Below are 115,343 nucleotides of genomic sequence, written 5' to 3'. Positions count from 1 at the left end.
ATTTTTGCATGCATTTCGACATTGATGACAAGCTGTTCCTCTCGTTACTGGGCCGACTGGAGCAGGTATTGTTTCCAGCCGAAGGTGCAGTGGCGAGGCAGATAGGACCCGCGCTGGATAAGCTGCTCGAACTCTCCACACCCAATGCAGAACAAGCAGGGGATTCGGTGGCCAAGCGTATGCGGATTCAATCTGTCGTGTTTGAGCTGTTCGCTACGTTATGGGAGGCGGTATCCAGCGAAGCGGCGCATCTGCCGGGGCGCGGATACGTGCAGGCTGAGCTTGCCCATCAGATTGCTAGCCGACTTCAAGGCAGGGTGAATCAGCATTTTGGACAAATCGACTCTGTAGAAAAGCATGATGGGATTGAAGGCATTTCATCGGAATTAGGGATTAGCGTTTCCCATTGTAATCGTGTATTTCGTAGTGTTTTTGGTGTATCTCCCCGTGTGTATCTGTCTGGTCTTGTCCTGCACGAGGCTAAGTTGCTATTGGCTGATCCGCAATGGACGGTGCAGCAAATTACCGATATGCTCGGCTACGGAAACATTGCGCATTTTAGCAGGCAGTTCAAGCGCTGGTCCGGTCAGTCGCCCACATCCTACCGTAAAAGCACGGTGCAGGAAAGCCTATCCGATTAAAAATATGTATACTAATAAAATAGTTATGATATAATCCTTACAAAGGAGCTGGGAATTGTATGAGTTTACATCAAAAACGTGTCGTCGTCATTGGCGGCAGTGCAGGTATAGGACTGGCAACAGCAATAGAAGCAGCAAAACAGGGAGCGAGTATCGTAATCGCTGGGCGTTCTGCGGAGAAATTGGAGCAGGCGAAGAAAGTTATCCCTGCGGAATCAGTGGAAACCTTCCAACTGAATAATCAGAAGGAGGAGGAAGTGCAAGCATTTTTTGAAAAGGTCGGCGCATTCGACCATCTGTTTACACCAGGCGCGAGCTACACACGCGGTCCGATCACGATTGATACGGAAAAGGCGAAGACTCCGTTTGAAGGGAAATTCTGGCCGCAATATTTCGCTGCCAAGCATGCAGTTCCGCATATTTCCAAGGAAGGCTCTATCGTCCTCATGTCTGGAGCCTTCAGCCAGCGGCCGATGGGCTTTGGCGCTACATACGGGGCGGCTAACGGCGCAATCGAAAGCTTGGGTAAAGCTTTGGCGGTAGAATTGGCTCCGGTACGGGTCAATGTTGTATCTCCCGGCACCATCTGGAGAGACGGTCCCGAGGGCGAACAGCGGGCGCAAGCTTTTGAGGAATACAAGGAAGTAACCTTGCTCCATCGGGTGGGTTATAACGAGGAAATCGCGCATACCGTGCTGTATCTGATGACGAACAAGTTCACCACCGGAAGCGTGCTGTTCCCGGATGGCGGCTACACGCTGATCTAATCCAAGCCACACGCAATCAACAGGCAGGAAACCTATTTTCTAAACAAAAACCGGTCTAACACGTATGCATCGTGTTAGCCGGTTTTCTTTGGCTATAGGGTATCAAGTCCTTCTGTATAGCAGTTCTCTTTACCGTCATAGTTTTACATGGTAATATTCGATTGTTGGATATAATTCAAAGCCATTGTCTGAATAGATGATAAAAAATAAAGTATATATGCAATATAACCTTGTATTTAAGGAGTGGATTACCTATGGACCAAGTGGATCATAAAATTTTATTATGTCTACAAAACCAGGCACGCATCTCCATGACCGAGCTGGGCAAGGAGGTTGGACTTTCCCAGCCCGCTGTCACGGAAAGAGTAAGGCGCATGGAGGATAAAGGCATTATCACCGGGTATCGTGCCATGGTTTCACATGAGAAAGTTGGAAAACCGATCATGGCTCATGTGCTCGTACACACGAATCAATGCAACTCATTTGTTGAGTTTTGCCAATCTGCGCCTGAAGTCATTGAGTGCCATCGAATTAGCGGTGAGCAAAATTATTTACTTAAGGTTATGGTCGAATCCATGCTTAAGCTGGAGCAATTCGGGGATGAGTGCGGAAAGCACGGTCACTCTACCACGTTAATCGTCTTATCCTCGCCTGTAGAGCTTAAACATGTAACTCCCGCTTTATTAGACCCTATTTGAGCTGCCGTAAATGGCTTGGCAAAGCTCAGTTGTAAACGGACCTGACATACCTTCAAATGCTGTATTGGTAAAGGCAACAACGCTGAGTCTTTGCGCGGGATCAACGAACCATGAATGACCGTAAGCTCCTCCGAGACGCCACGTTCCAGGGGATTCTGCTGTTTCGCCTTCGTCGGGATTTTGGAGTACGGTGAATCCCAGTCCGAAGCCCCGTCCTGGCCAGCCTGCCAAAGGGAGACTCCCGGTCTGGATGGTGCCCATTTCACGTACCCATTCCTCAGAAAGTAATGGATTGCCACCGTTTCGCAGTGTTTCCAGCAGCCGCATGAAGTCTTTTGCGCTGCCAATCATACCAGAGCCTCCTGAGTGGAAAGCCGTGGGATCAAAGGCGCGTGCAGGCTGAAAACGAAGTCCCGCTGTGCCTTCAAAAACCTGCGCAACCTCAAGCTCACGCATCCGGCGGGGTTCCAGAGTATCGTTGACATAAGCGGCAGCAAGTCGTTCGGGATCAGCAACCGTGAAGCTAGTGTCTTGCATACCGAGGGGGTCTGTAACGAGCTTTTTAACAGCCTGCTCAAGGGTTGTGCCGCATACGCGACTAATGATTGCACCGAGTACATCGGTGGCAATGGAATAGCCCCACGCTTTACCCGGTGTATACAACAGAGGCACAGAAGCCAAACGTTGCAAGTTCTCTTCAAGGGTAAGATTTGAAAAATCCATGCCATCTGATACGCCTGCACGTTGATAGGGGCCGCCGCCTTCTTCCTCTAAAAAGCCGTAGGTCAACCCGGCAGTATGTGTGAGCAATTGCCGTACTGTAATGGATGGTTGCTCGCCGCTGATCAAGCGGGGGCGAAAGTCCGGCAACCAGCGTTCAATGGATTCATCGAGTCCAATCTGTCCTTGGGCTGCCAAAACCAAGGCCGCTGTTGATACAATTGGCTTGGATATAGAAGAGAGCCGAAATAAAGCATCCTCGCGCATAGGAAGATTTTTTTCTCGATCAGCCAGCCCTGCCGCTCGCGCATACACGGGTGAACCATCGATATATACCATGACGACTGCGCCAACCAGGCGCTTCTCGGCAAGGGTTTGATCTATGACTGCATTCACACGTCTGTCCAGACCATCTTGTATCACTAAAGCTCTATTTTCTACACTCATGAATATCTCATCCTCTCTATGATCCAGCGGTTATCGCTTGATGAAACTTAGTTTACAGGATGGGAAGACGACATTACATAAGGTAACAAAGGTATTCAGTGAGTATTCACGTTAAAATAAAATTATTTTAAAAGGATGGCCTTGGATTTAAATGAATGAGGTTTTACAAGAAGTTTTACTGTGTTTTATAGTAACTTTTTAAGCTGAGATACACGCCCTTGTGACACGCCAAGCCATTTGGCATAGTCATATTGTCTGGCATCAGGATGTTTCTGAATTAGTTCTCTAAGGCGTCCGAGTAATTTTTCTGCCGGCTGATTCGTTCTTTTATGAATGCGCGTATCTTTTTTAATAGAAGGAGTCGGTATGGGGCTACAATCTATATTCCCCTTTAATTTATGGATACAATGCATACATAAAAATGAATCTCTGAAATAGGTTAGATTTTCAACCGCGCTACACATTTTACAGGAAACGCCCGTATATTTCTTTACAGCCATAAAGCCCGTTTTATCATCCACAAAAAATTCTACCGAATCCCCACTATTCATATTCATCGTCATTCGCATTTCTACAGGAACCACGATTCGACCCAAAGTATCTAATGAGCGCGTCATACCTGTGCTTTTCATAAAATAACCCCTCCTTAATCCTTACAAGTCACCATGGCTGATCAGATATCTGCACTTGCTACATATAAAATGCTTCTTAAATGCGGTTAATTCTTCTTTTGATTTACAAAACTCGCAGGTTTGGTCGTTATATTTAGTGACGGATATGGTTGCTCCCTCTAAAAGAAATTCAATACAATCAGAAGGTTGAATATGACACGTATTTAGTATTTCTTTGGGGATTAAGAGTCGTCCCAATCCATCTAATTTTCTCGTCATTCCTATGTCCTTCATGTTAAAAACTCCCATTAAAAAGATGATAATCAATAAAATAGTATTATTTATTGTTGTTCCAAAAGGTGGTACTATTGTGATGTGAAAAGGAAAACATTTCATAATATTATGAATTTTTGAACTACATAGCTTCATTTACTAGGTTTTATATCCCAGAGTCCACAATTGAAAGGGTGGTTTATTCATGGAAATCACACCTACGATAAGAGCAGAATTAGAAAAGTATCTAAAGCAACAAGATATGAGTAGAACTGAGTTTGGACACATCTCAGGACTGAATCCAGGTACCGTGAGTGGTATTGTAACGGGCAATCGGTCTATCTCTGTTAACCAATTGGATCGTATTACTTCAACGATGGAATTACCACCAGATCATTTTTATCATCGATATGTTGAAGAATGTATTGAGGAAGAACCCCTCAACTGGCGAAGAATATCCCCTTTCTTGTACCGATGTGTGGAGCTTGACCGACTGGATTGCTTGCAGCGAGTTGTATTTCTATTGCTGGATAATCCCACTTATCCTCCGTTGCTCTTTGAAGTAGCCGAGGATGCTTTCAAAGACGGCCACAATGAAGCAGCGGCGTTCCTGTATAAAAATGTGGCTGAAAGTGAAAAGCAGCAGCATTCCGAGCGACTTGCGGTGTGCCAGTATCGCCTGTTTAAGCTCACGATTGGGAGAAACCGAGCGGTCAATCTGGAAGCAGCAGCTAAATTTGAATCATTCGTTAATCGTTTAGACGAAATAAATCAGCTCAATGCTTTAAAAGACTTAGCAAATATCTATAGATCATTGGGCTACTGGGACAAGGTATACACCTTTGCTATAGAAATGCGACGATTAGGGAAAATACAATATGACCTAAAGCGAAAATCTAAACTAAAGGAACAAGAGTTGCAGAAGAAACCTAATGATGGACCACTATTTGCATACATAGCCTACTCTGATTTATTGTGTGCAAATGTATGTGATGCCAAAGGAGATCATGTTCAGGCTTTAGAGCATCTACGTGCATATACGGATTTAAGTTGGGTAAAGGAGAAGGACTCCGATACACTTCATTGGATTGGTTTATTCCAGCAATGGGCAAAAATTAATACATATGTGAATAGGCTCATGTCTGGAGATGTTAGTGTACTGCCGGATTATGTAGAATATATAGCCGGCGAAAAAGAAATTTTTGCTGAACTTTTAAACATTATTGAAGCAGCTAATCGGTACAATTTAGATGTGGATCATATCCTTCAGCGCTTTGAACCTCAAATTGCAGCTTATCGGGAATCCTCATCTGAAGGCATGTATACGCAGCAGGTCTTACCAGAAGAGTATGTTCGATTTTGGTATAAGATGGCTAAATACAACCTAAATAAAGGCAGATATCCATATGGTTTCAAATGTTTAATAAACGCTTTTGAAAAAGCTGTTACAATTAACCATGTACTACTTATCTCCAATTGTGCTGGCCTATTTGACCGTTTCAGAGCGCAGGCTGCTCCTGAAACACTGGCTCAGTACGAAAAAATGTATCAGGAGGTGTGGGAAAGAAATGATCAAAAAGATGGCTTTGTTCTTGGCAGTAATTAGCTTTTTATTGGTATTCGCAGTACCAGTTCAAGCTGTACATCCAAGCTCAGGCATAATCCAACTCCAAGGGCATGTGGGTGGATTCTGATCTAAGTTTTAAATTTTCTACCATGGACCAGCTTAAATGCTGGTCATTTTTTTATTTCATTTTGCTGATTCTTGAATGAAAAAATGGATGATTCAAATTTACCCATTCCATCCTAAAATGAGATTCATTAGGAGGGGATTTGGATGAAAACGGATGAAACATTAAATCAGCAATTAGAAAATGCAAGACAGCGGCTTCATGATCTGTATGACCAGTATGGTTTTGGACATTCCTCTGTGCTTGAGCAATCTATGCTTTTGGACGAGCTCATTAACCAGCACAACCGTATCTTCCAACCCTCCTTATGCAAAACTAATTTCCCCAGTGAGTAACAGAACTGACTATATCAATATATCTATTAAATACCTTATATGAAATAAAAATACATATGAAAGTCAGAAAATGTAAAAATTTTATAGGGAGAGCTTGATGTTGCAGCAGTTTATACAGTAGGAAATTCCTTTTATTAAATCGAAATATTCCGAACGTTGACCGTTCTCTTCATAGGATGGGAAGGAACTCGCAAAAAAATCCCTTGGAAAATTACCATATGAGTATTGGCGGATACAGGATTTTTAAAGAAAAGAGGTTGAATTATTGAACTTTATCAAAAAAAGAAATATGTTACACTTTTTATATATTATTGGATAATATTTAGCGGTACTAAAAATAGTAGAGGAGATGGTTAAAAGGGTGTAATCAAATGGAATTTATTACAAAAATATCTCGTGAGAGGGAAGGTGGAAGTGAATAAAAATGAAGGAGTGTCGATCAAGAAGTGAAGATGGGATTGAGCGTTGGATTGTATTACAAAATTAGAAGAAAGGAAGTGTCATTACATGAAAAAAATCAAAAAGACAGCATTTGTGCTTATGGGGGTATTAGCACTTACTGCTATCGCTCCATTAACATCAGCCCAAGAGATTAATTCAGACAAAATCACACCTAGCTACATAGATTACAAATCTCTTCCTGTGCCTTCGCATAAACAAGAAAAATCTAATTGGTGCTGGGCTGCTACATCACAGATGGCTATAGAACATTTAGGTGGAAATAAAACTCAATCTCAAATCGTAAAATATATTAAAGGTAGCCTCGTAAATAAGGGAGGATCGGATCGGGAAGTAAAAAGCGCGTTAGCATATGGGGGATTAAGCTCTGCAATTGATAAAGAGCCGATACCCTTTGGAACTGTTATCGCTCAAATAAAAAGAAATCAACCGCAATTAGCACACATCGTGTGGAAGGATGACTCTGATCTTGGACATATGTATCTTATAAATGGATATTCGGATAATACAAATTTAGGATTTCAAAAAGTATATTACAAAGACCCTGCCGTTGGTGAGAAGATGGATAAAATAGATTACTACGATAGCTTTGTTAATAATAGAGACTTTTCTTGGTACAGCACTATAAACGAAATTTATGTAGATTAAACGTGAGCACTAAGGAGGAGTGATAAAATGTATAAAAAAATACTTGGAATTGCGTTTTCTTGTATCTTATTGTTTCCTATAACGGTCTTAGCGGCAAATGAGGTTCCGCAGGAAGTTGAACAATCTATTGAAAAAGATTTGGGGAATTTCAAAGATGATATTAGACAGAATACAGGATTCAAAATAACAACTACTAAAGAAGCGGAAAATTTAACGCTTGATGAAGGCTTTAAGGTTTATACTGTAAATTCTAAAGCTATTAGATCAGGAAATACAGATAAAGCTAATGACATATTGAAATCTAAAGGGTACTTATTCTCCATAAAAAGTGGTCAACAAAATAACGGAATTGTTTTTTCAGAAGATGGGGAAAGAATACGATCAGCTTATAGTGATCTTGAGTTTCCAAGTCAATTCGAAGAAGCAAAGAAACTGGTTGGCTACGATGAAAACAGCAAACTGATATATGATGATCGACTGGCTACGGTTGCTCTAATTTCTGATATAGATGGGAAGGAAGTTGTGGTTCCTCTTAGAGAGAGTGTATACATGGACTTTAAGCCATTGAAAGTATACAATCTACAGGAATTTATAGAGTTTCTATCTGCCAATGAGAAAGTTCGACAAGAAGCAGCTTCAAAAAATGATTCGGATGAACCGATCTCTGGAGGTAGCCCATCCAATCTAAGCTCGACTGCTTCACAGGTCAATGCAAGCAAAATCAGCACTGGGGAATTGTCATTAATCTTTATTGCCGGGTTAATGATTATTGGTGGAGTTTCCTTCGTAATTAAGAAAAGAAAAAAAGTGTGAATTTCTAAAATTTCAAGAGCCACCTCTCTATTGAGAGAGTGGTTTTTGGTATAAAAGTGGTAAAATTCACAACAAAGGAGGTTTTTTTCAATTGAAGATTGTACTACGAAAGAAGTTGGCTTGCTTGGTTGTCTTAGGAGGGATTTTGACTGTAATGGCTACAGGTTTTGGAGGGGATAAGGAGCCTCATAAACTTCCCGATAAGCCAAAAGAGGCTGCTGTTTCGACATTTTCAGAATATATGGACGCTTCGATGAGTCGTGATTATGATAAGATGCTTTCACTGTCTGATGATTATCGTTTTAAAACAGACCGGGCACGACTTAATTTTCTAAAAGCTCAAGGAACACCGATAGACTATCGTATCATTTCTGTAAATGACTCTGACCCTTCCAAGATTGTCGTTTCGTCGATAACGAAGTATGCGGACATGGAGTTACCTCCCATTAAGTATATTATTGCCTTTGAGGAAGGAACGTACAAGTTGAAAATGAGGAATGTCGTGGTCAATATGATTCCCTCATCACCTGACTATAAAACAGTCGAGTACGAGCCTGATAAGGTGGACGATAATTTAGAAGATAATTTTAATGGTTAAGGATCTTATAGAAGAAAATAGGCGAAGGGAGTTATCCTTCGCCTTGTGTTATACTCATTTATAAAACGAATATATATAAGGAAAAAAGCGTTGAACTCATATCTACAGGCGAGGAAGTGAGTGATAATTTATGAACAGGAGAAGCTATAGCTTACATCATCGTAGCGGCTTCTTGGGATTCTTTTTCTCTACACTTTTTTCACTGGACGTAACACTGCGTAACCGTATCCTTCCGGGAAATGCCGCTGATAATCCTGCTTCGTTTCCTCATCCCATTCATATCCCATGCTGGCAGGGTCAAAGCTCCAAGCCTTCTCCTCCACAATTCTCATAATCTCTCCATTGTTTTTTAAATAATTGAAGGGAGGGTGGGAAAAAACCAGGTAATCTGATTCGGGAATGCTCCGGCACTCCATTCCTGCTGGAATCTCTCCAGCGTAATCAGCGGCAACCGGTATCCCATAGAGATAGCCCTTCTGACCATCCTGATAGAACCAGCCTGCGGTTTGGCCCAATTGTTCGGGTAGCTTGAGATGAGACATGCTTTCCAGTGTTCCACAAATTTCATCACAATTATGACCGTTTCTCCAGAAATCACCGTAGTTTCGAGAAGAGGTATCCCAGATTCCAATAAATTTGTGTGCTGGTATACGCTCAATTTTGATTTCGGCTTCTTGCAAATGTTCCTTAACCATCTGATCCCGCTCCTTCAAATGATAATGATAAGGAGAGAACACTTCAACACGAATCGCTAACGGAATAGGTCTAGGCTCTCTTTGGTATACAGCCGGAGTTACCTCAAAGGCTTTTACAAATGCTCGTGTAAAAGCTTCTTGTGAAGAAAACCCATACTTTATGGCAACATCAAGGATGCGAACATTGCCATCCCGGAGTTCAAGGGCTGCACGGCTAATCCGGCGCATCCACACATAATCCCTTAACGTCATTCCTGTAAGAGAATGGAACTGTTTTGTACAGTAATAAGGAGAGTAGCCTAACTGATTGGACATTCTCAACAACGATGGTGCTGAAGTAAGATTATTATCAATCCAATCAATCATGAGTTGGACCATTTCGTTCCATTCGTACACGATGGTTCCCTCCTTTCGATTCCATCTTAACAGGCGGAATGCAGGAATATTTGACTTGAGTTGCATGGCACCCTACAGCAAATCAGATTGGCCATGCTTCTTCAGGCACCCCGTATTGTGAGAAAATATAATCTCTAGACTCATTGGCTAACTTGCGCAAACGTTGAATGTCTACATGCAGCATTTTTCCGTTCCGTTTGACAGCTTTCCCAGCCACAAACACTGAATCGACGTTGCTCGTGTTTGCACATTGCACAACAGCACCGATTGGATGATTTACCGGAAACATATTCAGATCGTTGGTTCGAATCATAATCAGATCGGCTTCTTTTCCCGGAGTTAACGTACCGATCTTATGATCCAGTCCCAATGCTCGGGCACCGTCAATCGTCGCGAATTCTATAATGTCCCGTGCTGAAATGGTGAGTTCCACCGGCATTTCTCCTGTGGATAAAATCTTTCCATTGATTCTGGAACGTTCTGCTTGCAAGGCGAACTTCATTTGTGCAAACATGTCTCCACCGGTTGATACTACGACATCGATTCCTAATGAGGGTCTTCCTCCGTTCTCCATAAATAGCCCTGTAGCCGGATAACCATGTCCCATCATCATTTCGATTTCCGGAGTAACGGAAATGGAGGCGCCCGAATCTGCGATTAGTTTATACTCCTCATAGCTGAGTGTATTGGCATGGGCAAAGTTAAGGTCCGATCCGAGCAGTCCAGCCTTATGCAATTTTTCAATCGATCGATCCACCGAACCCCATGTCCCGAACCCTAAATGCATTGTACACAGCACACCGAGCTCCCGAGCGAATCGAATCTCATCAACTGCTGTTTCCCATGCGCTAAATTCCGGTCCTCTTATGGCTAGCCCCATGGTAAGCAACTGGTCATCTGATGAGAAATACTGCTTTTTCACCCGTCTGCTGTCATCGGATTGTCGAATTCGGCTTTCTCTGGACCAATATTCTCCATCACCAGAAACTCCGTGGGCAAAGACCGCTCTTGTTCCCGATTCTTGCAAGCCCCGGATCAGCTCGTCCGTATGCTCGGGTGAATTAATCATCGACCAATCCAGTAGCGTGGTAACCCCTGCATCCAATGCTTCCAGTGCGCCAAGCAGATTCGCTACATATCCATCCTGCGGACGTAATTTAGCTCCAATATTCCCATAGTACATACGCCCCAAGTACTTTTCGAGAGACCAATCGGCACCTACATTACGAACGACAGATTCCCAGGTGTGGCGATGTGTATCCACGAATCCCGGCATAACAATCATGTTTGTAGCGTCAACAACTTCACAATCGGCTGCTTCTAGCTCCGGTTGAACAGCGATAATTTTTTTTCCCTCGATAAGAATATCCGCTTTTTTAAAATCACCCATTGTCTTATCGAGCGTGAGTACACAGCCGTTTTTGATTAATAAACGATTGTTCATCTTTTTATCTCCTTTGTGTGTTGTTAGATGACTTATTTCTATGCCCTCTCTTAGATCGACATTTAACCTCAGCATGTTGCATCATTCGATTCCCAACGCTCGAAAGTACAATATATAGACGAACTAAACCGTTTCGATCTATATATTGCTGATTTGAAATCGCTCTTGGGATTTATGCAAAATGCTTAACCTATATATGTATATTGTAAGCCTGATGATATAAAATCACAGTATATCTTTTCGTGCAGGGACAAGAATATACACCAAAAAGCCTACCTACCGATCATCTGGCAGATAGACTTTTGCAAAATAAAGCTGTGTTGGATAGGGATTAGCGCTCCCATGCTTCTGTACGCAGCTGCTGCTGGCGGGTAAATAATGCCGGATAAATAAACAGGCTGAGCAGTACGCTGGTCAAAATCGCAGAGGTCATGGTGGTAAATACGATCAGCAATTGCAGGCGGACGGCGGCAATGGGATTGGCACCTGCGATGATCTGCCCGGTCATCATGCCGGGAAGCTGGACCAGCCCCAGCGTTTTCTGTCCCTCAATGGTTGGAATCATACTGGAGCGTATGCAATCCTTGAGTATCGGGAAAATAGCTTGTCTCGGCGTGCCGCCTAGTGCCAGAATGAGCATAATTTCAGGCTTGCGCAGCAGCACTTCCGACTTGAGCCGGGATACCAGCAGGCTAGACAAAATCATGGAGCTGCCAATGATCATGCCGCTAATCGTAATCATATATCGGGCTGTCGCCGGAATGATGTGCAGGCCAATCAGAAATGCCTGTGTAACGATTTCCACACAAAGCAGCGTCAGGAACGACTTCCACATCAGGCCGGGAATGAATCTTCCTTTGCGCGCGACATTTTGGGAGGCCACAGTGATCATGAGCAGAATGAATAATACGATAAATCCGTAGCTTTGCATTCCAAAAATCAGATGCAGCACATATCCGATGGCCAGCAACTGAACCGATGCTCTGATCGTGGCGATAATGATATCCCGATCCAGACCGAGCTTGAAGGATTTGGACATAACGATGGCGATGAACACAAAACCGAGGGACAGAATCAGGGCAACAATTGTCATACCCACTCTCCTGCTATAAACTTGCGGGTTTCATTGTGCTGTGGTGCATGGAAAAAAGTCTCGGTATCCGCTTGCTCCACGAGCTTTCCGTCGATCATCAGCCATGTTTCATGGCCTACTCTGCGTGCTTGTTCCATATGATGCGTAATCCAGATCATCGTCGTTCCCTCTTCTTTGTTCATTTGAAGTAACAGTTCCTCTACCTCTTTGACCGAGGCCGGGTCCAGTGCGGAAGTAATCTCATCCAGCAGTAAAATATCCGGGCGGTTCGCAAGCGTTCGCGCCAAGGCCAAGCGCTGCCTTTGACCTCCGGATAGTTCCTGCGCCTTTTGCTCCAGTAGATCGCGGGTAAGTCCTACACGCTCTAACAGGTCGCCTGGGTCATGCAGCACCGTGCCATGCAACCTTTCTACGGTCTGAAGATTATACAGAACGGTTCCTTGCAGCATGGGGGCATCCTGAAAAACCAGTGCGACCTTTCGCCTCAGTTCAGGGATTTCCCATTCGGAAAGGGGCTTGCCGAATACGCTGATTTCCCCTTCATCCGGCGTCAGTAGAAGATTACACAGTGAAAGCAGCGTACTTTTGCCAGACCCGGACGGGCCGACCAGCGTGGTGATTTTGCCGGGAGAGACTCTTGCCGTAATTCCGTTCAGGACAGCACGTTGCTGTTCAGACCCGGTAAAATATTTGGTGACGTCTTTAAATTCAATGGCTGGAAGTGACTTGGACTCCATAGATATAGCTATCTCCTTTGCATGGGATCGAAAAAGTGGTCAGACCCGCTCTATGATCTTGTTTTGTTCATTATATCAGTAAAAGCTGATATGCTTGCAAACCATAACTTCTTTGTATAAACTAACAGAATTAGTTAAAATAGAAATGAGATTCATTATGTATATTTATACGTCAGCATTTTGCATAATTGATTCCTAACGCTCGAAAGTACAATATATAGACGAACGTAAATGCCTTACATAGAAATTCGATTAAAGGAGAAATGCCGATGTCACCCAGAAACGGAGTGAAGCTGCAAGATATTTTACAGGCTGCTGAGGACATTGCCAATGAACGGGGAATGGGCGATGTTACGCTCACCACGCTGGCACAGAAGTTGCACATTCGCCCCCCGTCTTTGTATAACCACGTGGACGGGTTGAACGGATTGCGCCAAGTGCTGGCTCTACACAGCCTGGGACAGTTGGAGGAAGCTTTGATGAGCGCGGCGGTTGGCAGAGCGGGTGACGATGCAATGACCGCTATGGGGAAAGCCTATATGCGATATGCCCGCGAGCGACCCGGTTTGTATGAAGCGATGCTGTATGCAACTGATCGAAATAATCCCGAAGTGAGGCAGGCTGCGGATCGTGTGGCGGAGCTTGTTATTTCTGTTCTGTCCAGCGGTTACGGATTTAAGGAAGAGGATTGTATTCATGCGGCGAGGGGGTTCCGCAGTCTGCTTCATGGTTTTGCCTCGCTCGAACAGAAGGGCGGCTTTGGTTTACCCGTGGAAGTGGATCGGAGTATTGAAGTCATGATGGACACTTTTTTGACAGGTCTGCATATGCAGCAGAAACGGGGATAACATGAGAAGCGAACACGGTTCTCTTTCCTGGTAATGGTTTCTATTCAGTAAAATGTATAATTATCTGTTCTGTGCGGTGAAAAATTGATATACTCGAAAAATACTGCTTAACAGCCGGATGTGGAACCGGTTCTACAGAGGGAATGATTCAAAGGATATTAGGGGGATTGTGGATGCAACAGGTTTTACAGGATGTGATCGGTGTAATTAACGACTTTTTCTGGTCCAAGTTGTTAATTGTCATGCTGATCACATTGGGGCTATTTTTTACGTTCCGCACTAAGGGTCTGCAAGTACGAATGATCGGAGACATGTTCCGGGTCCTCAAAGAATCAAAACGCGGCTCAAGGGACAGCATTTCGCCTTTCCAGGCATTTTGTATCAGCATGGCGGCACGCGTGGGTACGGGTAACATTACGGGGATTGCTCTTGCCATTGCGCTGGGCGGTCCGGGTGCGGTGTTCTGGATGTGGATCATTGCGATCATCGGCTCGGCTTCCAGCTTCGTCGAAAGTACATTAGCACAGGTATATAAAGTGAAGGACAAAGATGGATTCCGTGGCGGTCCGGCGTATTATATGGAGATCGGATTGAGAAAGCGGTGGATGGGTATCGTCTTTGCAATACTGATTACACTGAGCTTTGGTCTGGTCTTTAACGCGGTGCAGTCCAATACGATTACGCTGGCTTTTGAAAATGCCTTCGGCACGAGTCGGCTGGTTGTGGGTCTGCTGATGGCGGCTGTGTTTGCGGTCATTATTTTTGGGGGGATCAAGCGGATTGCCAAAATGTCCGAATATATCGTCATTGTACTGGCAGTGCTGTATATCGGAATTGCGCTGTTTATTGTAATCATTAATATTCAGCAATTGCCGCAGATATTGTCCCTGATTGTACGCAGTGCGTTCGGTTTCGAGCAGGTTGCGGGAGGCTCCATCGGGGCAGCTCTGATGCACGGCATCAAGCGTGGTTTATTTTCCAATGAAGCAGGAATGGGGAGCGCACCGAATGCGGCAGCTACGGCAGACACCAGCCATCCGGTCAAGCAAGGCTTGATCCAGGCATTCGGGGTGCTGACGGATACGCTTATTATATGTACGAGCACGGCAATGATTATTTTGTTATCCGGTGCGTATACGAAGCCGGGACTTAGTGGTATTGAGCTGACCCAGGCGGCTCTTAGTGTGCACATCGGCCCGTGGGCGTCCGGTTTTCTTGCCATCATGGTATTCCTGTTCGCTTTCAGCACATTGATCGGTAACTACTATTACGGTGAAACGAACATCGAGTTTATGAAATCCAAGAAAATCTGGGTATGGCTGTATCGCGCTGCTGTAATTGGCATGGTGATTTTCGGAGCGGTGGCCAAGGTGCAACTGGTGTGGGATTTGGCTGATTTATTTATGGGCATGATGGTTGTCGTCAATCTGATTGCCATTGCCCTTTTATCCCGAGTCGCTTTTGCAGCCTTAAAGGATTATTCACGGCAGAAAAAGGCGGGTCACGACCCTGTGTTCTACAAAGATAGCATTCCGGGGCTGGAGCAAGTGGAGTGCTGGGAGCGGGAAGCCAAGCTGTAAGACAACCTGATCACAAACTCGACATACCCATCTGATTGCGACTTGAACCATACGGGTAAAATACTTCTGTATAATGTAGATGAGAGACTGCGAATACAGGAGGGATATTGTGAACGTATTGGTGATTGGCGCAAATGGAAAAGTAGGCAGACATCTTGTTCGTCTGCTGGGTGAAAATGACTCGCATCGCGTAAAGGCGTTGATTCGCAATCAGGATCAGGCTGAAGTGCTTGAACGTTTGGGTGCGGAAACGGTGATCGCTGATCTCGAAGGAACGGTTGACGACATTGCCGCAGCCGTAAAGGGTAGCGATGCTATCGTATTCACGGCAGGTTCCGGTGGCAAAACAGGCGCGGACAAAACCCTGCTTATCGACCTCGATGGAGCAGTCAAGGCTATGGAAGCTGCCAAGCAGGCAGGCATTCGCCGCTTCATTATGGTCAGCGCAAGGCATGCGGAGAATCGGGAGCAATGGCCTGAGTCGATTAAGCCGTATTACGTGGCAAAGCATTATGCAGATCGCTTGCTGGAAGCGAGTAATCTGGATTACACGATCCTTCGTCCGGGTGGATTGACAGATGATCCCGGTATCGGAAAGGTCGCTACGGGAGATGATTCTTCCGTTAGCACCATTTCCCGTGAGGATGTAGCGGCAGTAGTGGTAGCGGCACTGGATGAACGGCAGACGTATCACCGTGCGATTAATCTGGCGTCAGGCAGCACGCCCATTGCTGAGGCTATCCGGCAGGGGTGATGGATAGAGGAACATTTGCATCATAGTTGGAGAGAGGCAGATCAACGGTAATATTCCGGGGTCTGCCTTTTTGCTGCGGAATATTTGCGAAAAGATTTGCTTAAAACTAATGATATTATTTATAATACTAATATAATTAGTTTTAATCAAGATGAGGAGATGAGACGGATGCGTGTTGTTCAGGTGCAGCATATAGTTCAATTGACGTTTCTGCCGAGGCTGTTCCCAGTGAATTGCTATTTGGTGCAGGAAAAGGAGGGGCTGACATTGATAGATGCCGGACTTCCTTATAGTGCAGATGGGATCGAAAAGGCTGCTGCGCGGATGGGGCAACCTATCATACGCATTGTGCTTACTCATGCTCATGAGGATCATGTGGGTGCGCTCGATAGGCTGAAGGAACGGTATTCGGATGCGCAAGTATTCATTTCCGGGCGGGATGCGCGGCTGTTAAAGGGGGATGTATCACTGGATGCGGGGGAACCGGATACTCCGATTCAGGGCAGTGTGCCCAAAAACATCCGTACACAGCCTGACGTTCTGCTGGAAGAAGGCGATCATGTGGGCTCGTTGCAGGCGATCAGTGCGCCGGGACATACGCCAGGCTCGATGGCGTTTTTGGATACTCGCACCCGTGCGCTGGTTGCGGGCGATGCGTTCCAGATTCGAGGCGGTGTGGCGGTGTCTGGGCAGTTCAAGCTGTGGTTTCCTTTTCCGGCACTGGCTACCTGGAACAAGGAAATTTCACTGGAAAGCGCCAAAAAGCTTGCGGGATTCAAACCATCTCTGCTGGCTGTAGGACATGGTAACCTGCTAGAACATCCACGGGACGCACTCGAACGGGCCATTCAGGAGATGGAGCGGCAATTTATGAAGAAATGATTCCATATTCAGCCAACTTTCAGCCAGAACTCACGATGCCCTCAGCTATGGCAGATACAATATGAGGAAAATAGATACAGAGAGAGGTGCATCGGATTTGAACGTGTGGAAAGAGAACCGCATAAAATATATACTTCTGTTCAGTCTCATATTGTGTGCTGTGGTTAGTGTGGTTTCGTTATGGAGTTATTCCGGCAGCTCGGCATCCCAGTCTGCGGCTGTTAGGCAGGGCCCGTCCGGCGGATTTGGGGGAGGCGGCGGACCTGGTGGAGGCATGAGAGCGCCGGGGCAACGTCCCTCGAACGGACAGACCGCTGGAAATCGTGGAGCAGGAAATGTAGGGCAGGATACCAGCTCCAATTCGACATCGACGGGTACCACGAACAGCTTGGACGGCAAGAGCCAAGGTACGACAGGCCAATCATCCGATTCATCCACCCAAGGTACATCGACATCGGGTGACAAAGGTACAACGACCGGGAATGACACGTCTACCTCCGGAGGCAACGGTGCTGTCAGAGATGGGCAACAGCGAGGTCCGGGCGGTATGTCCAGTAATGGCGGCCCTGGTATGAGCATGGGCGGACCCGGCGGTGGTATGAGTAGTGGAAGAGGCGGACAGTCTTCATCTGCTTCTGCGACTCCGCTGGCGATTTTTGCCGCTTTATTCTTCGGGGTGTTTGTATTCATTGTGTACCGTTTTCGGGCCAGCATATGGAAGATTGGGGAACGTAACCGGGGTCTGATGTTATGGACCGTGCTTGGCGTGGGATTCTTTTTAAGAATGGCGATAGCGCCGTGGATTTCGGGGCACATGGATTTAATGTTATTCCGTAACTGGGCTACAACGGCAGCGGACAGCTTAACGGGATTTTACACGAACGGATCAAGTGATTATCCGCCGTTCTATATTTATATTTTATATGTGATTGGTAAAATCGGTTCAACGGACGCTTTCAGTCCTTATATGTCGGTGCTGCTGCGGCTGCCCAATATATTGGCGGATATCGCGACAGCGTACATGCTGTATCGGTTGGCGAGCAAACGAGTTGGTTTTGGAATCAGCATCGGGCTGGCATTGTTCTATGTATTTAACCCGGCGGTATTTATCAATTCGACCTTCTGGGGACAAGTAGATTCATTCTTTACATTGCTGATTGTGGGTATGGTTGTGTTGTTGGTGGAAAACAGAGTAGGCTGGTCCACCGTATTGTTTACGATAGCGGTGCTGATGAAGCCACAGGGGATTATTTATGGTCCGATTCTGTTCTTCGAGCTGTTGAGACAACGTAAAATACAACCTTGGCTGCTGGCTATAGGTGGAGCGGTTGTGACGACAATTCTGGTTGTGCTGCCATTTTCGTGGGGGCAGGAGCCATTATGGCTGCTTGATTTATACCAAGGAACGGTCGGTGAGTATCCATATGCTTCCGTGAACGCGTATAACTTCTTCGCACTGATCGGTGGTAATTATACGCAGGATACGACGACGTTGTTCCTGTTCAGCTACCACACATGGGGTATGATCGGCATTGTGCTGGTGACTTTGTTTACGTGGTGGATGTATGCGCGCAGTGGCAAACCACAGTTTGTCGCCGCGGCTGCACTGGTACAAATTGCAGGCGTGTTCACTTTCGCTTCCAGCATGCATGAACGGTATCTCTTCCCGGCGGCAGCGTTGGCTGTACTAGCATATCTGTATTTGCGGGATCGGAGATTTTTATGGCTTGCGGGTGGATTCAGTCTCACGATTTTCCTGAACACCTTCGATATTTTCTATAGCTCCAATTCTCAGGACAGCTATGGAGTTATTCTATGTGTGACCTCGTTGTTGAACGTGCTGCTGTTTGGATATCTGGTCAAAGTGGTATGGGATTGCTCCAAGTCCACCACGATTCAGGCCGAGTCCTCCGAGCCCACGGTTGCACAGGAGCTTCCTTCCGGGAAGCACGTATGGGGAGCGTCTCCCCAAGGTGTGAACACAACGATTGAAAGATAGCCCATTGTAAAATAGGGTAAAAAACCGCCCTTTGGCGAAATGGAAGTGGCAGGTCAACCAACCACAAACCATTACGCCAAAGAAGCGGTTTTTTTGTTGCTCTTCATGCTAGAACAACATTGGATTGATGTTCCTCAATCTATATATTCGCTCAGTTTCTGTACATTGCAGATAGTAATCTCTCGTGTACCCTTAATATGAATAATCCCCAGTTGTTCAAATTTTGCGAATTTGCGACTGATGGTTTCGCGTGTGACACCAACATAATTCGCCATTTCTTCGCGTGAAAGAGGGAGATTTATTTTAATGTAGGAGCCGTCCGGCTTCCCGTATTTATGCCCAAGCTCAAGAATCATATAGGCGATACGAATTTCCGGGTCTTTGGTAGCCAGGCTTTGAGCCAGCTTTTCGGTATGTGCCAAGCGTTTAGTAATGGTTTTGAGCAGCTTCAAAGAGATATCGGGATTGTTGCGGATCAACTGCTCCATATCATCCTTGGTGAGCATACAAATATCCGTATTTTTTAAGGCATAGGCACTAAAATTACTCAGCTCATCACTGTTAAATATATTCAACTCGCCAAAAAAATCGCCAGTTGTCAGAATGTGCAGAATTTGTTCTTTGCCCTGAGGCGTCATCTTCAGAAGCTTGACATGCCCGCTTTTAATAATGTACAGCGTATCGGAAGCCTGTTCCTCCACAATCAAGGCCTCGCCTTTCTGATATTTTCGGTGTCGGATCATGGAGCTGACCTTACACAAATCTTCGCAGGACAAAGAGGAAAAGATAGGCACTTTGCGGGCACAGGGCTCCTTTTCGCATTGGCAGGGACAGGACATCTCATTCACATTCATTCACTCCATTCATAAACCGGAAACTACAGGTTATAGCGCATGGTTGTTATTCTGTATCATCTATTGGGGCAAAATGACTTTGATCCTCACCGCAGACTGGACAAACCCAGTCTTCTGGAAGATCCTCAAACGCTGTACCGGGCATAACGTCTTCATCGGGGTCACCGATAGCAGGATCATAAATGTATCCACAGGGCTGACATACATATTTTTTCATCTTTAGTTCTCCTTGTCATCCAAAATTTTTGTAAGCTCTGGTGCGTCCGGTTTGAGTCCCTGTATGATGGCTGTTTTGTATGGTAGTGAAGCAAGGGCATCCCCAAAGCCAATCACGCCGCAGATAGAGCCGTTTTGTATGAACATACGTGCATAAGAAGCTTGATTTTTAGTAATCAGGCTGGTGTCGCAGACTTGTTCATCTACTAGACCGATGGAAAAAAGAGGAGATTCATAGCAGTTCGAAAGGGTTACAGGGAGGGGACGCTGATAGCTGACGGATGCGCCCGCCATATTAGCGCCTGCTATTTTTCCCTGCTCCATTGCGCTTTCCCATAACCCATCTACTCTACTCTGAAATTCGGCTGCATCACCTGCTGCATAGATATTGGCGGAGCTGGTCTCCATCTGCGCATTCACCAGAATGCCTTGTCCAATATCAAGGCCGATTTGGCGAGCAAGCTCCGTATTCGGTACAATTCCGATAGAGTACACGACATGCTCGCAGGGGATAACAGAGCCGTTCTGTAGTTCCACACCTTCTACGTGATCTATGCCTTTAATACGTTTTACGCCTTGCCCAAGGTGTACCTGAGTACCCCGTTCGGTCATTCGATCGGTCAAAATAGAGGAGGCCTTTTCATCTAGCTGACGGGGCATAAGCCGCTGCGAAGCTTCCAGTATGGTTACAGAATACCCTGTTTGCTGGAAGGACCAGGCGGTTTCCACGCCTTGAATACCGCCGCCGATGATACATATCCGGTCTCCCTGTCGCAATTCCGCTTTAAGGCTATCTGCATCTTGTCGAAAACGGATATTGTGAACGTTCCTTAGTGAAGCTCCGTCCAGTGAAAGCTTACGGTTGTGGGCTCCTGTACACAGCAGCAGCTTGTCATAAGCAACGATTTGCCCGTTTGCTGTCTCAATGGTGCAGTCCTCTGCATGTATCGCGGTGACCTTTATGCCGGAATAAACATTAATTCGTTGATTGGTAAACCATTTTTCCTTTTTGATCAGGATTTTGTCGCTGTGCAGGTCAGTGAATAGTCCCTTGGAAAGCTTGACTCTGTTATATGGAAGGGATAATTCTTCCCCGTAAATAGAAACTTCGGCTAGCTCATCACGATCTCTAATCGCTTTCGCCGCGTTGACGGCGGCGACACTACCTCCGATAATAACGTAATGTTGGTTACCCATTCAGTATCTCTCCTATTCGCTATACGCTACTGTGTTTTAAATAACACTAAGCAGTAGATCTGAGACAAATTCAGCGGCATTTTTAATTTTCTTCACTTTTTCATCTTCTGTAGGAGAGAAGCGAATGCGTACCGGGAATTCCACATGCGTCATACCAGTCGACTTGATGACATCAGAAGTGCTTTGGACCTTCATATTAGTACGGATTAAGTAATCCTGTACGACTTCAATGGCTTCCCCGCTCCAGCCGTAGGAACCAAAGGCAGCAGCAAGCTTACCTTCCAGATTCATCTTTTGCATTTCTTGCAGCAGGTCTTCCAGCTTGCCCGTCATGTCCGCATATTTGGTAGAGCTACCGACGAAAACAGCATCCGCTGAGGCAATACTATTCAATATCTCCGTTTCATCCGCCTTATCTACATCCCATAGCTCCACCCTGATTTGGTTTTCCAAAAAGCAGTCTTTCAGGATGTTTGCCATTTTTTTAGTATTATTTTTTAAAGTGGCATAGACAATCGCTACTTTTTTATCATCCTTAGTTTCGGTACTCATAGAGGCGTACAAATCAATAAACTTGGCAATGTCATGTCGGATCGCGAAGCCGTGGGAAGGAGCAATCATCTCAATATCCAGGTCAGAAACAGCTTTGATTAATGTACGCACATATCTGCGATGTGGATGAATAATAGCCTGATAGTATCCGATAAAGTCTTCGGTAATGTCAAAACCGGCCTCATCGGCAAATAGATGCTCTACAGCCACGTGTGTACTGAAAATATCACAAGGGAACAAGATTTTATCTTCTATGCAGTACGTAATCATGGTTTCTTCTGTATGGAGGTAAGGTGTTTCCTTGAACAGCAGCGTCTTGCCTCCAATATCCAGTTGATCCCCGTCCTTGATCACCAGGAAGTTGCGATGCTGAAGCTTGTACATTTGTTGAATTTCCGGAACAGCAATCTCAGTGCAGACAATCGTAGCGTTCGTTGCTTTGGAAGCAAGTGCCGCCAATCCGCCTGAGTGATCTGGTTCCGTGTGATTGACGATAATATATTGAATGTCCAGCGGATCGATCAATTCGGTTACAGCTTCGGCAAATTCTCTACCGAACGCCATATCCACGGTATCCACAATGGTTGGTTTTCCAGTTTTCAATAGATATGCATTATATGTTGTACCCTTAGATAGTAGAAGACGATGAAAGGGAACCTCACGATTATCAATTTTTCCTACCCAATAAATATCCTTTGCCAGTTGAAATCCAGGCTTCATAGGAACAACCTCCTGCTTGTTTTTGTTTGTCTAACACAATTCGATTCTAGTTGGATGTGTCGATGAAAAAGATGATTGAAATCAAATTTTTGAATATTTAAAAGTATTTTTTACTTAAATTTATATTTGTGATTGCAATCACAAGGCGAGCGTAATAATCAAATACAATAAGACCATATAGATGGAAACCTGAGAACATGCCAGGTATCTAATCCATCCTAGGCAAATCCAATTTCAAACAGGAGAGTGAACCTACATGAAAAAATCAAACCTCATTCAGTTTCAGGAATATAAAGAAGCTGCGTTTACAAAACGAATTGTGCATAAGGAAGCCGACAATGTAATTTTTATTCTCAACTTTACTCCTAATGCTGAGTTGCCAACACATAATCATCCAGGAGCAAATGTATATTTGCTTGTTCTTGAAGGTAACGGTACTGTAACTGTGAATGGTGAAGAAACGGAAGTTGTCCAAGGGGATATGATCCATGTTACAGGAGATGAGCGCTTTTCCTATCGCGGTGGTGCGGAGGCGAATTCCAGCCTGCATGTGGTGTTGACCAAAACGCCAAGTGAAAGCTATGCGCAAAATATATAAAGAGGGTACATCACCGTAGCTATATAAATTATAAAAATAAAAAGTGTTAAATTTTTTTACGCATATATTGATAATGAATATCATTATCAAATTATTGAAAGAGGTGTTTGTGGCCGATGCAGACAGTAGATTACACACAGGTGCCAGGGCACTGGATATTGGCAAGTCTCGGTAAGCGCGTGCTCAGGCCTGGAGGGCTGAAAACGACACGCTGGATGATAGAAGGGCTAAACGTAACCGGGAAAGATGAGGTTATTGAGTTTGCTCCCGGATTGGGCCTAACTGCACAAATGACACTGCAACTGAATCCCCTCCGTTATATTGCGATTGAACAGAATGAGAAGGCGGCTTCTATCGTGAAAACGTATGTAAGCGGAGCAAACCGGGAAGTGATTATTGCCGATGCTGAACAGGTTCCGTTGCCGGATGCCTCTGCAACGGTGGTATATGGGGAAGCTATGCTGACTATGCAGACAAGGGCCAAAAAAGCACAGATTATTTCGGAAGCCAAGCGACTACTGAAACCGGGCGGGAAGTATGCTATCCATGAGATGTGCTTTGCTTCAAATCATATTGAGCCTGAGCTCAAAAAGCAGATTAACAAGGATTTGGCTGTAGCCCTGAGAGTTAATGCGACACCGTTGACGGTATCGGAATGGGAACAACTGCTGAAAGAGGAAGGCTTTAAGGTTCTAAAAATCTATACGGCTCCCATGCATTTACTGCATCTGCCGCGTATAATTCAGGATGAGGGTTGGTTGAGATTTGGCAAAATTGCCTTTAACCTAATGCGAAACCGCGCTGCCCGAGCTAGAGTTATGGGTATGCGCAAACAATTTGTAAAGCATGCCGACCATCTGCAAGCGGTCAGTATAATCGCTGAACGATAGTCTGAAGTCCCGAATAGGAGAATAATGAAGCTTTTTTGGGCAAACAGGAATAAAGGAGACGAAACCCCAACCAGGGATTCGTCTCCTTTTGTGAATTTGCTGCTATGTCAGACTAATTTTATTTTGAAGATTTTAATTTTGGTTATAGATTCTGTACAGGAATACGGCAGCCTCTGCACGAGTGGTTGGTGCTTTAGGGGCTATTTTGCCATCTGAACCTGTAATGAGTCCTTCTTGAACCAGCGCTGCCAGACTTGAAGCAGCATAACCAGCAATATCTGCGCGATCACTGAAGGATTCCAGTACAGCCGTCGAAGAAGTAGTCGCCCGTTTATTTGCTTTTTGCAGGGCTTTGTCCGTCAAGACCATCATATCCTGTCTGGATATAGGGGCATTGGGATTAAATTTGTTGTCACCGGAGCCGCCTGCGATACCCAGTTTTTTGGCTATGCCTGCTGCTTCGTAGTAATAGCTTCCTTGTTTAACATCGGCAAAGTTGCTATCGAAGTTTGTGCTTAGTCCCAATGTTTTCACCAATAGTGTCAGATATTCCGCCCGTGTGATCTTGGCCGCAGGGGAGAACCTAGTATCCGTTGTACCATTGATGACTCCCTTGGAAGACAGTACCTCAATTTGTTTCTTGGCCCAAACATATTGACTCAAATCCTGAAAGGATTTTTCGACATAGGCTACAGCATATTGGCTAAAATGATGAGTGGAAAAGCTGACTTGTCCAGTTACCGCGTCATATTTTCCTGAAGTCACCGGAGTAGCATGGCCTGCTGCATCTACATATTGGATGACAATATGTTCTGGGTTTTTCAGCTCGGCTGCTGTAGGTGTATAAGGAATAGCTACAGTTACAGCTGCATTGTTGTTACTCCAAGGCAATAGCTTGCCGTTTGCTTTCAGGTTCAGCTCGACGGAAGGGCGAGTACCAATGTTGGACTTCGCTTGTACATCCAGCTTGTTTTTGCTGCCGGAGCTTAATTCCAGCGTAATATTTTGTGCTCCTGCTGCTCCAGCCGTTCCAAGCAGGTTACCTGGCAGGGTTACAACTGCGATACCCGTTTTGATTTTAATGGCACGGGAAGCATCCGCTGCGGTTACAAAGCTTGCTGGCAGTGTCAGCTCATAGAATTTCGCTTGATTGGATTCCACGGTGACCTCTACAGTTTTCATTCCTTTGCCATCCGCTTGGGATGCATCGAAGGCGTTGTTCAGGAAGTCAGAATCCATCGTGATCGTAGCTACACCTGTGCTGGTGTTCAGCTTGGTACTAAATGATTCAATGGCATTACCTTTGGCATCCAACACGCGGACAGACGAGGTTGTGCTCGGCGTCCCGGCTGTGGAGTTGCTGCTGGAACTACTGGAACTGCTCTCTGTACCGCTACCAGTAGTTCCACTGCCTGTGCTAGTACCAGGACTAGAGCCAGTGTCAGTATCCGTGCTGTCGTCGTCATCTTTGTTGCTGCTTGTGTCAGAAATGTTAATCATCATTACAGCATCGTCGCCTTTATCGAATTGCACGAACAACGGAAGGCTACCCTTCGGCTGTGTTGCCAGATACTCTTTCTTAATCGTGAGCACATCCTGGTTTACAGTGTAGGCCGCTTCTCCAATGGATGCCCCTTCCAGCTTGATATCTGTAATAGACGATGCACTGTTCCAGGTGATGGTCGTTTCTACATCTGCCTGATTGCTCGCTTTTTTGTCAAAGCTGGCTGTTTTCGGGCTGATGCTTGCATCTACCTCTACAGGATTTTGGATGGCCCGAATGGTCAATACCGCTTTGTCTCCAAAGTCAAAGAGCAATTCAACACTGACGGTGTCGCCTTCTTTCAGGTTTAAGCCGGAAAGGAAGCCCTTTTTCAGCGTCAGAGTATTTCCGTCAACGGTATAATCATGACCTTGGATCAGAGCGTCCCTGTCATAAACGGCTTCCGTGACACTTCGACTAGGGCCCTGGTTCACTGCATAGACTGCTTGCGTCACACTTCGGGCATCGTTCCAGGTAATTCCAGTAGTCACATCCGATGGAGCATCAAGGTTGAAATTGCGTGATGTTGGACTGATGACGGCCGGGGTGACCAAAATAATCACTTCACCCGACGAAAGAACCTCTATTTGTCGAACCCCGGCTTTGGTTACTCCGGTTTCATCCTTGGCATCTGCATACACAATATACTTGCCAGCCTGTGGCACCTGCCACTGGTAGGCATTGCCCGAAGCATAAGCGTCGAGCGTTACTGTTTGTTGTGTACTTTCATTCCACGCCCGGAAGGAGTAGGATTTGTTCCCGATCCCGCCAGTAGCCTCAGCACTCAAAGCAATGGTGCTTTCTGAAGCTTCATGATGGGCTTTGAGGTGTACGGATAATGGCGTATACACCTTAAATGGAATGGAGTTGCTTCCGGCGTACTCTTCTGCCGCAGAACCCTGCCAACCGTAAAGGGTAAGATTTTGAGTGTCATTAAACGCTCCCCAGCCGATGCTGGACACGCCTTCGCCCAAAATCACCGTTCTGAGATTGGGAGAACCGACAAAGGCAAGATCTCCAAGTGTCATATTACTATCCAAAATAGCAACGGTTTTCAAATGACCAGAGAAGGCGAAGGCCCAGTCATTGATTTTCTCAATACCGCTTCCCATTACAAGTGTTTCTATACCGGTATCTGAAAAGGCGAAGCTACCAATTCTGGTTAAGCTATCAGGCAGTTTCACGGATTTCAGATTTACTGTACCGTTAAAAGCAGAAGTACCAATGGTCAACAATCCCTCAGGGAATTGAATATCCGTCAGGAACTGCGCTCTTTGGAAAGCGTAATTGCTGATTTCCTTTACAGTTGCCGGGATCTCATACACAGGCTCCGGTTTAGCTACAGGATATAAAATCAGGTTCGTTTTCGCTTTATTCAATAATACGCCGTCTTCGCTGGTATACGAAGTATTGTCTGGGTCTACGTTAACACCCTTGATCATCAGTGAGCTGGCAAAAGGGTTACCGCCGATGGAGGTCACGCCTTTTCCGATATTCACGATGGATAGTCGCTCGGAATTAGCCAGCACGTTGCTGCCAAGGGACTCCACTTGATCCGGGATCGTGATTTCTATCAAGCTGCTGTTATATTGGAAAGCATAGTCGCCAATTTTTTTGACTCCTGTACCCAAATCAATATTCGTCAGTCTGACATTATAAGCGAAGGCATAATCACCCAGCGTTTCTACCCCGGCTCCCAGTTTCACCGTTGCCAGTTTGGCAGTACGGATGAAAGCCCCGTTTCCGATTGTTTTTACACTGTCCGGAATGGTGAGGGAGAGCAAGCTAAAGCTGGAATCAAAAGCCTGCTTTCCAATAGTCTGCAAACCATTAGGCAGGGTAATCACACTCAGGTTAGCGGCAGAATGGAAAGCAAAATCTTCAATTTTAGTAACTGTATCTGGTACGGTATAGGTATCTCTGCCATGTCCCGCCGGGTAACGGATCAAGGCTGTTTTGTCCTTGTTAAAGAGTCCCCCGTCCTGACTTGTGAAGGCTGGATTCTCAGCCGAGACTTCAATGTTTTTCAAGCTTGAGCCTTCTGTACTGTCAAATACTTGTTGGCCTAACTCAGTGAGGCCCTTCCCAATGGTAACATTGGCCAGTTTTGAATTCTCGGCAAATGCTGAGTAACCCAAGGTGGTCACGCTGTCCGGGATGGCAACGGAAGAAATCAATGTTTCTGCAAAGCCCCTTTGCCCAATGGTGAGCAGCCCGCTGCCCAATTTGACGGAAGCGATACGGCTTCCCCAGAAGGCCTCATCCCCAATGGAAGTAACAGAGTCCGGTATTTCAATAGACCCAATTGTTGAGGAAGAGAATGCCGCACGACCAATCGAGGCCAGGTGGCTTGGTAGCTTAATTTCTTTCAAGCTTGTCGTAAGGAAAAATGCCCCGTCGCCGATTTCCGTTACACTGTCCGGGAGGTTAATTGAACCCAGAGCACGGGTTTCCCGGAAGGCGCCCTGATTAATTCGGGTTAAACCATCCGGCAGATGCATCGCTTTCAGAGCTGTGTCACGGGCAAAGGCATTATCGCCGATTTCCTTCACCGTGCTTGGCAGCGTAATTTGTTCAAGTTTGGCGAGATCGGAAAAGCTGCTTTCCCCGATCACTTCCAGTCCCTCCGATAAGGTGACAACTTTAAGCTCCTTGTTATAGGCGAATGCCGCCCTGCCGATTTTTTTCACCGAGGCCGGAATCTTCACGGACAAAATATCTTCACGGTAGGCAAAGGCTTCTTCGCCGATTTCAGTAATATTGTCAGGTATGACAATATGACCGCCAGAGCCGGTGTAGCTTGTTAGTACACCATTTACAACGGTAAATTCGGCATTGGAGACTCCTTCTACAGTGATTCGGCTGGTAGCGGATTTACCGGATGCAGTTGCTGTAATGGTTGTAGTACCTGCAACTTTTGCTTTTACCAATCCATTTTGATCCACACTGGCAACCGACTCATTGGAGCTTGTCCAAGTGATCGGACCTGACACAACTTCAGGATTGGTTGTGGCCTTCAAGGATTTGTTAGAGCCAACCGTTATATTCAACGCGGTCCGGTTCAGTACAATACCTTGACTTCCAATAGGTGTGACTGTGATCTGGCTGGAAGCAGTCTTTCCATTGGAAGTGGTGACAGTAATCTTGGTCGTTCCGACACTCACCGCTGTAACGGCTCCTTCTGTATCCACAGTCGCTACCGCCGGATCAGAGCTTGTCCAGGCAAGTGCTTGGTACGTGGCATTTACTGGTGTAATATTTGCCTTCAAATCCTCGGTTGTACCGACAGTTAAGGATAGAGCAGCTTTATCCAGCGTAATGCCTTCTGTTCCAACAGGCTCAAGAACAATACTTGCGCTACTGCTATTGAATGCATAGTCGAACATGTCTACGTAGATTTTGTCCGTAGGAAGACCATGCTTTGTCAGCTTGTCCTTCAGATCTGATATGTCCATCGTCACGGTATTGACGGACGTTCCGTTCGCCAGCTTTTCATCGGCATCCTTGATAGCCACCAGATCGGACAATGCGCCACCATTCGCTGTGGCTAATTGCAACCCGCTGGTATAGTGGTTATCCTTGATGATCATTTTCAGGTACGTTTTATCATTTTCTTTATAAATGCTGTAATCGGCCAGTTGAGGGCCTGTTTTGTCATAGGCAAAATCAAAGGTCCATGAATCGGTTCCCTGACCGTTGGTACCTGCGACCACTCCAGTTACCTTAAAGGTATAAATACCTTCGGGCACCTCATTATTATTTTGGTCAAGACCGTCAAAGGATGGTTTATCGTTCAGAAGAGCCTCGGCCCAGCTAACTACCCCGGAGCTTACATAATATAGCGATTTAGGCACATGTGAATAATCGAATTCCTTGACGATATTCCCGTCTTGGTCTGTAATGGTATATTTCAGGCTTTCCGCATTACGCAAAAGACCTGTTGCCACTCCAAGTATTTTGTATGAATTACCCAGACTTCTAGGCGAAATAGCGAATTTCTCCGGCATGACACCCCAGTCTTGATCGAGCGCCAGAGCTATTTGGTTTTGACCCAGAAGATAGCCTTGCCCAGGATACAAATTATAAGGAGCGCTGCCTTTCATGGAGTAGCCATCCTTACCGTATTCCGTACCATCGAAAATGCGTGCTTGTCCCCAATCTCCATAGAAGCCGACAAACGGCAGAGAGAGGTTGACACCTTTTTCCGCATTCAGCATAACGAAGCCGTCAATAAAGGTTCCGTTTTTCGTCGCTTGGTCAAACTGTGCTTTGAGTGCATCCGACAGCGTAATTTTCACGGTGATGCTTGCTGTGCCATGTGCAGGTACGTTTACTTTTCCGTCCGTTGCACCGTTGTATTGTATTTGGATACCCTTTCCGGCATAGTCTGTTGAACGCTGTGCGAAGAGGTTGTTGCCACCCTTGTTTACGATTTTTTCCGATAAAGCCGCTGTATTCAGGTTGTAGGTCAATGCCTGATCCGAAATGCTGTGGATATCAAAGGTAAAGGAGTATGCTCCTGCTTTGTTGTAGCCCAGCTCGGCTTTAGGTCTGTCATTACCCTGTACAGTCAAATAGGCTCCGGTAGTGACTGCTCCGTTCACATTGGCCAAGCCCGCGCCTTGCTTACGGGGAGAATAATATTCCTGATCCTCGTCCTTGACTGGATGGGCAGTGCTCATCAGCAGGGTATGTACCAGCTTTTCCCGTTCAATAGGGTCTGAAATATTCAGTTTGCTGGTAACATACTCTTTCACCAAGGCTTCGGCTCCGGCGATATGAGGAGATGCCATAGACGTACCGCTCATATTTTCATATTTATTGCCGGGAACGGTAGAGTAAATATTTTCACCGGGCGCAGTGATTTCCGGTTTCAGTTTTAAGTCCGGCGAAACGCCCCATGAAGAAAATTCCGACATTTTATATGCATCCGCATTGGGCGCGTCTGTCTTGAATTTTTCATCCAGCGTCAGTTGTTTATTTGCCAATTCCAACAGATACAATCCGTCATCCTTGGTAATGGATACGGCTGGAATGTAGTAGGAGCTAACATCCATGTTGGCTCTGCCTGATTCATTATCATAAATAACGGTAGCTACGGCACCAGCAGCATACGCAGCGCCCACCTTTTGCTGGAAGCTTATTTGGTCGCCACGGGATATCAAGGCTATTTTACCTTTTAAATCCCCCGCCTTTTTAATGTCTTCCGCAGTTCCAAAACCGGCATCTACATAATCATATGTACGGTTTAGTGCCTGTATTTTGGGGTCAGCGGCAGTGGAGGTGTCGTTGAATATAATCTTTCGATCCCCTGCGAGAATATAAGGGGCATCTGATGTAGCGGTATTAATCATACTTGCTACGGATAAAGCAGCATCGTACGTGGAAGGAGCAGAAACAATTGAATTGTCAGGCTCGTTCGCATAGGGAAGGTTGGAACCGGACTGATTTTGATACGCGGCGCTGTAACTGTTTCCGGCAGCTACCACAAGATTGATTCCAGCGTTCGCAATTCTGCTGTACATGTCATCCTTACTTGCTTCCCCGGCTGTGGAAAAGCCTGCATTGGAACCAAGACTCATATTGATGACATCTGCCCCCATTTTAACGGAATCATCCAAGGCGGCGATAATGTCAGCATCCGTGGTAAATCCATTGAGATCATCGAACACCTTCATGATCATTAATTGGGCATCAGGAGCAATCCCTTTTAATTTATCACCGTTAGCGGCGATGGTGCCTGCCACATGGGTACCGTGGGCGTTATCCGAACTGGCAGAAGGAATGACATTAGTGTCTTTATCTGCGTAGTCATAGGCGAAAGGAACTTTATCATCCATGTAGACATCATCTATGCTTACTTTGCCAGCAGACATATCAGCACTGCTCAGAATGTCGCTAACCTTTTGGCGGGTATGTTTCAGGGTCAACGCGGGAGGCATATGCATGGAAAATGCTTCATGCTTCCAATCCAGACCGGTGTCGATGACAGCTACAGTGGTTCCTTTTCCTGTATATCCGGCTGCAATAGCCTCAGGGGAACCGATCATCGCGGAGCTATTGGCCATATAAGTCTCCATGGACTGTTTAGGCACGACTTTTTCGTATTTATTGGCTACCCATGCGTTTTTCACGCCAGGTAATTTTCGAATTTCTTTCAGCTCCTGGTAGTCTACCTTTACCGAAATCGCATTCATAACCATGTAATAATCGTAAATGACTTCCGGTTTGGGAGCCAAGACTTTGCTTAAGCCTAAAGCACCTAACGAAGAGGAGTCTTTGATGGAGAGGGCGCGAATCTGGTTTTTTACCGATTCATGCTGAGTTGCAAGCGTACGCTCACTGCTTTTCAGAGCGTTCAGTTGATTGCCGAAAGCTTTGGGAGAAGCGCGGGAGATGAGCGGGGCTCCTTGTAATTCCACAATCACGGTTACTTTCCCTGTGGGTTCGTAGGTGGCTTGTGTTACGTTGGTTTCTTCTGATCTTTCATAGGTTGCTTCTGCAACGGACTTCTTGGCTGTTCCGTTGTTATTTAGGGTCCCGTTTTCTAGCTTTTCTTTAAAGCTAGGTTCACTAGGGTCTGCGTTCGCTATTGCACTGGTTGTTTGATCTGCACTAGCTAGTGCGGGCACAGCGTTATTCTTATCTGTGGCTGATGCCGCCAAGCCTATTCCTGCGGCAAACAGGGTGTTGCTTACGAGTAAGGCGATGAGAAAGCCTGCAATCCATTTTTTCTTCCAAACCTTCAGCAATCTTGTTCCCTCCTGAAAATATATTGGTATAGTAAAAAAGATCCAGCAGGATCCATTGATATACATCACCACTCACCCGAAATGATAATGATTATCGTTATCAATATACTTAATAATGATAGAAAGAGTCAATAACGTATTTTTAAAATTTTGAGTATTATAGGATTTGATCGTGTTGTGGAGGTGTGATGCAGGTTGTTTTCAAGCGATTCTCGGAGTCTATGAAATCGGGAAAAAGATAGGAAAGGAAAGTTGTGTGGAAAGCCGCCCGGCACAAGTGCTCAAGCGGCTTTGGGGGTGCTGCTCACACTCCGGAATACGACATAAACCCGCCGTCTACCGGGATCACTGTCCCTGTAACAAAGCCGGATGTTTGTTCATCCACGAGCCATAGCAGAGTGCCAAGCAGATCGTCCGGTACGCCGAAGCGGCGCATGGGGGTATGGGAGATGATTTTATCCGCACGTTCAGTGAGGGAGCCGTCCTCGTGGGTGAGCAGCCTGCGGTTTTGCTCTGTGAGAAAAAAGCCAGGTGCTATAGCGTTGACGCGTATACCCGCTTCGGCCAGATGGACAGCCAGCCATTGTGTGAAGTTATTAATAGCAGCCTTGGCTGCGCTGTAAGCCGGAACCTTGGTCATCGGGCTGGGGGCGCTCATGGAAGAAATGTTCAGGACAACTGCTCCTGCGCGTCCAGTCATACGCTGTGCGAATATTTGTGTCGGAATAAGCGTTCCAATGAAATTCACGTCCAGCACTTGGCGAAAACCCGGGATGCTCAGTTCAAAGAAGGTGGTGATATTCGGCTGCGTCAGATCCTCCAGCCGGAAGGTTTCGCGGGTTGTATTGGCGCTCGCGTGATTCCCTCCGGCTCCATTGACCAGAATGTCACATGCGCCGAATTGGTTGCGTACGGCCTGCTCTGCCTGCTGTACGCTGGCGGCATCGGTAACGTCGCAGGCTACAGCTATCGCTTCTCCGCCTGCGTCTTGAATGTCTCTGACTACACGCAGGCCCTTCGCTTCTGTTCGGTTCAGAATGGCGACCTTCACGCCTTGCCTTGCCAGCTCGCGGGCCATCGTGCTGCATAGAACACCTGCGCCGCCTGTAATCACGGCTGTTTTGCCTGCTAATGAAGGATGTAGGGGTTGTGTGCTCATAAGGCGGACTCCTGTGTCTTGGCTGATTCGAGTTGCGTTTGGGTCCGTTTCAATGCCAGTGCATCCCACAATCCCCATAAATACATAATGCCGAGTGCGCGATCATACAGTCCATATCCGGGTCTGCACTCCTCTCCCCACAAGTGACGACCGTGGTCGGGTCTGACGTAGCCCGTGAAGCCAACATCATGATACGCCTGAACGATGCCTGCAATATCGACGGTTCCATCCTGAGTTCGGTGAGATGTTTCGATGAAGTCTCCGTTGGCGGACACACGCACATTGCGGATATGAGCAAACGGAATACGATCCTTGAACTCATAAATCATGGAAACGATTTCATTTTTAGGGTTGGCTCCCAGCGAGCCAGAGCATAGGGTAATCGCGTTCGCGGGACTGTCGTACAGCGCCAGCAGCCTGCGCAAATGAGCCTGGCTTGTGATGATGCGTGGCAGTCCGAATACAGACCATGGTGGATCGTCGGGGTGGATAGCCATCCGAATGCCGCTGCGTTCGGCGGCGGGAATAACGGCCTCCAGAAAGTAGGCCAGATTCTGCCACAGGTCATCTTCCGTGACGTGGGTATACGCTTCAAACAAAGTCGTCAGATGCTCCAATCGCTCCGGTTCCCAGCCGGGCATGGTTAACGAGCTGTTTTCGTTAATTCGGCGTACCAGCTCGAACGGATCAAGACCTTCAATTCGTGACTTCTCGAAGAAGAGAGCCGTCGAGCCATCCTCCAGTTCCTTATGCAGATCGGTGCGCAGCCAGTCGAATATGGGCATGAAATTATAGCAGACGACCTTGACGCCGTGCTGCCCGAGCTTTTCCAACGTGCGTATGTAGTTGCTGATATACAAATCGCGTGTCGGCCGTCCGAGCTTGATATCTTCATGCACATTCACACTTTCTACGACCTCATGGTGAAAACCGGCCTGTACAGCTTGCTCCTGAAATGCCACAATACGTTCCAAAGGCCATTCTTCTCCGGCCGGGATATCGTGCAGCGCCCACACGAGTCCTTCTACCCCCGGAATTTGTCGGACTTGTTCCAGTGTTACTGTATCGTTACCTTCACCGAACCAACGAAATACCATGCGCATGCTTTGCACCGCCCCATTCGTCATATGATAGGTGTAACGGCAATTTCCATTTCCCGATGATTCCACATTACCATATTGCTAGAGATGATTGGAATAGTTATCCAAAATAAAATAACTCACAAACCGAAAGGAGGAAGCGGATTATGAAGCTGCGTCGAGCTATTGTGGTGGATGATGAAATATTCACCCGCAAAGGACTGCTTCAACTCATGGATTGGGAAGCCTGCGGCTTTGAGGTCGTTGGGGAGGCTGATAACGGCGAGGATGCACTGGAACTGATCGGTAGCATTCATCCTGATCTGGTCATCACCGATATTCGTATGCCTGTGCTGGACGGATTGGAGCTGATTCGCTGTGTACTCGGGCGGGGGACGGATCATCCTGCGTTTATTATCTTGAGCGGCTACAGCGATTTTGCTTATGCACAGCAGGCACTTCGCTACGGGGTTCATGATTTTATGCTCAAGCCGATTGATGAGAAGGACTTTTCGGCTACACTGCGCAGGCTGAGTAAAAGGCTGCATCAAGAGCAGCAGAATGCACTGCTCTATCAGAGTCGCCGTACAGGTGAGCTGTTGGAGACACTGATGATGAATGGGGAAGATGACGTCGTGGTGACGGCTTGGGAACAGCAGCTACGTCTTGGAGAAGCTGCGCATATGTACTATGTGCTCGTCGAGCTGAATGATCAGCATCCGTGGCGTTCCGATGGCAACGGTGTTCCGCTGTCGCTTTTCCAGTTCAGGGAGCTTGTAGAGCAGGCACTTTATCGTTTGATCGACGGTAAGTATCCTCTCTATGTTCATGAGCACCGTAACCGGATTGGCATCATAGTGCCGGACTTCTTTTTGAAGTGTTTTGAAGCCAGTTCAAACACTTTTATGAAAGCGCTACAACGAGAATTGGAGGGCATGGAGCTACTGCAAAATCAGATGGGGAGCCGGGTCTTTGTATACGTGGGAAGCCCTGTTCAACGATTGCAAGATATCCATCGGTCCTATGAACGTGCCAAGGAAGCGGCGCTCCATAAATACATTCATGACCGCAGCGGCATTGTCCTGTATCAGGAGGAGGGAATGCCAACGCTCCACTATAAGACGATCCATCAGGATGTACTGGATTGCTTGACGGAGCAGGTAGAGGAGATACGGTTGGAGGAGCTATATTCGACCGTAGATCATCTGTTTTGCAGCTTTCGTGAGCAACATTACGCCCCGGAGGCTGTGAAAATGAACTTGCATCAATGCGTAATCAGCATCGTGCGGGTCATTCAAAATATGCAGGGTGATGAACGCTCGCTTCTGTCCTTAGAACCGATGATGGGCTGGCAGGATATGAACCTGTCGCTGGGTGAATTACAACGGCTATTTACAGCTTTTGCCGAGGAAAGCAGCCGAATGATTGGGGTGTTGCGCAAGGAGCGTCAACAGGGAGGAATTCAGCACATCCGCACCTACATTGAGCAGCATGCGGCAGAGAATATTAACCTGAAAAGTATAGCAGCCCGCTTTTATATGAATCCGGTCTACCTGGGCCAATTGTTCAGAAAAACGTACGGGGTGTACTTTAACGAATTCCTGCTGCAATTACGGGTTCAGGAGGCTAAACGGTTGCTTCGTCAGACCGATTTGCGCATTTATGAAATTGCCGAGCGTGTGGGCTTTGGCAGCCCGGATTATTTTGTCACCCAATTTGAGAAATTGGTGCAGGCCAAGCCAAGCGAATACCGCAGTAGCCTGAATACCCGTGTGGAGCCGCAAAGGGGCAGCGAATGAGGATGCTACGCTCAACCCTTGATCATGTCCGTCTGCGGGATAAAATGCTGCTGCTGTATTTTCTCTGTGTATTTGTGCCAGTGGTGCTGACCAATCTGATTTTTTACCACGTCACCTCGCAAAATGTGAAGGAACAGCGTATGCAGGATATTTCCCGTGCGCTGGAGCAGATCAAAATCGAATTTTACCGCGAATTTGAAGATGCGATGGAAATCTCATCTATCTTTTATACCGATCATCAGCTAAACGAACTATTGGAGCAAACATACCCCCATCCCGCTGAATATATTGCCGCCTATGATTCATATTTGCGTCGTATGTTAAACAATACTTACAGTCCTGTATACCATTCTGTGGGTGGAATGACGATCTACACAGATAATCCGACTCTACTGGATTCCGGGGGAATCAGCTTTATAGATGAGCGGGTTAAAAGCTTGCCCTGGTATGCCAAAATCCCGCCCGGACGGCAGTCCAAGCCTATATTTGTACGTACTGACGACGGTACGGGCGAACAACTGCATCCCTTTAGCCTGATTCGGCGGATGAACTATTTTTATTCCGAAAATGGCCACGAGAAAATACTGAAAATAGAGCTGCGAATGTCGTCCATTCAAGAGATTTTCCATAATCTCAATTTGCGGGGCAGTCTCTTTCTGCTCAACGAACGGGGGGAAATCGAATATACGACCGATCCCAGGATTGATATCAATCATAAGGTCGTGGCCTATAGCACCCTCCAGCAGCCCAAGGACACTATAGAGTTCAAGACAAATTATGTGCTGACAAGTAATCTCAATGGCTGGAGCATTGTGACTGCGGTGTCGGGCGATGAAGTGCTGTATGAAATGGAGAAATCACGCAATTTTGTGCTGCTGTTAACCTGCATGAATATGCTGCTGCCTACCTTGATCATCATCTGGATTACACGTTCGCTGAACGTGCGCATTCATCGTATTCTGAAGCATATGAAAAAAGTGAAAAATCAGCATTTTGAACTGATTCCCGGTACAGAATCGAGAGATGAAATTGGGCAGCTAACAGGTGAATTTAATCGAATGATGCTGAAAATAAAGCGATTGATTAACGATGTCTATGTGGCGGATATTCAGCGAAAAAATTTGGAGATTCTACGCAGGCATGCCCAGCTTAATGCACTTCACAGCCAGATCAACCCTCATTTTCTGTTCAATGCGCTGGAGACGATACGTATGCGAAGCCTGATGAAGCATGAAGACGAGACAGCCCGCATTATTCATAATATGGCACGAATTTTCCGCAATTCGTTGGTGTGGAACAAGGATAGAGTCACGTTGCAGGAGGAGTTGGAGCTGATTCGTTGTTTTCTGGAAATTCAGCAATACCGCTTTGGGGAGCGGATACAGTACGAAGTGCAGGCACGACCCGAGGACCTGGACTATCTGCTTCCCAAAATGGTTGTGCTTACGCTAGTTGAAAATGCAAGCATTCATGGCATTGAGCCGCTGAAGCATGGGGGGCGCATCGAGATTCATTTTGAGTGTCGGGTGGAGCGGCTGATGCTAACGGTACGAGATGATGGAGTTGGCATGTCTGTGGAACAGGTACAACGGCTGTACGGTTACATGCACAGACAGGAGGAAATGGGCGAGCGTATCGGTCTGCAGAATGTCATCTATCGTCTGAAGCTTTACTACGGAAGCCGCTTTGAGCTTGATATTTGCAGTGCACCCGGCGAGGGGACAGAGATTCGTATTTTGATTCCGGCGGATGTGAAATGAGGCCTGCTTCCTTTAGTTTCCTAAGTAACACCTTTAGATTGGAGGGTGAACGAAATTCACGGCATTTTATAAAATGAAAGTGCTTACAATTTAGAGTGCGCGGGATTTCCAGTGCTTGAGGTATGTCCGTACAATGTTCACACACAATCGACAAAAGAGGCTGAAAGGGGAAATCTGACATGACAAGCAAAAGGTTCGGGATCATCAGTCTGGTATTCATCATGATGGTATCTATGATCACTGCCTGCTCAGGAAGTGCGGGCAAGGAGCCTGCAACAGGAGATCCTAATGAGAAGGTCACATTCACGTATTTTAATGCCACTGCGGGGAGGGACATCCATACCAATGAAACGCGGATCGGCAAAATTCTGGAGGATCAGACAGGAGTAAACTGGAAGCTGGAGCATTTGGTGGGGGATTCCAATACGAAGATCGGTACGTTCATTGCCAGTAACGATTACCCGGACGCCATTGTGCCTGATGGCACGATTGATAAGCTGCTGGATGCCGGAGCCTTTATTCCGCTAAATGATTTGATTGATAAATATGGTCCGAATATCAAGCGTGTATACGGACCGTATTACAACCTGATGAAGGCGGAGGATGGGAACATTTACTTTCTGCCGCTCAGTGCGGTGGTAGGCGATTATTTACCTGCACCTAACTTAGAGCAAGGAGCCTTTTGGGTGCAACGCAGGGTATTAAAAGAAGCGGGATATCCAAAAATCAAAACACTTGACGAGTATTTAGCCCTGATTCGTAACTATGCGAAAAAGCATGCAGATGAGGGCTTGACTGGGTACCTGGCGTTAACCACGCAGGATAGGTTTTATGCTCTTACGAACGCGCCGATGCATCTGGCAGGCTATCCGAATGATGGCGGCACGATTATTGATATGAAAACACACCGGGCCACGGATTATGGAGATATGGAAATCACAAAGCGGTATCTGAAAGAGCTAAATCAGCTCAATGTAGAGGGCCTATTTGATAAATCGTCCTTTGTGGACAATTACGATCAATATCTGGCGAAGCTGACCTCGGGTAAGGTGCTGGGCTTTTTCGACTACCGCTGGCAGGCGGGGCAGGCCCTGAATAATCTGCAGGAGGCTTCCAAGCAATCGGGCAATGATGATATGGAGTATATAGGGCTGCCTGTTGTATACGACCAGAATATAAAGGATCAGTACATTGATCCGTCGTCATTCGTTAATAACCGAGGCATAGGAATTACGGTCAGTGCCAAGGACCCGGTACGTATCATCAAATTTTTTGACAACCTGCTGACTGACGAAAACCAGGTGTTATCCAACTGGGGAATCAAGGGAGAAACCTATGATGTAGATAAAAAAGGACGCTTTTACCGGACTGAGGAGCAAATTAAGCAGACGGGTCAGGACGCGTTCCGCGAATCATTCGGGTTCAAATATTTTGAATACAGTTGGCCGCGATACGGTAGCGGTTCTACCTTGCCTGACGGCAACTCCGTTGGTGCCGGACGGCAGCCGGAGGTTGCGCGTATGTCCTACACCGAGGGAGATAAAAAGCTACTAAAAGTCTATGGTGTAGAGTCCTTCTCGCAAATGTTTTCCGCACCTGACGAGCGCCCATGGTATCCGGCCTGGAGTATCCCAATTGCTCAAGGTTCACCTGCGCAGCTCTTCCAGCAAAAGAAGGGGGACCTGCAGCGCAAATATTTCCCGCGTTTGGTGCTGTCTGCACCGGAGCAGTTTGATGCGATTTGGAATGAATACACTACTGAATTCAACAAGCTGGATGTAAAGGCGTATGAGGAGCTGATCACGAAGGAGGTTGCCAAAAAAATCGAGAATCCCGGTAAAAAATAAAGGAGGAAGCAGCTATGGGCCACTCGTCACCACCAGCAGTCACGATCTCCCCGGATCAGTTGCCGCCCTCGCGGCGAACCGGCTTTAGGGGATTTATGCACAAGCTGAATCAGCAACGGGCACTGGTATGGATGTCCGTCCCTTTTTTAATCTGGCTGTTCATCTTCAAGTATTTGCCCATCTGGGGCTGGACGATTGCCTTTCAGGATTTTAAGCCTGCCCGCAAGTTGCTCGATCAGCAATGGGTCGGATTAAAGCATTTCCATTTTCTATTTCAGGATGAACACTTTCTGCGGGTCATGCGAAATACGCTGGCGATGAGCTTTATTAATCTGGTGCTTGGCTTCGTAACTGCGATTATGTTAGCGATTTTACTGAACGAGCTTCGTCAGATCGTGTTTAAGCGAGTGGTGCAGACAATCAGCTACCTGCCGCATTTTATTTCGTGGGTGGTAGCGGCCAGCATCATCAGTACGGCGCTGTCTGCGGATGGCGGCATTGTCAATGAGGTGCTGATGTGGCTGGGGCTGATCAAGGAGCCTATCCTGTGGCTGGGCGAGGGAAGCTATTTTTGGGGCATTCTCGGTGCATCGGAAGTATGGAAAAATGTCGGCTGGAACACCATCATTTATTTGGCCGCGATGACGATGATTGATCCGTCACAGTATGAGGCGGCCGAGATGGATGGAGCAGGGCGTTTTCAGCGGATTTGGCATGTCACATTACCCGGATTGAAGCCTGTATTTATCATCCTGCTCATTATGAACATCGGCAATCTGCTGGAATCCGGCTTTGAGCCGCAATACTTACTGGGCAACGGTATGAACGTGGATTACTCGGAAAATCTGGATATTTTCGTACTGAAATATGGTATCCAGATGGGTAATTTCTCGCTTTCCATTGCTGCTGGGATGTTCAAAACGGTAGTCAGCTTCATCTTACTGTTTAGTGCTAATCATATTGCGAAGCGGTTAGGGGAGGAGAGGCTGTTCTGAGAAAAGAGTGAGTTATGGGGAGGGTGTATCGTCGCTTCGCGTGCAGATTGTTCTTCCGATCGCTGTTATCCCCAGATTCCTTTTTATCATAAAACATTAGAGGTTGGAATCCGGGAATAAAGGCGACCGCTGCCGCTTCTTCAGAACAATTCTGCCCGCTCCGCTGCTACCCGCTATAAAGTCACTTTTTTTAAGAACTGAGGGTGGTGACAGGGGAGAACTTGAGGGAAGGCGCGTGCTCGCGCTCCCTTGGGTAACTGCGTCATGATGGCTGGCTCAGCTTCGCTATCGCTTGTTTTTAGGACTGAGCTAGTGGTGGTGATAACAGAAGGTGCGTGTTCATGCATACTACAGGATCAGGTCAGTGGATTTTTAACAGGCCGCTTCGCGGACCTTACCAAGGCCTTATGGACGAACTGAATTACAACTTCTAATAGAGATAATAATCCGCAATAATCCACTCAAATTGCCACATATCTAACTACTCATATAACCGTTCCAAATAACAGTACCAACAGCTCCAATAACAATTAATCGAACTAGAGTACTTAAGCTATTTTTTAGAAAGGAGAGGGAGTTATGGGCAAAGGAAAAGCGTTGCATGGGCGGTTTCGGGCGCCATCGGATCGGATTTTTGATGCGTGCAATATTGTATTTATGCTATGCCTGATGGTGTTCACGCTGTATCCGTTTTTGAATACGCTAGCGGTTTCGCTGAATGAAGCGAATGATTCGATTCGGGGTGGGATCTATTTGTGGCCGCGTGAGTTTACGTGGAGCAATTATGAATTTGTGTTCAAAGAAGCGACGATTTTTCATGCTACGTTGATTTCTGTGCTGCGTACGATTGTGGGCACGGTGACCTCGGTGTTTTGTTGCGCGATGGTGGCGTATACGATCAGCCGGCCGGAGTATGTGCTGCGCAAATTTGTCTCGATTGCTTTTATTTTGACGATGTATTTTAACGGTGGATTGATTCCAAACTTTCTGCTGATTCGTGAGCTGGGGATGCTCGGAACCTTTTGGGTGTATGTGGTACCGGGGTTGATTGGGGTGTTCAATGTGATTGTGATTCGCTCCTTTATTGAAGGCTTGCCGGAGGGGATTTTGGAGTCGGCGCGTATAGATGGGGCGGGGGAATTTGCGACTTTTATGCGTATTGTGTTGCCACTGTGTGTCCCGGTGCTGGCAACGGTGTCACTGTTCACGGCGGTTGCGCAATGGAATTCCTGGTTTGATGTGTTTTTGTACAATTCGTCGTATGAGCAGTGGAGTACACTCCAGTATGAGCTGATGAAAATATTGCAAAATTCCAATACGTCCGTGAACGCTCAGGATTATGCCAGCCAGTTTGCAGGCTCGGAAAATCTGGCGAAGTCGGTCACTCCTACCTCGATTCGTGCCACGATGACGATTGTGGCTTCCGTACCTATTATTTTGGTGTATCCTTTTTTGCAAAAATATTTTGTGAAGGGTATGACTTTGGGCGGCGTTAAGGGGTGAGCATGGACCAGGAATGTGCGGAACTCACTTTCTTGTATTTTTCAAAATATGAGCACGGGAGGGATTGCGTTGAGGTCATTTTTGTACAAATCTTTTGGTCTGGTGCTGGTCGGGGTGCTGTTATTGCCAGTGGGGTGGTGGGGTCCTTCTGTAGCGGCGGCGGCTCCATTTGTGGAACATTCCCCGCCAGTTGCGGATTCGGTTCTGCCAACGGGAAATGTGGATAAGACCATCGGGGCCTATGGATTTGAGCAGGGCAATAGCGAGGGCTGGAAGCCTCGGGGGGCTTATACTCAAATCGCGTCCGTCACGGAAGCTGCATATGGCGGCACACACAGTCTGAAGGCAACCGCTCGCACGGCAACTTGGAACGGAGCGGAACTGGATGTGAAGTCGCTGTTGCTGCCGGGGGTGGAGTATGAGATTAGCGGCTATGTGAAGCTGGACGGCAATTCCGCGAATCCGAGCGTGATTAAGTTTACGGTGGAGGAGCAGCCAGCAGGCGGGGCTACGACATGGAAGACGGTAGCGCAGACGGAGACGACGGATACATCGTGGATCAAACTTCAAGGGAAATATACGTTTACCGGGGGGATGGATGCATTGAAGTTGTATGTGGAGAACTCGAATCCCGCGCAGGCCTACTATATGGATGAGGTGGAAATCAGGCAGGTATCGGAGACACCAACGGAACCGACCAGTGGTATCGTATCCGGCTTCGAGGACGATACAGCCCAAGGCTGGGTATCCCGTATGGGGACTGAGACGGTGCGAGCTTCGAATGCCGATGCACGAACCGGCTCGTACAGCCTGCTGACGACAGGCAGACAAAAGACGTATGCCGGGCCTAAGCTTGATGTGACTACTACGGTGCAAAAAGGCAGCCGTTACACGGTCAGCGCTTGGGTAAAGCTGGCACCGAGCGAGCAGCAGCCTGCCAAGGTACGGCTCAGCGTACAACGCGATCATCAAGGTGAAAGTGCGTATGAAACTGTTGTAGGCGACACGGCTACCACGACAGGGGGATGGATGCATTTGTCTGGTACGTATACTCTTGCGCATGATGCAGACACCGTTTCTATGTATTTGGAAACGGCAGAAGGAACGGCTTCCTTTTATATGGATGATTTCGAGCTGTCACTTGTACCGCCGCTGGCTATTGAAAAGGACATTCCCTCTTTGCACGCATTATATCAGGGACAGTTCAGCATCGGCACGGCGATTGAGGCTTTCCAGACAGAAGGGGCTTACGGAGAACTGGTGCAGAAGCATTTTAACAGCGTCGTTGCAGGGAATGCGATGAAGCCGATTTCCTTGCAGCCGTCCGAGGGACAGTTCCATTGGGAGGAAGCAGACCAAATTGTGCAATTTGCCAGACAGCACGGACTGGAAATCCGCTTCCATACCTTGGTGTGGCATAACCAGACCGGGGATTGGATGTTCAAGGATAAGAATGGACAGCCGATGACGCCAACTGCGGAAAATAAAAAGCTTTTGCTGGATCGACTGGAGACGCATATTCGTGCTGTCGCGGCGCGTTATAAAAATGTGATTACCGACTGGGATGTCGTGAACGAGCCGATTGATCCTGACCAGCCGGACGGCATGCGCCGCAGCAAATGGTATCAGATTACCGGCACGGATTATATTGAAAAAGCCTTCCGCGTCACGCGGGAAGCGGCGGGTCCGAATGCCCGGCTATTTATTAACGATTACAACACGCATGAGCCAAAGAAACGGGATTTCCTGTACAACTTGGTTCGTGATTTGCTTGCCAAAGGCGTACCGATTGATGGTGTAGGCCATCAAACGCATATTCGGCTGGAGTTTCCGACGATTCAGGAGATGGAACAATCCATTGAAAAGTTTGCTTCACTCGGTCTGGATAACCAGATTACGGAGCTGGATATGGGCCTGTATTCCAATGATACAGATCGCTACGAAACAATACCTGAAGCCATGCTGATCCGGCAGGCTCACCGCTATCGGGCGTTATTCGATATGTTTTCCCGCCAAAAGGAGCATATCAGCAATGTGACAATTTGGGGTACAGATGATGGCAATACGTGGCTCAGCACGTTCCCGATTGCCCGGCTGGATAAGCCGCTGCTGTTCGACGAACGATTAAAGGCCAAATATGCTTATTGGGCGCTTGCTGATCCGTCCAAAGTACCGCCGCTGCCAGCAGGGAATAACGAATAAATAGCTTGAATCAGATCAATCAATAGAGCTGTCCAACAGGAGAGCTGGGGCTATGGCTACCTTACGCTAGACGAATCCGGTTGTCCCCGGATTTTATCCTGATCCGAGCGTGATACGTGCCGGAGAGGATTACTACATGGCGGCAAGCTCGTTTGAATATATGCCGGGCTTGCCGATTTTTCATAGCCGTAACCTGACGGAATGGCGGCAGATTGGGCACGCGTTGAATCGACACAGCCAGATTGATTTGTCTGCACGGAAAAGCTCGGAAGACATATACGCGCCCACACTGCGCTATCCTCAAGGTACATTTTATCTTATATCACATCTGTAGACCCTGCCGGAACCTGGTCTGACCAGATCCGTATTCCCTGCGGAAACATGGATCTGTCCCTGCTGTTTGATGATGACGGGAAGGTGTATGTGACGGTACATTTAAATCACTAATTTTGATAACAAAAATTTGAGAGAGATGAATGAACTATGAAGTTCAAGGGTTTATGTTCGTTGTTTGTTGTAGGCATGCTTACATTTACGGTAACTTGTTCAGTCGGTGCCGAATCATTCCAAAATCAAGATTTAATCAATCCGTCCATGACTAAATCGGACAATTCAGTTTGGGTCGCATCAGGTTAAGTTTAAAATGGACTCAACTGAGATTGTTACCGATTCAAACACGTCCGTGATGGATACCGTCCCGGTTCTTTACAAAGATTCGATATTTGTTCCTTTAGGGATACTTACGACGCAACTAAATATACATCAGGAATGGGATCAACAAAATAAACTGTACTCCCTCTCAGGGAAGGAATTAATGAAGACACCTATGATGGAGAATGTTGAAGATTTGGATAGAGTACCGGTAGACAATGAGAATGCTTTCAATTTGTTATCGTACAAATTGACCATGGGGAGGGAAAAGATTCATCTAACTATCACAGCTAAGAATATAACCGGGAAGAAACTTGATGAGGGTATTGAAGATTTAAATACCACTTTTATCTTTAATAATAGTACGACAACAGAAAATAGAAATCGTAAACGGCCAAGTATAGATAAGGATGAAATCGTTACACGTAGCCTGGACATGCCATATCCAGGCACGATAGAAAACAAAAAAATCATTAAAGGTGAACTGGAGTATATCCTTTTTAAAGGAAGAACTCTAAAGTGGTAAACTGTTATACCCAGACGATATTGTTTTTCTTGCTGAAGGTCCATGGTCTATATAATGGGTAAAAGTACAGCTGATCCGAAAAGAAATTTGGATCAGCTGTACTTTTTAATTTTTAGTTTTTGTGTATTGCAAATTCAAAATATCAAAAAGCAATAAGACTTACTCCAGATTAGCATGTTGACCAAACATAGATTCAGAGGTCAGTCTGCGTAGCTCCATTGTTCTGAGTACCAACGCATCGCCATACAACAGTAAGGTTTGCTCAAATAGTGAGCCCATGGGCTGAATGGTTTGGTAATCCTTGTTGGACGGGTCCTTGGGTGCGCCGGGAAGCTTGACGATCATATCAGCCAGCTTGCCGATGGTCGATCCAGGGGAAGTGGTCAGAAGCGCCAGAGAAGCACCAAGCTTCTTCGCCTTTTCTGCCATCGAGGTCAGACTTTTGGTTTCACCAGAGCCTGAACCGATAATCAGCAAGTCGCCTTCGCTCAAGCCGGGGGTTACCGTTTCCCCGACCACGTAAGCCTGAACACCCATATGCATTAGCCGCATCGCCAGCGAACGGATCATGAAACCTGAACGTCCTGCACCTGCCACGAACACTTTATTCGCGGAGGCAATGGACTGGATCAGTTGTTCCGATTCTACATCACTGATGAGCTGTGGAACCAATTGCAGCTCCTTGAGCACCTCGGATAAATATTGAGAGGTTTCCATTGGAATTAACCTTGTTTAATGAGCTGTTGCATTTGGGAAGCAACGGCTTTTTTGTCATCCTCGCCAGTGATCCCGCCGCCGACAATAACCAGATCCGGTTGAGCCTTAACGACCTCAGCCAGAGTGCTCAGCTTAATGCCGCCAGCAACGGCTGTTTTGGAGTTTTTCACGACTTTTTTAACGGTTTGCAGTGCTTCGAACGGGCTTTGTCCTTCAGCTTGCAGATCGTAGCCTGTATGCACGCAGATGTAGTCTACGCCGAGGGCGTCGATTTCCTTAGCGCGTTGCTCCAGGTTTTTAACACCGATCATATCCACCAGGATTTTTTTGCCGCCTTGTTTTTTTGCTTCTTCTACCGCACCCTTGATCGTTGCATCTTCAGCTACAGCCAGAATCGTAACGATATCTGCGCCAGCTTCGGAAGCTTTCAGTACTTCGTAACCGCCTGCATCCATAACTTTCAGGTCAGCCAGCACTTTCAAATTCGGAAATGCTTCTTTCATTGCTTTTACCGCATGTAGTCCTTCGTTAATGACAATCGGTGTACCGATTTCTACGATATCAATATACGATTCTACTTCTTTTACCAATGCAATCCCTTGCGGGATATCTACTAAGTCTAAAGCCAATTGAAGTTCCATGTTATTAACTTCACTCCTTTAGTGAATTTGTATTTGATGAACAGGTACATACTCTGTTGAGTGCTGCGAATACTTTGGTTTCATGCACAGGTTTGATTGTAAGCCCCCGGTATCCGATTGAAAAGTACGCACTAATTCGTAACGTAGTTACCTTGAGGATACTATGGCTTCTCTTTGGCCTCCCTTGGAGGGCCTGATTCGCGTCTTTGTTATGGATTATTTCTATCGAATGAGTCATTTATTCATCGGCTATAAACCATACACGGTAATGTCAGGTTGCAAAAGAAATTGCATATCTATGATTGAATTGACTTCAAGTTAGGTTTTGTCTATATTTGTAATATACTGGTATGCGAGAGGAACGACAACGCGGATGCTCCTGATGAGAATACATGGGTAAACGTCATTTTCAGGATAGGGAGGCGGGTTTTAGTGGAAGAGGTCCTGAACCAAAGGGAAGCTATTTATTTGTTGTCGGACAGCCACGAACTCGACAAGGCTTGTGAGTTGTTTAGAATCAGCTACACACATAACGATTGGGACGAAGCGAACAAAGTTGCAGACTATTTGCATGCTTTAGCTGAAAGCCTGTATCACACCCAACTGAAAAATGCTGCGGACGGCAAGCACGAGACATTGAATACCAAACATCCGTTGGTATTTTATTATGCATACAGCTATCTGGCGAAATCTATTTATTATCAGAATAAAGGCAAGTATGATGAAGCCAGAGATTATATTATGAAGTATAGCGAGATGGGCTGGTTTATGGGACTGGATGAGAGCGGTCTTGAAGAAGTAGAAAGATTTCGCTTTCTCGCCAAAGCCAACCTGTTTACGATAGAATTGCTTTCGGGAAAACGGGAGCTTCTGCCCGAATATATTCAATTTCTTCACGCCAATGATGAGGAACTGCTTCCGGGATTGGTCGGTATTACCGAAGCAGCTAATTTGAATAATTGGAACATTGACGATCTGTTGAATGATTTTGCCCGCGATATTGAGATATTTGCAGGTTATGAAGATAGAGGAAACCGCGTATATTATTTAAAGCTGGTTAACCAATTAGCCATTTATTATTTCAAACAGGAGCAGTACACCGTTGCGTTAAATTATGTCCTTGTTTCTCTTCAATCCTCTGTTAGTGTAGAAACAGATGCCGATTTCAGGACACTGGTCGCTCTGTTTGAGGCTTATCGAGATTTGGCAACACCGTCACAGCAAGAGCAATATCAAACCATTTTATTAAGGGGGCTTCATAATGAAAAAGGCTTTAATCTCGGTAACTATGGTCTTGGTGTTTCTTAGTATTGTGATTCCTTCGGGAACTGTACTGGATGAGCTAGAACCCGTGAATCCTTCCAATCATGGTGTTTTCTAAGTTACTGTTTAAACTCGGTTTGAATGATAGGTCCCGGCAGGGATTTTGTAAATAAAAGGAGCACACTTTAACGCTTTTGGCGATAAGTGTGCTCTCTTTTTTCGTACGGAGTTATGTTTATTCCACAATATATGAAGTGAGGTTATTCGCTAACTGCTGCATCGTTTCACTCGCTTGTTGCATACGCTCCATCACTTCGGTAAAAGAGCTTACGAGAGTCGCTTGCTCCTGAGAGGAGGAAACGATTTGCTCAATTTCCTGCTCCATCTGACGAATGGAGTTTTGTACATCCTTGAGAGCTCCTTCGATATCAACCGTCGCTTTTTTGGATTCTACGGATAGCTTACGCACCTCTTGAGCCACGATGCCAAAGCCTGCTCCCGCTTCCCCCACACGTGCGGCTTCAATAGCGGCATTCAGTCCGAGCAGGTTGGTTTGCTCGGAAATTTCCTTGATAAATACAGCAACTTGATTGATTTTTCCTGAGTTTTGCACGGCAATTTGGGTGTTTCTCAAAATCTGTTCACTGGTAGCCTGAAGCTCTTCGGAATGTGCTGCTACATGCTGTACCATATCAATGAGTTGCTCGGTGATGGAGCGGTTCTCGGATACGATTTGATTCAACTGATTTTTGTTGGTCAGGTTATAGGAAGCGGCAAACGCTGCAATAACTTCACCCTTTTCGTCAAACACAGGAATACTGACCACATCAAGAGGGAATCCCAGAATTTCGGCAGGAATGTGGGTCAGGCTGGGCTCACGCCCATTTTTAAGCATGGCAAAATTTTTATAGTCCTCCAGCAGTTCCGAGCCGGTTTCAAAGCCGAGGTCCATGCCTTCGGATTGGGTATAAGCCAGAACATGAGTCTGGTCGAAGAGGCAAAGAGTCATTTTCTCACGCATAATCTGTTGTATGTAGGGAATGGCTGCAATTAATGCATCTACTGTATTCAAATAGATAACCTACCTTTCTTTACTAGGTGTATTTTTTATAGTCACATATATTTGTCGGTCTACGGAGGGATAAAAGTTATAAATGAATGAAAAATTCAACGGGTATGAGAGTTTCAGAAAAAAGGCACGCCGCTTCCAGTCAGGAAACGATATGCCTTTTCGTTTTATAATGATGCAAAAGCTTCTTGTATTCGGATTTACTCGCCGCGCTGTTCGAATAATTGTACGATTTCGACAATGACCTTGGTTGCAAGCACCATGTTGTCTACAGACACATACTCGAACTTGCCGTGATAGTTCTCCCCACCTGTAAAAATATTCGGTGTAGGCAGTCCCATATAGGACAACTGTGAACCATCTGTACCACCGCGAATTGGCTTGATAATCGGATCAATGCCCAGCTTTGTCATCGCTTCATGGGCAACATCCACGATGTGTTTGACGGGCTCAATTTTTTCCTTCATGTTGTAATACTGATCTCTCAGCTCCAGAACGATACGGTTTTCCCCATATTCGGCTTGCAGTTCTTTCACCACGTTCGTTAAGTAAGCCTTCCGGTTTTCAAAGCTTTCACGATCAAAATCACGGATGATATAGTACAGTTTGGCTTGTTCTACCGTACCCTCAAATTCCAGCAAATGATAAAAGCCATCGTATCCGTCCGTGTATTCCGGAGCTTCATTCGCCGGCAATCGTCCGTTTAGCTCCATGGCAATTTTGACGGCGTTAACCATTTTGTTTTTGGCTGTACCTGGATGGACATTAACGCCATGAATAGTAATATGGGCGGCTGCGGCGTTGAAGCTTTCATATTCCAGTTCTCCGAGCGGTCCGCCATCGACTGTATACGCATATTCAGCACCAAAAGCAGCTACATCAAACCGTTCCGGTCCTCTTCCAATCTCCTCGTCCGGTGTAAAAGCGACGCGAATCTTGCCATGCGGGATTTCCGGGTGATCCAGCAGATAATGTATGGCTGTCATGATTTCTGCGATCCCGGCTTTGTTATCTGCACCAAGCAATGTGGTACCGTCCGTCGTGATCAGGGTATGACCTTTATATTGAGGCAGCTCGGGGAACTCGCGCGGAGAGAGGTTCACACCCAGCGATGCATTCAGCGTGATGTCGCCCCCATCATAGTTTTCCGTCAGTTGGGGCTTTACCCCTGCGCCGGTCATTTCAGTAGCGGTATCGAGATGGGCCAAAAAGCCGATAACCGGAACTTCTTTATCCGTATTGGAAGGAAGGGTTGCCATGACATAACCGTTGTCATCCATCGTTATGTCCGTCATACCAATGGCTTTCAGTTCGTTGACCAGTAGTTTGCCCAGTGTGAGCTGTCCGGGTGTGGTCGGGCAAGTGTTACTGCTTTCATCGGATTGGGTATCCACCTGAACATAAGTGGTCAGGCGTTCAATCAGTTCCTGTTTCATGCGTATATCCTCCTTGTGGTCATTTCTGATATGCTACATATTTTATCATGATTGGACTTGTTATATGAAAAATTTGGCTTTACCTTCTAAAACGACAGCTTGTGTTGCACAGAGACGACGAGTAAGATAACAGTAAAAGAACGTAAAAATAGAGTAAAACCATCAAAGGAGTCTGCAATGCCTACGTTAAAAGATATTGCTCAGGAGGCGGAAGTTTCCATATCGACAGTTTCCCGAGTGTTAAATTATGATGAAACACTGTCCGTTTCGGAGGAAACACGGCGTAAAATTTTCGAGGTTGCCGAGCGTATGAAATATACGACAGCCAAACGTAAAAACGGCGGTATCGGGCGTCAGCCCCGTAAAAAGGCTGAGGGGCCGATTCGGCTCGGTATGGTGCGTTGGTTTAGCGCGTATGAAGAACTGGAGGACCCGTATTATTTGTCCATCCGGTTCGGGGTGGAAAAGGAATGCCGCCAAAGCGGGGCGCATCTGGAGCGCATTTTTCGAGGGGAAGACCTGTCCGCACTAAAGACACTGTCCGAAGGGTTGCACGGGCTGATCGTTCTCGGGCACTTTAGCAGCAAGGAAGTGGAGCGTATGCTGGAGCTTCCTGTTCCTTGTGTTTTTCTGGATCACTCGGTAGAGCGTACAGGGGCGGACTATGTCGTCATTGACCTCGCTCGTGCTACGGCGGACGCGCTGGATTATTTGCTGGACGCAGGCCACCGTCACATCGGATATGTGGGCATGGGAAAGGATGAGGAGGCTCATCATTCCGACCAGGCGGAGCTGGATGCCCGCTATGAGACCTTTTTACGGTATAAAAGGCAACATGCGCTATGCTCATCGAACGACGTTCATGTGTGCGGCGGGACGGCGGCAGACGGCTTTCGTGCAATGGAAGCGGCCATTCTGGCGGGGCCAGAGAACCTGCCTACAGCCTTCTTTGTTGCGAGCGATTCGGTGGCGATTGGTGTATTAAAGGCGCTGGAGCAGCACCAAATTGCTGTCCCTGAACGTATTTCAATCGTCGGCTTCAATGATATTCCGACAGCGGAATATTTGACACCGTCGCTGACGACGGTCAAGACGTATACTGAATTGATGGGAGAAACGGGCGTTCAGCTTTTGCTGCATACGGTGCGCAATGGTCCGAACGAGGTGGGTCGCAAGGTCACCATTCCGACTGAGCTGATGATTCGTAACAGCAGTGCGTCGCCGTTTACGGCTTCGATATAGAAATGTGCTCTATTGTGTATTTCATGATCTTCACAGCTCCGGATGCCGGGGCTGTTTTTTTGTATGGGCAAAAGAAAAAAACGGAATTGACAAATGTTTTGTAAATGCTTACATTAAAAATATATTTATTTTACTAAGTTTTACTCGTTATTTTTACTTAAATATTTTACTATGGTAAAAGAGTAAAAAATAAAAGGTTGAGGTGACTGTCCATGCGTACCATTTTGCCGTTGAATGACCAGTGGTTTTACCGTCCTCAGTATGTTGAGAGTGAAATAAGCGCAGGAATTGATGCGAGTCGGTATGAGCCTATTCTGCTGCCACACACCAATGTAGAGCTGCCGTATAACTATTTTGACGACAAGGCGTTCCAGTTTGTTTCCATGTATAAAAGGGAGCTGAACATTCCGGCAGATACCAAGGGGAAACGGGTGTACGTCGATTTTGAAGGGGTCATGACTTACGCGCAGGTATATCTGAACGGGGTAAAAGCGGGGGAGCATAAGGGAGGCTACACATCGTTCAGTATTGAATTGACCGGACTTGCCGAATACGGCGGCTCCAATGTACTGACAGTCATCGTCGATTCCACGGAGCGGGACGACATTCCTCCTTTTGGGGCAGTCATTGACTATCTGACCTATGGCGGTATTTACCGTGAGGTGCAACTGCGAGTTGTCGAGCCTGTGCATCTCGGCACGGTATTCGTCCAGACACCGGAGCCACTTGCGGCAAGCAAGGCGGTACGCGTGGTCGCGGAGCTGGAGGGCGTTGGCGATCAGGAGGACGACTTAACGGTCGCCTTGCGATTGCTGGACGGAGCGAGTGTGAAGGCCGAAATCCGGCCGACAGAAGTGAAGTCAGCGGAAGTCACACTGGAACTGAAAGAGCTAAACGGCCTACAGCTTTGGGATATAGATGATCCCAAGCTGTATGAAGCAGAGCTGACACTGCTGCGGAATGGTGAAGAGCTGGATCGGCTGAATGTGCGCTTCGGCTTCCGCGAAGCCGAAGCGCACATTCAGCCGGACGGGTTTTACCTGAACGGGCGGAAGCTCAAGCTACTGGGCTTGAATCGCCACCAGTCCTACCCGTACGTCGGGTATGCGATGCCCAAAAGAGCGCAGCGCCGTGATGCGGATGTACTCAAAGAGGAATTGGGCCTGAATATGGTCCGGACATCACATTACCCGCAGTCCCGCCATTTTCTGGACCGTTGCGATGAGATCGGATTGCTCGTTTTTGAGGAAATTCCGGGCTGGCAGCATATTGGCGGCGAAGCGTGGAAGGAGCAGGCGGTCAGGGATGTGGAGGACATGATTATCCGTGATCGTAATCATCCGTCTATTGTGATCTGGGGCGTGCGGATTAATGAATCGCAGGATGATCATGAGCTGTACGCACGTACCAATGAGCTTGCACGCAAGCTTGATCCGACTCGTGCGACTGGTGGGGTGCGCTATATTGTAGGCAGCGAACTGCTGGAAGATGTGTATACGATGAATGATTTCGTTCATGACGGTGGGCATCAAAAATATTTGGTGAAGGAAATCCGCAATTTCGATACGTATAACGATACAGAAGGTGTAGATGGCGAAACGACAGGTCTGCGCGAGCCGTCCATCGTCACCAAGCTGGATCATCCGGTCCCTTATCTGGTGACGGAATATAACGGGCATATGTACCCGACCAAGCGCTTTGATCAGGAGGAACGGGTGATGGAGCATGCGCTGCGCCATACGCGGGTGCAGAATGCTTCCTATGCCGATGAAGGCATTGCCGGGGCGATCGGCTGGTGCGCTTTTGACTATAATACACACGCGGATTTTGGCTCTGGCGATAAAATCTGCTACCACGGTGTCATGGATATGTTCCGCTTGCCCAAATTCGCAGCGAACGTGTATCGCAGTCAGAAGCGGGTCGAGCAGGAAATCATTTTGGAGCCAGTCACTTACTGGTCACGTGGCGAACGGAACATCGGGGGCGTTGTGCCGCTGGTTGTGTTCACCAATTGTGATGAGGTGGAATTCATTTATGGTGACGAGCGCAAGGGCGTCTATCGTCCAAACCAGGAGAAGTATCCGGCGCTTCCGCATCCTCCAGTCATCATCGACGAATTGACAGGTCACTGGGGCATGAAGTGGGAAGATGCCGTGTTCATCGGGTACGTGGACGGTCAAGAAGTGATTCGCAGACGCTACTCTCGTAATCCGGTGCCGACGGAACTGCGTGTAGCTGCCGATGATACAGCGCTAGAGGCAGGCGATTGGGACGTGACGAGAGTTGTGGTGGATGCTCTGGACGAATACGGGAATGTCCTGCCTTTCTATGCTGATCCGGTTTCCGTGGAGGTCGAGGGAGCGGGTGATTTGATCGGTCCTTCAACCTTATCCCTGATTGGTGGACGCATTGCATTCTGGGTTCGTACAAAGGGAGAGGCGGGTAATATCCGGGTGAAGGTTTCCGCGCCATCCCGTTTTGACCCGCAGGAAGTAAGTATTCGTGTGCAGTAAGGATGGACGATATATTTTCAAACAACAAAGATTGTGAGTAATATTTTCGCATGTCGATAAGGGGCTGTTCCGTTAGGTTCTGCAAAGGATCTGGGGGAGCAGTCTCTTTTTGCCTTGTGATAGGGAATTTAATCTATGAATCTGTTAATTTGTGTCTTATGGCTGAGTCAATTGACGTTGCGTTCATAGATTGGAAGCATAGAATACACTATCAAGCACAAGGGGGGTGAATCCTATGGCGATTCTATTACCTCAACAAAACTTCACGATTGCGGCTGGTATCGGTAAGTCATACTTTGAAAACTTGAACGGTGGCGCGAATGCTACAATTACCGTTAATAATAACGGTCCGGCTCCGATCGATCTTGTCGTTACTCGTGTCAACGCACCCGTGATCACTTATGTTATCCCTGCATTTACTAGCCTTACGCTGGAAGTTGCCTTATTGCTGGTAGCTGGTCTGTTGACTACTGCAGCCGGCGCCACATTTGGTACGATCCAGATTGCGACGGCTAATTTTTAAGCTGTAACGACCTGATCCTCTAACTCTAGTTTGCCGTAAGGTGAGCTAGAGTTTTTTTTGCTTTGAAAATTTTCTGAAACTTTTTTCAGGTTGTGCCGATATATACATATGGCATAGCAAATAACACATCGAAAAGGAGCATCCCCTTTATGAGCTTTAGCAATCCGGTTTTACGTGATGATATCTTCGTGCGCGAAGATGAAAGAGAAGCTAGCGAACAACGCATGACCATCGGAGGAACGGTGAACAAAACGTTGCTTCTGCTGGTTTTGCTCATCGTCTCTGGCAGTATTACCTGGTACATGACCTACCAAGGAACCGTAGAGGTGCTATCCTTGCTGACGGCAGGCTTTATTGGCATGGCTGGCGTAGCCCTTGCGATATCCTTTTTTCCAAAAACGGCTCCATTACTTTCGCCTGTGTATGCAATTCTGAGCGGTTTTGCTTTAGGCGGGATTTCAGCTTTCATGGAATATGACTATCCCGGTATCGTGGCGAATGCGATTTTGCTAACGGTGGGCATTTTGTTTCTGATGCTCTTTATGTATACACAGCGAATCATTAAGGTTACCCGAGGCTTTATCTCCTTCGTTGTTTTATGTACGTTGGCGATTGTTCTGGTGACGCTGGTCGACTTCGTTTTGAACTTTTTCGGGATGAACGTTCCTTATATTCATGAGACAGGCTGGCTTGGAATCGGTATTAGTCTGTTTATCGTTGTGATTGCGGCTTTGAATCTGCTGCTGGATTTTAATTTCATTGAAGAGCAAGCGGATCAGGGCGCACCGAAATATATGGAGTGGTATGGTGCTTTTGGATTACTGGTGACTTTAGTATGGCTGTATGTACGGATTTTGGAGCTGTTGTCCAAGTTCAGCAAAAAGGACTAGGGGCCTGCGATTAACCTATATTATGTAGTCTTTCCTGTGCAGATATGTGCAGGGTACGAAGATTGGGACGGCTAATGCCGTCCTTTTTTGTATATGAATGAAGAAGAACCTGTTTAAAAACTTTATTTTACGTTAAATACATAGAAGTTAGGTAAAACATAAACATAACGATAAACGGGAAAGGAGTGGGGTCTTCTATGTATCAAGTAGTGCTGGTGAGGCATGGAGAAAGCGTGTATAACCGTCAAAACCTGTTTACAGGCTGGACGGATGTGGACCTGACCGAGCAGGGAACCCATGAAGCCATAGAGGCAGGGCGTATTCTCAAGGAGAACGGGTATACGTTTGATCTGGCGTTCGCTTCGGTGCTGAAACGATCCATTCGTACGCTGTATCACATTTTGGACGAGCTGGATCATTTGTGGATACCCGTGCAGAAGTCGTGGAAACTAAACGAACGCCATTATGGTGCTCTTCAGGGGCTTAGCAAGCTGGATTCCGCTGTCCAATACGGTGAGGAACAGGTTCATATCTGGCGGCGCAGCCTGACGGTGCGGCCTCCTATGTTGGATGAACAGGATGAACGCAGTCCTCGCAGGGAGGAACGATACCGCAACATTAAGCCGGAAGAGTTGCCGCTTGGGGAAAGTTTGGAAGATACCGTGCATCGGGTCGGTGAGTTTTGGAAGCAGCGGATTGTGCCCTTGGTGCAAAAAAAGGAACGGGTCATTATTTCCGCGCATGGCAACACCCTGCGGGCATTGATCAAGTACATGGAGAATCTGGACGAAACCGCACTGCTGGATTTGAATATTCCGACAGGCATTCCGCTGGTATACGAGCTGGACGAGCATATAGATCCCATTCGGCGCTTCTATCTTGGTGATCCGAGTCATGTGGAGGCGAAAAAACAGGTTGTGGCTAACCAAAGCAAGGTGACGGAGTGATTTTCGATAAAAAGAGGACAGGGCGCTTCCTCGCATCCTGTCCTCTTTGTGCTGGGTATAAGTTAATAAGTAATATATTAAGCGTCCACGTCGTCGTCTGCTTCCTCCGGGCTGTCATCCTCGGCGGGAAGCGCCCATACGGATACACTGCCGGCACGAACCGGGAATATACCGTAACCATCCTTTTCAATTTGTACGATATGATCGTGGCGGCCCGTCAAATCGGTCCATTGCTCTCCTGCACGGTGTTCTCCCACGAACATACGCTTCTCTCCGTTGTCGGCGTTGGTGACCACCACGGCGCAACCGGAGCCTTCCAGTTCAGGCACGCCCTGACGAACCCAACCAATCGTATGGGGATCATCCAAATAATCCTTTTGCTCACCATAGGCTTTATGATAGCGGGCGTACAGGAGCGGATCCAGCTCGGCCTGTTTGCCTTTCACGGGCGTTTGCCCTTGAATGCCGTAGTAATCGCCGTAGAATACGCAGGGGTAACCGTCCTTGCGTAGCAAGATAAGCGCGTAGGCGCTGGGCTTAAACCAGTCCTCTACCCACGATTCCAGAGCTTCATGGGGCTGGGAATCATGATTATCGACAAAAGTAACGGAGTTCAAGGGATGAGTCTGGACTAGCGTATCCTCGAAAAGGGTGCTTAAATCGAAATCCTTTCCACCCAGGGAAGCGCTATGTAGTTTGTAGTGGAGGGATACGTCAAACAGGTCGATTTTATAATCAATGGTATCCAGAAATTTTTGACATGATTCCAGATCGGGTTTCCAAAACTCACCTACCATATAAAAGTCCTGTCCGCGTTTTTTGATCATTTCCGTAGCGAACTCCCGTACAAATTCATGATTGATATGCTTGATCGCATCTAGACGAAATCCGTTGCATTGCAGGGTATCCACCAGCCATTTGCCCCAGCGGATCATTTCCTTGCGCACTTCCTGATGATTATAGTCAATATTGGCGAACATCAAATAATCATAATTGCCGAATTCATCATCTACATGCTCGCTCCAGCTTTTATTTTTGCCTAAAATACGATAAATTCCTGTTCGGTCCTGACTTGCATCATAATCGGTTCCGTTAAAATGCTCAAAATTCCATTGAAATGTGGAATACTGACCCTGACGGCCGGGGAACGTAAATTTAGTCCAGCCTTCGATATCGAACGGCTCGGAAATGACCTCATTGCGGTTATCCGGGTTGACCTCGACGACCTTGAATACTTCTGTTTCATCCGCGCCAGCTTTATGGTTCATGACCAGATCGACATAGACAGCCACACCGTGGCGAACGCAGGCAGCAATAGCCTCCAGCAGATCTTCCCTGGTTCCGTATTTGGTGCGGACCGCACCTTTTTGATCAAACTCACCCAGATCGTAAAGGTCATAGACGCCGTATCCCGTATCCTCGGGGGATTGGCCCTTGGTGACAGGTGGAATCCATATCGCGTCAATTCCTTTGGCCTTCAATTCCGGTGCCAGGCGGGCAAGTTTCTTCCAGTGGGAGCCGTCAGCCTCGACGTTCCACTCGAAAAACTGCATCATCGTATGGTTCCTTTTCATCATGCGTCCCTCCTTCATATATAACAAGTTACCCACCAAGCAAGGGGGGCTAAACGTCAGGCGGTTAATAAGCTGCCGAATGAAGAACAGGGATCGCTGTATAACGTATGCCAAATGATTAAAATTTGTTATACCTTGAGAGTATATATATTCGATAGCTAGAAAAGGGGACGTGAAAACGGTAGAATGAATTTAACTTAACAAAAGTTCGGGTTTCAGGTATTCAGTAAACGTGAGCAACGGGGAAAGGAGGGGCGGACATGACGGAATCGCAGTCAATCAGTAACGAAGCGGGTAAACTGCTGATGAAAAAATGTACGTATTGTCAGGAGCTGAAGCCTTTAACGGAATTTCAGCGCAGAACCGGTCGCCGGGCCGGTCCTTATTCCCGGCGTGGTCCTTGTCGTTCCTGCCGGGGGCTAGCGGCGCAGGAACGTGCGTCTGCGTCCGCTCCTTCCGGCGAGGGAAGAAAGCCCCTCACGGCTTCCCTGGCATCGCATGGCGCTGGGGATGAGGCAACCGTGCAAGGCATGGAGCCGTCCGCACAGCCTGATGTGCAGCCTCAGCCGCCCCGCAGGAAGCCAGTCACGGATAAAGCCCGTGAGCGTCATCGGCAGCGCGTTCGACATTTGCTCAGCAGGATGAAGCCCGCGGATACCAAGGTTCTGCGGCTCAACCGTAACGGTATGATTCGGCTAAGGGGCAAAACCGATCAGGGAAGACGTTGGCATCAGGAGATTGAATTTGATCTGGCGGTTACCCTGGTCAGAGAGCGCATGGCAGTGGTTGTTAATCCGTACACCATCCGCAGACTCTACAGCAATAAGGAATTCCGTCAATACGTGCTCAAGCGTGATCGCTATACCTGCTTTTTCTGCGGGGGTTATGGCGATACCATTGATCATTTGCTGCCCCGTGCCAAAGGAGGACACACGACGCCCGTCAATTGTGTATGTGCTTGCAACGAATGCAATCAATTCAAGGCAGCCCGCGATTTGGATGAATTCATCGAATCCGGTGTGCCGTTGCCTTCTCCTGATGATTCCGATGCCCCTGAGGACTCCCTATGAAAGCCGGGCGGCGCTTCTGAGGGTGTCGGTTTCTCGGTCTTGAGTACAGCTCGACCTCAAAGCCGGATTCCTTCCATGCGGTTGTTCCGCCTTATCTGAAAATGTTTTAGCCATCGTTTCAAATCTCCGTATACATATGTTTTGTGGTGATTTTCATGTGATCGCGATATGAGATTCACTCTCTCTATTACCCTTGCATGCTATGATATGACCCTTTTTTTGCGGAAAATTGGACAAAATCTAAGCTTATTCTAATTTTTATCTAAAATAACAATAAAAATTTTGTAGAAATTTGTGCAAATTTAAAATTTCTTCGACGATTGTGTTGTGAAAGGTGTAATATAGAGGTATAGGGTTCCGTTTCGGCCTGTTGTTGTCACGGAGAAGCGCTTCGTGGAATATTCCGCAGCAGTAACAACAGAATACCGTCTGAACATATACAATTGGCGATTGCGATGAATCAGTCTTGCCCCATTGGGTATAGGCCGGTTTTAGCTGTGCTTCTTGTATGTCTGGGGGCGTGAATTCATTGAACGTTTTATTGCTAGAGTTTATGAATACAGGTAACGAGAAAGGAATGGACTTCTATTTTCACAGTAAAGGAGGACGTTCACGCATGTCTGAAAACCAACAAGAGGTGGCTGTAACACAAGAAGCTACTAAAGAGTCTCGGGATGTATTGGACCAATTGATGAAACCGGAGGTTCAGCAATCGCTGACCGTACTGGTTGAGAATCTGCCCAAGTTGACTGAGATGGTTACTTTGATGACCGACGCTTATGATGTAGCCCGTAGTTTGGCAACCGACCCTGTATTTATCGGCGATATGAAAAGCTCCATGGGAGAGTTTGTGAAGCCTGTTACAGATTCGGCTAAAGGTTTGGCTTCTGCTGCCATTGAAGCAGGAGACCGCGTACAAACTACAGACGGCAGTGTAGGTCTGTTTGGCCTGCTCAAAATGCTTAAAGATCCGAATGTACAAAAAACGCTGCGTTTCAGCCAGGCTTTCCTGGATATTCTGAATGAGCGCCAACGCGAGAGCAAATAATTACCTGATCAAGAACGGAGGATGGACATGTCGAAGCAAATTTTGATCTTGGGCGGCGGATACGGCGGCTTGCTGGCCGCTCTGACAGCACGCCAGCATCTGGACGCTAGCCAAGCAACCATTACAGTGGTAAACCGCTTTGCGTCGCACCAAATTATTACGGAGCTGCACCGTTTGGCGGCAGGTACAATTGCCGAGAAAGCTGTTGCGCTTCCTTTGGAGAAACTGCTGCGTAACAAAGAAATTATCCTGAAAGTGGATACTGTTTCGGAAATCAAACCGGACGATAAAAAAGTAACTCTGGCCAGTGGCGCTACGTTGAGCTATGATGCTCTCGTTATTTCCCTGGGCAGCGAAACGGCTTACTTTGGTATTCCGGGTCTGCAAGAACACAGCTTCACGCTGAAATCAGTGGCAGAAGCAAACCGCATTCGCGCACACGTAGAAGCTCGTCTGGATGCTTACAAGCAATCCGGCAACAAAGCGGACGCTACAATCGTTATCGGTGGTGGCGGTCTGACTGGTGTCGAGCTGGTGGGCGAATATGCTGACAAGCTGCCTGCGGTTTGTCGTGAAAAAGGCATTAACTACGAAGATATTAACCTGTATTGCGTAGAAGCTGGACCATCTATTTTGGCAGGCTTCCCTCAAGCACTGGTTGATCGTGCAGTAACAAGCCTTGAAAAACGTGGCGTTCAAATCGTAGCCGGTGTTCCGATTACAGAAATGAAAGCCGACGAAGTTCTGCTCAAAGACGGACGTTCGATCCAAACGAACACCCTGATCTGGACAGGCGGCGTACAAGGCAACGCACTGGTTGGCGCATCCGGTATCGAAGTGAACCGTGGCCGCGCAACCGTGAACGGTGCACTGCAATCCACTTCCCATGAAGACATCTTCCTCGCTGGCGACAGCGCAGTGGTGTTCCCTGGTGAAGGCGAGCGTCCATACCCTCCAACTGCACAGTTGGCTTGGCAAATGGGCGAAACCGTTGGTTATAACATTTTTGCTTACTTCAACGGAGCGAAAATGGAAAACTTTAACCCAGTATTCTCCGGTACGCTGGGCAGCTTGGGCAGAACAGACGCGATCGGTACTGTGGGTGCGAATGGCACCCAACTGAAAGGCGCTGTAGCCACTTTGATGAAGGAAGGCAGTAACATCCGTTACCTGTCCCACATTAAAGGACTTTTTGCATTGGCCTATTAATATTTCTTACTTTTTATATGCTTCATTGGAAGAGAGCGCTGTTCTGCGCTCTCTTTTTGTTGCATCTTTTTTTGATATGTAATTCAACCTTCTATATGTCATGATGTGTAAAAAGATATGTTCTTTATTTAGGAACCAATTGTAAATTGTGGTTGAAAATATACATTTGTGGAGGTATGCTAGTTTTGAAAAATAACTAGGAGGTTTGTGTATGTTTAGGAAAAAAAAGTTTTTAGGCATGGGATTGGCAACCATTCTCATGTGCTCCTCACTTTCGGGAAGCCTCGCCTATGCGGAATCGAAAACTAGCACGTACGACGCTTCATTTTTTGAAAATCTCAAACAGCGGGCCATAGTCCATGAGCTTCAAGAACACAAGATCGCTGTTAATCCGAAAGCATCTATTGCTGAACTGCTGAATACAGCGGATAGTACATCACTAAAGAGTAAGAATAATAGTGATCTACAACAAAATCTGGAGAAGCTTAACAAAGCGGAATACATATATCTTACGCTCGATGGAGAAGTATACAGCTCAGAAAAAGGTTATGTAGGCATGGCCGATAAAGTTGAACCAAAAGAGGATAGTGTAACGGATGCTACTTATAAAGTAGAGGGTCTCCTGAATGAGACGGTTAACAACCATAATATTTCTGTCGCAAGTAAAAACAATCCTACTCCTTCGCAAGTCAATGGTGGCACCTCAGGAGCCTTTTCACGAATTCAATTAAATTTTAATGGGTTTGACGGCGTGAATGGGAGAGTACAAGTTCCTTTTGTTTATAATTTGGGAGTTGAAGAGCAACCATGGATATATTTCGGTTTTGATTCCCCAAGAGGAAAAGTAATTGAGGGGGGATTTGCTTATCAGACTGGGCGAAAAGTGTGGCAGGGTTACATCAGGAACAGCAATGGATTTGATTATTCTTTAGGCACTTGGCCAAGTGGACAAACAGTTAGAAATGTTAAATTTTATATTGATAAAAATACCTATGATTCTTACCTTTCAATGGAAAATAGTGAAGTTATTGTTATGCAAACTCCTTTTAATTCGTCGGACTTATCTTCTATGTCTCTCAAAAGAGTAATATCAATCGCAAAAGATAATTTTAATGGTAATAATATATATGGACAATCAGATGGGGCATTTATGGATTTAGTGGTGTCTAAAACAAATTCAGATTATTATTATCCATGGGAAAACTATTCAGAGTATTCTTTGTGGGATGGAGCACAATGGCATGGTACCATTGATTGGCCTACTTATTATGTTCAGTACTTCGACAACCAAGATAACCGAAGGCTAACTGCCACCATTAAGAATCGAAATAGATAGTTATTTCAAGACCTCTGCGAATGAGTGATTACTATTGCTTACACATACAGGAGAATTGTATGAAAACTAAAACTAATTTTTTAATATGTTTTGTAGTTGTTTTACTTTTTTTTGGGCCGAATACAGAGAGTATAGTTGCTCAATCACAAGGGGCCATTCCTATCCAGCTTAAAATAAACGATTTCTACATTCTATATACTCAACCTGAACCACCATTTGTTGATTCTAAAGGAAGGTTGTTAATTCCTCTCAAAGCTGTTGAGGATTTGATGGGGGGGAAAGTGGCTTACAATCCAGCGGATAGAACGGCAACAATCGGTTTATTGGGACAAAGCGTGTCAGCGGCCATTGGATCAAAGAGCATCCGTATTAACGGTGAGTCTGTAACTATGGATACCGTACCTGTTATGAAAGAGAATGCTATGTTTCTGCCTGTCTCGATGCTTGTCAAGGATACAGGCGCCAAGATGGAATGGGATGCCCAGCGAGGTCTACTGAAGTTGAACCATAAAAGCTTTAACAAAAGTAAAGTGCTTCTTAACTTTTTGGGACAGGATCTGGCGGAGGTAACGAATGAGGAAGCCTTTGATCTGCACAGTTATGAATGGAACGGCGCTGGTAAGTTGACGATTCATGCGAACTATGACAAAGGTCTTAAGTTTTCCAAGAAACAAGTGGACATTCATCCTTTGATAATGTACGGGAAAACTTACACTGTGGATCCTTACTCCAGACCGGGAACAGGGGGCACCATTCAATTTACTGGGGATGAACAACTGACGCTAAAACGTGACTTTGGTAAATCGAGTGAGAAAGTGCAGTATATTATTTCAGTGGGACGGCTTGTTGAATAGAGTGAATGGTGATTTGTGCGGGTCACCTCTGGGAATATAAGCAAAAAGAGACCGGATCTTTAAGGATCCGGTCTCTTTTTGATCGCGCTCGTAAATAACGTACAGGGAAATTAGCTAATTATAAAAGATCTTTCCCCATATGTTGTAAACAAACAAGCAATCCTTAGAAGGTAGCGATTTGGCTACTGTTCCCTTTATTACGGATGTACCCTTCCACTCTGTCAATGGATTCTCTATCTTTTAGCTGATCAATAATGCCATCTGTCAGGGTACTTCTTTGATTGTTCGAAAGTTTATTCCAATCATCCGAATTTACATACACATCCACCGTAGCTTTACTGCTGTCGCCTCTTACGCTGAAATCAAAGCCGTACCCGGCGTAGTTGCTGTATCTATCAAACAATGTACGTTGGATCGTGCTTGCGTCGAAAGATGTACCAATTTTTTTAATCGTAACATCGCCTCTGCTGTTGGTTGTAAAGCTCGCCAATTTATCGTTATTACTGGAGTTTCTAACCGTACCCTCAATATCAGCATTTTTATACTTTTTCAAAATATCTTCCACGATGTCTTCAAGGTAGCTCTCTTTTCTGCTGTCGGATAGGTCTGTCCATCTGGTCTTTGTCATTTCGATGGTCACCGTAATATCGCTTTTGTCGCCACTGAGCGAGATATCAGAATTAGTGCTATAGGCATCACTGTGATCATCGTTCAGTTCCTTTTGAAGATCCTTCAAGGAGCTAGAGCTGCTTTTGCTTGCATCATCTTTTAACGTCTGATTGTCTTTTTGCAATTGAGCGATGGTAGCGTCTTTAGTTGTGTTCGCTGCTTTCGCTGTGTTCAGTTCCTGAGTCAGCGTCGTAATCTGGTTGTTCAATGCTGTAACTGTAGATTGATCAATCGGAACGCCTTTGTCAGCAATGACTACGCGTTTGTTGGTACCGTCCCAATCTACTTTTTTATCCAAAGCTGTACCTGCCAGACGAAGCGGGAGATAAGTCACGCCATCCAGCATAAATGGTTCTGTTTTTGCATCATAAGGAACCTCAGTTCCGTTGTAGATGATTTTGATATTGTTATAAACTGCTTGGATCGGCTTAGTCACTTGCGCGGCATATGTGGATTGGCTGAAAAGAGCCCCCGATATGGCCAAGGCGGATACGGCAGTGATAATGACAGGCTTTTTCATAGATTTCAATGATTTCATTCGTTGGTCTACCCCTTTATTTAAGAATTATAGCCTAGTTCATAGACTAGAGTAACATTAATGCCTACAAAATCCAACACGTTTGGAGGGATATTAGCAGATGTGCTTATATTGGTTAGACGCAACAGCAACAGTAAAAGTTGCCCTGTTTTCGTAAAAGTTTTTTGAAAAGTCGTCCAACAAAACAAGTCAAACAAAATAAGCCCGCTGCAGAAGACAGCGAGGCTTGATGGGAAAATATTGCGTCAAAGCTTATATCCAAAGCACGAATTATTTGCCGTCCTTCAGCTTGCCTGCTGTTTCCTGAAGATGGCCTTTGGCCTTATCCAGCTTACCTTCGGCTTGAAGGGATTTATTATCCGTGGCATTCCCGATTTGATCCTTGATTTCACCTTTGGCTTTGTTAACATTACCTTTGATTTTATCGCTGATTCCGTTATCCTTCATGTTGTAGTCCTCCTTATGTGATCGAAATTTCATTCAGCATGCTGTAGTTAGTCTTTACCCGAGCGAGGGTGATGCGAAACGGAAAGCTGTGCGACATACAAGGGTATAATGATGGATACAGGCCAAATCAGAACGTGAAATGAGGAGTGGGCGTATGCTTAAAATTTTGTTATTTATTTTTGTTATCCAAATTATTTACGTGTCTGCGTATACACTGCGTATGATTTTGACGCTGAAAGGACAGAAGTACGTTGCTGCGCTCATAAGTACTGTAGAAGTTACGATCTATGTGCTGGGCCTGAACATGGTGCTTAAGTATTTGGATCAGGTGGCAAGTCTCGCGGTTTATGCCATCGGCTATGCGCTGGGTATTCTCATTGGAGCATGGATTGAGGAAAAAATAGCGCTCGGCTACGTAACCGTCAAGGTGATCAGCAATGAGGTCAACGGAGGTATCGCTAATGCGCTGCGTGACAAAGGGTACGGTGTTACAGCCTGGCTGGGCAGTGGGCGGGATGGAGATCGGCTGGTGATGGAAATTTTGGCTAAGCGGAAAAATCAGAACAAGCTGTACCAATCCATTCTGGATATTGATCCCAAGGCCTTTGTCATTACAGTGGAGCCGAAACAGTTTCATGGCGGCTTCTGGACCAAGGCGATCCGCAAATAAACATTTTGGAAAAATACGCATATTTTTCAGAGGATGGAGCATATTAATACCCGCACAGGAGGGATTTAACAATATGCCAACAGGAACAGTGAAATGGTTCAATGCAGATAAAGGTTTCGGCTTTATCGAGACAGAGGGCCAGGATATTTTTGTCCACTACAGCGCAATCGACGGCGAAGGCTTCAAGACGCTGGACGAAGGCCAACATGTCGAATTTAACGTGGTGGAAAGCCAGCGCGGGCCGCAGGCGGAGCATGTCACCAAGACCAGCTAAAACGGGTTAGGACGAGCTGGATCAGAGGAGCCTCTTTGTCGCTTCGTTGGGCGGGGCTCCCTTCTAATGTAGGGGATTACCCCATAAAACCGAGGGGGGAATGTAGATGTACAGACGCCAGGCTCCAGAGATTATCCCAGAGGAAGATACGGCGATTTGGTCGTGTACCAGCGAGGGCTGCAACGGCTGGATGCGAACGGATTTCACCTTTTTGAGTGAACCGGTTTGTCCGCTCTGCCAAGCCTCCATGGGACAGGAAACGCGGATGCTCCCGATTCTCAATCGAACGGGCAATTCTTTTGTGGCCCAACGCTCCTGAGTAAAGGCGAGTACGTTGACCACGTGTGTAGAATCTATGAACATCAAAAGCCGCTCCAGCGACATGCTGAGCGGCTTTTGGTTGTCGAATGGCAAAAGAATACAAGGCCGTTGTCCGAAGACGGGGTATACGTTTGATCACGGCCTCTCCATGCGCTGCACGGAATCACGATACACGATGTGACCTTGTACAAGGACCCGGCCAAAACGACTGCCGGGATGGCTTATTTTTTTCATCATGGATTCGATGGCAGTACGGGCCATCTGTTCAATGTCCACTCCGACGGTGGTCAACTGCGGAACAATAAGGGTGGCATATACATCGTTGTCGAAGCCAACAACAGAGCAATCTTCAGGCACGCGGTATCCCAGAGCAATGAGCTTTTGCACTAGGTTGTACGCGACCTGGTCACAGTTGCATACGAAGGCGGTCGGCAGTGGCTGAGGCAGCTCCATATCAACGTATACACCCTCGTCGTCCCGGTCGCTGAGTACCCACTCGTTACGCAGAGGCAGCCTGTGCTCCAGCAAGGATTTATAGTAGCCGAGGAAACGGTCCTGAATGCTACTGGTGGAGTAGAGATTACCCACATATGCAATGTCCCGGTGTCCCTGGGCGATCAAATAGTTGGTCAGCTCGTAGGCTCCGTAAAAATTATCGGTTACTACGGAGTCGATATCGGCATGCTCATCATAAAAATCAAGAAACATTTTGGGCAGGTCCATGGACTGCACTAGCTCAATATATGGCTTACTCACTTGTCCCAGAAGAATGAAGCCATCCACCTTGCGATCGTAATAGATACGTGGCAGATTAAGCTGTTCTTCGTCCTCGCGATGGAGGATGTGAAGAATGCCGTAGTAGCCGTAATGCTCGAGTTCCCGCGAAATTTGCTGATAGATGTGCAGATAAAACGATTGGCCGGGGCCGGTAAAACGCTCGGGAATGACAACACCAATGTTATAGGTGAGGCCCTCCTTCATGGACTTGGCAGCGGTATTGAAACGGTAGCCCATTTCGCCCGCAAGCGTCTTGATGCGCTCCTTTAGCTCATCGCTAACTCCATCCTTGTCATTGAGCGCCTTCGACACGGTCACGCTGCTAACCCCCAGCTTTTCTGCAATGTCCCGCATCGTTACGTTGCTCTTCATTTCCTGTTCCGCCTTCCAATTTAAAAAAGATCAACATCAGCAGCGTAGCCGCCCTGTCGAGAAAAATCAGCAGCATAGCTGTCCTGTAAACATAAAGATTAACAGCATAGCTGCCCTGTAAACATAAAGATTAGCAGTGTAGCTGCCCAGAGGACAACCATTAGCCTGCGGATAACAGTTGTTCTCTGGATAGTATACATGGTTCCGCATGCAGGATAAAGCTTGCGGCTTATGTCCGCTGCGAAGAATGAGGGCGTGCTTGCAACATCGCCTCATTGCGCTGAATCAGCTCACGGCGGACAGCGGCGCTGCCGAGTGAACGCAGTGGGTCAGGCGGTGTGTTGAACGTGTAGTCCTCCAAGCGGTCGATGGTCGTTGTTGCCACGTGGATACGGGTATCACTGGAGGCGTAGTAAATAAAGACTTCATTTTGCTCGTTAACCACTGCTCCATTGCAAAAAATAACGTTTGAGACATCCCCGACACGCTCTTCATCATAAGGGGCTATAAAATGCCCGCCGGGCTTGGCGATGACGTGTGAAGGGTCCTCCAGGCTGGTCGCAAAGGTGTACAGCACATATCGCAAACCAGCGGCGGTATTGCGTACGCCATGAGCGATATGAATCCAGCCGCGGCTGGTCTTGATCGGAGCGGGCCCTTGCCCGTTCTTGGCTTCGTACACCGTATGATAGCAGCGCTCGTCAATCACTGTTTCGCTCTCAATCACAGGCTGTGTAATATCCTCGCACAGACCGAAGGCAATGCCGCCGCCCGAGCCGGTTGAAATAAATCCGTCCTGCGGACGCGTGTAAAAGGCGTATTGGCCGTTCACGAATTCGGGGTGCAGGACAACGTTACGCTGTTGCGGTGATCGGGTGGAGATATTCGGTAGACGGGTCCATGTGCGAAGATCGCGGGTGCGGACCAGTCCGGCCTGAGCGACAGCGCTGGAGGTGTCGTGTGCTGGTGCGTCAGGGTCCTTTTTCTCCGAACAATAAATGCCGTAGATCCAGCCGTCCTCATGCTTCACCAGCCGCATATCGTACATATTCGTTTCGTCCGGGTCGATATCGTCCCATATCAATGGGGCATCGATGAACCGGAACTGGTCAATACCGTTATCGCTCTCGGCCAGGGCGAAAAACGATTTCCGATCCAGCCCCTCGGTGCGGGAAACCAGTATATATTTGCCCTCATGATAGATTGCGCCCGGGTTTAACGCTGCATTCACGCCCAGACGCTCCATGAAAAACGGGTTCGTTTGCGCGTTCAAATCAAACCGCCAGTGCAGCGGGACGTGATGACGTGTGAGTACAGGGTAACGGTAGCGTTCGTAGATGCCATTGTAAAAGGTGGTGTTGACCTCATTCGGGCGTGTAATCAGTTCCTCTTGCTGCACCAGCAGCTTATTGTATTGAGTATGAATCATTTCGTTCCCATCCTTTCCAGCATTTCGATGCAAAATCGGCTGTTGTGATAAGGGCATTTCCAAGGTCCAGCAATCTCTCTCGGATCAGGCTTGCCATCCGCTTGAACGGACCAGAACCATTCACCTCCAGGTCGTGGATCTACGATATACTGCCGAGTGTAGGCCCATAAATCCCGTACAATCTGTAAGAAACGTTCGTCCTGTGTTCGTTGATACGCATTGTAAAAGCCGACGATTCCTTCTGCCTGTACCCACCATATGCGCGAGGTGTCTACCCGATTGCCTTCCCGTTCGTTGATCAGTGAACCATCTGGCTGAACAGCACGTTCGGCTACCGCATGGGCGATATCCACCACCATGTCTACATATTCCGGGGGATGGTGCCCCAGTACGTTCATAGCTTCCTCAATCAGCCAACTGGCTTCAATGTCGTGACCGTACGAGGTCAGGTCGAGCAGAGAGCGCCAGTCACTGTCGAAAAATACCCCCAATCGCCGGGCGGAAACATCGTAAACACGACTGTATAAAATGTCCAGTACATTCACCAGTGCATCTCGCACGCTTTCATCCGGCCATACGCGCAGTAATTGGGTATACGCTTCCAGAACATGAATATGTGTATTCATGGTGATATGTGCAGTAACCCCGTTTTCGCTGAGCAGCTCATTGGGCTGTGTGTTCCACATACGGTCAAATTGTTCACCATATGCCTGGCGGGTGCGATCATATCCTTTTTGCTCCAGCAGGTGAAACAGCTCCTTAGCTAGTGGCAGTGCATCGGGGTCGCCCGTTGCCCCCGCATATTCGGACAAGGCATAAATGGCGAATGCCTGTGCATAGACGTGCTTGCAGGTGTCGGCAGGACGGCCCGTATGATCTGCCATCCAGTACATTCCTCCATATACCGGGTCTATCAGGTGCTCTTGCAGGAACAAGAAAGCGTGTCGTGCGGCATCCTTATAGATGCGTTCCCCGGTCACACGGGCTGCCGCCGAGAACGACCAGAGTAACCGTGCAGTGGCAATCCCGCCCTTGTCCGCCTTCGTATGGATGTGCAGATCGACATCCACCTCACCATAAAATCCACCGTGCGCTTCATCCTTCAACCTTAGCCAGAATGGGAGTATATGATCCTTCCATTCCTGTCTGATCTCATGTAGCAATGTATCCAAGAGGCAAAACCCTCCTTTGTAAATTATATTAGGTTATCGTTAACTTTATTTAAAATCATAATCACGTATTTCAAAGCTGTCAACTCTCCTGAAACATAACCGTTACTCCAAGGATAATGGTTATGTTTCAGGGCAGCTATGCTGCTGACGTTATTACTCTGGGTGGGAAGGACTGTCCTATTTTTATTGACATTGTGAAACTTTTATAGCTCAGCTTGTATATTCGTAAAATAATAAAATTGACATAGTAAGCGTTATCATAATAAAATAATTTTGTTAGTTTAACGATAACCTTATTTCAAAAAGCAGGAGGGGTCGTTTTATGAAGTTGTCCAAGGTTTTGGTGCCGTTACTATCGGTGCTATTGTTAGCGGGGTTGTTTGCAGGGTGTGCCCCAAAAGGATCAGATACGCCAGCAGCCAGCTCTGATCCGAAGGATATGGAAGGTGAAATCACGGTCATTACACAACGGACAGACATTGTGGATACGGTGTTTCAGGACTACGCCAAGGAATTTAACAAGCTTTATCCGAAGGTGAAGGTCAATTTTCAGGCATTAGCCGATTATGAGAGCCAAATTAAAATTCGGATGGGCACCAGGGATTACGGAGATGTTTTGCTTATTCCTACCAGCATTCCCATTGCAGAACTACCCGAATTTTTCGAGCCGCTGGGCACTTATGAGGAGATGAAAAGCAAGTATACCGGCATTGAAGAACGTATGGTGGACAATAATGTCTACGGTATTCCGGTAGCAATGACGTATTCCGGTGTGATTTATAACAAAAATGTGTTCAAGGATGCGGGGATCACGCAACTTCCTAAAACCCCGGATCAATTTTTGAAAGCGCTACAGCAGATTAAGGACAAAACCAAGGCGGTGCCACTGTTTACGAACTATGCCTCCGGGTGGGCACTGACTCAGTGGGAAGCTGATTTGGCTACAGTGGCGGGTACGAAGGAATATGTGAACGTCACACAGCCGAATACAGACGACAATTTTACGAAGGGTCAGCCTCACTATGAGCTGTATAAGATCATGTACGATGCGGCTAAAAATGGTCTGATCGAAAAAGACCCAACCACCACGGATTGGGAAACCTCCAAGGCGGATTTGGCTCAAGGGAAAATCGGTACGATGGTACTTGGCTCCTGGGCCATTGACCAGATCAAAAGCACAGCCACCAACAAGGATGATATCGGGTTTATGCCGTTTCCGACAAATGCCTCCAGGGTGCTTGTTCCGCTGGCAGGTGATTACAACCTCGGCATTAACGTAAACAGTGAAAATAAAGCAGCGGCCCGTGCTTGGGTGGACTGGTTTACCGAGAAGTCCAACTATGCTGTAGAGCAGGCGGGTAGCATCAGTCCGCTACAGGGTGCAAAATTACCTGAAATTTTGAAGCAATACGGAGATCAGGGAGTTGTCTTTGAAACACTTACTCCTTCGCCAAAAGGACAGGAAGGGATTGTTGATAAAATCGATAAAAAGGGAGAAATCGGCTTGTGGCAGCCGGACTTCAAGAAACGCATTATTGAGGCAGCGGTTGGTAACCGCCCGGAATCGTATGACACCATTATGAAGGATCTGAACGACGCATGGGTGAAGGCGCGTGCTGAAGTGGCTGCGAAGGAAGCCAAATAGTCATCTGAACTGACGATTAGAAAGGATCGACGTAGCAGTCGATGGACGGATAGCCAGGAGGTGCAGCATGTTTAAATTTTCGAATCTCAGCTACTCCAAACAAAGATTGGCGATTATTGCAGCCTTTTCATTTATTCCGCTGGCACTGCTGATCACTTTTGCGTACTTGCCGGTGATCAACATGTTCAAATACAGCTTTTCGGACTGGAACGGTTATAGTAAGCGTCTGGAATATGTGGGCTTTGAAAACTATATCAAAATCTTTACCGACCCTGAGTATTTCTCGGTGTTTAAGGTCAGTCTGTATTACTTTGTCGCTACGTTTGTACAGATGGGGCTGGCCCTTTATTTTGCAACCATTCTCAGCTTTCAAACCTGGTTTAAAAATGTGTTTAAGGGCATTTTATTTTTCCCTTCCCTGATGAACGGGGTGGCCATTGGTTTTATTTTTCTATTCTTCTTCAAGCCGGACGGCACGCTGGATACACTACTTCAGGCACTGGGGCTGGGCTCGTATATCAAGCTGTGGCTGGGCAACCCGGAGATTATCAACATTTCACTGGCGGGCACGTCGATCTGGAGATACATGGGCTTTAACTTTATTGTGTTTCTCGGTGCGATTTCCTCCATATCAAGTGATCTGTATGAAGCGTCTGATATGGACGGGGCCAACCGCTGGCATCAGTTTCGGTACATTATTTTGCCGAGTATCAAGCGGATTTTGCAGTTGAATCTCATCTTGGCGATTAGCGGTGCGATCAGTGCATTCGATATTCCGTATATTATGACTGGCGGCTCCAATGGCAGTAAAACGTTCGTCATTCAAACGATTGACGTGGCGTTCAAGTACAGCAAGGTTGGTCTGGCCTCGGCGATGGCGGTTATTTTGCTGCTGATTGTGATCGTGGTTACGCTGCTGCAACGTTTGCTGATTCGGGGAGAGGAGGATTAACCGTGTATATGCTAAAAAGAATGCTGGCGAACGGCATCAAGTATGCCGCACTGTTGCTGGGTGCGTTCGTCGCACTGCTTCCGATTGTCGTGATTTTGTTTGCTTCCTTGAAGACAAAGACTGAATATGCGGCTACCAGTCCTCTGACTCCTCCGGACAATTGGTTCAATTGGGCCAACTATGCCAAAGCCTTTGTGAACGGCAACATGCTGACCGGATTTGTGAACACGGGCTTTATTCTGATCATTTCGATCATCGGCGCGACGTTGACCGGCTCTATGATCGCGTATATTTTGAATCGTTTTAAATTTAAAGGCAAAAGCCTTATGCTGGGTGCGTTTTTGCTCGCAACCCTCATTCCGGGGGTAACGACACAGGTATCGACATTCCAGATTATCAACAAGCTGGAACTGTTTAACACGCCTTGGGCAGCTATTTTGCTGTATTTGGGAACCGATATTATTGCGGTGTATATTTTTCTGCAATTTCTGGATTCCATTGCGGTGGCACTGGACGAATCGGCCATGTTGGATGGTGCCTCCTATCTGACCATCTACTGGCGCATTATTTTGCCCCTGCTCAAGCCCGCCATTGTGACGGTCATTATTATCAAGGGGGTTAATATTTACAACGATTTTTACACCCCGTTTCTGTATATGCCCAAAACAAGCCTTCAGGTCATTTCGACGGCGTTGTTCAAGTTTAAAGGGCCGTATGGCTCGCAATGGGAAGTGATCAGCGCGGGTATAATCATTGCTATTATTCCGACGTTAATTGCATTTTTGGCATTACAAAAATATATCTATAACGGATTTGCACAGGGTTCAGTGAAATAGAAAAATCGATAAAATCAAGTGTCTCGGTGAGAGGAGAGCATATGTATGAGTAAATTGAATGTGGATTTGGATGTAGGTAACGTACGAATTGTGGGAGACAGTCTGCCGGAAATGCCGTGGCAAGATAAGCCTGAAGGCAGTGAGGCTCCGGTATGGAGACATACTGAGAATCCGGTCATTGGACGCAATCCGGTGCCGGGCATTGCCCGTATTTTCAACAGTGCAGTAGCTCCGTATGAGGGGCGGTTTGTGGGGGTGTTTCGGGCGGAAACGATTAATGGACGCCCGCATTTGCATCTGGGCTGGAGTGACGACGGGTTGGCTTGGGACATCGAAACGGAACGCTTGCATTTGGTCGATGAGGAAGGGAACGATTACCAGCCTAATTATGCTTACGATCCGCGTCTGGTCCGAGTGGAGGACACGTATTATATCATCTGGTGTACAGATTTTTACGGTGCGGCGTTGGGGATAGCGCAAACGAAGGATTTTAAAAACTTTGTACGATTGGAAAATCCGTTCCTGCCGTTTAATCGAAACGGTGTGCTATTCCCCCGCAAACTAAACGGAAACTATGTGTTGCTATCCCGTCCGAGCGACAGCGGTCATACGCCGTTTGGTGATATTTTTCTCAGTGAAAGTCCGGATCTGGTGTATTGGGGCAAGCACCGTCATGTGATGAGCAAGGGCGGACAGGGCTGGTGGCAATCCGTGAAGATTGGCGGCGGTCCGGCTCCGATTGAGACGACCGAGGGCTGGCTGATGTTCTACCACGGGGTGACGGGCACGTGTAACGGGCTGGTATACAGCATGGGAGTAGCCGTTCTTGACCTGGATGATCCATCTAAGGTTAAATATCGTTCCTCCAATTTCGTGCTGACCCCGGAAGAGTGGTATGAGGAACGTGGCTTTGTGCCAAACGTAGTGTTCCCGTGTGCTACGTTGCATGATGCGGACACCGGACGGATTGCGATCTATTATGGAGCCGCCGACACGTATGTAGGTGTCGCATACACGACAGTATCCGACATGATGAAGTATGTCATCGCAACGGATGAAGTGGTCGCAGACGACCATGAGTCGGGCCGGATGTAGGAGGGACTCGAATGCCGGAGGATATGTCTTTACAGCAATTGCAGTTGTATACGGGCAGTAGTCCGAAGCCGCCGGATTTTGATGCGTACTGGGAACGGGCGCTACAGGAACTGGAGCGGCAGCCGCTGGATTATACGCTGGAGCCAGCCGATTTTGTCTCTCCGCTGGTGGAGTGCTTTCATCTGTATTTTACAGGATTAGGAGGAGCGAAGGTTCATGGAAAGCTCGTCCGACCCAAGCATTTTATAGAAAAAGGTCCGGCTTTGGCGATGTTTCACGGATATTCCTGTGACAGTGGCGACTGGTTCGATAAAGTGAGCTATGCGGCACATGGATTTACCGTGCTGGCTCTGGATTGTCGGGGGCAAGGCGGGTTATCCGAGGACAACTTGCAGGTTCAGGGAACGACGATTCGCGGGCATATCATCCGGGGAATCGACGACCCGGACCCGGATCGGCTCTATTACCGCAATGTATTTCTGGATACAGTGCAGACGGTGCGTATTCTGATGTCGATGGAGCAGGTAGACCCTGATCGAATCGGCGCATTCGGCTGCTCCCAAGGGGGAGCATTGACAGTTGCCTGTGCTGCATTGGAGCCACGTGTACGTGTAGCGGTTCCGGTATATCCGTTCCTGTCGGACTATAAAAGAGCCTGGGCGCTGGATGCCACCACATCCGCATATGAGGAGCTGGTGTATTATTTTCGCTGGTTTGATCCGAACCATGTGCGCGAGGAAGAGTTATTTCACCGACTAGGCTACATCGATATTCAACATTTGGCAGATCGTATTCGCGGTCGGGTACTATTTGTGACGGGGTTGTCGGATACGGTTTGCCCACCCTCCACGCAGTATGCGGTGTACAATAAAATCGTATCGGACAAGGAAATGCTCCTGTATCACGAATACGGCCATGAATACTTACCATATCTGTCGGATCGCGCCATGAGCGAATTTTTACAGCTTTAGGGGGTTGAACTTCGGGTTAGGCTCCTTTATAGTAATGTCTATAACCTTCGTGATGCGTGATTAATGAATGTCCCATTTGTATAACCTCAATAATATGGTTTGAGGGTCTCTACCAGGAACCGATAAATCCTGATTACAAAAAATGTGCGTCTTTGTACATTTCTTGTGGTCAGGATTTTTTTACGTATATCGAGGGATTTACATGATAGCAAAGGAGCTTATGTAATGAACTTTAAAGTAGTTATCTTAACGATTGCGACCTTTACGGTGGGACTGGTGGAGTTAATTATCGGTGGCGTTCTGCCCCAGATTGCGCAGGATTTGAATGTCTCCGTAAGCACGGCGGGACAGCTTATTATGATCTACGCGCTTGTCTATGCTATCGCCGGGCCGACTTTATTGGCGCTGACCGCCAGAATTGAACGAAAACGGCTGTATTTATGGTCGATGTTTATTTTTATTCTGGGAAGCCTGTTGGCCTTCTGGAGTCCGAATTATGCGGTCTTATTTATATCCCGTATCGTTACCGCCGCAAGTGGATCATTGATTGTAACGTTATCGCTGACGATTGCCGTCAAAGTGGTGTCCAAGGCTTATCAGGCCCGGGTTCTCGGTGTGATCTCCATGGGGGTTAGCTCGTCCATCGTGCTTGGTATTCCAGCCGGGGTGCTGATTGGAAATGCGTTTGGTTGGCGGGTGCTGTTCCTGATTATCGCCGTGTTGACGGTAGTTGCTATGATCGTCATGAACTTGTTTATGGAGCGGATTCCGACGGAGCATGTCGTGCCGATGCGCGAGCAACTGAAATCCTTGAAAAATGTGAAGGTGATTAGTGCGCATCTGGTGACTACGCTAACGTTGGCGGGCCATTACACACTGTATGCGTATTTCACTCCATTTATGGAGAATATGATGGGCTTGAACGCATCGTGGATTAGTGTCGCCTATTTTGTATTTGGGCTTTCGGCCGTTGGGGGCGGTTTTATTGGCGGCTCTTTGGCGGATCGTTTTGGCACAGCGAAGAGTATTTTAATCATTGTGGGCGTATTTATCGCCGTGATGTTCTTGCTGCCATTCTCGGTTCACTCGATGTATGTATTTGCGCCGTTGCTGATCATCTGGGGAATATTGAGCTGGGCCTTGTCCCCGCCGATGCAGAGCTATCTCATCGAAAATGCCCCCGAATCAGGAAGTATTCAGCAAAGCTTCAATTTCTCTGCTCTCCAGATCGGGATTGCTCTCGGTTCAGCCTTGGGCGGTGCGGTAATTGAGAATAGTGAATCGGTTGCCACGAACGCCTGGGTAGGCGGGGCTTTTGTGATTGTCGCTTTTGTATGTGGCGTATTTTCGATTACGAGAAGCGGGACATTGCAGACGCTTAGGAATTAGAGCCATTATGACTTAGATGTTATTTTTCTATGAGTCCCAGGTTTCTCGAAAGAAACTTGGGATTTTTTTCTTAATTAGTACATATAAGGTCGTAAATTTAAATTATTTAATACTACTCCTTTTTATTGGTTAGGGTGTTCAAGATATCGAAAATGATATGAAAGTTAGTATATCTCCCCAATGAATGATGACCATCCTGTATAAAATCCCAAGTTTCTTTTAAGGTACCAGTTACCACAAAACTGTTATCCTTAAAAAAATTCAAAAAATCATCAGGCTTATTCTTGAATCTGCCACTGAATGTTCTGGCTTTTGAGGTTTTATATTCTTCTTCTAGATTTCTTTCATCATGAATAATATGATCCAGATTGCAAGAGAAATATAATAGGTAGTAAGGAATATCTTTTTTGATCGTTGTTGCGGAATACATTGTTTTTAAACTATGAGCTTTATTTTTGTTCCTTCTTCTGATTTCCAAGGCTTTATGTGGCTCAGATACTTTTATAGAATCACTTAGATACAGTAATTTCCTATCCAAAGTGTGATCTACGATGACTGAATCATCTTTAATGAAAGTTCCATCTGTATTTGTAATTTGGATGACAGCTAAGATATCCTTTTTAGTGTATTTTGTTTCATTCATCACTTTCTGAATTTCGTCCCCAACGACGGCCTTTGCACCTTTATTGGATGCTCTGGTGAAAATGTCTCCGTTTGAAAAATGAATATGTACATCAAATAGTTCTTTGGCATATTTGGTGATTGTCGAAAGCGCTCGTTCATCCGAAACGCCTTCGACGATTATGATTACTGCCCTTTTCCTAGCCATGATTCCATTCATCTGCTTCTTCAAAAGCGTCCATTATGGAGTATCTATCTGTAACTTCATACACTGACTCATCATCATTTCCGAGTTGAATTGCTCTAAAATAAACATCCCTGATGTTATTGGTATCTTTAATGCCTTTCAAATGGATGAAACGATTTTCTGGGTTTGTGGACGTGAAGACTAAGTTATCTTTGTTTAAAACCTCTAATAAACGTAAATTGTGAGAAGTAAATAACAATTGTCCTTTTCCACTGTCGTTTAGTATTTTAACGATCTCTCCTAAAAGATATTCAAATATCCCTGCGTCCAGTTCGTCAATAATAATACAAGCATTTGGGTCATTGTACATAACAATTAATGAACTAAGAATTGAAATTAATTTTTTAATTCCATCAGATTCACAAGCAATGGGCAATACTTTGTTTTCTCTGATGGAGACAAGTTCAGCCCTCATACCACGAACTCCATCTTTTAATGTTTCCTCACCCAAAGGTCTTAGTTCTACAGTTAATCCTGGTATAATTTCTTTCAAGACCTTACTAATTGATGAGAACATACTATGCATCATATTAAAAAGCTTAATTGCCATTTTTCTAGGTTCATTACTCGGGAATATCATAATACTGTAACTAGTTTCTCCGGTGTTCACATCTTGCCGCTTATAATGTACAGGTATTAAAATATTAGCAAGAGTAAGACTAGATTGTTGGTTATTCAGAACAAATAGATTATTGGCGAAATTCTCTTTCAAAATACGGAATAGTTCAAAGGCTTCCTGATCAAGTATTGTTTTGACTAGTTCCATTCCTTCTTTTCTAAAAAAGAAGGACGTATACTCTTTAAAAGCTAGTTGGGAATTGACTTTATAAAGAACAAAAGAATCGCTCTTGTTTAACTTGATTTTCTTATAGATGGTCTGGGGGCCTACCGAATAATCCTCATCGTTGCTTCTGGAGAACTGGATAGCAGTTTTAGGTCTAGATCCTTTTTTAATTTCTTTATACTTAATCTCTTCTTTGGATACATGTATTGAGATTTCTGAAGAGATGTTTTCCAAATCAGGATTTTCAAAATTCTCATTAGTAAATTTAGTCAGCTCTAAATTGTAGAGAACTTCGAATAATTTATCATTTAACTTAATCATAAAAGTAAAATTTAAACTTGCAGAGTCACTGTCCTGATAAATCAAACGGGCATACTCTTTTTTTAATCTGTCGCCATTTAATAAAGCATGGAGAATTTCAAATATTTCGACAATAGCCGTTTTACCAGAACCATTCTGCCCATATATACCTAAAACGTCTGCATTATTGAATGATTGGGTTTTTGAGCTAGGGAAGGATATTTTACCATCAATTATATTTTTGAAGTTTTTGGCTTCTAAATCGGATATCCTTACTCTAATATTCATTATTTTGTCTCCTAAACCTCATTTTTGATTATTATTTATATATATAGAATATTATATGCCAAAATGAACGATAAATAAACTGAAAATATTTATTTTTCTTATGAAAATACTTGAGGCATTCCCCTCTTTTATCATGCAAGAAATTATGCTATACTACACCCAATTATGAAGAAGGAGGTGAGGTAGGTGAATCACGAGATGCTGAACAACCGTATTAGCCAGCTGCCGATTGCTATGGCTGGCATTATGCATGCTTTTCCATTCAACGGGAGAAGTCTGTCCAATTTTAAGCATACGGTTATAAACATCGCGAGAAGACGCCTACCTTAACTCGAACGGATTGCTGTATCATCCAAAGAGTCGCGGGCTACTAGCTCCTGCGGCTCTTTTTGTGTTGCGCGGGTAAGGGTCTTCCTAAATAAAGGAGAGCCTAAACATGTATATCGTGAACAGTCAACAATTGAAAAAATACCACGGTGCCAATCTGATTCTGGACGGTTCATCGTTTGATATTCATACGGGGGAAAAGGTGGGACTCATCGGTCGCAACGGAAGCGGTAAAACCACCCTGTTGCGCCTCATTGCGCGTTTGTCCCGACCGGATGAAGGACAGCTCGTCATCGCCAAGGATACGAAAATCGGCTATTTGCCGCAAATCCCGGCAGAGTTTGAACACTTGAGCGTATACGAAACGCTGGCTTACGCCTATCGTGAGCTGAAGGATTGCCGTAATCAGATGAGCGAGCTGGAGCGTGAAATGTCCGATCCGATTGTAGCTGCGGATGCGGATCGTTTGGAAAAGCTGCTGCAATCGTATGCTGCCTTGCAAGAACGGTTTGAGCGAAGCGGCGGCTATGAAATGGATGCGAATATCGATCAGGTAGCTGACGGGCTGCGTATTGCCAAAGCCATGTATACGCGCAGCTTCGGTTCCCTGTCCGGCGGGGAGAAAACGAAAATTGCACTCGCGTCCCAACTCATCGGACGACCGGATCTGTTGCTGCTGGATGAGCCGACCAACCATTTGGATTTAAAAGGTCTGGAATGGCTGGAACAATTTTTGCAAGGCTATACGGGTGCGTGTGTGGTTGTATCCCATGATCGTTATTTTCTGGATCGCGTTGCCGTCAAGATGATTGAGCTGGAGGATGGCGAGGCGTTTACGTATTATGCAAACTACAGTGGCTACGTCAAGGAAAAGGAAGAACGGCTGCTGCTGCAATTTGAGGATTATAAGGAACAGCAAAAGCGGATCAAGAAGATGAAAGAGGCCATTCGGCGTCTTGAAGAGTGGGGACGCAATGGGGATAACGAAAAGTTTTTTAAAAAAGCGAACTCGATCCGTAAAGCATTAGAGCGCATGGAGCTGGTGAAGCGGCCTGTACTGGACCCGCAAGGGGCTGAGTTTAATTTGAGGCTGGAGGACCGTTCGGGCCGGCGGGTGCTGCATTTCGAAGAAATAGCCAAAGCCTACGGGGAGCGCCAGATATTAAACGGTGCTACAGGAAGTCTGGAATTCGGCGAAAAGGTCGCTCTGCTGGGAGATAACGGTTCGGGAAAAACGACACTGCTCAAGCTGTTGCTCGGTCAGGAGAGTGCCGATGCAGGCATGGTGCAATGGGGCGCACGCGTGGAGTATGGATATTTGGCGCAGCAGGAAAGAGAGCGGGACAGTCGTGCGACCGTGCTTGTGTACTTCAAAGATGAAGCGGGCGTCGAGGAAGGCGAGGCACGCGGGCTACTGGCGAAGTATTTGTTCTACGGAGCAGATGTGTTTAAGCCTGTTAGCATGCTGTCCGGTGGAGAGTGGTCCCGCTTGCGGCTGGCGTTGCTGGTCATGAAAAAGCCGAACTTGCTGGTGCTGGATGAGCCGACCAACCATTTGGACATCGACTCACGTGAGGCGCTGGAGGAAGCGCTGGACAGTTACACAGGAACCGTGCTGACGATTTCGCACGACCGTTATTTTGTGAATAAGCTGGCCGGGCGTGTCTGGGAGCTGGAGGACGGAAAGCTGGCCTCCTATCTGGGCGGCTTCGATGAATACCGGGCGAAGAAGCGGGAGCTGGAACACGCCCGCTTCCTGAGCACAGGAGATGCCGGGGGGCGCACGGCATCCGGAAGCAGAGCCGCAGCAGGTGGCGGCTCAGGCTTGGGCGGGGCTGCATCTGCCAGTGCAGCCAGCAACGGAACGGCTTCGGCTGCGCGGACAGGAGCGCCTGCCGAAGCCGATGCGAGCCGCACGCGTCCGGGTGCGGCAGGCCGTTTGGACTCGCCCGCCGCAGGTGGCGGGCTGTCCGCTGGCACGGGGGCACGCGGAGCGAAGGCCGCGAAGCCATCCCGCACGCCCGCCGTATCCAGCGAGCGGCTGGAGCGGGCGATTGCCGCCAAGGAAGCGGAATTGGCGGCGGCGGATGCCGAGCTGGACCAGCTCAGCACAAGCGACGACACGTCGCATATGGCGGAGCTGTGGGATGCGCGTGAGTGGCTGCAAGCGGAGCTGGACACGCTGCTCGGCGAGTGGATTGAACTGGCGTAGGTGGCGGGATGGTCACTGGATGAGCATTGCTAGAGCAACAACGGTATAATTTTATACAAAGCATAGCCCTGAGGTAGAACGTTCGCCGCAGGGCTATTTGGGTACGGTTTATAGAAACATCGAATGATAATTAATAACCACATATTAATATAAATGAATATTTATAAATTATATTCATGCATTTGGTATATACCTTTTTCATTTTGCAACATGTGATATTCTTGTGTCTATAGAGATATTATACAACATTGTTAAAAGAAGTTTTGGTTGCCAACAAAGAACATACATATAAATTGTCCACGTAGTATATGGCAATATTTCGAGTGGGTGACGATCTGGTCGGGGTGTTGTTCATATAAATCCTTCTTTACGTTGTAAAGAAGGAAAATCATTCGACGGGCGAATTTTTGGCAGCTCGTTGAAAATGAAGGGTACGACTAAAAACGAAAGGGGGAGAATGCAATGGCTGACAATTTATTTGATCTGGATGTTCAAGTAAACAAATCTCAAGGTTCTGTGGAACCTCAAGTATTGAGCATTGTGGCATGTTCTAGCGGATGCGGTAGCGGCAAAACAGCTGCCAGTTGTGTTGCAACCTGCGGAAACAAATGCTTTACCAACGTCGGTTCACTTTGTTAATCCAAGTGTTGCCTTTATAAAATAATGAATGGCTATTGTATATTAATAATCAAGCAAAAGAAGAAGGGACCTAGAAATCCCTTCTTCTTCCTTGAATAAAACATGGATTTTTCAGCTCTGAAACGGTTGGAAACATCCTTTATATCGGTTTGGTAATGGAGGAAAACGTATGTCTGATGCCTTATTGGAAGTCCAGCAGGTAACCAAAAAAATGGGGAAACGTGATTTGTTAAATAACATTTCCTTCGAGCTTGAAAGAGGGAAGATATATGGTTTCATCGGACCGAATGGAGCCGGGAAAACGACGATGATGCGGATTATGACAGGACTCATGCAGCCAACTAGCGGCTTTGTAAGGATTGCTTCATACGATGTGCAGACGGACCGGGAAAAGGCGTTGTCTAAAGTAGGCGCTATCATTGAATCCCCGGTCTTTTTTGATTATATGACAGGCAGACAGGTATTGCGTAATTTGTCTCGGCTGCACACGGAAATTAAGTCTTCGGATCGGGAGAATCATATTGAGGAGCTACTAAAAAGGGTGGGGCTGGAATCGCGGGGAGATGACAAGGTCAAAGCTTATTCTCTGGGGATGAAGCAGCGGCTCGGTATTGCCCAATCTATGCTGGGTAGCCCGGAGCTCCTTCTGCTTGATGAGCCATCCAATGGTCTTGATCCTATGGGAATGCGAGAGCTGAGAGATATTATTCTTCGTTTGCGCGATTCAGCTAATTATGCTTTTTTTATCTCCAGTCATCTGCTGGATGAATTGCAGCAAATGTGTGACGAGCTGATTGTCATCAAAGAGGGAACGCTAGTTTGGAAGGGGCCTGCTGATCAACTGGTTGAGGAAGGTCAACGGCTGGAGGATGCCTTTATAGGGCTTATGGGACTATGAAGCTACTCATTTACAGCGAGTTTGAAAGATTGTGGAAAAGGAAATGGTTCTGGCTCCTGATTTTATGTACACCCGTGTTGGCTTATTCTACAGGGGGATATTTTCTACGCATTATGAAGGTTCCTATGGAGGTATTATCTAAAAGCTTTATGGTTACAGGCTTGCGTGAAAATTTGTATTTAGTATGCAATATTGCGGTAGCTGCCTTGGTTGCTGCTGTGTATACAGAAGAATTTCGGAGTGGGCAGATGCGTTTGCTATTTATGCGTCGATTTACCCGTGGCCAAATATTTTGGAGCAAGCTATTCGTGGTTAACATCTCCATTTTGCTTCTTCTAGTGGTTTTTGCGGTATCCTCGCAGGTGATCGTTGAAGTATGGAGATCCTCATACGATCTAGGTGATACTAGTTTTCTAGGGAATAAATGGATCTATGTATTCGAATATTACGGTTGGGCATTTGCTTCGCTACTCGCTATAAGCTCCCTCTATTCCTTTATTGCTATGTGCAGCAAAAGTGTAACGTATGCGATTGGTGCCTGTATGACTTACAATCTGGGTGCCTTGCTGTTTGATGGATTATACCTAAAATTAGCTTCCCTTGCCCCTCATACTTCATATTTGCACGATGTCATTGCTTTTTTGCTTATTCCTTATATGCAATATACAGGGCTGGATGGATCGCTGGAGGGAAATGGGTCTGTGAATGGGGCGATTACCACAGTTGTCGCTTTTTATTTAATCTTTTTTACGTGGGCCGCATACCGTCGTTTTGCTGCCGGTGATTATTTGTATTAGGAGGATCTTTGTATGCTGGGAATTTGGCGAAGTGAAATGGAACGGATATGGAATCGAAAATCCACAATTTTATTATATATAGCTTTTGTACTTATCGTTATTGCAAACATTTGGAGCCTGAAAATAACAGATACAATGAGGTTCCGGTTCGGTGAAGGGATTGTTGCTGTTAACAATTTGAATTTGCCGTGGCTCATGATGAGTGAAGTTTCCTTATTTCTGATCACGGCGATGTTACCCATTTTGTATGTGGATCAGTTAAGCGGGGATATTCATTCTGGTGCATATCGCTTATACGTATTGCGGCCGTACCGGCGTTTTCAATTCTGGTTGGGTAAGTTGCTCGCATTATCAGTTACGACGATGTTTTTTACAGGAACGACCCTGCTTATAGGTGTGTTTGCCGGGTGGATGTTGTTCCCGAACGCCGCTACCTTTTTTAAATACGGTTCGACATTACCCTCCACCTCAATGGAAGCTGTCTCATACACCCTTGCGTTTTATCTGTTGCTCACGCTGGTTTGTCTAGCAAAGCTTATGCTGAGTAGTGTCGTGTGCTTGTTCATCTCCAGACCTTTGTTTGCCTTTATTGCCATTTTGGCTTTATCCATGTTTCTCTACCCCATTTTCAAGCCGCTTGTGGTATTAATGGACCCTTTTCAACAAATTATGCTTGCGTTAAGAGTGGATGGTTCCTTCAAATTCTGGATTTGTTTAGGTGTGACTGTACTACTGTGCTCCATCGTTAGCTTCACTCGTTGGCAAAAAAAGGTTATCTAGAAGCTTGGCTTAGAACGGAGGTTTCACATGAAGACGAAAGAAAACCTTTATAAAACCTTAGATTTCTTTATGCTCCGTACCCCGGTGCTGCCTATAGAAGAGTTTGCAAAATGCTTTCCAACCTGTGTCGGAGAAGATGAGAAGGTCAGAGAGGTCACATTGCATCATCTATCCGAATGGTCCAGCAACCCATTCATACGTGAAGCACTGGCAGCCTCCAGCCCTACGTTGCTTGAATCTTTATTACATATTAGCAACCCGGACAATCCGCGCAAACAGGGACAGGTCATCAAAGCCTTCATGCGCTATATTATCAGAATGATGACACGACCCACACCGTTCGGTTTGTTATCGGGGGTCACATACGGGCAATTCACGGAACAATCACAGCTTTGTTTACGAGGGACGGATACTTATCAAAAGCGTGCAAGACCCGATATGGAGTGGCTGCTGAAAGTGATGGAGCTGATTGAAGGCCGTCAAGAGGTGGTACGTCAGTTAAGGATTCAGCGTAACACCTTAATTTACCGTCAGGGCAACCGTGCTAAAATTCCCTATACGACAAGGCACGGAAGTATGGTTGACGGTGAAGATCAGAGTGTGTCCGTTCGCACGACCCAAGTGTTTGATTGTGTGATGGACGTAACCTCGGTCCCCATCCCTTATCTGGAACTGGTCGATCATCTCCAAAAGGAATTTGTGGGTGCTAGTTCTGAAACGATTGACCGTTATGTGTGGCAGCTATTTGAGCAAGAATTTCTGATTTCTGAGCTTATTCCTCCTACGACGACTCCTGACCCGCTAAATCATATACTATCCACCTTGAAACACGTAACGGGTATGGATGAATTCAAACAAAAGCTTATTTACATTGCAGATGCTATTCATGAATATAATGGTTTACCTATCGGTCAGGGAGAAGAATTTCTGGCTGAATTAAGACGCTATATGGACGATATGTTCAGTGTGAAATCCAGTTTGCAAATCGACCTGTCTATGGAGGATCGAGGTATGTCCCTTCCGCACGCCATTCGTAAAGATGTTGAGCGTGTTGCTGACTTGTTGACCAAGCTTTCGACGCGTGAAAACAGACCCTTGGACGAATTTTGTGTGGAATTTCTGGAGAAGTACGGGCCGTACCGAGAGGTTCCCTTGCTGGAGCTGCTGGATGAGGATACGGGCTTAGGGGCTCCCGCAGGCTACAAGCATCCCCTGAGTCGCCGAGTGCGACTAGAGAATATGTCTCCATCCAAGTCGAGAACGCATTATGAAAAGCTTTTATTTCAATGGTTCGTGTCCTGCATTCATGAAGGAAAGAATGAAGTCGTGCTGACAGATGCCATGATAGACGAAATTGTAAAGGGGCAGGAGCAGGGGAAATGGCTCGCAGCACCTTCTATGGAATTGATCTTTCAGCTTTCTGCCTCGGACCAGCTGGCTGTGGATCGCGGCGAATATACCTTGCTGTTAGGACCTAATCAGGGGTCTGATGGGGCGGGGAAGACATTCGGGAGATTTTTGGACCTGTTTGGGCAGCCTTTTGCGGACCTATTCTCTCAAATTCAGCTAGAAGAGCAACGATTACAGCCTGAAAAGCTGCTGGCTGAGATATCCTACTTGCCTAGCTCGGGAAGAACGGCGAATGTGGTGTTAACGCAGCACACCCGGCCTTATGAAATTGCAATAGGAACCAATCACATCATGCCAGAGGAACGGCAAATTCATGTTTCGGACCTCGCCGTAGGAGTACGGAACGACCATTTCTATTTGAAGTCGATGAGCCGCAATCGTGAGATCATTGCCAGAGCCGGACATATGCTCAATGCGGAATTGACCCCTAACATATACCGCTTTCTCTTGGAGGTCAGCGACGACGGTTACCGACATTGGTCGCCTATGGAGTGGGGGTTCGTCGCGCACGCTCCTTTTACTCCGCGTCTAAGATATGAGCATATTATTCTTCACCCGGCGACATGGAGAATGATATGTGATTCAACACTGAATGCATCCAAGGACGCGGGGCTTTTTGAGAAGTGGGTGCGTCAGTTCCAAAAAAAATGGAGCCTGCCGCGTTATGTGTACATGATTGAATTAGATAATCGCATTCTGCTGGATATGGAACACCCGCTGCATATGGAGCAGATTTGCAAGGAGCTTCAAGCCAAAGGCAAAGTCACTCTGATTGAGCATATAGGTGCAGTCGAAGATATGCCCGTTTCTCGCAACGGTAGCCGTGTAGCGGCCGAATTTGTGTTTCCGCTCGTGCGTCGCAACCAGGTTGTTGATGCGCATCGTTTTGGAGAAGAAGTGGCTGCTTCCCTATATATAGATCAGGAGGAAACCAATCACCATCCCACAGAAGCGGCCTTTGCTTATTTGCCGGGTAGCCGCTGGTTCTACGCGAAGCTATATGGTATGAACAGTCGGCAGGATGAGTTTATTGGTGGGTACTGGGAGGAATTTGTACGCCAGCAACAAGATAGCGGTGTGATCCTTCAGGGCTACTTTATCCGCTATGCTGATCCAGATAAGCATATTCGCGTTCGGTTCGAACAGTCGGAGAATCGGGAGGGCAATGCGTTCCTTTCCCTGTTCCATCAATGGACAGAGACGCTTTTGCATGAAGGATTGATATCCAGAGTGGTCATTGATACCTATGAACCTGAAATAGAGCGTTACGGCGGGAAGGAGCCTATGGCGTGCGCGGAGCGAATGTTTTCCTGCGACAGTGAGGTAGCGGCTAGGCTTGTACATCTGATCCGGTTCAGCCAGACCTCCTTGCAGCAGGATGTGATCGCAATCCTAAGCGTCATTAACCTTCTGTCTCAGTTTGGGTACAGCGAGGAAGATACCTTCAAGCTCCTGAATCAGCATTTTGACGTCAAAGAGTATTTGGATGATTTCCGCAAGGAAAGAAAGTTCTTTTTACAATGGATGGCATCGGATCAGGAAAATCTAAATTCGATTCAATCCAGCCGTGACTCCATAGAGAGTATTTTTAACATGAGAAAAGAAGCGGTAGCGGGGTATAACCGTGTGATCCATGAACAGGAAGCGAAGGGGGGAGCCACCAATACAAGAGATGATATCGTATATAGTGTGATCCATATGCATCTAAACCGATTACTAGGGATAGACAGGGATCGGGAGCGTAAGGTGATGATTATGGCCAGACATGCGATGCACAGCTTGATTCAGTATCGGTGGAATTGCCAATGAGTAGCGTGCAGGAAAGTACAAAGCTTGAGGTTGAGTCCATCTGGAGGTCCATACGACAAGGTTTAAAGCTTTTTAGACTGGTATTTGGTATGAATAAGCCATATATGGTTTCCAGTATTTTTTTGCACATCGTCCAAGGCTTGATGCCTGTTCTTACATTGATTATTATGCAAAATCTGCTCAATAGCATTGTTTCTTCCAGCCCGCAGGGCATTTCCCTGATTATGCTTCAATTTGGTCTGTTTATAGCCATTCATGTATTAAAAAGTGTGGTGACGATGAGTCAAAGCTATGTAGAGGGCACGCTTGAAGCTGTACTGTCCAAGTCCCTGAATATTATGATCGGAGAAAAGTCAGGTTCCTTGGGACTGGCGGATTATGAAAATTCGGAGATCAACGATCAGCTAAAGCGGGCTTCTCAAGAGGCTTCTTATCGTCCGTATCAGTTATACACTCAAATGGCAGGCATTATATCGAGCTTGGTTACCATGCTGTCTTCTGCAACGCTGCTTTTCCTATGGAAATGGTGGGTTGTCGTCATTCTTTTTATAATCTCTTTGGTATCTGTGTATTCCATTTTCAAATTAAATAAAGAACAGTTTGAAATTTACATGAATCGTACCCCGTTATATCGGGAGTCCTGGTATATGACCTATTTGCTGACCAATGATCGTGCGGTCAAGGAAGTGAAAATGTTTAATCTGGGACCTTATTTGCTGAAAAGATACAGAGCTTTATTACAACGATTTTTTGTAGAGGACAGACGAATATTGGGCAAAAGGGTTAGGATTACGTTTCTGTATAGCTTACTGGAGCTGACGGTTTTGCTATGGGTCGTATGGCTTGCGATTCGGGAAACCTTTGAGCAAAAATTATTAATAGGCAGTTTATACGGCTACATTCAAGCTATTATGCTGACCCAAAGCCAGATGCAGGCCTTGATTCAGGGGATTGTCCAATTTTCGCAAAACAATCTGTATATGGAGCAGTTATTTCTATTTTTACAGTTACCCACATCGGATCCGGTTCGTCGTCAACAGGAACAGGCGCTTCCGATCGGCCCGGAATGCAGTACCGGCTTTGGTATTGAGCAAATTTCAATAGAAGGCGTTTCTTTTACTTATCCCGGTCAAACCGAGCCGTCCATTCGGGATATTCATTTAACAATGGATAAAGGCCAGACCATAGCCATTGTAGGGAAAAATGGTTCAGGGAAATCAACGCTCATGAAGGTGCTGATGCAGCTCTATTCGGATTACAGCGGTGTGCTCAAATTGAATGGGCGTCCTGTTCAAGATTACGATCTGGAACAGATTCAGGAGAAAATAGGCGTGGTATTTCAGGATTTTATGCATTATGAAATGTCTGCTCGTCACAATATCGGCTTTGGTTCGCTGGATCATATGGGGCAGGATGAGGAGCTAATGCATGCTGCCGAATACGCAGCTATAGACCGCATTATAACCCAATTGCCACAGGGCCTGGACACACAGCTTGGAAAATGGTTCGAGGATGGCTACCAGCTCTCGGGAGGCCAGTGGCAGCGGGTGGCTATCGCAAGGGCCTTTTTACGGAAAGCGGATGTGTATATTTTGGATGAACCTAGTTCTTTTTTGGACCCGGTGGCAGAGAGGGACTTGCTCGTCTTGTTTCTGGATTTAATGAAAGACAGCATCGGAATTTTTATTACTCATCGGATTTCCTCAGCACGTCTGGCTCAGAAAATTGTGGTGATGGACAATGGTTTAATTGTGGAGCAGGGGACCCATAGGGAATTGATCTTACTGGATGGGTTGTATGCAGAGATGTATAGGATTCAGGCCAGTTCGTTCAGTGAAGAAGATTCCTTAATCGAAGCCGGAGGGAGAGTTTCAGGATGACGACGATTTCATATACATGCGACAGTTGGATACCCGTCGAGGGGGAAATAAAAGATAGGATATCTGCGGTCTTGCTGGAGATTGCCGAGCGTTATAGAGACCCGGAGCAGGTTCGTTTATGGATGAAAAAAGTACCTCCGATCGAATCTGACGGAATGAAGATTGAGCGTTGGTCAGATGAGAGCTTGGGAAGCGGGTTTACGGGCATATGTTTGCTGATGGGTCAGTTGGATCGACTCTATCCCGAGGATGGCTGGGATAGGGTAGGACATCAATATCTGGAGCGGATTCGTTTGGTCATGGAACAGCAAGGTATCCATGATCTGTCGCTGTATAGTGGGTTAGCAGGTATTTTGCTGGCCATTCACTCCTTATCGAGAAAGGGTACGCGCTATCAAGGGATGCTAGACACTCTCGCCTCCTGGTTCGAAGAATCCGCGCTGCATAGTGTGGCTTTATGTCAAGAGCAATGGGAAAAGGGACAGCTACAAATGAGTCAGTATGACGCCATATCAGGTTTTACGGGGATAGGACGTATCGCCATGTTATTTTCTGACCGCCCCACTATGCGTACGGTATGGAACCAGACCATTGAGTTATTTCAAGTGATGTGCAGCGACCGAATTAGGAATGGCCATTCTGTACCTGGCTGGCACATTTCCTCAGAACATCAGTTTCAGGAGAATGAAAAGCTGCAATATCCTCAGGGGAATTTCAATTTAGGACTTTCGCATGGTATTGCAGGTCCCTTATGTTTTCTGAGTCTATCTGCTCTCCATGAAGCGGACTCCCCTCTTTTAGTGAATGATATACATAAACTGGCCAAGTTTATACATCATTGGCGCGTTCAGGATAAAGAGGGCATAATTTGGCCTGATCGGGTTTCTTTTGAGGAGTGGCTGGATGACCAACCCTTGCCGAACAGCGCTCAAAATCATCGTGATTCTTGGTGCTACGGTGTACCAGGCATTGCACGTTCGATCTGGCTGGCAGGACAAGCAGTTCACAATGAAGAATGGATTGAAACGGGACTTCGCGCCTATTTGGATATAGAAAAACGGCTTTATCGCAACGGGGAATTAACCTCTGCCACATTGTGTCATGGTGTCGGAGGATTGCTGCAATTGGTTCAGCGTATGTATTCAGATACCGGGCATGAGCAGCTAGGTGCGATGCGGAATAGGTTACTGGAAGATGTATTAAATATGTTCGATTCTGAATCGCTGTTTGGTTTTTATGATCACAGTCTACTGGCTGGAAGAATGGAAGAAGTGGATGAGGCTGGTTTTCTGAATGGCAGTGCGGGTGTTGCTTTGGTGTTGGCTTCATTGATCGGGGGAGAAAATCCGGAGTGGGACGCTGCTTTTTTAATTCGCTAAAACGGAGATATAAGCTTTAATTGATAAAAAGGAAGATCCAGTCGACCATTAGCGGGTCGCTGGATCTTCCTTTTTAAGTACCAATACCTTGTGAACCTCAGTCAGACCTTAGTACACCGAAGCTGTCTTCGAAGTGTTCTTGATGCCGTTGGCATCGTTCAATATGATATTGCCCCATGTCGTCGGCGTTTTCCAGTCGCTGCTGTTCACAAGGTCAAGCCATGCGTTCTCGCTGTTGTTGCCCGTCCAGGACCAGGCCAGATAGCCGATGCCTTTGGCTTGGGATTGCTTCATGACCTCATAGGGATTCACGGTGGTACCCAGATTGTTGTTGCCGTTGTTGTAGTTGTAGCCAAACTCGCCCACGATGACAGCCAGCCCTTTATCCTTAATGGCTTGCAGCTCAGAGCCGATTTTGCTGGAATCATTGTAGTTGGCGTACATATGGACAGAGAACAGCAAATTATGGTTGGGATCATGCTGTAACAGCTCAACGCCATGGGCCTTAATGGGGGAGGCATATTGTCCCCAGCCGGAGCCGTCAATCACAATCGTATTCGGCAAGCCTGCGTTGCGCAGCGTGGTGATGGCCGTTTTGTAAGCGTCCCGCCATGCGGCTTCGGTGAGGTTGTGGTCACCCCACTCATTCGCGATATTCACGAGGACATACTTCTGGTTATCGGCCAGTACCTTTTTCACCGCTGGATCAGCGAAATAACGGGCCATATCGTTCAAACGGTTGGCATCATTGCTGCCTGTAACATCGTGCAGTTCAACGACAGAGATCAGCTTGAGCTGTTTGGCGCGGTTGATAATTTCCTCCAGTCTTTGTGCTGATCCATTCGTCTGCCACACAATGCGAACGGTGTTGGACTTCGTCGCCGCAATGGTATCCAATGCCTGGTAGGCTTGTGTATCAAACCAGATATGAGGGTTATTTACTCCACGCATGACAAAGGTATTCCCGTTTGCATCCTTCAGACTGGTTCCGCTTACATGAAATCCTGAGGCTGCAAACGATGTACCCCCATTCAACAAACCCATGCCGGAAAAAAGCAGAAACACTACAGCGAATACCAGTACCTTTTTGCCATATAACCGCCAATCTCTCACAAACCAACGCCTCCTCCTCTATAGTCAAGTTAATCCTATGTTGAAAATGAATACATATTACACCTATTGTGATGTTGGAATGACATATCGTTTCTTTTACATAGACTTCGGGTATTAATTGTCTAGTCACGCAATAGATTGACATAGGGGAAAAGGAGGTATGAGTATGTGGAAATGGGGCAAGAGGCTGTCATTACTAGCTTCGATACTTCTAATGGCGATTATTGTAAGCGCATGCAATAAGGATGACGCGTCAGGCAAGGTGAAGATTGAATTTTTCCAGAACAAGCCGGAGGCCAAAGGTTCCTTCGATAAGCTGATCTTCCGATTCAATCAGGAGCATCCCGGCATTGAAGTGACACAGGTCAACCCGCCGGAGGCAGAGACGGTGTTGCTGACCCGGGTTGTCAAAAATGATGTACCTGACATTGTGGGGCTTGGGGCCACCGATACTTATTCCATTTTGGCGCAGAGCGGTATTTTTACGGATTTGGTGAATACGGAGTTGCCGCGTACAGTGGACCCAATCTACCTCAAAATGCTCAAGGATGTGACCGGGGCCGATCCGGTGTACGGAATCCCTTATGCCGCCAATGCGAATGGTGTGATGTACAACAAAACACTTTTTAAGGAAATGGGATTACAGGTGCCCAAAACGTGGGACGAACTGATCGCAACGGCACAAAAGATCAAGGCCGCAGGCAAAATTCCGTTCTATTTTACATATAAAGATGATTGGCAGACGAACCTTCCCTTTAATGCACTTGGTCCGAATCTGGTGGGCATTGATTTTTTCCTGCAACGACGTGCAAATCAGGTCACCTTTCAGGACAAGTACCGCGAGGTTGCGGAAAAGCAGCTGGAGCTGCTGAAATATGGACATGGCGATAATTTTGGCAAAAACTATGCGGACGGGAACCGTGCCTTTGCTAATGGACAGGGGTTTATGTATATCCAGGGCTCATGGGCGATATCTGAAATCCGCAAGGCGAACCCGAAGGTGGAGCTTGGATTCTTCCCGTTACCGACAGGGAACGATGAAAAGGCGGTCAAGCTGGTGTCTGGTATAGATACACTGTTAGCCGTGTCGGAGAGCACTCCGCATAAAAAAGAGGCCGAGGAGTTCATTGCCTTCCTGCTGAAGCCGGAGAACAGCAAGCAGTATATTACAGAGCAGACGCTGTTTTCAGCGGTGAAGGGAGTCACGCAGGATGATCCGAGTGTAGCGGAGCTGCTGCCGTATTTTAAATCCGGACGTGTGATTGATTTTGCCGATCATTATATTCCGAAAGCCGTACAGTTAAATTCCATTGTGCAGGCCTTCCTGCAAAATGGAGACATCGACGCTTATTTGGAGAAGCTGGACAGTGAATGGGATAAGGTAGCTAACCGCCGATAGGGGAGGAGGATAAGACATGAATAAGCGACTAACGGCTTTCTATTGGATGACCGTGCCGGCTGTCCTGTTGTTTTTTATATTTTTGACATTACCTGCCTTGCAGGGCTTTTATTATTCGCTCACGAACTGGAACGGCTTTGGTCATCAATATCACTTTGTCGGGTTCAAAAACTATGTCAATCTGTTTCAGGACGATAATGTGGGGAACGCATACTGGTTTACCTTCAAGTTTGCCATTGTGGTTACGATTGCGATTAATGTCCTCAGTTTACTGATTGCGCTGGGGCTGAATGCTAAAATACGGTTCCGTAACTTTTTCCGGGGCATTTATTTTCTGCCTAATATTTTAAGCGTGCTGATTGTCGGGTACATATTCAATTACTTGTTTTCGAACGTGTTTACGATTTGGGGGCAAAATTTAGGTATTACCTCATTGTCGACGAATATTTTGGGCAGCGAACAGTTGGCTTGGGTGGGGGTTGTGATCGTAGCCGTATGGCAGGGGATTGCCTTCAATACGATTCTGTATCTGGCCGGGCTGCAAACCATTCCAACAAGTCTGTATGAGGCATCCAATCTGGACGGTGCAGGCAAGTGGCGTGAATTCTGGAGTATTACGTTTCCGCTGATTGCCCCGTTTTTTACGATCAATATGGTATTGGCGATGAAAAATTCTCTTATGGTGTTCGACCAAATCGTGGCCTTGACGAACGGAGGGCCGGGGCGGGCGACACAGTCGATATCACACTTGATCTATACAGGGGGCTTTAGAGGCGGGGAATTTGCTTATCAGTCGGCTAACTCTGTCATTTATTTTATTGTGATTGCGATGATTTCCATCTTACAGCTGCGATTCCTCCAGAGAAGGGAGATGGATAACTGATGAGAACGAACAGACGTACCAACTGGCCTGTACTGCTTCTGGTGACGTTGGGAACGATATTTATCCTGTTTCCCCTCTATATGACGGTGACGATTGCGCTTAAAAATCCCGAGCAGATGGCGCATTCTGCCTTTGCCTTTCCGACCGAGCTGCACTGGGAAAATTTTAGTCGTGCGGTGGAAATGACCAACTTTTTCAGCGCTTTTCAGAATAGTGTGATGGTCACGACATCAACGGTAGTGCTGACGCTGCTGACCAATTCCATGGTCGCTTATGCGATTGCGCGTAATATGCAGCGACGCTTTTTTAAGGGGTTATATTTTTACTTTGTGAGCGCGATGTTCATTCCTTTCCCGATCATTATGCTGCCGATTGTCAAATTGGCCTCGGGACTTCACATGACCAATCTGTTTGGTCTGATTATGCTGCATACGGTGTACGGGCTGGCGTTTAATGTGTTCGTCTATGTCGGCTATATCCGCTCCATTCCGGTGGCGCTGGAAGAGGCGGCTACGGTAGACGGGGCGACGACATGGGGCACGTTCTGGCGAATCATTTTTCCGTTGATGGCACCGATTAGTGCTACCGTTGGGATACTCACCTGCCTGTCCACCTATAACGACTTTCTGCTGCCGCTTATTATTATCAGTGACCCGGAGCAGTACACGCTGCCGCTCGTTCAGTATGTGTTCCAGGGACAGTTCAATACAGACTTTAATCTGGCCTTTGCCTCGTACCTGATGGCCTTGCTGCCGATGATTATCGTTTATCTGATGGCACAAAAATGGATCATCAATGGCGTTACGCAAGGCTCCGTGAAGTAAGCGGAAATACAATAACTCCAACCACATCGCAGCTCACTGGGAAAAATAAAGGTGTCCCATATATCGCAGCTCACACAGGTATATGGGACATCCTTTTTATAACATTGCTATTTAGATGCTTCGCTTTGGGTCGTCAGAGGCTGTATGGGTACAGTAATCTCTGCTTCTGGTTCGTCCGTAGTATAGAAGAACATATAGATGGAAGCCTCGGTTCCCTTGAAATTCTTATAGACATCAACTGCTTTGTTAATGCCGTCCCCTGTAAAATTAGCCGAGATCTGTTTACCCAAAATCCGTTCTTTACCCAGGCCAATATGAGTCTGGTTGATCCCGCCAAATCGAGCGTCCTCGCTTTCAGTTTCTACGAACAAGTCTGCCCCTTGCTTGTAGTAGGTCCACTTCACGGGATAACCCCCGATTTGTGTAGTCAGCGTCTGTTTTTGTTCAGAAATATCCGTTAAACGCTGCGGCGTTTTGTCATCCGAATGGATCGTAACCTTGTATTTACCCGTAAACGTAATCGGTGTGTCCTTGGTAATCACAAGATCAGAGGGTCGTTCAAAACGGATGGTGGTCAGATCAGGAGTGCTGCTGGGTGGTGACCATTTGTTACCCTCTAACGTTTTACCGTTCACGGAGAGGAAGTATTTTTGATAAGGGATATCGGCGAATTTCTTCTTGCCTCTGATCGTAAGGCGGATTTGCGTAGGTGTGACAACCATCTGTTCCATTGTGAAATTCGGATTTCCTTTCTCCAGCGGGATATTCAGTGCTGACTTGATTGTTCCGCTTTCCATCCGTTTTTTGCTTAATTGCAGATCAAAATTTATCGGTTCATCTATACTTTTCTCGGTTTTGGCATATTGCAGCTTGTAAGTAATTTGCCCTTCCGGTACATGTTCTCGGATAAAATATTGCTGTGCTGTATATTCCCCGTTATCTCCGGGTTTGCCAAAAGCCCCTCCAGGCTGCGACATCACAGGCTCTCCGTCTTTGTAGGCAATGATTTGCGGATTATCCCATCTCTTGGGTATCGACGAATCGAAGGTAATCCCCGAGGACAGCATCAGTTTATCCTTCCCTTGTTCAAATACCTGCACCTTCATATCTTGTAAACCGTCACGATCCAGTGTGAAAGTTTGTATTTTGGGAGATTGGGTATCAAGTGGTAAATCCAACTCCTGTATGCTGTCAAGCTCTACATGTTCTACGGTCAGCCGCATGTTCTCTGTGTCCTGCTGCGGTGTCCAGTCACTTTCAAAGTACCCGTTGTACTGTTGATTTTTCGGGTCCCATTGTTGAAAGTTATACTCCCCTTCACTGTTTTTCCCCGTGGCGTTTTTAAGTGTTATGCCTTTGACATTCCAAAACTCGTTGTCTGCCCGTTTTCCGACCTCCAGGCTGTACAGGATCACGGTCCGGTTCTCATCGACAATAGCTGTATGCAGCGTCAGCTTCACACCGTCTCTGGTCACAGACTGCTCCAGCGGTTGCCCAAGGTCTTGATTTAGAGCTGTCTGAATGCCGCTTCTTCCGTGTAACAAATTGTCCCAATTATAATGGATGGCGGCATAGACGGGAACTGCAACCAGAAGTGCACTCAGAGAAGCGGTAATCGTTATTTTGCGCCAATTTTTGTGTCGGCGTGGAGTAACTGATTCGACTGATTCGGAAGCATTTGTTAAAGTGGAGGCAGTCTGTCCTGCCTGTTCCATCCGATCCCACATCTTCTCGAAGTCAGGATAGGCAACTCCCGAATCATCATTTAATTTGCGCTTCAATGCCTGTTCTACTTTTTTCATAGTTCTCTCCTTCCAGCTCGGGAATCTGTGCGCCTGTATCCCTCAGTATTCGCTCCATTAGCCGAAGCCCTTTGTGTGTCCTTGATTTGACGGTTCCCAGCGGGATTGTCAGCAACTCGGATATTTCTGTCAGCGTGAAATCATGCATATATCGGAGTGTTAGCACAGCGCGGATTTTGGCCGGAAGACGATTCATATAAACAGCCCATTCCTCTGCGGATTCGCGCTCCTCCACCAGCCTGTCTACGGGCTTGCTTTCGGTCCCGGTGAATAAATAGGGATTAGCCGACACCTTCATATGCAAGCTGTTTCGGCGTTTAAGGTAATTCAGACAATGGTTTACTGTAATTTTCATAATCCAGGCTTTTAGGTGTTCGATATGTTCGCGATTGCTGCGAAACAAAGTGATAAACACTTCCTGAGTTAAATCTTCTGCATCCGATGCATTATGTACCATATAGTAGCAGGTCCGGTATACATCCCGTTGATACAGATCAAACAAATCTCGATTGCTCTCCAATATGTGCCCTCCTTTCCTGTGCAGGTTACCTATATAACAACTGCGGCTCCAAAAAGGTTCATTTGTTGTGAAAATTAAACGTCTGCGTCGATGTATTTCGCTTTTCTTCAAATGTATCATGTTTTTTTGTACCATTATTTTCAGGTTGCTTGCTCATCCATTAATGAAGTAATGGTAAAACACAAAAGAAGCCTGTAAATCTCAAAAACTGCAGATTTACAGGCTTCTTACATTTTCCGAAGTTAGACATGAAGGAATGAACAGTCCTATACGCGGAAGTACACTGACGGGCAACGTGCGGATATACTTCCGCTTAGTCAGCCACCCGCACGAGCGTTCTGCCTTGCGAGCGGGCCGCCAGGATGTCCTCCAGCGCGTTTGGCAGGTCAGCCAGTCTGATTTCGCGCTCGACAAGCTGCTCCAGCCGTTCCGGCTTCCAGTCGCTGCCAAGCCGCTTCCAAATCGCTACGCGGGTTTCATAAGGGCAGAAGACGGAGTCTATGCCCAGCAGGCTTACGCCGCGCAAAATAAACGGCAGCACCGTGGTAGGCAGTTTGGTACCTGCCGTCAGACCGCTCACGGCGACGGAGCCGTTGTAGGCGACTTGGCTGAGCAGCGAAGCGAGCGGCTTCCCGCCTACGGGATCAATGGCCGCTTGCCAGAGCTGCTTGCCGAGCGGCCGGATGCTCTCCGCGCCATCGTAGACCTCATCGCGGGAGATCACCTCAGTCGCTCCGAGCGCCTTAAGGTAGTCGTCCGCCTCGGCTTTGCCGCTGCTGGCTACAACATGGTAGCCCCTCTTGCCCAGCAGGGCAATCGCGGCTCCGCCTACACCACCCGTTGCTCCGGTGACGAGCACCTTACCTTGATCCGGCGTAACGCCGTTTTGCTCCAGCCGATGTAACGACAGGGCCGCGGTAAAGCCGGCTGTCCCGTAAATCATGGCCTCTCTTGGTGTGAGCCCGTCCGGAAGAGGAACCACCCAGTCCGCAGGCACGCGTGCATATTCGCTGAATCCTCCGAATTGAGACACGCCGAACCCGTAACCGGTAACGAGAACAGCTTGTCCTTCGCTGAAACGGTTATCCTCTGAAGAGACGACGGTTCCCGAGCAATCTATACCTGGCACAAACGGATAGGCTTTGACAATATTTCCATCCTTGCGGGCGGCAAGCCCGTCTTTATAATTGATGCTGGAATAAGCGACACGAATCAAAACTTCTCCAGCAGGTAAACTGCCAGTTTCCAGAGAGCGTACCTCTGCTTGAACTTCACCGTCCTGCGTCTGATCGACGACAAGGGCTTGAAATGATTGAGTCATTTATAAAAGCCTCCTTTATTACAATATAAGTCTTTGATGGCGGAATAGTTTAGTATACTTCACAAATCATGCGTAAAAAGTATACAACTATCCGCGCAGCCTGTCAGCGGCAATGCTCACAGGCCCATATTCTATGATACCCTTCTGCTCATAATTCCGTCGAAAAAGCCCGGATTACAGGGGCTATCTTTGCCATATTGTGTTTCAATAAAGTTCGATAATCAATTGAAAGAAAGTGATAAATGAATTCTTACGTGTTTTGCAAATCATTTTACGCAAACGGGATGTATTTTCAGAATGACTGTGCTAACATACCTTTTGATCGTTAAATTAATCTATGAAGAAAGGTGAATGAATGACAACCAGAGCACTAAAAAATGGTTCGGTATTGTCCGAAGCCAAGGAACTGAATTTGTTCCGTTTGACATGGCCTATTTTCCTTGAATTGTTCCTGTTTATGCTAATGGGAAGCGTCGATACATTCATGATCAGTTCTGTATCTGATAATGCAGTGTCGGGTGTGGGCGCGTCCAACCAAATTATTTCAATTGCTATCCTTGTACTGGAGGTTATCGGCAACGGCGCTGCTATCGTCGTAGCTCAATATATCGGTTCTAAAAAGCTTGTCGAAGCGGCCCAGGTTACGGGTACGGCCATTACTTTGAATCTAATGGTGGGTCTTTTGCTTAGCGTGATTTTTCTCGTGTTTGGTACTCATATGCTGCAATGGCTGAATGTCCAGGGAGATATTCTGGTTTATGCGGAATCGTATATGAGCATCGTCGGGGGTGCCATTTTCCTTCAGGCATTGATTAACGCGCTGGCGGCGACGATTCGTACACATGGTTTTACCAAGGAAACGATGTATGTGTCTGTGCTGATGAACGTGATTCACGTCATTGGTAACTATGTTTTGATTTTCGGACATTGGGGAATGCCTGCGCTCGGCGTAGAGGGGGCAGCTATTTCTACGGTAGGAAGCCGCTTTGTGTGTCTCCTGATTTTCTTCTGGCTGATGTACCGCGTAACCGAGGTGCGTGTCGAGTGGAGATATTACGTTCAGTTGTCCAAAAAGTTCATCGCTAAAATTTTGCGCATTGGTGTACCCTCCGCGCTGGAGTCCATCATGTATCAGTCGTGTCAGCTCATTTTCACACTGTACGTGACCTATCTGGGCGCAGAAGCGATGGCGACCCGTCAATATGCCAATAACATTTCGAGCTATATCTACTTGTTCAGTATGGCGGTCGGTATGGGTACGGCCATCGTGGTCGGAAGACTGGTTGGAGCCAGACAGAAGGATACAGCCTACAAACGTGTAATGAGTAGTGTAAAATGGGCGCTCCTCGTGACCGTTGTTATTGATGTGGTGGTTATCTTTTTCCGTGTGCCTTTGCTTGGTCTGTTCACCGAAAACCCTGAAATTATCCGTTTGGGAGCACAAGTCATTTTACTTAGCATCCTGTTGGAAACCGGCCGGACGACGAATATCGTCATTATTAACTCCTTGCGTGCCGCAGGAGATGCCAAGTTCCCGGTCTTCATGGGATTGATCTCCATGGTCTGCATGAGCTTGCCACTCGGTTATCTGCTCGTGTTCAAACTGGATATGGGGCTGGCAGGTGTGTGGCTGGCGATTGCTGCCGATGAATGGACACGTGCAGTCATTATGTATGTCCGCTGGAAAAGCCGCTTGTGGGAAAAACATGCGCTGATTGAGCACGATGCACCAGATCAGCCTGCAACCCCGATTCCGGCACACTGATTCGAGGATCATTTATGATTATGTAGAGGCAGTTCAAGAGAGCATCTTGAACTGCCTCTTTTTGCTGCCCTGAGAGTAAATAGTAGTTTTATAAGCTGATCTAAAAAATGTACATGGAAAACGGAGTAGGCGGAATGGTGCTGTACAAGCGAAGCGGTCGCTTTATAAGCTTTCCGTAGGAAAGCTCGCTTCGGAAGCATCACATCCCCGGATTTCTACTCTGATCATAGGCTTAATTCCAGAAATCCGGGGGCGGTGGCGATGGGAAGCACCATCCGTCTGCGCAGTGGCACGATAGGTAACTTTTAAGTTCAGACTATATAATCATGGTATTCATAAATAGAAGTATGGTAAATTTACTAAAAAAAAGATATACTTTTGTTGCACTAATGCAGTGCATGCAGTACATGAAGGACAAGGAGCGTATCCATGAAGAAACCGACGATTGAAGATGTTGCCCAGAAGGCGGGAGTGTCTAAAAGCACAGTCTCGCAGTTTCTGAACAAACGATATAAATACATGAGTGACCAGACCAGAGACCGGATTTCCGAGGTCATTCAAGAACTAAATTATCAACCTAACGGACTGGCTCGCAGCTTGAAGCAGAACCGGACGTTTATGGTGGGTGTCATTGTAGCCAACATTGATTACACGCTGTCGATCCAGTCCATTCGGGCTATTGAGGAGGAATTGCAGCGTTTTGGCATTCAGGTAATCATCTGTAACGCTGACGAAAATCCGGACAAGGAGAGCCAGTATATTGAGATGCTCAAGGCCCGTCAGGTGGACGGCTTGATTATTTTCCCGACAGGCAAGCATGCGGATATTTATAACCAGCTCATCCGTGAAAAGTATCCGCTGGTGTTTTTGGATCGTCTGGTAGATGGTGTGAACACGCGCAGTCTGCTGCTGGATAACGAAATGGCGGTCAAGCTGGCGATTCAGGAGCTGGTGGCCCATAAGCATGAACGGATCGCGCTGATTACCCTGCCGCTTGGACTGAACCGGATTACTCCGAGGGTAGAGCGGTTGAGCGGGTACAAAAAGGCGCTGGAGGAGCGTGGCCTCCCTTTCCGTGAAGAGTACATGCGCAGCGTGCCGAAGGAGGATATCCAGCAGACGCTGGAGGAGCTGTTTCAGTTGCCGGAGTCGCCTACTGCGCTGCTGGCCGGGAACGATATCGTGCTGGCAGAGGTGCTGAAATATGTGAATGCCCGACGTATACGCATTCCGGCCGAGCTGTCCATTATCGGAATTGACGATGCGGAGTTTGCCCATATTTACAATCCGCCGATTACGACCATTACGCAGCCGATTGCGGATATGGGAAAGCAGGCGGCAAAAACGTTGCTGTCCAGCATCGAGGAGGGCGGCGAATCGGTTCCGATCATTTATCGCTTTGTACCTGATTTAAATCGGGGCGAATCTGTCAAAACGTTGTAGAGCATCATCAGGCATCACGTTATAAAAGTAGCCCGTATTCCTTTCTGCGTCCCAAGCCTGTACGTACTAATCAGGCTGCGCATAAGTGAATACGGGCTATTTAGGTTATCTTCGAAGATTCCTGATTCATCCTTGCGAATCCGGCCGTGAAGAAAAAGGCAGGGGAATAAACCCAGCCTAATTCGTGCTGGCGCTGAGTAAAAAAGACTCCAGCTCAGCTCGTGTCGGATAGCCGTCCATGTCTCCGGCTGACATGACAGCCAATGCGCCGAGGGCGTTGCCGCGTTTGACCGCTTCGGCAAGGGGCAAGCCCTCCAGCAGTGCGCTGATGACGCCAGCGGCAAAGCCGTCGCCCGCCCCGACGGTATCGACGACATGTTCCACGCGGAAACGTTTGACATATCCTTCTGCATCGGCGGATTTATAATACGCGCCTTCCGTTCCCAGCTTGATGATGACCAGCGAAGTACCACGGTCAAGGTAGAAGGAAGCGATATCCTCTGGTGAGGTGTAGCCTGTCAATATTTTACCTTCATGAATGCCCGGCAGAAGCCAGTCGCAACCCTCAGATGCCTCGTTAATCGCCTCCACCATCGTTTGCGTGTCAGGCCATAACTTGGGTCTGAGGTTCGGATCGAAGGATACGGTTTTCCCTGCCTTTTTCATAAACTGCCGCGCATGTCGGGCGAAGTCACGACACTCAGGGGAAAGGGCGACAGAAATACCTGTAAAGTGCAGATGGCGTGCCCCGGCAAAGTATGCCTCGTTGAAATCGGCGATGCTTAATGTGGAAGCGGCAGAGTGTCTGCGAAAATATTCGACCTCCGGGTCTCCGCTTGTGACTTTGGATTTAATCAGCATCCCGGTGGAGTGGTTTTTGGTAAACATGACGTTCTGAGTGTCGATCCCCTCTTGACGCAGCGCCCCGGCAATGAACCTGCCGAATGCATCCTCGCCTAATTTGGTCACGAGTCCCGCCCGCAGTCCCAACCGCGCCAAACCGGCCGAAACATTCGTCTCCGCCCCGGCCAGCGCTTTGGTGAACGAACGCACCTCATCCAGAGAGCCTGCCTCATTGGCATAAAACATGGCCATCGGTTCTCCGAAGGTAACAGCATCCAATGTTGCGGTCATTCTAAATTCCTCCTTTGTTTAGTAAACTAAATCTGTAAGCGTATGCACCAACTGAATAAATTGAAATTATCACATAAATCGGTTTTTCACAATGAGGAAGTTGATATATTTGTTAAAAACTTTTTGGATAATGTAGATAAAAAAATATGATTTTGTTTATCAAAAGGTAAAAAGAGTGTGAAAGTTCGTGAATATTAAGGATTTTTCAAGGAATAGTGAAGATTTGGGTTGACACCCTCTTAGATAATAATTACAATTCTAGCTAAGAAGTAGAGTTAGAAACCGCTTTTATAACGATTCCGTTGATAAAAAAGTTTATCTAAACAGGAGGAATGTTTTTATGGAAATGCGTTATTCAACTCATCCCGAACATGCCAAGCATTTTACGACTGAAGAGCTGCGTCAGCACTATTTAATACAGGAGCTGTTTGTGCCTGAGGAAGTTAAGCTGGTCTATACGCATGAAGATCGTGTCATTATCGGGGGCATTTATCCCGTGAATAAATCCGTTGCGTTGGAAGGCAGCGATCAAATCAAGGCGGAAACCTTTTTGGAGCGCCGGGAGCTGGGCATTTTTAATGTCGGCGGTAGCGGTACTGTAAAAGTTGACGGTGAAACCTATGAGCTGAACACGAAAGACTGTCTCTACGTAGGCAGAGGGGGCAAGGAGTTGATCTTTGAAAGCGATTCCAGCTCGAAGCCTGCAAAATTTTATATTGTCTCGGCGCTGGCTCATACCACGTATCCGACAACGAAGCAGTCTTTTGCCGATGTGCCGTCTGAAAGTCTGGGCGCGCAGGAAACCGCCAATAACCGGACCTTACGCCGCTTTATCCATGATGAAGGCATTCAGAGCTGTCAACTGGTTATGGGGATGACGACACTGGAAAACGGCAGTGTATGGAACTCCATGCCGACACATGTGCATGACCGTCGTATGGAAGTGTATTTCTACTTTGAGCTGGATGAGAACGCCAGAATGTTCCACCTGATGGGTGAGCCGAACGAAACGCGCCATCTGGTGATGAAGAACGATGAAGCGGTTATTTCGCCACCTTGGTCGATCCACTGTGGGGCAGCTACGGGCAGCTATACCTTCATTTGGGGCATGGCTGGTGAAAATAAAACGTACAAAGACATGGATCAGGTAGCCATGAGTGAGTTGCGTTAATCCGGCATATTGGAGCGGGGTACTTTCAAGCGGCTACTGGAACATAGCCATCTCATCGTGGAAAGGATCAGGAAAATGACGAAAAAGAAAGTTTTGGAGCATATCACTTCGGTTGGGGTTGTTGCGGTCATTCGGGGAAACACAGCGGAGGAAGCATACCAAATGTCCAAAGCCTGTATTGAAGGCGGTTTGGACAATATTGAGCTTACGTTTACCACGCCGGATGCGGATCAGGTGATTCGCAGATTGAGAGATGAATTTAAGGACCGGGCAGTGATTGGTGCAGGAACTGTACTAGAAGCGCTGACAGCCAGAATTGCTATTTTGGCTGGAGCGGAGTTCGTGGTGAGCCCTTCTTTTGAAGAAGAAACGGCGAAACTGTGTAATTTGTACGCGATTCCCTATATGCCAGGTTGCATGACGTTGAATGAGATCAAGGAAGCGATGAAGCTGGGCAGTGATGTTGTGAAGCTGTTCCCCGGCAGTGCAATGGGTGCGGATTTTGTTAAGGCAGTCAGAGGGCCAATGCCTCATGTGCAGATTATGCCAACGGGCGGCGTGGATCTGGATAATATGGAAACATGGCTGCGCAACGGAAGTGTCGCGGTGGGTATTGGGGGCAACCTGACGGCTCCGGCCAAGGAAGGCCGCTACGATCTGATCACAGAGAACGCTGCGCGTTATGTAGCTAAATATAAGGAAGTTCGTGCAGCGCTGTAGGATTCATTAGAGGTATATATTTTAAACTAAAATATGATGGAGGCGTAAGTATGGGTCTGGATACTTTTTCATTGGATTTTTTCAGCCTGAAAGGCAAAACAGCGATTGTAACGGGAGGCAACAGCGGTTTGGGTCAGGGCTATTCAGTAGCTCTAGCCAAAGCGGGCGCTGACCTGTTCATTGTAGCCAACAATGATGATTATGAAGAAACAAGACGTCTGCTCGAACCTACAGGTGTGAAGGTTGTCTTTCATGAGGCGGATCTGACGCAAAGAGAATCTATTACAAAGATTGTAGAAGAAAGCGTCAAGGCATTCGGTAAAATCGATATTCTCGTAAACAACGCAGGTACGATCCGTCGCGCTCCTTTGCTGGAGTACAAAGATGAGGATTGGGACGCGGTGATGGAAATCAACCTGAATGCTGTTTATCACCTGAGTCAGGAAGTAGCAAAGGTGATGGTTGAGCAAAAAAGCGGGAAAATTATCAATGTTGCTTCCATGCTTGCTTTTCAGGGTGGAAAGTTCGTTCCGCCGTATACAGCAAGTAAGCACGCAGTGGCTGGCTTGACCAAGGCGTTTGCCAACGAGCTGGCGGTTCATAACGTTCAGATTAATGCGATTGCCCCTGGTTATATTGCTACGGCGAACACAGCTCCAATCCGTGCGGATGAGAGCCGCAATCAGGAAATCTTGTCGCGTATTCCTGCGGGGCGCTGGGGAGATCCGTCCGATTTGATGGGAGTTGTTGTTTTCCTCGCAAGTCAGGGCTCCGATTACATGAACGGTCATATTTTGGCAGTGGATGGCGGCTGGCTGGTACGTTAAGGTTAAGCGGCACTGGATGCATCTAAATCATGGACCGAAAGCTGCCTCAAAAGGAAAGCATCCTTTCGGGCAGCTTTTGTATGTTTGGCTGTAGCTGTGGTTGTACGCTGAATTGAAGATTTGGAGTGCTACGCTTATACGTCCTATGCATATGGCATAAATGCCATTATAATTTAATGAGATAGAAATTGCTCAGGCTCCAGCCGTACACTCGGTTGGAGCCTTTGAGCATAACACAGATAGATTGGAGAATGGAGAGATGAGTTCACAGCAACACCAACGAGCTTTGGTATACAAATCCTTGTGGCATGCCGGTCCTTGGGTGCTTGCCGCAGGGATCATTTTGGTAGGTGCCAATCTGCGCGCCTCGATTACCTCGGTAGGACCTCTTATCGGTTTGATTAAGGATTCTTTGCATATTTCGAATACACTGAGTGGTCTATTAACGACATTACCGCTGCTGGCTTTTGCCCTGTTGTCGCCTTTTGTAGCCAAACTGTCGCGCCGCTTCGGGTCGCCTCTTATTATTTTTGCAGCCTTGCTGCTGTTGACCGCAGGTATTGTGGTGCGCTCAACGCTGGGGGTGACCGCATTATTTGCTGGGACAGCCATGTTGGGACTGGCTATTGCCGTGTGTAATGTTTTGCTGCCCAGTTTGATCAAAGAGGAGTTTCCTCGCAACAGCGGACTGATGACCGGCGTATATTCAGTATCCATGAATGTAGTCGCTGCAACAGCATCCGGTCTGAGTATACCGCTGGCTCTGAACGGAGGTCTGGGCTGGCGCGGTGCTTTGGGAATATGGGGAATTGTGGGTGTCGTAGGTATTTTACTCTGGGTGCCCCAGCTTCTTAAGGCGCGCAAAACGGCCAATAAAGCGGCAGTGTCTGCCCGAACCGTGAATGTGTATACATCGTCTTTGGCTTGGAAGGTGACGCTGTTTATGGGGCTGCAATCTGCCCTGTTCTACGTCCCTGCCGCATGGTTTCCCGAGATGATGGTTGGACAGGGAATGGATTCAGAGACTGCGGGATGGATGCTGTCCGTGCTGCAGTTTTCGCAAATGCCGTTTACTTTTATTGTGCCTATTTGGGCAGCTCGGGTAAAGGATCAGCGGGTATTGGTTCTGATTATGGCTGCGCTGTATTTTATCGGTCTGGGTGGATTTCTGCTTGGGGCTACACAGTGGAGTGTGATTTGGGTCATTTGTATCGGTATAGCGGGTGGTTTTGCTTTCCCGTTGGTGATGATGTTCTTTAATTTGCGGACGCGGACACCGCAGCAGGCAGCAGAGCTGTCTGGTATGGCGCAATCCTTTGGTTATTTGCTAGCAGCGACAGGGCCGACGCTGTTCGGTTATTTACATGATGCAACACAAGGCTGGACAATTCCGCTGCTTCTACTCTTGTGTCTGAGCGTTTTGCTCATGTTTACAGGGCTGGGTGCAGCCAAGAAACGATATGTCGGAGGCGAGGTGGATGATCAGGCTGCAATTTGATGCAGACGGTTATAGTGTAATCTGTAGTGCAGATCGTGTTATGTTGTTGGCTAAAGAGTTTGCGCTACTGCGCTTCCTATACGATAACCGGAATCAGGTGTTCACCCGGGAACAACTGCTGGATCGTGTGTGGCCGCTGGAGTATCCGGTGGAGCGCACGGTGGATGATCATATCTACAGATTGCGCAAAAAGCTCAAGCCATGGAATGCTCTTCGTATTCATACGGTCCGGGGGTATGGCTACAGCTTGACCCTTACTGGCGTGCAACGACAGAATCATCCGTCCCTGCGCGATCAGGAGGTACAAGACGCTGTCCACGGACTGTTACGGAAATACCAATTGCTGGGACAGGGGAATTCCATCGTGGCGCTGGCTGCTCAGCAGGAGCAGATGGGGTTCGAACTGTCTCCTTTTTATCAGATGTATACCCGGTTTGTGCAGGCCGATATATTGTGGTTTTTGGAACGGGAGGACTTTACACCTAAAGATCGACTGTACTGGATGTTACTGCTATATATAGGTACAGCAGGGGTAACGGATCAGAAGCTTGCTCTATGTGAGCAGGCGCTTTCCAGTGGATTACTATCCGCCGAGCAGGAGCAGGAATTGCGTATTCTCAACATCCTGGAGGCTTATGTGGAGAATGGACAACCTGAACGCGCACTGGAGAGACTTCCGCTGGCTTTTGCAGTGATGGAGCGGGATGAGCTGGACAAATTTGTGATGCCTGTTGCGCTGATGGAGATGTACATGCATCTGACCGCCAACCGTATGGAGGAGGCTAGGGTACTATCCGTTCGATTCGAAGGGATGCTATCTGAGGCTCCATATTTGCGGGAGCTGGGACGTTTTCGGATGATGCAGGGATTCATGCTATTGCTTACCGGGGGAGCGAACGAGGCCGAGCGGCTACTGGATGAGGGGCTGGATACGCTTGATATGGCTAAACAGGAGTTGCTTAAAATCAAGGCGGTCTGTCAAATCTGCGGTTTTTTGAAGCGTTATGGTGGCTTTCCTTCATTGGAAAAGAAATATACGGCTCAATATGAACGGCTTGATCGGGACAATGGCTTAACGTTACATGGTGCGACGCTGGGGCTTTGGTTGGAGCGAGCCCTTTCTGCGATCTGATGTTTTTCGCTGTCTGACTTTCCTCTGATATAGGCCCGCTAGAATGTTCTTATTGCTACTAATGCAGAAAATGAGAGCAGGGTGAATAGAAATGAAGGAAAAGAAAGAATCAGAATCCACGCCTAGCATTTGGCGCAACGGCCGTTTTCGGCGGATGTTTGCGGCGCACACGGCTGCTTCCTTTGGCGATTGGTTTGATGCCATCGCTATTCAGGTGCTCGTCGCTTACCGCTGGGAAGCCGATCCCATGCTAATTGCGCTGATTCCGGTAGTGATGGCGCTACCGGGTCTGCTGCTCGGCTCTATCGCAGGTACGTTAGCCGACCGGGTGCATAAGGCCCGGCTGATGATCGGCTGCGATGCAGCTATTGCCTTGCTGACGCTGGCGATTCTCGCTGTTCCGGGCCCGGCGTGGCTGTTGCCTCTGCTGGGTTTGCGCGCGGCGGCTGGCGTATTCCAAATGCCCTCACAGCAGGGCTTGACCCGCACTGTAGTCGCCAGCGGCGACCTGTTTCAGGCGACCTCGCTGAATGGGCTGGTCAATCAGGCTTCCAAAGTGGCAGGGCCATTATTGGGCGCCATGACCTTGGCTGTGCTGTCGCCCCAAGCCTGCATTATCCTCAATGCGCTGCTGCGCCTGTGCTCAGGCCTGGTTCTGTGGCCGCTACGCGGAATCGGCCCCGCCCTTGACAGCGTAGAGCAGCATGCGACTACTGCTGTGAAACAAGGAAAGCTGGATTCGCCAAGCGAGGCTGAGGCTGATGAAGCCGAGCATCGGAAGGGACGCGTCGGCGCATCCCGTTTTTTCAGCCAATGGCGCGAGGGCTGGGCGTTTCTGTGGCGCAGCCGGATGCTTTTGCATACGCTTGTGTTCGGACTTTTCGGCATGATCGCCATTCTCATGATTGACTACCAGTTTCCGACGTTGCTGCGAGTGCTAGCCCCGGGTAACGAATCGCTGCTCGGCTGGCTGGTTTCAGCCATAGGCGCTGGCGCCGTTGGATGCATGCTTGTGCTTAATCGCTTGAATCGCATAAGCGCAGGCTGGGGGCTCGGTGGAGGTTGTGTGCTGATCGGCGGAGCTATTGCTGCTTTAGGCTGGGCGCAACCGGGGACAGGATTACCCATACTGCTTATGATTGGGGCCATGCTAGGCGTGGGCAACGGCCTGTATATCATCACCCAGAATTACATATTGCAAGCCGGAACACCGGCCGATATGGTGGGGCGCGTGTTCGGTATCCAAAGTACTGTGACTGGAGCGATCATGGTCGTCTCACCGCTTATCGGGGGTGCAATGATTCGCATAGCTGGAGCAGGAACTACCTTTGTTTGGATTGGGGTGACGATTGGGGCTTTGGGCTTAGTCGGACTCATGCTTCAATCCGTCATTTGGCGCGAGTCACCTGCTGATTTCAACAATTCTGCTGTGAAAAATGCCGACCCTGCACAGTAGTTGGTTTCCAAATTTTGTAACTTAACATTTTTAGAATAGGAGGATGATTATGACTCAAAAATCTTCGTCCACAACGTCTGTGGCACGGTTACTGGAGGGATCGCGGGTGTATCTGCGCCCGATTCACGTGGAGGACACCGAACTGTACTATAATACGTTGTTTGATCAGGACGTGAGGAGGATGACGGGTACGCAGCGCAGCTTTACCAAGGATCAAATTGGGCGTTATATTGAATCCAAAGGGCAGGATACCTCCAGCTTGCTGCTACTCATTGCCCTTCAGGAAGATGACCGTATCATTGGTGACATTGCTCTTCAGGATATGGACAGCCTGAACCGCAGTGCCAGCATCCGCATTGCCATTAATGAACAGGAGAATCAGGGAAAAGGCTACGGCACTGAGGCGCTTGTGCTAATGCTGGATTACGGATTCGGTATCTGTAATCTGCATCGAATTGAGCTGAACGTGTATGATTTTAATGAACGGGCTATCCGTTGCTATGAAAAAATAGGCTTCCAACGTGAAGGCGTGCAACGGGATGCTTTATTTTATAATCATCAATACCATGACTCCATTCTGATGAGTATGCTGTCCTCTGAATACCGTGTCCTCTATGTAGAAAAAGCAGAGAACTGATTCAAAACGTTTACAGCGGTTTAATGAAAAGGTATAATAAAGGCATATATGCGCGAATTTATGTAGGTTACTGAATGACAACATAAAATGACAATGAATTACCGGAGGAGCCTGTCACCAAGGCTCCTCTTTGTCTTTTTTTAAGGGGATCTGTAATTACAGGTTCCTTTTTTGTTGTGTTCAGGGCACGTCAGCACATATTTTGCGCAAAGTTTTAGCATTTTATCAATACTAGATGTCTACCATTTGATGATTAAAGGAGGTATATGAGCCATGCAATTTATATTGTATCTTTTGCTGATTCTGCTGTTTACTAAAGTGGCTGGTGATCTGTCGGTAAGGCTCGGTCAGCCTTCGGTGCTAGGGAAGCTGATTGCTGGTATTGTACTCGGTCCGGCGGTATTGGGGTGGGTTCAGAACAACACACTTATTCATGATATGTCTGAAATCGGAGTGCTGCTGCTGATGTTCATTGCCGGGCTGGAGACGGATCTGGATCAGCTTCGGCGTAACTGGAAACCTGCGGTAGCCGTAGCGGTTGGGGGGATTATTCTTCCGTTGATCTGCGGTTTTGGAGTCGGGGAAGCCTTCGGATTTTCGGTGCATGAAGGATGGTTTCTCGGTGTTGTCCTGAGCGCCACTTCCGTCAGCATTACGGTGCAGGTGCTAAAGGATATGAACAAGCTTAACACCCGGGAAGGCTCGACGATTTTGGGTGCGGCAGTGCTGGATGATGTGCTGGTGGTAGTGCTGCTTGCAGTGATGATGAGTGTATTCGGGGTAGGAGGGGGAACATCTCTGGGGCTACTCGTCGGCAAAAAGCTTCTTTTCTTTGTCGTCGCTATATTCGGAGGATGGTTTGTGGTTCCCTGGATCATGAAAATACTGGCTCCGCTCAAGGTGACAGAGGCTACCATTACCGCTGCTTTGATCATTTGCTTCGGGTTTGCGTATTTTGCAGATATGTTGGGTATGGCGGGTATTATCGGAGCCTTCGCTGCCGGGATTGCCATTTCGCAAACGAGCTTTAAGCATGTCGTAGAAGAAAAAGTGGAGCCTATCGCTTATTCCATCTTTGTCCCTGTGTTTTTTGTCAGCATTGGATTAAATGTTTCTTTCGAAGGAGTAGGGCAGCAGATCGGATTTGTCGTTGCTTTGACACTGGTTGCAATGGTTACGAAGTTGATCGGTGGTGGAATCGGGGCACGCCTGACAGGCTTTAATAACCGTTCTTCGCTCGCGATTGGCTCCGGTATGATATCTCGCGGCGAAGTCGCGCTTATTATTGCAGCAACCGGGCTGCAAACGGGTCTGCTGGCACAGCAATATTTTACATCCGTCATTATTGCTGTCATTCTGACGACTTTGGCTGCACCTCCGATCCTCAAGCTATGCTTTAGCGATAAGAAGTCTCCCGGCCGTGAGCAGAAGAAGGAAGCTGAGGCCTGATAGTATAACTAGCCATATCTAAAAGACCCATCGGGTTCATATTCTCACAGTGTGTATGGAAAGTCCGATTTGTAGCAAAACCGGACTTTCCATGTCCTATGGGAAATGACCGAAGGGTCTTTTTATCATACGTATATGTCGGATTAAGTGCAGGAATTAGGACTCGGATACCACGGTGAAGCGTTGGTTCAGATGCTGTGGTTTCTCGATTTCGTCAATTACAGCCACCGCATAATCTTCATAGCTGACATAGCTTGTGCCTTTGGAATTGACTTGCAGCACATCTTTGCCAATTTTATAAGAGCCTGTGCGTTTGCCGAGAGCAAATTCAGCGGAAGGACTAATGAAAGTCCAGTTCAGATCGCTGGTTCCACGCAAAATTTCCAGGTTCTTTCCTTGATTATTAGCCGTTGGGTATACGAAATCCGGGAAACCGGGCGTGTCTTTTACCAACAAGGTTTGGGACTCATCTGTGAACAGGCTACCTGCGCCGCCTACAACAATCAGGCGAGTACCGGACACATTACGCAGTGCTTCAATCAGAACGTTACCTGCATCTACATGCAGATGCTCTTGACCGAGTGGAGCGGCAAAAGCGTTAACGACAACATCAAAGCCTTTCAGATCGTCTGTTTTCAGATCGAAAACGTCTTTTTGTACCACAGTCGCACGGCTGTCTGTTACTTTGGCAGAGTCGCGAACGATCGCCGTTACTTCATGCCCTCTGTCCAATGCCTCTTTAACAATGTTGCCTCCTGCTTTACCACCTGCACCAATAACTGCAATTTTCATAATGAATAACCTCCTATAAATGGTATTTAGATTATTAGTTTGATCATAGGTTTGTCTTGTTCATTCACCAACTTGGATATGTAACTATTATAGTTACAAAATATAATGAAAGTCAAGCCCTTGTGTTGGGCATCCTAAAGCCATCAGATTAAAAAGAAATGATCTCGTTTAAGTATATAAGGTGAAGCTGAATGAGCCTAGATAAGCAACTTTGGATAGATAAAAACAACAGACAGGAAAGGAAGAGTGAACTGATATGAGTAAAAAGGTACAGCTTGAACCCGCAGCGCAGAAGTTCGCAGACGATAACGCCAAGCCTCCGTTTCTGTACGATTTGGGCCCTGAAAAGGGACGTGAAACGGTCAATGAGGTCCAATCCGGTCCGGCAGACAAGCCTGCCGCAGACGTGGAAGACTTGTCTATTTCCGGCGGCCCAAGCGGGGAGGTCAAGGTCCGGATTGTTCGTCCACAACAGGTGACAGGGAACCTCCCGGTTATTGTATACATCCACGGGGCAGGATGGGTATTCGGTAATGCCCATACGCATGATCGCCTGATCCGTGAACTGGCCGTGGGTGCGCACGCAGCGGTTGTATTCCCGGAATACAGCTTGTCACCTGAAGCCAAATATCCGACGGCAATTGAGGAAATCTACGCGGTCGTTCAGTGGGTGGCTCAGCATGGACGCGAGCATGGGCTGAAGCCTGATACGCTGACGGTAGCTGGAGACAGCGTCGGCGGTAACATGACCGCAGCCGTAACGCTGCTTGCCAAGGAACGCAGCGGGCCTGCTATCCGACAGCAGTTGTTGTTCTATCCGGTGACAGACGCTTCTTTTGACACGGAATCGTATCATGAATTTGCCACAGGGTATTTCCTGAGCCGAGAAGGGATGCAATGGTTCTGGGATCAATACACGACAGATCCCAATGAGCGGGCACAGATTACGGCATCTCCGCTGCGGGCAACGACCGATCAGCTCAAGGGGCTGCCGCCCGCATTGGTCATCACAGGCGAGGCTGACGTGCTGCGGGATGAAGGGGAAGCTTATGCGAACAAGCTGCGTGAGGCAGGGGTGGATGTGACCGCATCCCGCTTTCAGGGCATCATTCACGACTTCGTGATGCTGAACCCGTTATCGGAAACCGCAGCCAAGCGCGGGGCGATTGCGCTGGCTACCTCATGGCTGAGCCAAGGGTTTGAGGGCTAGTGCAATATAAAGCTT

Annotated in this window: 97 protein-coding genes, 2 pseudogenes and 1 riboswitch (1 of these 100 running past the window's edge); of the genes and pseudogenes, 67 read left to right on the top strand and 32 right to left on the bottom strand. The window is 47.1% G+C overall.

What is annotated here, in order from left to right:
• From ACWXW9_RS03815 to ACWXW9_RS03805, 3 genes are all read left to right on the top strand, one after another.
• Positions 1 to 641 carry the 3' portion of an AraC family transcriptional regulator gene (locus tag ACWXW9_RS03815; protein ID WP_494928343.1) on the top strand. It extends 301 nt beyond the left edge of the window, so only the last 641 of its 942 coding nucleotides appear in the window; its start codon lies beyond the left edge, outside the window; it ends in the stop codon at positions 639 to 641.
• Between the two features lie 59 nt (positions 642 to 700).
• On the top strand, positions 701 to 1,408 hold the full coding sequence (locus tag ACWXW9_RS03810; protein ID WP_494928342.1) for an SDR family oxidoreductase: 708 nt from the start codon (positions 701 to 703) through the stop codon (positions 1,406 to 1,408).
• 254 nt (positions 1,409 to 1,662) lie between these two features.
• A complete protein-coding gene (locus ACWXW9_RS03805; RefSeq protein ID WP_283653802.1) occupies positions 1,663 to 2,106 on the top strand; it encodes an Lrp/AsnC family transcriptional regulator in 444 nt (147 codons plus the stop codon).
• On the opposite strand, the gene ACWXW9_RS03800 is transcribed toward ACWXW9_RS03805, so the two are convergent.
• The 3 genes from ACWXW9_RS03800 to ACWXW9_RS03790 form a co-directional block, all read right to left on the bottom strand.
• Positions 2,092 to 3,273, bottom strand: coding sequence for a serine hydrolase domain-containing protein (locus ACWXW9_RS03800; RefSeq protein ID WP_494928341.1), 1,182 nt, complete (start codon positions 3,271 to 3,273; stop codon positions 2,092 to 2,094). The genes ACWXW9_RS03805 and ACWXW9_RS03800 overlap by 15 nt on opposite strands.
• Before the next feature lie 185 nt (positions 3,274 to 3,458).
• Positions 3,459 to 3,905 (bottom strand): AbrB/MazE/SpoVT family DNA-binding domain-containing protein, encoded by a 447-nt coding sequence (locus ACWXW9_RS03795; RefSeq protein WP_494928340.1) that lies wholly within the window; start codon positions 3,903 to 3,905, stop codon positions 3,459 to 3,461.
• A gap of 21 nt (positions 3,906 to 3,926) precedes the next feature.
• Positions 3,927 to 4,178, bottom strand: a complete 252-nt coding sequence (locus ACWXW9_RS03790) for an AbrB/MazE/SpoVT family DNA-binding domain-containing protein (protein ID WP_494928339.1) — start codon at positions 4,176 to 4,178, stop codon at positions 3,927 to 3,929.
• Positions 4,179 to 4,362: 184 nt separating this feature from the next.
• On the opposite strand from ACWXW9_RS03790, the gene ACWXW9_RS03785 reads away from it, so the two are divergent.
• From ACWXW9_RS03785 to ACWXW9_RS03765, 5 genes are all read left to right on the top strand, one after another.
• On the top strand, positions 4,363 to 5,763 hold the full coding sequence (locus tag ACWXW9_RS03785) for a helix-turn-helix domain-containing protein (RefSeq protein ID WP_494928338.1): 1,401 nt from the start codon (positions 4,363 to 4,365) through the stop codon (positions 5,761 to 5,763).
• A gap of 231 nt (positions 5,764 to 5,994) precedes the next feature.
• Positions 5,995 to 6,183: a Spo0E family sporulation regulatory protein-aspartic acid phosphatase gene (locus ACWXW9_RS03780; protein ID WP_494928337.1), complete on the top strand. Its 189-nt coding sequence runs from the start codon at positions 5,995 to 5,997 to the stop codon at positions 6,181 to 6,183.
• 507 nt (positions 6,184 to 6,690) lie between these two features.
• Positions 6,691 to 7,290, top strand: a complete 600-nt coding sequence (locus ACWXW9_RS03775) for a C39 family peptidase (RefSeq protein ID WP_494928336.1) — start codon at positions 6,691 to 6,693, stop codon at positions 7,288 to 7,290.
• Positions 7,291 to 7,317: 27 nt separating this feature from the next.
• Entirely contained in the window at positions 7,318 to 8,103 is a 786-nt protein-coding gene (locus ACWXW9_RS03770) for a hypothetical protein (RefSeq protein WP_494928335.1), read from the top strand.
• Positions 8,104 to 8,194: 91 nt separating this feature from the next.
• The gene (locus ACWXW9_RS03765) at positions 8,195 to 8,701 is read left to right on the top strand and encodes a hypothetical protein (RefSeq protein WP_494928334.1); all 507 of its coding nucleotides are present in this window, start codon (positions 8,195 to 8,197) and stop codon (positions 8,699 to 8,701) included.
• Between the two features lie 188 nt (positions 8,702 to 8,889).
• On the opposite strand, the gene ACWXW9_RS03760 is transcribed toward ACWXW9_RS03765, so the two are convergent.
• The 4 genes from ACWXW9_RS03760 to ACWXW9_RS03745 form a co-directional block, all read right to left on the bottom strand.
• Entirely contained in the window at positions 8,890 to 9,792 is a 903-nt protein-coding gene (locus tag ACWXW9_RS03760) for a helix-turn-helix domain-containing protein (protein ID WP_494928333.1), read from the bottom strand.
• An 82-nt stretch (positions 9,793 to 9,874) separates the two neighbouring features.
• Positions 9,875 to 11,236: an amidohydrolase family protein gene (locus ACWXW9_RS03755; protein WP_494928332.1), complete on the bottom strand. Its 1,362-nt coding sequence runs from the start codon at positions 11,234 to 11,236 to the stop codon at positions 9,875 to 9,877.
• Between the two features lie 331 nt (positions 11,237 to 11,567).
• Positions 11,568 to 12,329, bottom strand: a complete 762-nt coding sequence (locus ACWXW9_RS03750; RefSeq protein WP_044644254.1) for an ABC transporter permease — start codon at positions 12,327 to 12,329, stop codon at positions 11,568 to 11,570.
• Positions 12,326 to 13,066 carry an ABC transporter ATP-binding protein gene (locus ACWXW9_RS03745; RefSeq protein ID WP_149094298.1) on the bottom strand — a complete coding sequence of 247 codons (741 nt, stop codon included), beginning with the start codon at positions 13,064 to 13,066 and terminating at the stop codon, positions 12,326 to 12,328. The genes ACWXW9_RS03750 and ACWXW9_RS03745 overlap by 4 nt, the downstream gene beginning before the upstream one ends.
• A gap of 269 nt (positions 13,067 to 13,335) precedes the next feature.
• Here ACWXW9_RS03745 and ACWXW9_RS03740 point away from each other — a divergent pair, with 269 nt between their 5' ends.
• The 5 genes from ACWXW9_RS03740 to ACWXW9_RS03720 all read left to right on the top strand — a co-directional run bounded on the left by ACWXW9_RS03740 (position 13,336) and on the right by ACWXW9_RS03720 (position 19,129).
• Positions 13,336 to 13,914, top strand: coding sequence for a TetR/AcrR family transcriptional regulator (locus tag ACWXW9_RS03740; protein WP_494928331.1), 579 nt, complete (start codon positions 13,336 to 13,338; stop codon positions 13,912 to 13,914).
• Positions 13,915 to 14,087: 173 nt separating this feature from the next.
• Positions 14,088 to 15,494: an alanine/glycine:cation symporter family protein gene (locus tag ACWXW9_RS03735; protein WP_494928330.1), complete on the top strand. Its 1,407-nt coding sequence runs from the start codon at positions 14,088 to 14,090 to the stop codon at positions 15,492 to 15,494.
• Between the two features lie 109 nt (positions 15,495 to 15,603).
• Positions 15,604 to 16,248 carry an SDR family oxidoreductase gene (locus tag ACWXW9_RS03730; RefSeq protein ID WP_494928329.1) on the top strand — a complete coding sequence of 215 codons (645 nt, stop codon included), beginning with the start codon at positions 15,604 to 15,606 and terminating at the stop codon, positions 16,246 to 16,248.
• Between the two features lie 168 nt (positions 16,249 to 16,416).
• Positions 16,417 to 17,130 (top strand): MBL fold metallo-hydrolase, encoded by a 714-nt coding sequence (locus tag ACWXW9_RS03725; protein WP_494928328.1) that lies wholly within the window; start codon positions 16,417 to 16,419, stop codon positions 17,128 to 17,130.
• 274 nt (positions 17,131 to 17,404) lie between these two features.
• On the top strand, positions 17,405 to 19,129 hold the full coding sequence (locus tag ACWXW9_RS03720; protein ID WP_494928516.1) for a glycosyltransferase 87 family protein: 1,725 nt from the start codon (positions 17,405 to 17,407) through the stop codon (positions 19,127 to 19,129).
• A 134-nt stretch (positions 19,130 to 19,263) separates the two neighbouring features.
• Here the strand turns inward: ACWXW9_RS03720 and ACWXW9_RS03715 are convergent, their stop codons facing one another.
• The 4 genes from ACWXW9_RS03715 to ACWXW9_RS03700 all read right to left on the bottom strand — a co-directional run bounded on the left by ACWXW9_RS03715 (position 19,264) and on the right by ACWXW9_RS03700 (position 22,668).
• On the bottom strand, positions 19,264 to 19,968 hold the full coding sequence (locus ACWXW9_RS03715) for a Crp/Fnr family transcriptional regulator (protein WP_494928515.1): 705 nt from the start codon (positions 19,966 to 19,968) through the stop codon (positions 19,264 to 19,266).
• Positions 19,969 to 20,029: 61 nt separating this feature from the next.
• The gene (gene rd / locus ACWXW9_RS03710; protein ID WP_007432984.1) at positions 20,030 to 20,200 is read right to left on the bottom strand and encodes a rubredoxin; all 171 of its coding nucleotides are present in this window, start codon (positions 20,198 to 20,200) and stop codon (positions 20,030 to 20,032) included.
• Between the two features lie 2 nt (positions 20,201 to 20,202).
• Positions 20,203 to 21,396, bottom strand: a complete 1,194-nt coding sequence (locus ACWXW9_RS03705) for an NAD(P)/FAD-dependent oxidoreductase (protein WP_494928327.1) — start codon at positions 21,394 to 21,396, stop codon at positions 20,203 to 20,205.
• Positions 21,397 to 21,432: 36 nt separating this feature from the next.
• A complete protein-coding gene (locus tag ACWXW9_RS03700) occupies positions 21,433 to 22,668 on the bottom strand; it encodes an FprA family A-type flavoprotein (RefSeq protein ID WP_494928326.1) in 1,236 nt (411 codons plus the stop codon).
• A 256-nt stretch (positions 22,669 to 22,924) separates the two neighbouring features.
• Here ACWXW9_RS03700 and ACWXW9_RS03695 point away from each other — a divergent pair, with 256 nt between their 5' ends.
• Both ACWXW9_RS03695 and ACWXW9_RS03690 read left to right on the top strand, forming a co-directional pair.
• On the top strand, positions 22,925 to 23,266 hold the full coding sequence (locus ACWXW9_RS03695) for a cupin domain-containing protein (RefSeq protein ID WP_494928325.1): 342 nt from the start codon (positions 22,925 to 22,927) through the stop codon (positions 23,264 to 23,266).
• Positions 23,267 to 23,382: 116 nt separating this feature from the next.
• On the top strand, positions 23,383 to 24,156 hold the full coding sequence (locus ACWXW9_RS03690; RefSeq protein WP_494928324.1) for a class I SAM-dependent methyltransferase: 774 nt from the start codon (positions 23,383 to 23,385) through the stop codon (positions 24,154 to 24,156).
• A gap of 132 nt (positions 24,157 to 24,288) precedes the next feature.
• On the opposite strand, the gene ACWXW9_RS03685 is transcribed toward ACWXW9_RS03690, so the two are convergent.
• From ACWXW9_RS03685 to uxuA, 3 genes are all read right to left on the bottom strand, one after another.
• Positions 24,289 to 32,451 carry a leucine-rich repeat protein gene (locus ACWXW9_RS03685; RefSeq protein WP_494928323.1) on the bottom strand — a complete coding sequence of 2,721 codons (8,163 nt, stop codon included), beginning with the start codon at positions 32,449 to 32,451 and terminating at the stop codon, positions 24,289 to 24,291.
• 304 nt (positions 32,452 to 32,755) lie between these two features.
• Positions 32,756 to 33,610, bottom strand: a complete 855-nt coding sequence (locus ACWXW9_RS03680; protein ID WP_494928322.1) for an SDR family oxidoreductase — start codon at positions 33,608 to 33,610, stop codon at positions 32,756 to 32,758.
• A complete protein-coding gene (gene uxuA, locus ACWXW9_RS03675; protein WP_494928514.1) occupies positions 33,607 to 34,713 on the bottom strand; it encodes a mannonate dehydratase in 1,107 nt (368 codons plus the stop codon). The genes ACWXW9_RS03680 and uxuA overlap by 4 nt, the downstream gene beginning before the upstream one ends.
• Before the next feature lie 143 nt (positions 34,714 to 34,856).
• Between uxuA and ACWXW9_RS03670 the strand changes: the two genes are divergently transcribed.
• The 9 genes and pseudogenes from ACWXW9_RS03670 (at position 34,857) to ACWXW9_RS03630 (ending at position 45,972) form a co-directional block, all read left to right on the top strand.
• Positions 34,857 to 36,488 (top strand): response regulator, encoded by a 1,632-nt coding sequence (locus tag ACWXW9_RS03670; protein ID WP_494928321.1) that lies wholly within the window; start codon positions 34,857 to 34,859, stop codon positions 36,486 to 36,488.
• Positions 36,485 to 38,248, top strand: coding sequence for a sensor histidine kinase (locus ACWXW9_RS03665; protein WP_494928320.1), 1,764 nt, complete (start codon positions 36,485 to 36,487; stop codon positions 38,246 to 38,248). The genes ACWXW9_RS03670 and ACWXW9_RS03665 overlap by 4 nt, the downstream gene beginning before the upstream one ends.
• 179 nt (positions 38,249 to 38,427) lie before the next feature.
• Entirely contained in the window at positions 38,428 to 40,095 is a 1,668-nt protein-coding gene (locus ACWXW9_RS03660; RefSeq protein ID WP_494928319.1) for an ABC transporter substrate-binding protein, read from the top strand.
• A gap of 14 nt (positions 40,096 to 40,109) precedes the next feature.
• The gene (locus tag ACWXW9_RS03655; protein WP_494928318.1) at positions 40,110 to 41,090 is read left to right on the top strand and encodes an ABC transporter permease; all 981 of its coding nucleotides are present in this window, start codon (positions 40,110 to 40,112) and stop codon (positions 41,088 to 41,090) included.
• A 579-nt stretch (positions 41,091 to 41,669) separates the two neighbouring features.
• Complete coding sequence (locus tag ACWXW9_RS03650) at positions 41,670 to 42,593, top strand: carbohydrate ABC transporter permease (RefSeq protein ID WP_494928317.1); 924 nt, start codon at positions 41,670 to 41,672, stop codon at positions 42,591 to 42,593.
• A 48-nt stretch (positions 42,594 to 42,641) separates the two neighbouring features.
• Positions 42,642 to 44,795 carry an endo-1,4-beta-xylanase gene (locus ACWXW9_RS03645; RefSeq protein WP_494928316.1) on the top strand — a complete coding sequence of 718 codons (2,154 nt, stop codon included), beginning with the start codon at positions 42,642 to 42,644 and terminating at the stop codon, positions 44,793 to 44,795.
• A 109-nt stretch (positions 44,796 to 44,904) separates the two neighbouring features.
• Positions 44,905 to 45,224, top strand: a pseudogene (locus ACWXW9_RS03640) (family 43 glycosylhydrolase); the annotation flags it as partial.
• 214 nt (positions 45,225 to 45,438) lie between these two features.
• Positions 45,439 to 45,525: pseudogene (locus ACWXW9_RS03635) on the top strand (copper amine oxidase N-terminal domain-containing protein); the annotation flags it as partial.
• 84 nt (positions 45,526 to 45,609) lie between these two features.
• Entirely contained in the window at positions 45,610 to 45,972 is a 363-nt protein-coding gene (locus ACWXW9_RS03630; protein WP_494928526.1) for a hypothetical protein, read from the top strand.
• Between the two features lie 159 nt (positions 45,973 to 46,131).
• Here the strand turns inward: ACWXW9_RS03630 and hxlB are convergent, their stop codons facing one another.
• Together hxlB and hxlA are read right to left on the bottom strand one after the other, a co-directional pair.
• Positions 46,132 to 46,689, bottom strand: coding sequence for a 6-phospho-3-hexuloisomerase (gene hxlB / locus ACWXW9_RS03625; protein WP_494928315.1), 558 nt, complete (start codon positions 46,687 to 46,689; stop codon positions 46,132 to 46,134).
• Between the two features lie 5 nt (positions 46,690 to 46,694).
• On the bottom strand, positions 46,695 to 47,330 hold the full coding sequence (hxlA, locus tag ACWXW9_RS03620) for a 3-hexulose-6-phosphate synthase (protein WP_013312540.1): 636 nt from the start codon (positions 47,328 to 47,330) through the stop codon (positions 46,695 to 46,697).
• 432 nt (positions 47,331 to 47,762) lie between these two features.
• Between hxlA and ACWXW9_RS03615 the strand changes: the two genes are divergently transcribed.
• Complete coding sequence (locus tag ACWXW9_RS03615) at positions 47,763 to 48,638, top strand: DNA-binding protein (protein WP_494928314.1); 876 nt, start codon at positions 47,763 to 47,765, stop codon at positions 48,636 to 48,638.
• A 190-nt stretch (positions 48,639 to 48,828) separates the two neighbouring features.
• Here the strand turns inward: ACWXW9_RS03615 and ACWXW9_RS03610 are convergent, their stop codons facing one another.
• Both ACWXW9_RS03610 and pepT read right to left on the bottom strand, forming a co-directional pair.
• Positions 48,829 to 49,665, bottom strand: a complete 837-nt coding sequence (locus ACWXW9_RS03610) for a methyl-accepting chemotaxis protein (protein WP_494928313.1) — start codon at positions 49,663 to 49,665, stop codon at positions 48,829 to 48,831.
• A 197-nt stretch (positions 49,666 to 49,862) separates the two neighbouring features.
• Positions 49,863 to 51,098 carry a peptidase T gene (pepT, locus tag ACWXW9_RS03605; RefSeq protein ID WP_494928312.1) on the bottom strand — a complete coding sequence of 412 codons (1,236 nt, stop codon included), beginning with the start codon at positions 51,096 to 51,098 and terminating at the stop codon, positions 49,863 to 49,865.
• A 177-nt stretch (positions 51,099 to 51,275) separates the two neighbouring features.
• On the opposite strand from pepT, the gene ACWXW9_RS03600 reads away from it, so the two are divergent.
• The 5 genes from ACWXW9_RS03600 (at position 51,276) to gpmA (ending at position 57,213) form a co-directional block, all read left to right on the top strand.
• Positions 51,276 to 52,340 (top strand): LacI family DNA-binding transcriptional regulator, encoded by a 1,065-nt coding sequence (locus ACWXW9_RS03600; protein WP_494928311.1) that lies wholly within the window; start codon positions 51,276 to 51,278, stop codon positions 52,338 to 52,340.
• A 212-nt stretch (positions 52,341 to 52,552) separates the two neighbouring features.
• Positions 52,553 to 54,853, top strand: a complete 2,301-nt coding sequence (locus ACWXW9_RS03595; protein WP_494928310.1) for a glycoside hydrolase family 2 protein — start codon at positions 52,553 to 52,555, stop codon at positions 54,851 to 54,853.
• A gap of 235 nt (positions 54,854 to 55,088) precedes the next feature.
• Complete coding sequence (locus ACWXW9_RS03590; protein WP_494928309.1) at positions 55,089 to 55,376, top strand: hypothetical protein; 288 nt, start codon at positions 55,089 to 55,091, stop codon at positions 55,374 to 55,376.
• Between the two features lie 149 nt (positions 55,377 to 55,525).
• Positions 55,526 to 56,266, top strand: a complete 741-nt coding sequence (locus ACWXW9_RS03585; protein WP_494928308.1) for a Bax inhibitor-1/YccA family protein — start codon at positions 55,526 to 55,528, stop codon at positions 56,264 to 56,266.
• 197 nt (positions 56,267 to 56,463) lie between these two features.
• Positions 56,464 to 57,213: a 2,3-diphosphoglycerate-dependent phosphoglycerate mutase gene (gene gpmA, locus ACWXW9_RS03580; protein WP_494928307.1), complete on the top strand. Its 750-nt coding sequence runs from the start codon at positions 56,464 to 56,466 to the stop codon at positions 57,211 to 57,213.
• Between the two features lie 77 nt (positions 57,214 to 57,290).
• On the opposite strand, the gene ACWXW9_RS03575 is transcribed toward gpmA, so the two are convergent.
• Positions 57,291 to 58,787 carry an alpha-amylase gene (locus ACWXW9_RS03575; RefSeq protein ID WP_494928513.1) on the bottom strand — a complete coding sequence of 499 codons (1,497 nt, stop codon included), beginning with the start codon at positions 58,785 to 58,787 and terminating at the stop codon, positions 57,291 to 57,293.
• 260 nt (positions 58,788 to 59,047) lie between these two features.
• Here ACWXW9_RS03575 and ACWXW9_RS03570 point away from each other — a divergent pair, with 260 nt between their 5' ends.
• The 5 genes from ACWXW9_RS03570 to ACWXW9_RS03550 all read left to right on the top strand — a co-directional run bounded on the left by ACWXW9_RS03570 (position 59,048) and on the right by ACWXW9_RS03550 (position 64,304).
• The gene (locus ACWXW9_RS03570; RefSeq protein WP_494928306.1) at positions 59,048 to 59,857 is read left to right on the top strand and encodes an HNH endonuclease; all 810 of its coding nucleotides are present in this window, start codon (positions 59,048 to 59,050) and stop codon (positions 59,855 to 59,857) included.
• A gap of 616 nt (positions 59,858 to 60,473) precedes the next feature.
• Positions 60,474 to 60,905, top strand: a complete 432-nt coding sequence (locus tag ACWXW9_RS03565; RefSeq protein WP_137060749.1) for a DUF1641 domain-containing protein — start codon at positions 60,474 to 60,476, stop codon at positions 60,903 to 60,905.
• A 27-nt stretch (positions 60,906 to 60,932) separates the two neighbouring features.
• A complete protein-coding gene (locus tag ACWXW9_RS03560; protein ID WP_149094272.1) occupies positions 60,933 to 62,114 on the top strand; it encodes an NAD(P)/FAD-dependent oxidoreductase in 1,182 nt (393 codons plus the stop codon).
• 211 nt (positions 62,115 to 62,325) lie between these two features.
• Positions 62,326 to 63,450, top strand: a complete 1,125-nt coding sequence (locus ACWXW9_RS03555; RefSeq protein WP_494928305.1) for a hypothetical protein — start codon at positions 62,326 to 62,328, stop codon at positions 63,448 to 63,450.
• A 59-nt stretch (positions 63,451 to 63,509) separates the two neighbouring features.
• Entirely contained in the window at positions 63,510 to 64,304 is a 795-nt protein-coding gene (locus ACWXW9_RS03550; RefSeq protein WP_494928304.1) for a stalk domain-containing protein, read from the top strand.
• 163 nt (positions 64,305 to 64,467) lie between these two features.
• Here ACWXW9_RS03550 and ACWXW9_RS03545 read toward each other — a convergent pair whose 3' ends face one another.
• Positions 64,468 to 65,511, bottom strand: coding sequence for a stalk domain-containing protein (locus ACWXW9_RS03545; RefSeq protein ID WP_494928303.1), 1,044 nt, complete (start codon positions 65,509 to 65,511; stop codon positions 64,468 to 64,470).
• Between the two features lie 270 nt (positions 65,512 to 65,781).
• The gene (locus tag ACWXW9_RS03540; RefSeq protein WP_068939077.1) at positions 65,782 to 65,958 is read right to left on the bottom strand and encodes a CsbD family protein; all 177 of its coding nucleotides are present in this window, start codon (positions 65,956 to 65,958) and stop codon (positions 65,782 to 65,784) included.
• A gap of 154 nt (positions 65,959 to 66,112) precedes the next feature.
• On the opposite strand from ACWXW9_RS03540, the gene ACWXW9_RS03535 reads away from it, so the two are divergent.
• The 3 genes from ACWXW9_RS03535 to ACWXW9_RS03525 all read left to right on the top strand — a co-directional run bounded on the left by ACWXW9_RS03535 (position 66,113) and on the right by ACWXW9_RS03525 (position 67,221).
• Positions 66,113 to 66,628 carry a DUF2179 domain-containing protein gene (locus ACWXW9_RS03535; protein WP_025683910.1) on the top strand — a complete coding sequence of 172 codons (516 nt, stop codon included), beginning with the start codon at positions 66,113 to 66,115 and terminating at the stop codon, positions 66,626 to 66,628.
• A gap of 73 nt (positions 66,629 to 66,701) precedes the next feature.
• Complete coding sequence (locus tag ACWXW9_RS03530; RefSeq protein ID WP_044644292.1) at positions 66,702 to 66,902, top strand: cold-shock protein; 201 nt, start codon at positions 66,702 to 66,704, stop codon at positions 66,900 to 66,902.
• A gap of 106 nt (positions 66,903 to 67,008) precedes the next feature.
• Positions 67,009 to 67,221 carry a cold-shock protein gene (locus ACWXW9_RS03525; RefSeq protein ID WP_354450286.1) on the top strand — a complete coding sequence of 71 codons (213 nt, stop codon included), beginning with the start codon at positions 67,009 to 67,011 and terminating at the stop codon, positions 67,219 to 67,221.
• Between the two features lie 137 nt (positions 67,222 to 67,358).
• Here the strand turns inward: ACWXW9_RS03525 and ACWXW9_RS03520 are convergent, their stop codons facing one another.
• The 3 genes from ACWXW9_RS03520 to ACWXW9_RS03510 form a co-directional block, all read right to left on the bottom strand.
• Positions 67,359 to 68,372, bottom strand: coding sequence for a substrate-binding domain-containing protein (locus ACWXW9_RS03520; RefSeq protein ID WP_494928302.1), 1,014 nt, complete (start codon positions 68,370 to 68,372; stop codon positions 67,359 to 67,361).
• Between the two features lie 229 nt (positions 68,373 to 68,601).
• Positions 68,602 to 69,801 carry a glycoside hydrolase family 130 protein gene (locus ACWXW9_RS03515; RefSeq protein WP_494928301.1) on the bottom strand — a complete coding sequence of 400 codons (1,200 nt, stop codon included), beginning with the start codon at positions 69,799 to 69,801 and terminating at the stop codon, positions 68,602 to 68,604.
• Positions 69,798 to 70,973, bottom strand: a complete 1,176-nt coding sequence (locus ACWXW9_RS03510) for an AGE family epimerase/isomerase (protein ID WP_494928300.1) — start codon at positions 70,971 to 70,973, stop codon at positions 69,798 to 69,800. The genes ACWXW9_RS03515 and ACWXW9_RS03510 overlap by 4 nt, the downstream gene beginning before the upstream one ends.
• A 322-nt stretch (positions 70,974 to 71,295) precedes the next feature.
• Between ACWXW9_RS03510 and ACWXW9_RS03505 the strand changes: the two genes are divergently transcribed.
• The 6 genes from ACWXW9_RS03505 to ACWXW9_RS03480 all read left to right on the top strand — a co-directional run bounded on the left by ACWXW9_RS03505 (position 71,296) and on the right by ACWXW9_RS03480 (position 77,861).
• Positions 71,296 to 72,618 (top strand): ABC transporter substrate-binding protein, encoded by a 1,323-nt coding sequence (locus ACWXW9_RS03505; protein WP_494928299.1) that lies wholly within the window; start codon positions 71,296 to 71,298, stop codon positions 72,616 to 72,618.
• A 67-nt stretch (positions 72,619 to 72,685) separates the two neighbouring features.
• Complete coding sequence (locus tag ACWXW9_RS03500) at positions 72,686 to 73,570, top strand: carbohydrate ABC transporter permease (protein WP_149094265.1); 885 nt, start codon at positions 72,686 to 72,688, stop codon at positions 73,568 to 73,570.
• A 2-nt stretch (positions 73,571 to 73,572) separates the two neighbouring features.
• Positions 73,573 to 74,406 (top strand): carbohydrate ABC transporter permease, encoded by an 834-nt coding sequence (locus ACWXW9_RS03495; protein ID WP_494928298.1) that lies wholly within the window; start codon positions 73,573 to 73,575, stop codon positions 74,404 to 74,406.
• 45 nt (positions 74,407 to 74,451) lie between these two features.
• On the top strand, positions 74,452 to 75,501 hold the full coding sequence (locus ACWXW9_RS03490; protein WP_494928297.1) for a glycoside hydrolase family 130 protein: 1,050 nt from the start codon (positions 74,452 to 74,454) through the stop codon (positions 75,499 to 75,501).
• A gap of 11 nt (positions 75,502 to 75,512) precedes the next feature.
• Positions 75,513 to 76,472, top strand: coding sequence for an acetylxylan esterase (locus ACWXW9_RS03485; RefSeq protein ID WP_494928296.1), 960 nt, complete (start codon positions 75,513 to 75,515; stop codon positions 76,470 to 76,472).
• 56 nt (positions 76,473 to 76,528) lie between these two features.
• Positions 76,529 to 76,628: riboswitch (purine riboswitch) on the top strand.
• 69 nt (positions 76,629 to 76,697) lie between these two features.
• On the top strand, positions 76,698 to 77,861 hold the full coding sequence (locus ACWXW9_RS03480) for an MFS transporter (RefSeq protein WP_494928295.1): 1,164 nt from the start codon (positions 76,698 to 76,700) through the stop codon (positions 77,859 to 77,861).
• 112 nt (positions 77,862 to 77,973) lie between these two features.
• Here the strand turns inward: ACWXW9_RS03480 and ACWXW9_RS03475 are convergent, their stop codons facing one another.
• Complete coding sequence (locus tag ACWXW9_RS03475; protein WP_494928294.1) at positions 77,974 to 78,702, bottom strand: hypothetical protein; 729 nt, start codon at positions 78,700 to 78,702, stop codon at positions 77,974 to 77,976.
• Positions 78,683 to 80,101 (bottom strand): AAA family ATPase, encoded by a 1,419-nt coding sequence (locus ACWXW9_RS03470; RefSeq protein ID WP_494928293.1) that lies wholly within the window; start codon positions 80,099 to 80,101, stop codon positions 78,683 to 78,685. The genes ACWXW9_RS03475 and ACWXW9_RS03470 overlap by 20 nt, the downstream gene beginning before the upstream one ends.
• 186 nt (positions 80,102 to 80,287) lie before the next feature.
• Between ACWXW9_RS03470 and ACWXW9_RS03465 the strand changes: the two genes are divergently transcribed.
• The 9 genes from ACWXW9_RS03465 (at position 80,288) to ACWXW9_RS03425 (ending at position 92,232) form a co-directional block, all read left to right on the top strand.
• On the top strand, positions 80,288 to 80,431 hold the full coding sequence (locus tag ACWXW9_RS03465; protein ID WP_494928292.1) for an RAxF-45 family protein: 144 nt from the start codon (positions 80,288 to 80,290) through the stop codon (positions 80,429 to 80,431).
• 106 nt (positions 80,432 to 80,537) lie between these two features.
• On the top strand, positions 80,538 to 82,640 hold the full coding sequence (gene abc-f, locus ACWXW9_RS03460; protein WP_494928291.1) for a ribosomal protection-like ABC-F family protein: 2,103 nt from the start codon (positions 80,538 to 80,540) through the stop codon (positions 82,638 to 82,640).
• Between the two features lie 462 nt (positions 82,641 to 83,102).
• A complete protein-coding gene (locus ACWXW9_RS03455) occupies positions 83,103 to 83,279 on the top strand; it encodes a gallidermin family lantibiotic (protein ID WP_134912015.1) in 177 nt (58 codons plus the stop codon).
• Between the two features lie 169 nt (positions 83,280 to 83,448).
• Entirely contained in the window at positions 83,449 to 84,177 is a 729-nt protein-coding gene (locus ACWXW9_RS03450; RefSeq protein WP_494928290.1) for an ABC transporter ATP-binding protein, read from the top strand.
• The gene (locus tag ACWXW9_RS03445) at positions 84,174 to 84,974 is read left to right on the top strand and encodes a DUF2705 family protein (RefSeq protein WP_494928289.1); all 801 of its coding nucleotides are present in this window, start codon (positions 84,174 to 84,176) and stop codon (positions 84,972 to 84,974) included. Before ACWXW9_RS03450 ends, ACWXW9_RS03445 begins: the two co-directional genes overlap by 4 nt.
• A gap of 12 nt (positions 84,975 to 84,986) precedes the next feature.
• Positions 84,987 to 85,754 carry an ABC transporter permease gene (locus ACWXW9_RS03440; protein WP_494928288.1) on the top strand — a complete coding sequence of 256 codons (768 nt, stop codon included), beginning with the start codon at positions 84,987 to 84,989 and terminating at the stop codon, positions 85,752 to 85,754.
• Positions 85,755 to 85,781: 27 nt separating this feature from the next.
• The gene (locus ACWXW9_RS03435; protein WP_494928287.1) at positions 85,782 to 88,973 is read left to right on the top strand and encodes a lantibiotic dehydratase; all 3,192 of its coding nucleotides are present in this window, start codon (positions 85,782 to 85,784) and stop codon (positions 88,971 to 88,973) included.
• The gene (locus tag ACWXW9_RS03430) at positions 88,970 to 90,853 is read left to right on the top strand and encodes an ABC transporter ATP-binding protein (RefSeq protein ID WP_494928286.1); all 1,884 of its coding nucleotides are present in this window, start codon (positions 88,970 to 88,972) and stop codon (positions 90,851 to 90,853) included. The genes ACWXW9_RS03435 and ACWXW9_RS03430 overlap by 4 nt, the downstream gene beginning before the upstream one ends.
• The gene (locus tag ACWXW9_RS03425) at positions 90,850 to 92,232 is read left to right on the top strand and encodes a lanthionine synthetase C family protein (RefSeq protein ID WP_494928285.1); all 1,383 of its coding nucleotides are present in this window, start codon (positions 90,850 to 90,852) and stop codon (positions 92,230 to 92,232) included. Before ACWXW9_RS03430 ends, ACWXW9_RS03425 begins: the two co-directional genes overlap by 4 nt.
• A gap of 108 nt (positions 92,233 to 92,340) precedes the next feature.
• On the opposite strand, the gene ACWXW9_RS03420 is transcribed toward ACWXW9_RS03425, so the two are convergent.
• Complete coding sequence (locus ACWXW9_RS03420; RefSeq protein WP_494928284.1) at positions 92,341 to 93,345, bottom strand: cellulase family glycosylhydrolase; 1,005 nt, start codon at positions 93,343 to 93,345, stop codon at positions 92,341 to 92,343.
• Positions 93,346 to 93,511: 166 nt separating this feature from the next.
• Here ACWXW9_RS03420 and ACWXW9_RS03415 point away from each other — a divergent pair, with 166 nt between their 5' ends.
• From ACWXW9_RS03415 to ACWXW9_RS03405, 3 genes are read left to right on the top strand one after another with little or no spacing between them, the layout of a single operon-like run.
• Positions 93,512 to 94,744 carry an ABC transporter substrate-binding protein gene (locus ACWXW9_RS03415; protein ID WP_494928512.1) on the top strand — a complete coding sequence of 411 codons (1,233 nt, stop codon included), beginning with the start codon at positions 93,512 to 93,514 and terminating at the stop codon, positions 94,742 to 94,744.
• Positions 94,745 to 94,760: 16 nt separating this feature from the next.
• On the top strand, positions 94,761 to 95,627 hold the full coding sequence (locus ACWXW9_RS03410; protein WP_014278657.1) for a carbohydrate ABC transporter permease: 867 nt from the start codon (positions 94,761 to 94,763) through the stop codon (positions 95,625 to 95,627).
• The gene (locus ACWXW9_RS03405) at positions 95,627 to 96,451 is read left to right on the top strand and encodes a carbohydrate ABC transporter permease (protein WP_494928283.1); all 825 of its coding nucleotides are present in this window, start codon (positions 95,627 to 95,629) and stop codon (positions 96,449 to 96,451) included. The genes ACWXW9_RS03410 and ACWXW9_RS03405 overlap by 1 nt, the downstream gene beginning before the upstream one ends.
• A gap of 107 nt (positions 96,452 to 96,558) precedes the next feature.
• On the opposite strand, the gene ACWXW9_RS03400 is transcribed toward ACWXW9_RS03405, so the two are convergent.
• From ACWXW9_RS03400 to ACWXW9_RS03390, 3 genes are all read right to left on the bottom strand, one after another.
• Positions 96,559 to 98,253 carry a DUF4179 domain-containing protein gene (locus ACWXW9_RS03400; RefSeq protein ID WP_494928282.1) on the bottom strand — a complete coding sequence of 565 codons (1,695 nt, stop codon included), beginning with the start codon at positions 98,251 to 98,253 and terminating at the stop codon, positions 96,559 to 96,561.
• A complete protein-coding gene (locus tag ACWXW9_RS03395) occupies positions 98,213 to 98,773 on the bottom strand; it encodes an RNA polymerase sigma factor (RefSeq protein ID WP_494928281.1) in 561 nt (186 codons plus the stop codon). Before ACWXW9_RS03395 ends, ACWXW9_RS03400 begins: the two co-directional genes overlap by 41 nt.
• A gap of 313 nt (positions 98,774 to 99,086) precedes the next feature.
• Positions 99,087 to 100,094 carry an acrylyl-CoA reductase family protein gene (locus ACWXW9_RS03390; RefSeq protein ID WP_494928280.1) on the bottom strand — a complete coding sequence of 336 codons (1,008 nt, stop codon included), beginning with the start codon at positions 100,092 to 100,094 and terminating at the stop codon, positions 99,087 to 99,089.
• A 355-nt stretch (positions 100,095 to 100,449) separates the two neighbouring features.
• Between ACWXW9_RS03390 and ACWXW9_RS03385 the strand changes: the two genes are divergently transcribed.
• Both ACWXW9_RS03385 and ACWXW9_RS03380 read left to right on the top strand, forming a co-directional pair.
• Positions 100,450 to 101,859, top strand: a complete 1,410-nt coding sequence (locus ACWXW9_RS03385; protein ID WP_494928279.1) for an MATE family efflux transporter — start codon at positions 100,450 to 100,452, stop codon at positions 101,857 to 101,859.
• Positions 101,860 to 102,288: 429 nt separating this feature from the next.
• Positions 102,289 to 103,302, top strand: coding sequence for a LacI family DNA-binding transcriptional regulator (locus tag ACWXW9_RS03380; protein WP_134912029.1), 1,014 nt, complete (start codon positions 102,289 to 102,291; stop codon positions 103,300 to 103,302).
• 177 nt (positions 103,303 to 103,479) lie between these two features.
• Here the strand turns inward: ACWXW9_RS03380 and ACWXW9_RS03375 are convergent, their stop codons facing one another.
• Positions 103,480 to 104,436 (bottom strand): sugar kinase, encoded by a 957-nt coding sequence (locus tag ACWXW9_RS03375; RefSeq protein ID WP_025683170.1) that lies wholly within the window; start codon positions 104,434 to 104,436, stop codon positions 103,480 to 103,482.
• Positions 104,437 to 104,776: 340 nt separating this feature from the next.
• Between ACWXW9_RS03375 and kduI the strand changes: the two genes are divergently transcribed.
• The 8 genes from kduI to ACWXW9_RS03335 all read left to right on the top strand — a co-directional run bounded on the left by kduI (position 104,777) and on the right by ACWXW9_RS03335 (position 113,326).
• Positions 104,777 to 105,607 (top strand): 5-dehydro-4-deoxy-D-glucuronate isomerase, encoded by an 831-nt coding sequence (gene kduI / locus ACWXW9_RS03370; RefSeq protein WP_494928278.1) that lies wholly within the window; start codon positions 104,777 to 104,779, stop codon positions 105,605 to 105,607.
• 75 nt (positions 105,608 to 105,682) lie between these two features.
• Positions 105,683 to 106,327, top strand: a complete 645-nt coding sequence (locus ACWXW9_RS03365) for a bifunctional 2-keto-4-hydroxyglutarate aldolase/2-keto-3-deoxy-6-phosphogluconate aldolase (protein WP_431086121.1) — start codon at positions 105,683 to 105,685, stop codon at positions 106,325 to 106,327.
• 50 nt (positions 106,328 to 106,377) lie between these two features.
• Complete coding sequence (gene kduD / locus ACWXW9_RS03360) at positions 106,378 to 107,154, top strand: 2-dehydro-3-deoxy-D-gluconate 5-dehydrogenase KduD (RefSeq protein WP_404519322.1); 777 nt, start codon at positions 106,378 to 106,380, stop codon at positions 107,152 to 107,154.
• Between the two features lie 259 nt (positions 107,155 to 107,413).
• Positions 107,414 to 108,652, top strand: a complete 1,239-nt coding sequence (locus tag ACWXW9_RS03355; RefSeq protein ID WP_494928277.1) for a CynX/NimT family MFS transporter — start codon at positions 107,414 to 107,416, stop codon at positions 108,650 to 108,652.
• Positions 108,633 to 109,784, top strand: coding sequence for a winged helix-turn-helix domain-containing protein (locus ACWXW9_RS03350; protein WP_494928276.1), 1,152 nt, complete (start codon positions 108,633 to 108,635; stop codon positions 109,782 to 109,784). Before ACWXW9_RS03355 ends, ACWXW9_RS03350 begins: the two co-directional genes overlap by 20 nt.
• A gap of 91 nt (positions 109,785 to 109,875) precedes the next feature.
• Positions 109,876 to 111,240: an MFS transporter gene (locus tag ACWXW9_RS03345; protein ID WP_494928275.1), complete on the top strand. Its 1,365-nt coding sequence runs from the start codon at positions 109,876 to 109,878 to the stop codon at positions 111,238 to 111,240.
• A 49-nt stretch (positions 111,241 to 111,289) separates the two neighbouring features.
• On the top strand, positions 111,290 to 111,877 hold the full coding sequence (locus ACWXW9_RS03340) for a GNAT family N-acetyltransferase (protein ID WP_494928274.1): 588 nt from the start codon (positions 111,290 to 111,292) through the stop codon (positions 111,875 to 111,877).
• Between the two features lie 273 nt (positions 111,878 to 112,150).
• A complete protein-coding gene (locus tag ACWXW9_RS03335) occupies positions 112,151 to 113,326 on the top strand; it encodes a cation:proton antiporter (RefSeq protein ID WP_494928273.1) in 1,176 nt (391 codons plus the stop codon).
• A gap of 156 nt (positions 113,327 to 113,482) precedes the next feature.
• On the opposite strand, the gene ACWXW9_RS03330 is transcribed toward ACWXW9_RS03335, so the two are convergent.
• Entirely contained in the window at positions 113,483 to 114,118 is a 636-nt protein-coding gene (locus tag ACWXW9_RS03330) for an NAD(P)-dependent oxidoreductase (protein WP_494928272.1), read from the bottom strand.
• Positions 114,119 to 114,374: 256 nt separating this feature from the next.
• Between ACWXW9_RS03330 and ACWXW9_RS03325 the strand changes: the two genes are divergently transcribed.
• Positions 114,375 to 115,328, top strand: coding sequence for an alpha/beta hydrolase (locus ACWXW9_RS03325; RefSeq protein WP_494928271.1), 954 nt, complete (start codon positions 114,375 to 114,377; stop codon positions 115,326 to 115,328).
• Positions 115,329 to 115,343 lie beyond the last annotated feature (15 nt).

The organism is Paenibacillus sp. LT-B23 (genome assembly GCF_059417685.1).
The sequence above is the reverse complement of the archived record's forward strand: the minus strand, read 5'-3'. Positions and strand labels throughout refer to the sequence as shown.

Excerpts from the sequence above, each read along its gene's own strand:
- ACWXW9_RS03810 (WP_494928342.1), top strand. The coding sequence starts at position 701 with ATGAGTTTACATCAAAAACGTGTCGTCGTCATTGGCGGCAGTGCAGGT.
- ACWXW9_RS03805 (WP_283653802.1), top strand. The coding sequence starts at position 1,663 with ATGGACCAAGTGGATCATAAAATTTTATTATGTCTACAAAACCAGGCA.
- ACWXW9_RS03800 (WP_494928341.1), bottom strand. The coding sequence starts at position 3,273 with ATGAGTGTAGAAAATAGAGCTTTAGTGATACAAGATGGTCTGGACAGA.
- ACWXW9_RS03795 (WP_494928340.1), bottom strand. The coding sequence starts at position 3,905 with ATGAAAAGCACAGGTATGACGCGCTCATTAGATACTTTGGGTCGAATC.
- ACWXW9_RS03790 (WP_494928339.1), bottom strand. The coding sequence starts at position 4,178 with ATGAAGGACATAGGAATGACGAGAAAATTAGATGGATTGGGACGACTC.
- ACWXW9_RS03785 (WP_494928338.1), top strand. The coding sequence starts at position 4,363 with ATGGAAATCACACCTACGATAAGAGCAGAATTAGAAAAGTATCTAAAG.
- ACWXW9_RS03780 (WP_494928337.1), top strand. The coding sequence starts at position 5,995 with ATGAAAACGGATGAAACATTAAATCAGCAATTAGAAAATGCAAGACAG.
- ACWXW9_RS03775 (WP_494928336.1), top strand. The coding sequence starts at position 6,691 with ATGAAAAAAATCAAAAAGACAGCATTTGTGCTTATGGGGGTATTAGCA.
- ACWXW9_RS03770 (WP_494928335.1), top strand. The coding sequence starts at position 7,318 with ATGTATAAAAAAATACTTGGAATTGCGTTTTCTTGTATCTTATTGTTT.
- ACWXW9_RS03755 (WP_494928332.1), bottom strand. The coding sequence starts at position 11,236 with ATGAACAATCGTTTATTAATCAAAAACGGCTGTGTACTCACGCTCGAT.
- ACWXW9_RS03750 (WP_044644254.1), bottom strand. The coding sequence starts at position 12,329 with ATGACAATTGTTGCCCTGATTCTGTCCCTCGGTTTTGTGTTCATCGCC.
- ACWXW9_RS03745 (WP_149094298.1), bottom strand. The coding sequence starts at position 13,066 with ATGGAGTCCAAGTCACTTCCAGCCATTGAATTTAAAGACGTCACCAAA.
- ACWXW9_RS03740 (WP_494928331.1), top strand. The coding sequence starts at position 13,336 with ATGTCACCCAGAAACGGAGTGAAGCTGCAAGATATTTTACAGGCTGCT.
- ACWXW9_RS03735 (WP_494928330.1), top strand. The coding sequence starts at position 14,088 with ATGCAACAGGTTTTACAGGATGTGATCGGTGTAATTAACGACTTTTTC.
- ACWXW9_RS03725 (WP_494928328.1), top strand. The coding sequence starts at position 16,417 with ATGCGTGTTGTTCAGGTGCAGCATATAGTTCAATTGACGTTTCTGCCG.
- ACWXW9_RS03720 (WP_494928516.1), top strand. The coding sequence starts at position 17,405 with ATGAGAGCGCCGGGGCAACGTCCCTCGAACGGACAGACCGCTGGAAAT.
- ACWXW9_RS03715 (WP_494928515.1), bottom strand. The coding sequence starts at position 19,968 with ATGTCCTGTCCCTGCCAATGCGAAAAGGAGCCCTGTGCCCGCAAAGTG.
- rd (WP_007432984.1), bottom strand. The coding sequence starts at position 20,200 with ATGAAAAAATATGTATGTCAGCCCTGTGGATACATTTATGATCCTGCT.
- ACWXW9_RS03705 (WP_494928327.1), bottom strand. The coding sequence starts at position 21,396 with ATGGGTAACCAACATTACGTTATTATCGGAGGTAGTGTCGCCGCCGTC.
- ACWXW9_RS03700 (WP_494928326.1), bottom strand. The coding sequence starts at position 22,668 with ATGAAGCCTGGATTTCAACTGGCAAAGGATATTTATTGGGTAGGAAAA.
- ACWXW9_RS03695 (WP_494928325.1), top strand. The coding sequence starts at position 22,925 with ATGAAAAAATCAAACCTCATTCAGTTTCAGGAATATAAAGAAGCTGCG.
- ACWXW9_RS03690 (WP_494928324.1), top strand. The coding sequence starts at position 23,383 with ATGCAGACAGTAGATTACACACAGGTGCCAGGGCACTGGATATTGGCA.
- ACWXW9_RS03680 (WP_494928322.1), bottom strand. The coding sequence starts at position 33,610 with ATGAGCACACAACCCCTACATCCTTCATTAGCAGGCAAAACAGCCGTG.
- uxuA (WP_494928514.1), bottom strand. The coding sequence starts at position 34,713 with ATGCGCATGGTATTTCGTTGGTTCGGTGAAGGTAACGATACAGTAACA.
- ACWXW9_RS03670 (WP_494928321.1), top strand. The coding sequence starts at position 34,857 with ATGAAGCTGCGTCGAGCTATTGTGGTGGATGATGAAATATTCACCCGC.
- ACWXW9_RS03665 (WP_494928320.1), top strand. The coding sequence starts at position 36,485 with ATGAGGATGCTACGCTCAACCCTTGATCATGTCCGTCTGCGGGATAAA.
- ACWXW9_RS03660 (WP_494928319.1), top strand. The coding sequence starts at position 38,428 with ATGACAAGCAAAAGGTTCGGGATCATCAGTCTGGTATTCATCATGATG.
- ACWXW9_RS03655 (WP_494928318.1), top strand. The coding sequence starts at position 40,110 with ATGGGCCACTCGTCACCACCAGCAGTCACGATCTCCCCGGATCAGTTG.
- ACWXW9_RS03650 (WP_494928317.1), top strand. The coding sequence starts at position 41,670 with ATGGGCAAAGGAAAAGCGTTGCATGGGCGGTTTCGGGCGCCATCGGAT.
- ACWXW9_RS03645 (WP_494928316.1), top strand. The coding sequence starts at position 42,642 with ATGAGCACGGGAGGGATTGCGTTGAGGTCATTTTTGTACAAATCTTTT.
- ACWXW9_RS03630 (WP_494928526.1), top strand. The coding sequence starts at position 45,610 with ATGAAGACACCTATGATGGAGAATGTTGAAGATTTGGATAGAGTACCG.
- hxlB (WP_494928315.1), bottom strand. The coding sequence starts at position 46,689 with ATGGAAACCTCTCAATATTTATCCGAGGTGCTCAAGGAGCTGCAATTG.
- hxlA (WP_013312540.1), bottom strand. The coding sequence starts at position 47,330 with ATGGAACTTCAATTGGCTTTAGACTTAGTAGATATCCCGCAAGGGATT.
- pepT (WP_494928312.1), bottom strand. The coding sequence starts at position 51,098 with ATGAAACAGGAACTGATTGAACGCCTGACCACTTATGTTCAGGTGGAT.
- ACWXW9_RS03600 (WP_494928311.1), top strand. The coding sequence starts at position 51,276 with ATGCCTACGTTAAAAGATATTGCTCAGGAGGCGGAAGTTTCCATATCG.
- ACWXW9_RS03595 (WP_494928310.1), top strand. The coding sequence starts at position 52,553 with ATGCGTACCATTTTGCCGTTGAATGACCAGTGGTTTTACCGTCCTCAG.
- ACWXW9_RS03590 (WP_494928309.1), top strand. The coding sequence starts at position 55,089 with ATGGCGATTCTATTACCTCAACAAAACTTCACGATTGCGGCTGGTATC.
- ACWXW9_RS03585 (WP_494928308.1), top strand. The coding sequence starts at position 55,526 with ATGAGCTTTAGCAATCCGGTTTTACGTGATGATATCTTCGTGCGCGAA.
- gpmA (WP_494928307.1), top strand. The coding sequence starts at position 56,464 with ATGTATCAAGTAGTGCTGGTGAGGCATGGAGAAAGCGTGTATAACCGT.
- ACWXW9_RS03575 (WP_494928513.1), bottom strand. The coding sequence starts at position 58,787 with ATGAAAAGGAACCATACGATGATGCAGTTTTTCGAGTGGAACGTCGAG.
- ACWXW9_RS03570 (WP_494928306.1), top strand. The coding sequence starts at position 59,048 with ATGACGGAATCGCAGTCAATCAGTAACGAAGCGGGTAAACTGCTGATG.
- ACWXW9_RS03565 (WP_137060749.1), top strand. The coding sequence starts at position 60,474 with ATGTCTGAAAACCAACAAGAGGTGGCTGTAACACAAGAAGCTACTAAA.
- ACWXW9_RS03560 (WP_149094272.1), top strand. The coding sequence starts at position 60,933 with ATGTCGAAGCAAATTTTGATCTTGGGCGGCGGATACGGCGGCTTGCTG.
- ACWXW9_RS03555 (WP_494928305.1), top strand. The coding sequence starts at position 62,326 with ATGTTTAGGAAAAAAAAGTTTTTAGGCATGGGATTGGCAACCATTCTC.
- ACWXW9_RS03550 (WP_494928304.1), top strand. The coding sequence starts at position 63,510 with ATGAAAACTAAAACTAATTTTTTAATATGTTTTGTAGTTGTTTTACTT.
- ACWXW9_RS03545 (WP_494928303.1), bottom strand. The coding sequence starts at position 65,511 with ATGAAATCATTGAAATCTATGAAAAAGCCTGTCATTATCACTGCCGTA.
- ACWXW9_RS03540 (WP_068939077.1), bottom strand. The coding sequence starts at position 65,958 with ATGAAGGATAACGGAATCAGCGATAAAATCAAAGGTAATGTTAACAAA.
- ACWXW9_RS03535 (WP_025683910.1), top strand. The coding sequence starts at position 66,113 with ATGCTTAAAATTTTGTTATTTATTTTTGTTATCCAAATTATTTACGTG.
- ACWXW9_RS03530 (WP_044644292.1), top strand. The coding sequence starts at position 66,702 with ATGCCAACAGGAACAGTGAAATGGTTCAATGCAGATAAAGGTTTCGGC.
- ACWXW9_RS03525 (WP_354450286.1), top strand. The coding sequence starts at position 67,009 with ATGTACAGACGCCAGGCTCCAGAGATTATCCCAGAGGAAGATACGGCG.
- ACWXW9_RS03520 (WP_494928302.1), bottom strand. The coding sequence starts at position 68,372 with ATGAAGAGCAACGTAACGATGCGGGACATTGCAGAAAAGCTGGGGGTT.
- ACWXW9_RS03515 (WP_494928301.1), bottom strand. The coding sequence starts at position 69,801 with ATGATTCATACTCAATACAATAAGCTGCTGGTGCAGCAAGAGGAACTG.
- ACWXW9_RS03505 (WP_494928299.1), top strand. The coding sequence starts at position 71,296 with ATGAAGTTGTCCAAGGTTTTGGTGCCGTTACTATCGGTGCTATTGTTA.
- ACWXW9_RS03500 (WP_149094265.1), top strand. The coding sequence starts at position 72,686 with ATGTTTAAATTTTCGAATCTCAGCTACTCCAAACAAAGATTGGCGATT.
- ACWXW9_RS03490 (WP_494928297.1), top strand. The coding sequence starts at position 74,452 with ATGAGTAAATTGAATGTGGATTTGGATGTAGGTAACGTACGAATTGTG.
- ACWXW9_RS03485 (WP_494928296.1), top strand. The coding sequence starts at position 75,513 with ATGCCGGAGGATATGTCTTTACAGCAATTGCAGTTGTATACGGGCAGT.
- ACWXW9_RS03480 (WP_494928295.1), top strand. The coding sequence starts at position 76,698 with ATGAACTTTAAAGTAGTTATCTTAACGATTGCGACCTTTACGGTGGGA.
- ACWXW9_RS03475 (WP_494928294.1), bottom strand. The coding sequence starts at position 78,702 with ATGAATGGAATCATGGCTAGGAAAAGGGCAGTAATCATAATCGTCGAA.
- ACWXW9_RS03470 (WP_494928293.1), bottom strand. The coding sequence starts at position 80,101 with ATGAATATTAGAGTAAGGATATCCGATTTAGAAGCCAAAAACTTCAAA.
- abc-f (WP_494928291.1), top strand. The coding sequence starts at position 80,538 with ATGTATATCGTGAACAGTCAACAATTGAAAAAATACCACGGTGCCAAT.
- ACWXW9_RS03455 (WP_134912015.1), top strand. The coding sequence starts at position 83,103 with ATGGCTGACAATTTATTTGATCTGGATGTTCAAGTAAACAAATCTCAA.
- ACWXW9_RS03450 (WP_494928290.1), top strand. The coding sequence starts at position 83,449 with ATGTCTGATGCCTTATTGGAAGTCCAGCAGGTAACCAAAAAAATGGGG.
- ACWXW9_RS03445 (WP_494928289.1), top strand. The coding sequence starts at position 84,174 with ATGAAGCTACTCATTTACAGCGAGTTTGAAAGATTGTGGAAAAGGAAA.
- ACWXW9_RS03440 (WP_494928288.1), top strand. The coding sequence starts at position 84,987 with ATGCTGGGAATTTGGCGAAGTGAAATGGAACGGATATGGAATCGAAAA.
- ACWXW9_RS03435 (WP_494928287.1), top strand. The coding sequence starts at position 85,782 with ATGAAGACGAAAGAAAACCTTTATAAAACCTTAGATTTCTTTATGCTC.
- ACWXW9_RS03430 (WP_494928286.1), top strand. The coding sequence starts at position 88,970 with ATGAGTAGCGTGCAGGAAAGTACAAAGCTTGAGGTTGAGTCCATCTGG.
- ACWXW9_RS03425 (WP_494928285.1), top strand. The coding sequence starts at position 90,850 with ATGACGACGATTTCATATACATGCGACAGTTGGATACCCGTCGAGGGG.
- ACWXW9_RS03415 (WP_494928512.1), top strand. The coding sequence starts at position 93,512 with ATGTGGAAATGGGGCAAGAGGCTGTCATTACTAGCTTCGATACTTCTA.
- ACWXW9_RS03410 (WP_014278657.1), top strand. The coding sequence starts at position 94,761 with ATGAATAAGCGACTAACGGCTTTCTATTGGATGACCGTGCCGGCTGTC.
- ACWXW9_RS03405 (WP_494928283.1), top strand. The coding sequence starts at position 95,627 with ATGAGAACGAACAGACGTACCAACTGGCCTGTACTGCTTCTGGTGACG.
- ACWXW9_RS03400 (WP_494928282.1), bottom strand. The coding sequence starts at position 98,253 with ATGAAAAAAGTAGAACAGGCATTGAAGCGCAAATTAAATGATGATTCG.
- ACWXW9_RS03390 (WP_494928280.1), bottom strand. The coding sequence starts at position 100,094 with ATGACTCAATCATTTCAAGCCCTTGTCGTCGATCAGACGCAGGACGGT.
- ACWXW9_RS03385 (WP_494928279.1), top strand. The coding sequence starts at position 100,450 with ATGACAACCAGAGCACTAAAAAATGGTTCGGTATTGTCCGAAGCCAAG.
- ACWXW9_RS03380 (WP_134912029.1), top strand. The coding sequence starts at position 102,289 with ATGAAGAAACCGACGATTGAAGATGTTGCCCAGAAGGCGGGAGTGTCT.
- ACWXW9_RS03375 (WP_025683170.1), bottom strand. The coding sequence starts at position 104,436 with ATGACCGCAACATTGGATGCTGTTACCTTCGGAGAACCGATGGCCATG.
- kduI (WP_494928278.1), top strand. The coding sequence starts at position 104,777 with ATGGAAATGCGTTATTCAACTCATCCCGAACATGCCAAGCATTTTACG.
- ACWXW9_RS03365 (WP_431086121.1), top strand. The coding sequence starts at position 105,683 with ATGACGAAAAAGAAAGTTTTGGAGCATATCACTTCGGTTGGGGTTGTT.
- kduD (WP_404519322.1), top strand. The coding sequence starts at position 106,378 with ATGGGTCTGGATACTTTTTCATTGGATTTTTTCAGCCTGAAAGGCAAA.
- ACWXW9_RS03355 (WP_494928277.1), top strand. The coding sequence starts at position 107,414 with ATGAGTTCACAGCAACACCAACGAGCTTTGGTATACAAATCCTTGTGG.
- ACWXW9_RS03350 (WP_494928276.1), top strand. The coding sequence starts at position 108,633 with ATGATCAGGCTGCAATTTGATGCAGACGGTTATAGTGTAATCTGTAGT.
- ACWXW9_RS03345 (WP_494928275.1), top strand. The coding sequence starts at position 109,876 with ATGAAGGAAAAGAAAGAATCAGAATCCACGCCTAGCATTTGGCGCAAC.
- ACWXW9_RS03340 (WP_494928274.1), top strand. The coding sequence starts at position 111,290 with ATGACTCAAAAATCTTCGTCCACAACGTCTGTGGCACGGTTACTGGAG.
- ACWXW9_RS03335 (WP_494928273.1), top strand. The coding sequence starts at position 112,151 with ATGCAATTTATATTGTATCTTTTGCTGATTCTGCTGTTTACTAAAGTG.
- ACWXW9_RS03330 (WP_494928272.1), bottom strand. The coding sequence starts at position 114,118 with ATGAAAATTGCAGTTATTGGTGCAGGTGGTAAAGCAGGAGGCAACATT.
- ACWXW9_RS03325 (WP_494928271.1), top strand. The coding sequence starts at position 114,375 with ATGAGTAAAAAGGTACAGCTTGAACCCGCAGCGCAGAAGTTCGCAGAC.